Genomic DNA, 115,343 nt, shown 5'->3' on the forward strand with positions numbered 1-115,343 from the left:
ACCGAGGCTATTGCCCATGGTGGTTTAGCCAATAGAGTGAAGGTTAATATTGAATGGATTGATGCAGAGCTTTTTGAAAAAGAGGATCCGGCATCGACTTTACAAAAAGTTCATGGAATTTTGGTGCCTGGTGCTTTTGGAGCACGTGGTGCAGAAGGTAAAATTCGAGCAATTCAATTTGCACGGGAACGTAAAGTTCCATTTTTAGGTATTTGTTTTGGAATGCAATTGGCTTGTATAGAGGTTGCACGTAATATTGCTCAAATTGAAAATGCGTCATCAAGTGAATTTTGCGAAACCAACAATCCGATTGTAGGTTTGATGAGAGAATGGCTCAAAGGGGATATTCTTGAGAAACGGACACAATGTAGTAATCTTGGTGGGTCGATGCGTCTTGGAGCTTTTCCCGCTGAATTAAAAGAAAATAGCCATATTGCCAAGATTTATGGGACAACAAGGATTAGTGAGCGACATCGTCATCGTTATGAGGTCAATATCGATTATAAAGACAAGCTAGAACAGTGTGGTTTAATTTTTTCTGGTATGTCACCCGATGGTATTTTACCAGAATCAATAGAATACGCAGATCATCCATGGTTTATTGGTGTTCAATATCATCCAGAGTTGAAATCACGTCCCTTTGAGCCACATCCACTTTTTTCTTCTTTTATTGAAGCCACTATAGAACAAAGTCGATTGGTTTAGCTCATAAATCAGTTTTTTGCTTTTTGAGGGATAAAATGTCTGAACCAAACACCATTGTACAAGTTGGGAATGTTGTATTTTCAAATGACGCTCCTTTTTCATTAATTGCCGGACCATGTCAGATAGAAAGTCGAGAGCATGCTTTTGAAATGGCAGGCCGAATTAAGACGATTACAGATCAAGTTGGCATTGGGTTTGTTTATAAATCAAGTTACGATAAAGCCAACAGGACATCCTTAGGGGCAGCACGTGGTATTGGTCTTGAAAAAGCAATGACGATTTTTTCTGATTTGAAAAAGGAGTTTGGTTGTCCGGTATTGACTGATGTACATACAGAAGAGCAATGCACGGTTGTTGCTTCCACGGTAGATATTTTGCAAATTCCTGCTTTTTTATGCCGTCAAACAGATCTTTTGATAGCGGCTGCCAAAACGGGACGTGTTATCAATATTAAGAAAGGTCAGTTTTTAGCTCCGTGGGATATGGAAAATGTTTTAAAAAAAGTCATAAAAAGCAGGAATTCAAATGTTATGCTTTGTGAACGAGGCACTTCATTTGGTTATAACCGGCTTATTTCTGATATGCGTTCATTGCCTATTTTACGTTCATTTGGTGCTCCTGTTATTTTTGATGCAACGCATTCTGTTCAGGAACCCGGTGGTCAAGGCAATTCATCTGGTGGACAGCGTCAATTTGTTGAAGTTTTGGCTCGTGCAGCTGTTTCTGTTGGGGTGGCAGGTATTTTTTTAGAAACGCATCAAGATCCAGATAATGCACCTTCTGATGGACCTAATATGATTAAAATTGATCATTTACAAAGACTTCTTGAGACTTTAGTGGAATTTGATTATCTGTCGAAGAAAATGAATTGAACAGAGACGATATTTGATCATTATGACGTTTAAAATGAATCAAGACTTTTGTTGGATAAGGAAACGCACATGACTATAATTGTTGATATCATTGGACGTGAAGTGCTCGATAGCCGCGGTAATCCAACGGTAGAGGTTGATGTTCATTTGGAGAATGGAGCTTTTGGCCGCGCTCTTGTGCCCTCAGGGGCCTCGACCGGAGCCCATGAAGCGATCGAGCTTCGTGATGGTGGAGTGCGCTATCAAGGGAAAGGTGTTGAGAAAGCGGTTGCAGCAGTCAATGGCGAAATTCTTGAGGAACTTGGTGGGCGAGATGCAAGAAACCAAATCGCTATTGATCAAGCAATGATCGCTTTAGATGGAACACCAAACAAAGCACGTCTTGGTGCGAATGCCATTCTCGGCGTTTCATTAGCTGTTGCAAAAGCAGTTACAGAATCATTAAATTTGCCTTTATATCGTTATATTGGTGGTACACAGGCACATATTCTTCCGCTACCAATGATGAATATTATCAATGGTGGTGCTCATGCTGATAATCCAATTGATTTTCAAGAATTTATGATTATTCCTGTTGGTGCACCCACACTCAAAGAAGCGGTTCGCTATGGTGCTGAAGTTTTTCATACATTAAAAAAACGTTTAAAAGATGCCGGACATAATACCAATGTTGGTGATGAAGGTGGTTTTGCGCCCCAATTTAAAAATGCGGAGCAGGCAATAGAGTTTATTATAGAAGCCATAAGAGCATCTGGATATAAACCAGGAGAGCAAATTGCTCTTGGTTTAGATTGTGCATCAACAGAGTTTTATAAAGATGGTTCATATTTTTATAAAGGTGAGGGTAAATGCCGTGGTATTCAAGAACAGGTGGATTATTTAGCGCAACTTGTTGAAACTTATCCCATTATTTCAATTGAGGATGGGATGGCTGAGGATGATTGGGAAGGTTGGAAGTTACTTACGAATTCGATTGGTAAAAAATGTCAGCTTGTTGGCGATGATTTGTTTGTCACAAATTCTGCGCGTTTGCGTGATGGTATTAAAATGGGCGCTGCCAATTCTATTCTTATTAAAGTAAACCAGATAGGGACATTGAGTGAAACGCTTGATGCTATAGAGACAGCTCATAAAGCAGGTTATCGTGCGATTATCTCGCATCGTTCAGGTGAAACGGAAGATTCTTTCATTGCTGATCTTGCGGTTGCAACGAATTGCGGGCAGATTAAAACGGGTTCGCTTGCGCGCTCAGATAGATTAGCAAAGTATAATCAGCTCATTCGTATTGAAGAAATGCTAGGAGAGCAGGCATGTTATGCGGGTAATTGGAGCGTTGTATGATGAGTTTAAGATTTTAAATTGTGATCTCATTGCGATTATAATATTCATTTAACAGTCAGATATATATGCAACGATTTTATAGGTGCTAAAGATGAGAGGTATAATTATCAATCAAGAACAAGGGGTTTATCTTATCTCTGGTGATGATTGTAAGCGTTATCAGTTTGCAACTTTGGATTGGTTAGGAAAAAATCCACCTAAGTTAGGTGATGCCGTTGATTTTGTGTGTGAAGAAGGCAATGCTAAATCTGTTTTCCCATTGTTGCAACAAGATTCAGATCCTACAAGACCGATGCTTACACTCATTTGTTGGTTTACGGGTATATTTGGTGTTCATCGCTTTATGATTGGTAAAGTTTGGACTGGTGCTTTAATGCTTATTCTATCTCTATCCATTGTCGGATTGATAATTACAGGGATTTGGGCCATTGTTGATTTTATAATCATTACGGCTGGAAAATTTAGAGACAAAGATGGGAGACAAATTACACGTTGGTAGAAGCTATGTGAGTACTGATTATATGCACGCAGTAAGGTTAATCGGCATATCATCCTATCAAGTTAGACAATGATCTCTCTATGCGAAACATATGGGAAAGAGCTTTATAGGTAATCAAGGAAAAAAGGTCGATGATTGGTTGAGATCAAGAGGTCTATCTTGACTCCGAGGATGATGGTAAGGGCTATCAATTTTTGAGTAAGGATTGATTAGGGAAAAAGCGCCGAATATAGGGGATGATATTGATTTTGTGCAGTGAAGGAGACAGTATTAAATCTTTTTTCCCTCTTTCGATTCAAAAAAATCAGAACAATCAAGGTTGGCTTTGGCACTTATTTGTTTTTGTTGTGTATTTGAGATTTACCACTTTATGGCAAATAAATTGGAAAATGGCCTTATAATGTTTTTTCTAAGCGTAAACAATTATAGGAACAATTATAACTATACTTTGGGCGTTTATTGATTTTATAGTTATTTTATCTGGATATTTTAGAGACGCAAATAATAATAAAATTACAACGTGGTAGAGGTCTGTCGTATAAAGTATCAATAATATGCGTTGCCATTTACTTTTATAGAGTAAATCTGTTGATTGTGTAATATGAAAATTGTTATTTTATATATTGATAAAATTATGTATATTTGAATAAAAAATGTATTGTTCTTCATAAAAGCAATGAAATTATAATTAAGATCAGGTTATCTTATACTTTGTAGAAGTGGTAATTTTTTAACGGTTTTAATTATATTTGTCATACGGGATACGGATTGTATCGAGGGAATAGAGTTTATCAATTATCATCAAGTTAGAAAAAGAGCTTTTTTATAAATAACTATGAGCAACAATTTTATAGGTGGTGAAGATGAAAGGTGAAAATATTATTCAGAATAAAAGAAGTTAACTTATGTCTGATGATGATAAACGTTATCACTTTTAAAGTGAGGATCGGTTAGGAAACAAACGCCAAATATTGGTGATACCGTTGATTTTATGTGTGAAGGTGATACCATTAAATCTACTCTTCCTCTCTCGGTTGGCAGCTAGTCACAACTATCAGGAACAGTGCGAGCAGTGCTTTCTGTGGGAGGGATTAGGTATTTGCCGTTTTATGGTTGGCAAAACAGGGACAGGAATCGCGATGTTTATTCTAAATGTGATAATTATAGGAGCGGTTATAGAGGTTATAGAATTGCACATTAGTAAAAGCTTTGTATACAAGGTGATAGCATTTATTTTTTTTGTAGATAATGTAGTACAACAAAGTTTATCGGGTATGGATTTGGTAATGGGATATTAATTAAAATTATATAGAGTTGAGCGAAATATATAAGAGAATTGTGCTATAAAGTGCTATAAAGACAGTGCTATTTTATGTGGACAAAGCAAAAACGCAGATCGGTAAAAGTGCGCTTTGTACTCCCATTGATGACTATGGGGGTTTTGAGCTATTTCAGTTATCATATTTATCATGGTGAGTATGGGTTGTATTCACGAAGTGAAGTTAATAAACAGATTATCGAATTAGAAGAGGAACTTCATAGAGTAAAATCTAAGCGGATGTTTATTGAAAAGCGTATTTCTCTTTTACGCAACGGGCATATCGAAAGAGATATGTTGGATGAGTATATCCGGAAGAATTTAAATTTTTCCAAGCCGAATGAATTAACAATACTTATCCCCTTCAATGATACGAAAAGTTAATGAGACTCGCTTCAATTCAAGAAATATTTTAACACAATCACTTGTGATATTCTCTAAGCTTATTGATAGTGCTTGTAACTTTTGTTCGTAAAGGTTATTCCTAGATAATTACAAAAGGGAGTTTAATATGGCAGAAAGGTCTAAAAAAGGTTCTGCGTCGGTGGTGCATAATGCATTATCAAACACCACCAAGAAAGCGCCATTAGCTATTTTTACAAAAGAAGAAGAGATTGATGCTTATCGTAAGATGCTTTTAATTCGCCGTTTTGAAGAAAAAGCAGGCCAACTTTATGGTATGGGGCTGATTGGTGGTTTTTGTCATCTCTATATTGGACAGGAAGCTATTGTTACTGGAACGCTGAAGGCAGCAAAAGAAGGTGATCAGGTTATCACCTCTTACCGTGATCATGGGCATATGTTGGCGGTTGGTATGAGCCCGCGTGGTGTTATGGCCGAACTAACGGGGCGTCAAGGCGGGTTTTCCAAAGGGAAAGGGGGGTCAATGCATATGTTTTCTAAAGAAAAGAATTTTTATGGTGGGCACGGTATTGTTGGTGCGCAAGTTCCGATTGGTTCTGGTTTAGCATTTTCGAATCAATATCTTGGTAAAGATAATGTAACATTGGTGTATTTTGGTGATGGCGCTGCTAACCAAGGGCAGGTTTACGAAAGTTTTAATATGGCTTCTCTGTGGAAGCTTCCTGTTATTTATATTATTGAAAACAATCAATATGCGATGGGAACATCTGTTGCGCGTGCTTCGGCGGAGACGGATTTTTCTCGTCGTGGTCTTTCTTTTGAAATTCCAGGTATTGTTGTTGATGGTATGGATGTTCGTGCAGTAAAAGGAGCTGCTGATGAAGCAATTTCTTGGACGCGTTCCGGTAAAGGGCCGTTCATTCTTGATATGCAGACTTACCGCTATCGTGGTCACTCGATGTCTGATCCAGCGAAATATCGCTCCAAGGAAGAGGTTCAGAAAGTAAAAGAAGAGCACGATCCAATTGATCAGGTGAAGACGCGGATCCTGGAAAAAGGTTGGGCGAGTGAAGACGATTTAAAATCTGTTGATAAAGAAGTCCGTGCGATTGTTGCAGATGCAGCAGATTTTGCGCAAAAGGATCAAGAGCCAGATGTCTCTGAGCTCTATACTGATATTCTAGTTTAATGCGAGGGAAGCGAGTATGTCTATTAATATTTTGATGCCTGCGCTTTCTCCAACGATGGAAGAAGGTAAGTTATCTAAATGGCTCAAGAAAGAAGGTGATAAAGTTAGTTCTGGTGATGTGATTGCCGAAATTGAGACTGATAAAGCAATGATGGAAATAGAAGCTGTTGATGAAGGCACGCTTGGTAAAATTTATGTTCGTGAGGGTTCTGAAGGTGTCAAGATTAATACTGTTATTGCTGTATTGTTAGAAGAAGGTGAAAGTGTTGAGGATCTTTCACAGACTGACAGTTCTTTGAATTTGCATCAAAAAAAATCCAAACAAGAATCTCCGTCTCTTCCACCGGCGGTCCCTGCGTCTTCTGCTTTTGAAACGCGTTCTGATTTAGATATTCCAGCGGGGACATCAATGGTTACCATGACAGTACGTGAAGCGCTTAATCAGGCTATGGCTGAAGAAATGCGGCGTGATGAGCTGGTTTTCTTATTAGGTGAAGAAGTTGCACAATATCAAGGCGCTTATAAAGTAAGCCAAGGTTTATTGGAAGAATTTGGAGAACGTCGCGTTATTGATACACCAATTACAGAGCATGGCTTTGCAGGGTTAGCTGTTGGTGCTGCTTTTGGAGGGTTGCGTCCTATTGTCGAGTTTATGACATTTAATTTTGCTATGCAGGCAATTGATCAGATTATCAATTCTGCGGCGAAAACCCGTTATATGTCTGGTGGACAAATGACTGCTCCGATGGTTTTTCGTGGGCCAAATGGTGCTGCTGCGCGTGTTGGTGCTCAGCATTCTCAGTGCTATGCGGCATGGTATGGTCATATACCAGGTCTTAAGGTTGTCATGCCTTATAGTGCGGTGGATGCAAAAGGTTTGCTAAAGGCTGCTATTCGTGATGACAATCCTGTTATTTTCCTTGAAAACGAGATTTTGTATGGTCATCAATTTGATGTTCCTCAAATAGATGATTTTGTTTTACCTATTGGTAAGGCGCGTATTCATAAATCTGGACAAGATGTTACAATTGTTGCATGTGGGATTGGAATGCATTATGCCGTTCAAGCATTGCCAGAAATTGAAAAGCTTGGTATCGATGTTGAATTGATTGATTTACGGACCATTCGTCCAATGGATCTTACAACGATTGTCTCTTCAGTTAAAAAAACAGGTCGTTTGGTAACAATTGAAGAGGGGTATCCTCAGTCATCTGTTGGAACTGAAATAGCAACACGTGTTATGCAACAAGCTTTTGACTATCTTGATGCGCCAGTTGCGACAATTTCTGGTAAAGATGTTCCAATGCCTTATGCCGCCAATCTTGAAAAGTTGGCTTTGCCTGACATTGCTGAAATTGTTGAAGCCGTTAAGGCTGTGACTTATAGAGCGTAACGGAGGAAAGCACGATGCCTATTAAAATTACAATGCCCGCGCTTTCGCCAACAATGGAAGAAGGGAATTTGGCAAAATGGAATGTTAAGGTAGGGGATAAAGTTTCTGCTGGTGATGTTATTGCTGAAATTGAAACGGATAAGGCAACAATGGAAGTAGAAGCTATTGATGAGGGAACGGTTGCTAAGATCGTTGTTCCTGCTGGCACGCAGGGCGTTAAAGTGAATAGTTTAATTGTTGTTTTAGCAGAAGAGGGCGAAGACTTAGCTGAAGCAGCAAAGGTTGCACAAGAAACGCCTTCCTCTTTTGCGGTTAAAGAGACGAAGGAAATAAAACAGACAGATTCGACGACAGCACAAACATCTCATATATCATCAGTTCAGCAAGGCGTACAGCGAGATAAAAAGGATATGCGTCTTTTTTCTTCTCCTTTAGCGCGGCGATTGGCAGCTCAGCATGATCTCGATTTATCTCTTATTTCTGGAAGTGGTCCCCATGGGCGTATTATCAAGCGTGATGTAGAACAAGCCATGAAAAGTGGGACTGTTGAAGATGCTGTTTCATCACAAATAAGGCCGTTGATAGCTTCTGGTGCATCTGACGGACAGATATTGAAGCTATTCAAAGAGGATGAATATACATTTACTCCCCATAATAATATGCGTAAAACGATTGCTAAGCGTTTGGTTGAATCAAAGCAGACAGTACCACATTTCTATGTAACGCTCGATTGTGAACTCGATGCTTTATTGGAACTTCGCACGCAATTGAATGCTGCCGCGCCCATGATTAAAACGCAAGAAGGGGCTAAGCCCGCTTACAAGCTTTCTGTTAACGATATGATTATTAGAGCTGTGGCACTTTCTTTGAAAGCGGTTCCCGATGCGAATGTATCTTGGCTTGAAGATGGAATACTTCATCACAAACATTGCGATGTTGGAGTGGCTGTTTCTGTTCCAGATGGGTTAATTACCCCTATTGTTCGCCACGCAGAGGAAAAATCTCTGTCAATTATCTCTCATGAGATGAAGGATTTTGTCAAGCGGGTACGGGAACGTAAGTTAAAAATGGAAGAATACCAGGGGGGAACAACAGCTGTCTCAAATATGGGAATGTATGGTGTGAAAAGCTTTTCTGCTATTCTTAACCCCCCACATGCGACGATTTTTGCGATTGGCGCAGGGGAGCAACGTGCTGTTGTTAAAAATGGTGTATTAGGGATTGCGACAGTCATGTCAGTTACACTTTCTGTGGATCATCGTGCGGTTGATGGTGCTCTAGCAGCAGAGCTTGTGCAGGCTTTTAAAAAGTTGATTGAAAATCCATTAGCAATGCTTATTTGAGTTGTTTAAAAGTGCTTCACGTAAATTTATGTATAAGTATGGTATGTTGATAGAGTGGAAGTGAATTTAAAGAGTTTGAAGAGCAATGTTGTTACATTTTTTAAGTGGGCGAAGGTATTTTATGGGAAGTTTTCAAATGAAAGATACAAGAAACCTTTGTCATATTGTTTTTTGGTTTTAAACGCAAAAAGTGCCTCTCTGTTTTTTGTATATCCATGGAAGGGATTACGGTGATGAGTCTTTATGATGTAATTGTGATTGGATCAGGTCCTGGTGGATATGTAACTGCGATTCGTGCGGCGCAATGCGGTTTTAAGACTGCGATTGTTGAGCGTGAACATCTGGGTGGAATTTGCTTAAATTGGGGCTGTATTCCAACAAAGGCGCTTTTGCGTTCAGCAGAAATGAAGCATTTTTCTGAACATGCGAAGGATTATGGTTTAAAGCTTAATGGTACAATCGAAGCAGATGTTAAAGATGTTGTTACACGTTCGCGTGGAGTTTCAGCGCGTTTAAATGCTGGTGTCGGTTTTTTAATGAAAAAAAATAAAATCGATATTATTTGGGGTGAAGCAAAGCTTACTAAGGGGGCTAAAGGGAACCAGCTGGCAGAAATTGTGGTTTCCTCTTCATCTAAACCGGTTATGCAACCACAAAATCCAATCCCTAAAGGAACATTGGGAGAAGGGACTTATCAAGCAAAGCACATCATTATTGCAACTGGAGCACGTCCTCGCTCTCTTCCTAGTATTGAGCCAGACGGAAAGCTTATTTGGACTTATTTTGAAGCGATGATTCCACAGACAATGCCGAAGTCACTTTTGGTCATGGGATCTGGGGCCATTGGCATTGAATTTGCTTCTTTTTATCATGATATGGGAGCGAAGGTTACTGTTGTTGAAATGATGCCTCATATCATGCCAGCTGAAGATGTTGAAATTTCAACCTTTGTTCGTAAACAGTTGGAGAAAAAAGGTCTTCGCATTCTCATACAGGCAAAAGTAACCAAGGTTGAAAAAGCCTCTGATTCTGTTACCGCACATATTGATGTGAAGGGTAAGACAGAAACCATTACAGCTGATCGATTGATTTCAGCTGTTGGGGTTCAAGGTAACAGTGAGAATCTTGGGTTAGAAGCATTGGGTATAAAGACCGATCGTGGGTGTATTGTAACCGATGAATGGAGTTGGACAGGTATCGAGGGTATCTATGCTATTGGTGATGTTGCTGGTCCTCCTATGTTGGCACATAAAGCAGAAGAAGAGGGCGTGATATGCATTGAACATCTTGCCGGTTTGGAGAATGTTCATCCACTTGATAAGATGAAGATTCCAGGGTGCACATATTGCACACCGCAAGTTGCCTCTGTAGGGCTTTCAGAAGCTGCTGCAAAAGAAGCGGGTTATGATATCCGTATTGGCCGTTATTCCTTTTCAGCGAATGGTAAAGCGATTGCTTTGGGTGAAGATCAAGGATTAGTAAAAACTATTTTTGATAAAAAAACGGGACAGCTTCTTGGTGCACATATGGTAGGAGCAGAGGTAACAGAACTGATTCAAGGTTTTGTCATTGCCATGAATCTTGAAACAACTGAGCAAGAATTGATGCATACTGTCTTTCCACATCCGACATTATCGGAAATGATGAAAGAAAGTGTATTGGATGCATATGGTCAGGTTTTAAATGCTTGATGACGAGAGTGTATGAAAGATTTTGTTTTAATTTTTCATCATTCTTCTATATTGATGGGGCAAAGGCTTAAATGGTTACGGTTGTTGATAGAGTTACGAATAGACGTTTGCGTCATCCTGAAAAAGCACACCGCCCGGATACAAGCATTCAAAAAAAACCGGATTGGATTCGTGTAAAAGCACCAACATCACAGGTCTATAAAGAAACGCATGGCATTGTGCGTGCTCATAAATTAGTGACAGTCTGTGAAGAAGCAGGATGTCCAAATGTTGGTGAATGTTGGAGCCAGCGGCATGCCAGTTTCATGATTTTAGGTGAAATATGTACGCGCGCTTGTGCGTTTTGCAATGTTGCAACAGGTATTCCCCTTGCCATTGATGATAATGAGCCGGAACGTGTAGCGGATGCTGTCGCACAGATGGCTCTAAAACATGTTGTTATTACATCGGTGGATCGTGATGATCTTGCTGATGGTGGTGCTGAGCATTTTGCAAAAGTGATTTATGCGATTCGTCGAAAAGCACCAAAGACAACAGTTGAAGTTCTTACACCAGACTTTCGCCATAAGGATGGCGCTTTAGAAATTGTTGTTGCTGCTAAGCCTGATGTTTTTAATCATAATTTAGAAACAGTTCCTTCTAAATATTTAAAAGTTCGTCCAGGAGCACGTTATTTTCATTCAGTTCGGCTATTACAACGTGTTAAAGAACTTGATCCAACAATTTTTACAAAATCAGGAATTATGGTTGGTCTTGGGGAAGAGCGAAATGAAATTCTTCAATTAATGGATGATTTGCGTTCTGCTGATGTTGACTTTATGACAATAGGGCAATATTTGCAGCCTACGCGAAAGCATCATCCAGTTATTCGTTTTGTGCCTCCTGAAGAATTTGAGTCTTTTGCTAAAATTGGTAAAGTGAAAGGTTTTTTACATATGGCTTCCAATCCTCTGACGCGTTCATCTCATCATGCGGGTGATGATTTTGCAATTTTACAAAAAGCACGTGATGAAAAATTTACTTTACAGAGATAATGATGCCGACTTTTGCCATACATCGGCAGATTGCCCATAGTGCTAGTGAAATGTTTGATCTTGTTTCAGATATCGAGCGTTATCCTGATTTTTTACCAATGTGTGAAGGGTTAATAATACGTTCTCGCAAAGAATATGGAGAAAAGATCCTGCTTATTGCTGATATGACAGTTGGCTATAAGGTTATCCGAGAAACTTTTACAACCCAAGTCTTTCTTCAGCCAGAAAAAAATCTTATAGAGGTTCAGTATATTGATGGTCCATTCAAATATCTTGAAAACCGTTGGGCTTTTCATAATATTGAGAAGACCAATGTATGTAGAGTAGAGTTTTTTATTGATTATGAATTTAAAAGCAAAATGCTTGGCTTAGTGATGGGCTCGATGTTTGATATTGCTTTTCATAAGTTTACCGATGCTTTTGAAATGCGTGCGCATCAAATTTATGGATATCCGGCAACATAATTTATTTAATTGATGTTTTTAGACAACATTGATCGGAAGTCACGGGTCATCATTGTGATGGCATGAAATTTTAAAATCGGATAAGAAAATGCTATCCAAGAGATTGCAAAATCATTTTCAAAGCATTTTCAACAGCGGCATAGCGGATAGCGTTACGATCAAGATTTCCAAAATGTATCTCTTTATGCAAGGGTTTATAATTTTTGTAAGCCACAGCAAAATGCACAAGTCCTACAGGTTTATTGAGACATGCTCCTCTTGGTCCAGCAATTCCTGTTACAGAAACGGCAATGCCAGCACGTGAATATTTTAATCCACCCTCAGCCATTGCAAGAGCCACTTCTTTTGAAACAGCACCGTACGTTTTTATCAGTTCAGCACATACGCCAACGAGGCGTGTTTTCGCCTCGTTTGAATAAACGACAAATCCACAGTCGAGAACATCTGATGATCCTGCAATATTGGTAAGATTTGCAGCAATGAGGCCCCCTGTACAAGATTCGACAGTCGTTAAGAGTAAACTTTTTTGCCGACAAGCTGTCAGAACGTCACGTGCTTGTTTTTCACAAGAATCTGTCATTTTGGAATTTCCCCTGGATAAAGGATGTTTGCTGTTGCTAAAGCCGCAATGCCTTCACCACGACCAATAAATCCGAGTTTTTCGTTTGTTGTTGCTTTGATGGAGATTCGATCGGATGAAATTTTAAGTATTTTCATAAGATTTTCTATCATTTGATGACGATAGGGGCCGATTTTGGGTTCTTCGGCGATCAGTGTGATATCAACATTGGCAATGCGTCCTTCTGCTTGTTTAATAATATCAAGAGCATGACGCAGAAAAATTTCTGAAGAGGCATTTTTCCATTGAGGATTAGAGGGGGGAAAATGTGTGCCGATGTCTCCTGCTCCTTGAGTAGCTAGAAGAGCATCGGTTAATGCATGAAAAGCAACATCAGCATCGGAGTGTCCATTGAATTTTTTATGAAAAGGAATTTTGAGACCGCATAACGTAAGAGAAGATCCTTCTTCAAAAGAGTGAACATCATAACCATTGCCAGTACGGATATCAGGAAATATTTGCATGTTTTTTTGGAGATATAAATGTGCAGTCTTAAAATCTTCACGCCATGTAATTTTTATGTTGTTAGGATCCCCTGGAACAGTCCGTATAGGAATCCCAAACCATTCGGCAATTGCACAGTCATCTGTAAATTCTTGTCTACAAGCTTGCCTTGCCTTTTCATGAGCGGCTAGGATGTCTTCAAAGGGAAAACATTGTGGAGTTTGGGCCATATAAAGATGGGTGCGTGTAATTGTTTCTAAAACATAACCTGTGTTCTTTACACGTTTGAGGGTATCCGATACGGGAAGAACAGGGAGAACACCTTCTTGAGGACTGAGAGTGATATGAATTTTCTCGAGGAGTTGGTTGTCGATAAAAGGGCGAGCACCATCATGAATATGAACATATTGGGGCTTAAACTTTTTAAGTGCGTGAAGTCCATGTAAGGTGGATATTTGACGTGTATTCCCTCCTTCAACAAGAATGAGATGGTCTTTAAAATCAGCGATGGCTTGCTTACAGATTTGGTGGTCTTCTGGATGAATAACAAGAATAATCGTTGTAATTGCTGGATTTTGTAAAAAACAACGCACGGTATGACAAATAACCGGCTCTTGTCCTAGAAGGCGATATTGTTTGGGAATTTTTTGTGGAGATCCTGCTCTTTCGCCACGTCCAGCGGCTAATATTATCGCTGCAATAGAAATATTTGATCTCCTTTTATATTACTTTAATTCACTGTTTTATGAGCATCCAATTTAAATTGATTTTGGAATTTTTTTCGTTTTAGATCAGCAAGAGATATCATGGATAAGACATCAAAAAAAGCATTTAATGCTTTTTGAAGGGCAGTATTTAAACCACAAAAATCGATCAATGGGCAATTCGATTCTGCGGTATCAAAGCATTCTGCCATAGAGAAATTATCTTCTGTTACTTTCACGACATCAGCGATTGAAATCTCTGTTGCGGGTTTAGCCAATTTAACGCCTCCATTGCGTCCACGTACTGTTTGTATAAACCCTGCTTCAACAAGCGGTTGAAGTATTTTAAATAAAAAAAGTTCGGAGACGGCATATGCTTTGGCTATTTCTGGAACACGACTAAGAGTCTCTTGATTATCTGCACAATACATGAGCATTCTAAGCGCATAATTTGTCTGTTTGGTTAACCGCATTTCATCTCCTTATAAATTATCACCACAGGTGTTTCATTTTAAAGATATTTTCAAAATGTAGAAGTTCTTTCTTTATTTGCTAGATTGCTCCATTTTAAATGTGGCATTGCTATTGTCAACTTTTGTCACAAGAGGTTATATGGAGTAATGGGATAAGGGTATGTAAGCGCATGATGAAGACAACATCTGTAACGAGTCTCCAAGATATAGAGCAAAATACCTCTAGTGATGAGTTGTATCACCTAAGTAAGATGTATATCTTTTTAGGGATAACAATTATTGTATTGGCTTTGCTAACAGCGTCTGTTTCTTTTATCATTCTTATTGGATTAACGCCTGTTGTTCCTAGTAGAACTGTAACTCTTATACTTATAGGGATTAATAGTGTTTGGATTTTAGGGCTTGTGATCATTGTTTTTTATGAGATGATCCCTATCATTCGTGCGTGGCGTTCAAGGCGTGCTGGTTCTCGTCTTCATGTTCGCCTGATTTCATTGTTTGCACTTGTCGCAACAATGCCGGCTGTTGCGGTTGCTCTTGTATCGGGGCCTGCACTGAATTTAGGGCTTGATCGATGGTTTGATACAACAACGCGGCAAATTGTAGGTTCTTCTATCGATTTAGCAAATGCTTATGCGGATGAAATGCTACAAAATTTGAAAAATTTATCCTATGCTATGGCATTTGCACTTGATAATAAAAGGCTTTTAGAACGTAATCCATCTGAATATAGGATGCAACTGACACGTCACGCTATAGGACGCAATCTACGTGGTGCATTTTTATTAAGTTCTAGCGGAACTGTTTTTATATCCAGTGATCTTGGTGATGAAGATAAACTTCCGATTCCTCCTTCCAATCTTATTGAACGTGCAACCAGTGCGAGGCCATTTTCTTTTCAACCGGGGGTTCATGATTATTTTGGCATTGTTTTAAAATTTTCCAATATTCCAAACACATTTTTGTATTTGGTGCGCGATGTTGATAAAGAAGTTCTCTCTGCTTTACGTTTGACGGAAATCAATACGGATCGTTATCGCGATTTAAATGAAAATCGCCTTCTTACACAAATAGCATTTGGTATGCTTTATCTATGTCTTTTTTTTAGTTTATTCTTATCAGCTATTTGGGCTGGTATTGCTGTTGCTGATCGTTTAGTGCGCCCTATTCGTCGTCTCATTAGTGCTGCTGATGATGTCGCTTTAGGGAATATGGAAGTTTTTGTGCCAGTACGTGCGAAAGATGGGGATATTGGACAATTATCGAAAACTTTTAATTATATGGTCAGTGAACTGAAAAATCGACGCAATGAGTTGATTGCAGTTCGCGATCAAATTGATGAAAGACGACGCTTTTCTGAAGCTGTTTTATCTGGTGTAACAGCAGGGGTAGCTGGTATTGATGATAATGGTGATATTACAATTATCAATCGGTCTCTGGAAACGATGTTTGGTATTCGCTCTAAACATGTTATTGGTTATAGTCTTTTATCGTTAAGCGGTGAAATTTGGCAGGTTTTTCAATCTGCGCGTTCACTAGATCGTAAGAATCATCGAGAGCAGGTTACTTTAAACGTAGCCGGACAAGAGCGCGTTTATAATATACAAATTACAATGGAAGAAGATGACGGGCAGGGGCAATCTTGGGTTTTAACGATTGATGATATTACAGACCTTGTAGCAGCACAACGGACATCAGCGTGGGCAGATATTGCGCGGCGTATTGCACACGAAATCAAGAATCCGCTTACACCTATTCAATTATCAGCTGAACGTATTCGCAAACGTTACAACAAAGTGATTACGCAAGATCGAGAGGTCTTTGAGCGATGTATTGATACGATTATTCGACAGGTTGGAGATATTGGGCGTATGGTTGATGAGTTTTCTTCTTTTGCGCGTATGCCTAAACCGCAAATCAATCTTTTAGATATACGTGGATTGCTACGAGAGGCATGTTTCTTGATAGAAGTTACGCGACATGATATTCACTTTGAGCAGGATTTGGGAAGTGTACCGCTTGTGGGTGCTTTTGATAATCGTCTGATTGTACAAGCTTTTTGCAATGTTATCAAAAACGCGAGCGAATCTATAGATTCGGTTATGCGAGAAGAGAATATTCATGGTCATATTCTTATACGTTCTTATTTTAAAGACGAATGTGTGATTGTAGATGTTATTGATAATGGTAAAGGGCTTCCTAAAGAGCAGAGACAAAAAATATTAGAGCCCTATATCACAACGCGGGAAAAGGGAACCGGTCTTGGGTTAGCCATTGTGCGCAAAGTTATAGAAGATCATGGTGGTTCCATGGAGTTGCATGATGCACCGGAGAGCTTTTATGAAGGTCGAGGTGCAATGATCCGTTTGATATTTCCGGCAGATGGAGGTAAGCAGGAAAATGTTATACAAGCTACAAGTCATAAGATAGGGGAATAGAATGGTGTCAGATATCTTAATTGTTGATGATGAAGCAGATATTCGTGAGCTTGTTGCTGGTATTTTGGATGATGAAGGCTATGAGACACGTGTTGCTTGTAACTCTGACGAAGCCTTAGCACAAATTGGTGAACGTATTCCAAAGCTTATTTTTTTAGATATTTGGTTACAAGGAAGTCGTCTTGATGGCTTGGCTCTTCTTGATGAAATTAAAACGCGTTATCCTTCTCTTCCAGTTGTTATGATTTCTGGTCATGGTAATATTGAGACGGCTGTTTCTGCTATAAAACGAGGGGCGTATGATTTCATTGAAAAGCCTTTTAAAGCTGATCGACTTGTCTTGGTTGCAGAACGGACTCTTGAAAATTCAAATTTAAAACGTGAGCTTTTAGAATTACGAAAACGCTCACATGAAACATTAGAACTGTTGGGAAAATCGACAGCTATAAAACATTTGCAGCAAATTATAGAAAAAGTTGCACCAACTAATAGTCGCATCATGATTACGGGTCCGTCAGGAGCGGGAAAAGAGATGGTTGCACGTGCGATTCACGCGCTTTCGACGCGTTCGAATGGGCCATTTGTGACAATCAATGCTGCAACGATCACTCCGGAAAGAATGGAAATAGAATTGTTTGGCAGCGAAATAGAGGGGGAAGAGCGTAAAATTGGTGCATTAGAAGAAGCACATGGCGGAATATTATATCTTGATGAAATTGCTGATATGCCACGTGAGACTCAAGGTAAAATTCTTCGTGTATTGACGGGACAAACATTTGAGAGGGTTGGTGGTACAAAACGCGTCAAGGTAGATGTTCGTATTATTTCCTCAACAGCACAAAATCTTGAAAATCTCATTTCTGACGGTCGTTTTAGGGAGGATCTTTTTCATCGTCTTTCGGTTGTTCCCATTGCTGTTCCACCACTGTCAGCGCGTCGTGAAGACATTCCAGAACTTGTGCGGCATTTTGTTAAAACAATATCACAGCAGGTTGGTATTAAACCTCGTGAAATTAGTGATGATGTTATCGCTATTTTACAAACACATGCTTGGCCGGGGAATGTACGGCAATTACGCAACAACATTGAGCGTCTTCTCATTCTTGTTCGTGATGGTGATGGTCCAATAACAGCAGAGTTTCTTCCTAGTGAAGTGAGTGATTCTTTACCGCGCATTCAAATGGATGCAGATGAGAGCATAATGGATTTACCATTACGTGAAGCACGGGAATTATTTGAAAAGAGATATTTAGAGGCGCAAATTGGACGTTTGGGTGGAAATATATCACGGACAGCCGAATTTATAGGTATGGAGCGTTCAGCTTTGCATCGTAAGCTTAAAGCGCTTGGAGTTTCTTAAAGTTATGCGTGTTATTATTTGTGGAGCAGGACAGGTTGGTTATGGAATAGCAGAGCGTCTTTCTGCTGATAATCACGATGTCACTGTTATTGATATCGAAACGAGATTGATTGAAAAAATTCGCGATACATTAGATGTGAGAGGTTTTGTTGGTCACGGTTCACGGCCTGAAGTCCTTTTGGAAGCCGATGCAGACAAAGCGGATATGTTGATTGCAGTCACTTTATTTGATGAGGTCAATATGGTTGCTTGCCAAGTAGCACACTCATTATTTAATGTTCCAACAAAAATAGCACGTATTCGCTCACAATCTTATTTAGAACCGCGTTATAAGAAACTTTTTTCTAGAGAGAATATTCCCATTGATGTGGTCATTTCGCCAGAAGTTGAAGTTGGGGAAATGGTTTTACGTCGTATTGCTTTACCTGGAGCAATAGATGTCCTTTATTTTTGTAATGATGATATTGTTGCGTTAGCTTTGGAATGTATGGAAGATTGTCCAGTTATTAATACACCTTTGCGTCAATTAACGGAGCTTTTTCCAGATCTTCGCACGACAGTCACCGCTATTAAACGTGGGTCAGAATTATTGGTTGCACACTCACAGACACAATTACGTGTTGGCGATGTGACCTATCTTGTCGTTGCGCGTGATCAGATGCGTCGAGCAGTTGGGCTTTTTGGTCATAAAGAACAAGATGCTCATCGTATGATTATTGCAGGAGGCGGTCACATAGGTCTTTATGTTGCGCAGGCTATTGAAAAGCGTCTTCATAAATTAAAATTGAAGATTATAGAGTCGCATAGAGAGAGAGCGTTAACAATTGCTGATCAGCTTGAAAAAACCACCGTTTTATATGGCAATGTGTTAGATCCAGTGATTCTTCAAGATGCTGGAATTAATCAAGCCGATTTAATGATCACCTTGACCAATCAAGACCAAGTCAATCTCTTAAGTGCTATTATTGCTAAAAGACTAGGGTGCAAAGCCAATATGGTTTTGATCAATAATGTTGCTTACCAAGAATTTAGCCGCGCAGTTGGTGTGGATGCATATCTTAATCCACATAGTGTGACGATATCAAGAATTTTGCAACAAATGCGCCGAGGTCGTATTCGTGCTGTTCATTCGGTTTTTAATGGGAGGGCAGAAATTATTGAGGCTGAAGTGATGCAAACATCTTCATTGGTTGGTAAGTCATTATCAGAGCTAGGTTTATCAAATGGTTTGAGAATTGGTGCAATTTATCGCAATAAAACAATTATTCAGCTTTCAGCAGATACGCGTATTTTGTCTGGTGATCGGATAGTCATTTTTGCTCTTTCTGAGCATGTTCGTGATGTTGAGCAGCTGTTTCGGGTCAGTTTAGAATATTTTTGATATATTTTCTTATAGATATTTGTACTTTTTGGTATAGGGGACAATTAAGGTTGGTTGATAGACTATGTTTGTCTTCAATGGTTAAAATTGGTCAACATGTTAAGCTTTTTAGTTATGATAAAAAAATAAATAATCTCCCTGCTGGTGTTGAATTGTGTGAAGCCGAATTAATTCTACCACATTCGGCTATTTATCGTCTTGATCCTCATGTTTATGATAATAAACCGGGGTGTACAATTGTTCAGTTTTCGGATTTTTTCGTGTTATGTTGATGAAGTATCAGCAAGGTGTTTGGTTAGATACAGACGTTTATCTGGTTAAACAATTTCATCCAGATGCGGATAAGTTTGGCTTGCTAGAGAAAATGCTGTAAGAGTAGGCGTTTCTGCACTTTATTTTCCACCCAATACCCCTATTATAAAAGTGTTTGAAGAGTATTGGACAGGTACACAAATGGTTCCTCATTGGCTCGGATTTAAACGCCGTGTTTGGAGACCGTTTTGGTTAAAGAGAAAAAATGCCGATTTTACCAGGGAATCTTGGTATTACGATATTTGGTAATGATGGTATTTCGCGATTAGCTAAACGTCATGGTTTTTTTCATGAGGCACAGGCAAAGGAAACTTTTTATTATTGGACGGGAAGAAAAGCTGAATACATCTTTGATCCGGCGTTTGGTATTGAACCACTTACAGATCCTTGTTTGGTAGGGTTTCATATTCACAGAAAGGCAAAGACCACTCAACGATCACAGGAAAGAAGCTTTTACCATTGGGCTGTGTCTCGCATTCCTGATGCAGATTTTTTGTTTGGGTAGAATTATTATTGCTATTTTAACCACTGGGATTTTAAACTTACTTAAAGAGCGTTATTGTAGCTTGCGTAAGGGATTAATGTTAGCCTATGAAAAGCTATTGAATGCGTAAAGGGCGATTGTTATATGAAGAAGAAAGTAAAAACATGAGTGATCCAATGAAAACAGCATTAAGCCTTGTGCCTATGGTTATTGAACAAACGAATCGTGGTGAGCGAGCTTATGATATTTTTTCTCGTCTTTTAAAAGAGCGGATTATTTTTATTAATGGTCCGGTTGAAGATGGTATGGCGATGCTTGTTTGTGCACAATTGCTTTTCTTGGAAGCGGAAAACCCTAAGAAGGAAATTAGTCTTTATATTAATTCTCCTGGTGGTGTTGTGACATCGGGTATGGCAATTTATGATACTATGCAGTTTATTCGCCCTCCTGTTTCCACGCTTTGCATGGGGCAGGCTGCTTCCATGGGGTCGTTACTTTTAACAGCTGGAGCGAAAGGGCACCGTTTTACATTACCTAATGCGCGTATTATGGTGCATCAACCCTCTGGAGGTTTTCAAGGACAGGCTTCAGATATTGAACGACATGCGCAAGACATTATAAAGATGAAACGTCGTTTAAATGAAATTTATGTTCAACACACAGGTCAGGATTATGAGGTCATTGAAAGGACACTTGATCGTGATCATTTTATGACAGCGGAAGAAGCCAAGCAATTTGGCCTCGTTGATGATGTTATAGAATATAGAGCAGAAACTGAGAAAGATTAAGAATTTTTATAGAAAAAGGAATTACTTTCAAGAGAGATTTTTGTAAAAATAACGCGAAGATAAGAGGGAAATGCCCAGAAATATTATGATACGCAGTTTTTTATATGTCTTTATAATCTTCATTATAAAACACTGACTTTGAAAGATGAAGTATTCATATACCGTGGTGAAAGGAAAGAAAAATGAGCAAAATTGGCAATAGCGGGAGCGAATCGAAAAATACTCTCTATTGCTCGTTCTGCGGCAAAAGTCAGCATGAGGTGCGTAAGCTCATCGCGGGTCCGACTGTGTTCATTTGTGATGAATGCGTAGAGCTTTGCATGGATATTATTCGTGAAGAAAATAAATCTTCTGGGGTTAAGGCGCGTGATGGTGTTCCTACTCCACAGGAAATTATAAAAGTTCTTGATGATTACGTCATTGGTCAACAATATGCAAAGCGTGTTCTTTCTGTTGCTGTCCATAATCATTATAAGCGGCTTGCGCACCAGTCTAAGGGCAATGATATCGAATTGGCAAAGTCAAATATTCTCCTTGTTGGTCCAACGGGATGTGGTAAGACTTATTTAGCGCAGACATTGGCGCGTATTATTGATGTCCCTTTTACGATGGCAGATGCTACCACTTTGACTGAAGCAGGTTATGTGGGTGAAGATGTAGAAAATATTATTCTAAAGCTTCTTCAAGCTGCTGATTATAATGTTGAACGTGCGCAGCGTGGCATTGTTTATATTGATGAGGTTGATAAAATTTCTCGCAAAGCTGAAAATCCTTCTATTACAAGGGATGTTTCAGGGGAAGGTGTTCAGCAAGCGTTGTTAAAAATTATGGAAGGAACGATTGCTTCTGTTCCTCCTCAAGGTGGTCGTAAGCATCCACAACAAGAGTTTCTACAAGTTGATACAACAAATATTTTATTCATTTGTGGAGGCGCTTTTGCTGGTTTGGAACGGATAATTTCAGGGCGTGGTGAAAAAACTTCTATTGGTTTTTCTGCTACTGTTAAAGCACCTGACGAGCGTTGTGTTGGTGAAATTTTTCGCGATTTAGAGCCTGAAGATCTTATAAAATTTGGTTTGATACCAGAGTTTATTGGCCGTCTTCCTATTGTAGCCACTTTAGAAGATTTAGACATTAACGCTCTTGTGCAAATTTTATCACAACCAAAAAATGCGTTGGTGAAGCAATATCAACGTCTTTTTGAGATGGAAAATGTTGAGCTAGCATTTCATGAAGATGCTTTACGGGTTATTGCTAAAAAGGCGATTGAGCGTAAAACCGGTGCGCGTGGTTTGCGTTCTATCATGGAGAAAATTCTTCTTGAAACGATGTTTGAGCTACCATCTCTTGAAGGTGTTCAAAAAGTTGTCATTTCGAGTGATGTCGTTGATGGGAAAGCGCGTCCCCTTTACATTTACTCAGAACGTGCAGAAGATAAAGAAAATGTATCGGCATGATGTTGTGCGATATGAGAAGTAGTAATAATATCATTTGAAGGTGGAACTTTTTGAATATTATAAGCGCAATGCTTGATTTATATATTCACAGTTACCATTTCATGCATTTTAGGATGGGAGGTTTTCTAGGGGTGGGCATGTGTAGTGGATAGATTATAAGCTCCAGAAAGGAGAGTTATGCGAGATATTGATGAACAGACAGGTGAAGTAAGAGAGGGGTTTTACGCTGTTTTGCCTCTTCGTGATATTGTTGTCTTTCCCCATATGATTGTCCCGCTTTTTGTGGGGCGAGAGAAGTCAATCCGTGCCCTTGAAGAAACAATGGCTGTTGATAAACAGATATTGTTGGTTACGCAAAAAAATGCTTCCGATGATGATCCAAAATCAGAAGATATCTATGATATTGGTACGTTTGCTAACATTCTTCAACTTTTAAAGCTTCCTGATGGAACTGTAAAGGTTTTGGTTGAAGGCACAGCACGTGCAAAAATTAGCCAATTTGCTTTGAGCGAAGATTATCATCAAGCTTATGCTTCTGTTACAGAAGAGCTTAGAGAGGATGATGTTGAGATTGAAGCTCTTTCAAGATCAGTCATTTCTTATTTTGAAAATTATGTGAAACTGAATAAAAAAATTTCTCCTGAGGTTGTCAATGCTATTGGACAGCTTGATAATCCTTCTAAGCTTGCCGATACTATTGCTTCCCATTTGATGATTAAGCTTTCAGAAAAGCAGGAAATATTAGAGCTCTTACCTATACGCGATCGTCTTAGACGTGTTCTTTCTTTCATGGAAGGAGAAATTTCTGTTTTGCAGGTTGAAAAGCGTATTCGTTCGCATGTGAAACGGCAAATGGAAAAGAATCAGCGGGAATATTATCTCAATGAGCAGATGAAAGCTATTCAGAAAGAGTTGGGAGCAGGTGATGATAGCCGCGATGAGCTTTCTGAACTAGAAGAGCGCATTAAGAAGACAAAACTTTCGAAAGAAGCAAACGAGAAAGCGGGGGCGGAATTAAGAAAATTACGAAATATGTCCCCTATGTCTGCAGAGGCAACAGTTGTGCGTAACTATCTTGATTGGTTATTAGCAATGCCCTGGGGGAAAAAGTCAAAGATTAAAGACAATTTAGACTTTGCTGAAAAGGTCATGAATAATGAGCATTTTGGTCTTGAAAAAGTCAAAGAGCGAATTATTGAATATTTAGCAGTACAAAGTCGCGCTTCAAAAATAAAAGGTCCCATTATTTGTTTATTAGGTCCTCCTGGTGTCGGAAAAACATCACTAGCACGCTCTATAGCAAAAGCGACGGGGCGGGAATATGTTCGTATTTCATTAGGGGGCGTGCGGGATGAAGCAGAAATTCGTGGACATCGCAGAACTTATATTGGCTCCATGCCTGGAAAAATTATTCAGTCTATGAAAAAATCTAAAAAATCTAATCCGCTTTTTTTACTCGATGAAATTGATAAAATGGGGCAGGATTTTCGTGGAGACCCTTCCTCGGCTTTGTTAGAGGTACTCGACCCTGAACAAAATGGTACCTTTATTGATCATTATTTGGAAGTTGAATATGATCTTTCTGATGTCATGTTTATTACAACGGCCAATACGCTTAATATTCCAGGGCCGTTAATGGATCGAATGGAAGTTATTCGTATTGCTGGTTACACTGAATGTGAGAAAATGGAGATTGTTAAGCAGCATCTTTTACCAAAAGCCTTGAAAGATCATTGTTTATCTAAAAAAGAGTTCAGTGTTTCTGATGGTGCGGTAAGATCGATCATTCAATATTATACGCGTGAAGCAGGAGTTCGTAACCTTGAACGTGAATTAATGAAGATAGCACGCAAATCAGTTACAAAAATTCTTAAAACACATCAAAAATCCGTAAAGATTACAGAAAATAATATTGATGATTTCTTAGGTGTTAAACGTTACCATTATAACCAAATTGAGGGAGAAAATCAGATTGGTGTTGTGACGGGTCTTGCTTGGACAGAGGTTGGTGGAGAGCTCTTGACTATTGAAGGTGTTATGATGTCAGGTAAAGGCAAGATGACTGTAACAGGAAATTTGCGCGATATCATGAAAGAATCAATTTCAGCGGCAGCATCTTATGTGCGTTTTCGTGCTGTTGATTTTGGTATTGAACCTCCACTTTTTGACAGACGTGATATCCATGTTCATGTTCCAGAGGGTGCTACACCTAAAGATGGTCCATCAGCAGGGATTGCTATGGTAACAGCAATTGTTTCAGTCCTCACAGGGATAGCGGTCCATAAAGATATAGCAATGACTGGTGAAATTACTTTGCGTGGTCGTGTTTTACCGATTGGTGGATTGAAAGAGAAACTGTTGGCAGCTCTTCGAGGGGGAATAAAAAAAGTGCTTATTCCTGAAGAAAACGCAAAAGACTTGATTGATATTCCTGACGATGTCAAAAACAATATGGAAATTATTCCAGTAAATCATGTGAGTGAAGTTCTTAAACATGCTTTGGTTCATTCTCCTGAACCTATTGAATGGACAGAGCCTCCCACACTTCCTATACCTATCAGAACAGAGAGCGATAGTGAAGGAATACAGATTGCGCACTGATTCATGAGTCTTATTTGTACCAGCATTTTCTGAAGTAACAGTCAGTGTTTTCATGTTTATTTTTTATTTATTTTGCAAAAAAGTAAAAAATTCCGTGAATAACTTTGATTATTGCTAAAAAAACAATGTTTTGAATAAAAATAAGGCTTCTGTTTGCTGTACTTTTCAATAAACTGTCGATAACACGGCTAAGTTGTGTTATCCGCTAATATAGGGAAAGGAAATATTCCATGAATAAAAGTGAATTGGTTAGCTCCGTTGCTGAAAAAGCAGGTGTTTCGAAGGCGCAGGCTGGTTCTGTTGTTGATGCTTTTATCGCTTCTGTAACAGAAGCTTTGGCTTCGGGCGGAGATGTTCGTCTTCCAGGTTTTGGTTCTTTTGAAGTTTCTCATCGTGCCGCTACAAAGGGGCGCAATCCTTCAACGGGTGCTGAAATTAATATTCCAGCACGTTCTGTGCCAAAATTTTCCGCAGGAAAAAGTCTTAAAGAAGCTGTTAATAACAAGTAATTTGAGAAACACTAAAAAAACCCGTTTATAGATAAAATCGGGTTTTTTTTAAATGTTCTATTTGCGCTTTTTGCGTAAAGGTTTCTTATCTGTGTTTATTTTGGCATTTTCAATAAAAGGTTTTCTTGTAGACATTCTTGATGAATTATAAAGATTGCCTTTTATTTTATTACGTTGATGCAGGCGGTATTTTCGTATCGCGAAAAGTTATGGTAGTAATCTGGAAGCCATTATTGTGAGGGATATGGTGCGTGTTTGGTTTTCTCTCGTTACTATAACGTATTTTATGGTATTATTCAGTTTTAATAATTGAAATATCTTTGAAATTTTTGCGTTGATAAGTTTAGGGGGCACTTATAATAGAAAAGCCTTCTAAGTTTTTCATGCTGTTTAATAAATAAGAAGAATAGAGTGTGGTCTTCATGAGTTACAGCAATGAGTCTCATCAAAAAAATTGAGGACAATTTTACACAAAAATCATTGCGGTTTGTTGATTAAAGAATATTTTTTATAAAAAGGAGCTCTTTTGTTTTTTGCCAGTTAACCATTGAAGACAGTCATTGAGAGCTCGAGCCGTTAGTGCTTGTTTTTTTACTAATTTCTTTTCTTTGCTTGGTAAACGTTTTTCTGAGAGATCACGAGGATTGATGGGAGGAAAAAGTCCAAAGTTAATATTCATTGGTTGGAAGGATTGTCTTTTTTCTTCCATGTCTACGATATGTCCTCCCGTAATATGGTTCAAAAGAGCTCCAAATGCTGTGGTTAATGGTGGTAAGCAAGGGCAGTTATTGTGATATTCCGCAGCGGCAAAACGCCCAGCAAGAAGTCCTATTGCTGATGATTCGACATAACCTTCACATCCCGTAATTTGCCCAGCAAAACGCAGTTGAGGTTTTTGTTTTAAACGAAGAGTTTGATCAAGAATGGTTGGTGAATTGAGATAGGTATTACGATGGAGTCCACCAAGGCGTGCAAATTCAGCGTTTTCAAGACCAGGAATCATTCTGAAAATACGAGCCTGTTCTCCATATTTCAGTTTTGTTTGAAAACCAACCATATTATACAGGGTTCCAAGCTTATTATCTTGGCGTAATTGGACGACGGCATAGGGTTTAATTGTAGGCTTATGAGTATTGGTTAATCCCATAGGTTTCATTGGACCATGCCTAAGAGTTTCAAGCCCCCGTTCAGCCATAACTTCAATTGGTAGGCATCCATCAAAATAGGGCGTTTTTTCAAAGTCGCGAAATTCTATTTTTTCTGCACTTTTTAATGCTTGAACAAATGCATTATATTGTTCTTTATCAAGGGGACAATTAAGATAATCCTTCCCTGTTCCGTCAGGACCAATTTTATCATAGCGAGATTGATGCCAACAAATATCCATATCAATACTATCAGTATAAATGATAGGAGCAATAGCATCAAAAAAGGAAAGTGCTTCTGTTCCGGTTATTGCTCGTATTGCTTGCGCAAGAGCCGGCGAGGTAAGGGGTCCTGTCGCAATGATAATATGATGCCAATCCTCAGGAAGCTTTTGAATCTCCTCGCGTTCTATTTTTATAAGAGGATGATTTTCAAGTGATTCTGTAACAATTTTGGAAAATCCATCGCGATCCACGGCAAGAGCACTTCCAGCTGGTACTTTATTGGCATCAGCAACTTTCATGATCAGGGATTTTGCTAATCGCATTTCAGCGTGTAAAAGTCCTACAGCATTTGTTGATGAATCGTCGGAACGAAAGGAGTTTGAACAAACCAGTTCGGCAAGTTTATCAGTTTTATGGGCATCAGATTTCTTATGAGGTCGCATTTCATGCAAAATAACGGGAATTCCTGATTGAGCAATTTGCCAGCACGCTTCACTACCTGCTAGACCGCCACCGATGATATGGATTGGAGTATCGAATATATTTAACATAATGTACTTTTAGCGAAAGCAGTTCTGTATGAAAAGCATAGATTTTTTATATAATTTGTAAGAATGAAATACATTTGTTTTTTTTTATATATTTGTTTGCTTTTTTTCTTGAATTAATGCTATAGAAACGCCTCCTGTATAAGGTTATTGGCTTGTAAGTTTGAGCGGATGTGGCGAAATTGGTAGACGCACCAGATTTAGGTTCTGGCGGGAGACCGTGGGGGTTCGAGTCCCTCCATCCGCACCAAAGGAATTTTTGAGCACTCAAGATTTCGGTGTGTTGGGAATTCCATTTTATGGTGATTTAACACTCAAGTGTTAGAATGTGGTATTATTATCAGAGTGGGTTGGTCCCCTCTCCTCGAGAAAGATAGAGGTTGTTTGATGCAGGTTACCGAGACGCTTAATGAAGGATTGAAGCGCGAGATTAAGATCGTGGTTCCGGCGCGAGATTTAGAAGAAAAGTTAAATGAACGGTTGGATGGCACCAAAGGTAAGATCAAGCTTAATGGTTTTCGTCCTGGTAAGGTGCCGGCTGGATACTTAAAGAAGATGTACGGTAAGTCTTTTATGGCGGAAATTCTCAATGAGATAGTCAGTGATGCACCACATTCTATTTTAGCTGAACGCAGCGAACGTTCGGCGTTACAACCGCAAATTGATATAGATGAAAATGAACAAATTCTGGATGGCAAAGCTGATTTTGTTTTTAGCTTAAAATACGAAGTCTTACCAAAATTTGAAATTAAAGATTTTGAAAATATTGAGATTACCCGTGAAATTGCTACCATTCCTGAACAAGAGATTGATGATCAAGTAAAAAAAGTCCTTTCTTCTACGCGAAGTTATTCACCAAAAGATGGTCTTTCTGAAGAAGGCGATCGTGTTACGATAGATTATCTTGGGAAGCTTGAGGGGGTCCCATTTGACGGTGGGGCGGATAGTGATGCACAATTGGTTCTTGGATCAAAACAATTTATTCCGGGTTTTGAAGAACAATTGGTTGGTGTAAAAGTAGGTGATACGAAAACGATTTCTGTTAAATTTCCTGATAATTACAATGCGGTGCATTTGGCTGGTAAAAATGCAGAATTTGACATCACTGTTAAAGCTGTCTCTAGGCCGGATGCGTTAAAGATTGATGATGAGGCAGCACAAAAAGTTGGGTTAGAATCTCTAAGTCGCTTGCGTGAAGTCGTTCGTGGACAGATTGAAAGTCAGTATGGCTCAATGACACGTCAAAAAATTAAACGTCAAATTCTTGATGCTTTAGATGCTGATTATAATTTTGAAATTCCTGAAGGGCTTTTGGAAATTGAATTTAACAATATATGGGCTCAAGTTAATGATGATTTAAAAAAAGCGGGGCGCAGTTTTGAAGATGAAGGTGTTACAGAAGAACAGGCGCGGGAGGAATATCGTGTACTTGCACAGCGTCGTGTTCGCCTTGGTTTGGTGCTTTCTGAAATTGGATTGAAGGTTGGTGTTAAAGTCAGTGAGGATGAGTTAAAAGCAGCGGTTTTCGATCAGGTTCGTCAGTATCCTGGACAAGAGAAGGAGATTATGGATTTTTTCCGTAAGGCTCCGGAAGCTGTTGCAAATTTACGTGCTCCAATTTTTGAAGAGAAAGTCATTGATCATTTGTTGGCAAGGATAAAAGTCACAGATAAAGAAGTGTCGGTTGAAGAGCTGATGAAAGAGTATGACGAAACAGATTTAATAGAAAAAAAACCAGAAAAGAAAAAATCTGCAGTAAAGGAAAAAACCGCAGAAAAAGCTCCAGCTAAGAAAAAGACAGCTAAAAAGGGTTAACATTGAGGTCAACAGAACAAGCCCGATGAAGTCGGGCTTTTTTATGAGATTTGTATTCTAGGCTTGCGGTTAGAGTCATTTTAGATTAATCATCAAAGTATATTAAGAAAAATTGATAGTGGATTAACAATGGGCATCGTTGATACGCGCACTCCTGATTCCAAGCGTTTCATTTCTGGAGCTACAGGTGATTGGGAAGTCATCATTGGCATGGAGGTTCATGCGCAAATCATATCAAATTCAAAACTTTTTTCAGGAGCGTCGACAAAGTTTGGTGCAGAGCCAAATAATCACGTATCATTTATTGATGCGGCTATGCCTGGTATGTTGCCTGTCCTTAATCAGGAATGTGTACGTCAAGCGGTCCGAACGGGTTTGGGATTAAAAGCGAAGATTAATCTAAAATCTGTTTTTGATCGTAAGAATTATTTCTATCCAGATTTGCCACAGGGATATCAAATTTCTCAGTTTCGCTTTCCGATTGTAGGAGAGGGAAAAATTATTATATCTGTTGGTCCGGATTCGAATGGTCAGTTTGAAGACATTGAAATTGGCATTGAAAGATTACATCTTGAGCAGGATGCAGGAAAATCGATGCATGACCAACATCCAACGATGTCTTTTGTTGATCTTAATCGTTCTGGTATTGCTCTTATGGAAATCGTTTCCAGACCGGATATGCGTTCATCAGATGAAGCCAAAGCGTATATGACGAAATTACGTACGATTGTCCGTTATTTGGGAACCTGCGATGGCAATATGGATGAAGGTTCCATGCGTGCCGATGTGAACGTATCCGTTCGTCGCCCCGGTGAAGGTTTTGGAACACGCTGCGAAATTAAAAATGTTAATTCTATTCGCTTTATTGGGCAAGCGATAGAGTATGAAGCACGTCGTCAGATCGCAATTTTAGAAGATGGGGGTATCATAGATCAGGAAACGCGGCTTTTTGATGCGGTTAAAGGTGAAACGCGCTCTATGCGTTCGAAGGAAGAAGCGCATGATTATCGTTATTTTCCTGATCCAGACCTTTTACCATTAGAATTTGATCAAGCGTTTGTTGATGCTCTGGCAGAGGAGTTGCCGGAATTACCGGACGATATAAAAGCACGTTTTATTAAGGAGATGGGGTTAACGGCGTATGATGCTTCCATTCTTGTGACAGAAAAAGCTATTGCTGATTATTTTGAAGAAGTAGCACATGGGCGTGATGGAAAAACCGTTGCCAATTGGGTGATTAATGATCTTTTGGGTGCTTTAAATAAAGATAATCGAGGGATTGAAGAGACACCAGTAACGCCCGAGCAATTAGGAGGCATTGTTGATCTTATCAAGGAAGGGATGATTTCTGGAAAAATTGCCAAAGATCTCTTTGAGATTATTTGGAATGAGGGAGGCGATCCGCGTCAGATTGTAGAAGAGCGCAATATGAAGCAGGTAACAGACACAAAGGCTATTGAGAAAGCTGTTGATGAGATTATTGCCAAGAATTCTGATAAAGTTACACAAGTAAAACAAAAGCCTGCTTTAGTTGGTTGGTTTGTTGGACAAGTCATGAAGGCAACAGGGGGAAAGGCAAACCCTCAAGCTGTCAATAAACAGGTTAAGGAAAAACTTGGATTAGAAGATTAAGTTTTATGGAAGTGAAAAAAGTCCATAAATACAATATCTTATAGTTGATGGTTATAAATTAGCATTTCAAATGAAGCTGTGGTAGGTTTTCTGTAAGTAAAATTTTGTTTTCAACCATTTAAAAGTTACTATACGTTTTATTCTAACGATTAATTTCGTAACGATATGAGAAGAAATGAAAGAGAAGATGGCTAGTTTTTTGAAGCAAGTCTTCACGTGGTGGAGTGGAAATACTATAAACACACGCTTTTTTACGTGGCGCAAAGGTAAGCGCGTCGGGGAAGATCAGTTTGGCAACGTTTATTATGAGGGAGGCACGCATAAAGATGGTTATTCGCGGCGTTGGGTAATCTATAAAGGTTATTCTGAAGCTTCTACTATTCCACCAGGTTGGCATGGCTGGATTCATCATCGCTGTGATAATCCTCCAACACAGGAGGATTATCAACCCCATGAATGGGAAAAGCCTCACATCGCTAATATGACAGGGACAAGTGATGCTTATCGTCCAAAGGGGGCTATTCCTTACGGTGGTGAGCGCCCTTTGGTATCTGAAGATTATGATGCATGGTCGCCTAAGAGGTAAAATATTTTGTTATATCTTATTAGTAAGAATTGTTTTTTATTTGCGGTTTATTTGATATGAAGAGAGCTTTTTAGTGTTAGTGTTGAGACGTTTTTTTTGTTTTTTTTTTCATGCAAATTGTAGTGGTTATGTCCTCTGTTGGTGGGGTGCAGGCTGAGCGTATTAGCAATGGCATTGCTGTTTTTGCAGGTCTTGATAAAATTACCGGTCGGACTACGCGTTTTGAAGTTTTTCTCGGTAAAGTTTATCAATACGGTGCTTTACAGGTTATTCCACGCGCATGTTATACGAGTTCTAAGGATGAACCAACCCGCACGACAGGTTTTGTTGAAGTCAATGAAGTAACACTCGATAAAAAAGTGCGGCGTATTTTTACAGGGTGGATGTTTGCAGATAGTCCTGGCCTCAATGCTGTAGAGCATCCTATTTATGATGTGTGGTTGAAGGATTGTAAACAGGATTCTTAAAAGCTGCTATTCAAATAATTTTTTGTATGAAATGATGCATTAAAAATTAACGTATTATTTTTTATCAATATTCGCTAAAGGTAGCTTTTAAAACTGTAAGGATAAGATATTGCAGTAAGGATTTTTTATGTTTTCACTTCTTTGACGAATAAGTTGTTTATTTTACGTTTATATGAATTTTCGTGAGGACGCGAGCTATCGAATTGATAAACTATAAAATACTATTATTATACAAAAAAAACCAATGCATAGGGAGAATTTTGTTTCCTGTTGGGAAGCATTAAACGAATGAGCAGTCATGATATGGTTATTAATATCTAAAGATTTTAGCTGACTTGAATAGTTTTCATTGAAATTTAGTAGAGTGTTTTGTGGATGGTTTTCTTTATATCCGCTTTTAAGGACCTTGTATAAGATACAAGTGTTTTCACGGTGAAATATTTGGCGTTTAAGAGAGGAAATGAAAAAGATATTAAGTTTAAAAGTTCTTTACTCGTTAAACCAATATTTTTGAGCAAAGCACTGTGTCCCCTAGAAAGTATGGTTTGTACAGCATATTGATGTATAAAGATAAATATTTTTACTTGTATCATAACCAAAAAAATATTGTAAAATTTTCTCACCTCATCTCAAGTAAAATCACTTGCTTACATATCACAAAGGGAGCTAGTGTGTGGGTAACAAACTCTAAAGAAAGGGGTAAAAATACCTCTTATGAATCGTTTAAATACAAGGGTTGTTGTAATATTAGCGATTGGCAAATAATATGATGGTGTCGGCGTGCTTCTTCTTCATAAGCGTAAAGGTGGTGGTGCTTAGTGAATTTACCAGTATACTATTTACGGGTGCCGTCATGAGATGGCTGAGGTGCCTTAAGAGATGTTTTTTTAACAAGTTCGTAAATGTGTAACACAATAATATTTTGTTTTACATGAAGGGCATGCCCCCATTAAAGAACATGACAAATAAAAGCATGAGGTTATGCCTAATCTCCATGATACGATGGACTTTTATAATGAAAGATATTGATCACCAATATAAGAATGTTTTGTTTTTACCAAACCAACCTAGAGAGCCATTGTTGAATGTTCCATTGATAATAGTTGCTTTGATAGCACTGTGTTTTGGTATTTATTTTGTTCAAGAGTATTTTTTTTCTGAGAAGCTCTATATTAAAAGTCTTGAATTTTTTTCATTTACACCAAGCCTCTTCAAGGCTGATCCTTTAACATTTTGTTATACTATTATTAGTTATTCCTTCATGCATGGTAGTTTGAAACATATTACTATCAATATGGTTTGGCTTTTGGTTTTTGGATCTCCTTTAGTAAAGCTTTTTGGTAATTTACGTTTTTTGATTTTTTTGGGATTAACAGCAACTTTCTCTGTGTTGACTTATTTTGTTGCTCATCCAGACAGTGTAATATCGCTTGTTGGTGCATCGGGCGCAATTTCTGGAATGATGGGCGCATTTGCCCGTTATGGTTTTCCTCAGGGCTATTGGGGAGGAAGTTTGCAGAGTGAAAGATTTTTAGGTCCTTTGTTGTCTATCAAACAAGCACTCTGTTCAAGGGATGTGCTTGTTTACATAACTATATGGCTGAGCGTTGATTTTATCATCGGCATTTCTTCTTTTCTGTTTGAAGAAGAGGGTATTTCAATAGCATGGGAGGCGCATGTTGGTGGTTTTGTTTCAGGTTTTTTGTTGATTGGTTTTTTTGGTCTTTCACGGAAAAAATAAAACACTATGGTCTAAGATATTTATGAGTCGCATAAAGTGCTATTGTTGCTGCGTTTGAAACATTTAATGATTTAATATTTCCAGGCATATCAAGACGGGCTAATGTATGGACGGTTTCGCGCGTTTTTTTACGTAAACCTTTCCCTTCTGCTCCTAAAACAAGAGCAATTTTATTTCCTGTTAATATTGTTTCTAGAGGATATTTGCCTTCTGAATCGAGTCCAAAACTGCTAAAACCTCCTTTATGAAGTTCTTGTAGTGCTTCGGCGAGATTTCCTACCGTGATATAATTAATCAGCTCTAAAGCTCCGGATGCGGCTTTAGCAAGAACTCCACTTTCTTGGGGGGAGTGACGACAAGTTGTGATAAGGGCTTGTGCTTTAAAGGCAACAGCAGAGCGCATAATAGCACCAACATTATGGGGGTCAGTAATTTGATCCATTACGATGACAAGATCGGTATTTGTGAGTTCAGACAATTGGCATGGTTTGAGTGGGGCAGTTTCCACAACAATACCTTGATGTACTGCATCACTTCCAACAAGTGTATCAAGTTGTTTGGGGCAACAGAATGTAATAGGACAAGGTAAATCTGATTCGGGTATATTTAATCGTTTTAGAGCATTTGGTGTAACATAGAGACAACCAAAAATTCTTTTTGGGTTTTTTAAAGCAGCATGAACCGAATGGAGACCATAAAGGCGAATTTTCCCATCTTGTAAGGGAGCTACTGCTTTTTTTGGGGGGAGGGTAGATCGAGAAGGAGAGCCTTTTGTATCGCGATATCGGCGACGTAGACGAGCATAATGAGAATTTTTTGATATTTTTTCTTTCATAATTTTTATAGCCTTTTAACAGCAGAAAGAGATAGAAAAAAGCTGTGATTTAAAATTATTAGCAGAAAATTTGTAAAGAATCATATTTATTCTGTTGACAGATACGATGGTAATCGTCATAACCGCCTCGCAACCATTTTGAATTGAATAGGTGATCAATTTTGGTTGTAGTGATGCCTCATCGCGCGACTTTGCCGGTGTAATGGAGGGGTGCCCGAGTGGTTAAAGGGGGCGGACTGTAAATCCGTTGCGTATGCTACGTTGGTTCGAATCCAACCCCCTCCACCATTCATCGAAGGAGTGTTAGTAGATACGTGGTATGCGGGTATAGCTCAATGGTAGAGCAGCAGCCTTCCAAGCTGAATATGCGGGTTCGATTCCCGCTACCCGCTCCAAACAGTTGCTGATGCCAAATAGTTGTGGATGATTGGGTTCATGGTTATGATGGGAGCTCTTTCCATCATAGATTTGGCGGTTTTTTCCGTCTAAGGGTTGTAGTGGTCAGATTTATGTGGCAATCTGGTTTAATTCAGTTTCGTATGACTGTTTCTAGGTGCTAACAGAACAAGAGAACAAAACAAGAGATTGATAGCGATGGCAAAGAGCAAATTTGAACGTACGAAGCCGCATGTTAATATTGGTACGATTGGTCACGTTGACCATGGGAAGACCTCGTTGACAGCAGCAATTACGAAATATTTTGGTGAATTTAAAGCATATGACCAAATTGATGCGGCACCAGAGGAACGTGCCCGTGGAATTACCATTTCTACAGCGCATGTTGAGTATGAAACAGAGAAGAGGCACTATGCACACGTTGATTGCCCTGGTCACGCAGATTATGTGAAAAACATGATCACAGGAGCAGCACAGATGGATGGAGCGATTTTGGTTGTTTCTGCTGCTGATGGTCCAATGCCTCAAACACGTGAGCATATTCTTCTCGCACGCCAAGTTGGTGTTCCAGCGATTGTGGTTTTTCTAAATAAAGTTGATCAGGTTGATGATGCTGAGCTTTTGGAGCTTGTTGAGCTTGAAGTGCGTGAGCTGTTATCAAAATATGATTTTCCAGGAGATGAAATACCCATTGTGAAAGGTTCTGCATTGGCTGCTCTTGAAGATAAAGATAAAAGCATTGGTGAAGATGCGGTTCGTCTTTTGATGAGTGAAGTTGATAATTATATCCCTACACCGGAACGTCCTGTTGATCAGCCATTTTTGATGCCGATTGAGGATGTTTTTTCGATTTCGGGTCGTGGTACGGTTGTTACTGGTCGTGTTGAACGTGGTGTTATCAAGGTTGGGGAAGAAATTGAAATAATAGGGATTCGTCCTACATCTAAGACGACGGTTACAGGTGTTGAAATGTTCCGTAAGCTTTTAGATCAAGGGCAAGCAGGTGATAATATTGGTGCACTGCTTCGTGGTGTTGATCGAGAAGGAATTGAGCGTGGTCAGGTTTTGGCGAAACCTGGTTCAGTTACACCACATACGCGTTTTAAGGCAGAGGCTTATATTTTAACGAAAGATGAAGGAGGCCGTCATACTCCGTTTTTTACGAATTATCGTCCGCAATTTTACTTCCGTACGACGGATGTGACAGGAATAGTGACGCTTCCAGAAGGAACAGAGATGGTTATGCCTGGCGATAATGTAGCGATGGATGTTTCTTTGATTGTTCCCATTGCGATGGAAGAGAAGCTTCGTTTTGCTATTCGTGAAGGCGGTCGTACTGTTGGCGCCGGTATCGTTTCTAAGATCATTGAATAAGAGTGGTTGTTAAAAAAACGCCTTGTTCTTAAAAAGGCGTTTTAATCTTGAGGGTTAGGGGTATAGCTCAGTTGGTAGAGCGGCGGTCTCCAAAACCGCAGGTCGCGGGTTCAAACCCTGCTGCCCCTGCCAAATGGGAACAGCATTTTAGCTGTGAGGAGGTAGATTACTAAACTGCCTGCTTTGCTTTTTTTTCTATGGGGCTTGTTTTTTTGTTTATGAATCGGTATTGAATAGAAAATGAAGAAGTTGCATGAGGCTGGAGGTTAGCTTTTCGCATTTTTATCGTATTTATTTTGTTATATAAACACAAATAAGGCTAGAAAGAATATAGTGTGACTGATGGCATCTAGAACCAATCCAATAACCTTTTTAAAACAAGTCTATGCAGAAACAGTTAAGGTAAAATGGCCTACGCGTCGTGAGACTGTGATCTCTACTGTTATGGTTTTGCTGGTTACAGCATTTGCTTCAGTTTTCTTTTTTATTGTCGATCAAGTGATGCATTTTAGTGTTTGGCGGGGTATTGATCTTCTAAAATATCTTTTTAGTTGAGAATGCAAGGAAGTGTGACTGTGGCTGCTCGTTGGTATATTGTTCAAGCATATTCGAATTTTGAAAAGAAGGTAGCAGAAGCTATTGATAAGGAGGCGAAACAAAAAGGGCTTGATCATCTTTTTGAGAAGATTTTTGTTCCCACTGAGCGTGTTGTAGAAGTTCGTCGTGGCCGTAAAGTTGATACTGAGCGGAAATTTTTTCCAGGTTATGTTCTTGTTTGTGCTGAGTTGACAGATGATGTTTATCATCTCATTAAAAATACTCCTAAAGTAACAGGCTTTTTAGGATCGGATTCACGTCCTGTTCCCATTTCTGAGCGAGAGGTTGAACAAATTCTAAAACAAGTTCAGGAGGGCGTTGAGTCTCCTAAATCTTCTGTATTGTTTGAGGTTGGAGAGCAGGTTCGTGTTGCTGATGGGCCTTTTGTTTCGTTTAATGGAATCGTTCAAGAGGTTGAAGAGGAGCGTTCTCGTCTTAAGGTGGAGGTGTTAATTTTTGGGCGTCCTACGCCTGTTGATTTAGAGTTTGGTCAGGTTGAAAAACTCTAATGAACTTAGAGTGGTTTTAATCACTATGAGTAACTGGTGGGAGGTGATTTATGGCTTTTGTCGGCTTAATGATCCAGACCACTTAACTGCAGAGGGTAGCAGGCAAAATACGTTGTCGGCATACCGATTAAATTGAAGGCAGATTGTTATGGCAAAGAAAAGTATAGGACAGCTTAAGTTGCAGGTTCCTGCAGGTGCGGCTACTCCGTCTCCACCGATTGGCCCTGCTCTTGGTCAGCGTGGTATTAATATTATGGAATTCTGTAAGGCTTTTAATGCGGCTACGCAGGAAATGGAAAAAGGTGCACCCATTCCAGTCGTTATCACTTATTACCAAGATAAATCTTTCACATTTTCTCTAAAGACACCTCCTGTATCGTTTTTTTTGAAGAAGGAAGCGAATTTGAAATCTGGTTCAAAAGAACCTGGTAAAGTGTCCGTAGGGAGCATCTCTCGTGATAAGATTCAGTTGATTGCGCAGGCAAAGATGAAGGATCTCAATGCAAATGACATTGAGGCAGCGATGCGCATGGTTGAAGGTTCGGCTCGCTCTATGGGCTTAGAAGTGGTGGGCTAATGTTATGGCAAAAGTAGCAAAGAGAATAAAAAATATCCGGAAAGATATTAATTTTAATGAGCTTTACGCTTTAAAAGATGCAGTTTCGATGGTTAAAGAGCGTGCTGTTGCTAAGTTTGATGAAACAATTGAAGTTTCAATGAACTTAGGTGTTGATCCTCGTCATGCAGATCAAATGGTTCGTGGTGTTGCGCATTTACCTAATGGCACAGGGCGGAATATTCGTGTTGCTGTTTTTGCACGTGGGGATAAGGCTAAGGAAGCGAAAGATGCTGGTGCTGACATCGTAGGGGCTGAAGATTTATTTGAGCGTATTAACGGTGGAATGGTTGATTTTGATCGTTGTATTGCAACGCCTGATATGATGCCTCTTGTTGGTCGTCTTGGTAAAATTCTTGGTCCACGCAGTTTAATGCCAAATCCTAAAGTTGGCACTGTCACACTTGATGTTGCGAGTGCGGTTAAGGCTTCTAAAGGTGGTGCTGTTGAGTTTCGTGTTGAAAAAGCTGGTATTGTCCATGCTGGTATAGGTAAGGCTTCTTTTGGTGTTGAGAAGATCGTAGAAAATATTAAAGCTTTTGCGAGTGCTGTTATTAAAGCTAAGCCACAAGGGGCAAAAGGTGAATATGTTAAACGTGTTGCCGTTTCTTCGACTATGGGGATTGGAATTAAAGTTGATCCAGCAACTGTTCGTTCAGAGTAGATTTAGACGAATTGATAATTTTGTTTTGGGGCATGTGAATAACGGGGTTATGTTTTAAAGTGTCGATTTTTATCGGCATTGAGCTATCTAAGCTTTAACGAGCTTAGGGTATGTCGGAAGGAATTCCGAAATATCCTGTCCGAGATTGTGGGTGATACTATTTGAAGTATCTTAATCGAAAAAACCCGCATGAGACTGGGGTAAGAACTGAGAGTTAAAAGACTTAAAGGGTTTGAGCCAAGGTTGCCTTTGATCGCTTTGCGTGAAAAAGGGGACAGGATCCTCATCGATGGCATAAAGTATTTTATGCTATCAAAGGTAACCAACAGGTTTTCAGAAGGAAAACTGTTAAATGGAGAGAGACAGTGAATAGAGCGGAAAAACGCGAATTTGTTACATGGCTTAACGAGGCTTTTCAAAAGTCTGGTTCTGTTATTGTTGCACATTATTCCGGTCTGACAGTTTCGCAGATGAACGATCTTCGTTCTAAAATGAGTGAAGCTGGCGGTGCCGTTAAAGTCGCCAAAAACCGTCTTGCTAAAATCGCTCTTCAGGGCACGGAATCTGAATCGATAGTGGACTTGTTTGTTGGACAAACACTTATTGCTTATTCAGAAGATCCAATTACAGCACCGAAAGTTGCTGTTGATTTTGCGAAAAACAATGACAAATTTGTTATCCTTGGCGGTTCAATGGGTGCAACAAGTTTGAGTGTAGATGCTGTGAAGTCTTTAGCTTCATTGCCTTCACTAAACGAATTGCGAGCAAAACTTGTAGGTATGATTTCTACTCCTGCAACCCGTATCGCACAGATTGTTAATGCACCTGCTGGTCAGGTTGCACGTGTCATTGGAGCATATGCTCAGGAGGATAAGGCGGCTTAAGGCTGTTTTGTATTCATATTTATAGAAGAGCTTTGATGTTTTTCTGTTTTTTGAATAAGTTTAAATAATGGTTCAAATCTTTTAATTGAAGGAATGTAAAAATGGCTGATCTAGCGAAGATCGTAGAAGACCTTTCTAATCTAACACTTTTAGAAGCTGCTGAGCTTTCTAAGTTGCTTGAAGAGAAATGGGGTGTTTCAGCTGCTGCTCCTGTAGCTGTCGCTGCTGTTGCTGGTGGAGCGGCTCCAGCTGCTGAAGAAAAAACAGAATTTGATGTTATTCTTGTTGAGGGTGGTGCGCAAAAAATTAATGTTATTAAAGAGGTGCGCGCTCTTACGGGACTTGGTCTTAAAGAAGCGAAAGATCTTGTTGAGGGGGCACCTAAGCCTATTAAAGAGGGTGCGTCTAAAGACGAAGCGGAGAAAATTAAATCGCAACTTGAAGCTGCTGGTGCTAAAGTTGAGCTTAAGTAAATTTTATTTTATCGGCGGGCGTTTATGTTCGCCGATTTTCTTTCTCTTGGAAAGAAGGGAGATAATGAATAAGAACCTTTTCCCAAGTATTGAGAAATTGTAATGGGTAAGGTCTTATTTCTCGTTCCTTTATCATAGGGCCAAGTAAATGAGTAGCTTATGTTAATGGGGCAAATGAGAGATATCCATTATCGGGTATCAGGTAAACAGGTCTGCATGTGCAGATTAATGATATAAAGCTTTCAAGGTTTAGTCTACCTTGGAGAGTAAAAATCAAGGAGCAACGATGGCTCAGACCCTAGCGATGATGTCTCAATTCAATGGTCGTAAGCGCGTACGCAAATTTTTTGGTAAGATTCCTGAGGTGGCGGAGATGCCGAATCTTATTGAGGTTCAAAAAGCGTCATATGATCAGTTTCTCATGGTTGAGGAGCCAGAAGGTGGACGACCAGATGAAGGTTTGCAAGCTGTTTTTAAATCCGTATTTCCTATTTCGGACTTTTCCGGTACAGCTATGCTTGAGTTTGTTGGTTATGAATTTGATTTACCAAAATTTGATGTTGAAGAATGCCGTCAGCGTGATTTGACTTATGCTGCACCATTAAAGGTGATATTGCGTTTGATCGTTTTTGATATTGATGAGGATACCGGATCAAAAGAGATCAAAGACATTAAAGAGCAAGGCGTTTATATGGGCGATATGCCTTTAATGACAACGAATGGTACTTTTATCGTTAATGGTACTGAGCGTGTTATTGTTTCACAGATGCATCGCTCTCCTGGTGTCTTTTTTGATCATGATAAAGGAAAATCGCATTCATCGGGGAAGTTTCTTTTTGCTGCTCGTGTTATTCCTTATCGTGGTTCTTGGCTTGATATTGAGTTTGATGCTAAGGATATCATTTATGCTCGTATTGATCGGCGGCGCAAGATTCCTGTTACGAGTCTCTTGATGGCATTGGGTATGGATGCATCAGATATTTTGTCAACCTTTTATAATAAGGTTACTTACGAACGAGATGGAGAGGGGTGGCGGATTCCTTATTCTGTTGATCGCTTTAAAGGCATGAAACTTGTCTCTGATCTTGTCGATGCAGATAGTGGTGAAGTTGTTGCTGAGGCTGGTAAAAAACTAACGCTTCGCGCTGCAAAATCTTTAGCCGAGAAGGGTCTTAAAGCGGTTAAAGTGAGTGAGGATGATTTATTAGGATGTTATCTTGCAGAAGATATAGTAAATTATCAAACAGGTGAGATTTATCTTGAAGCTGGTGATGAAATTGACGAAAAAATATTGAAGGTTTTGTTTGATGTAAATGCGGATCAAATTAATATCCTTGATATTGATCATATGAATATTGGTGCATATATCCGTAATACTTTAAAAGTAGATAAAAACGAAAGTCGGCAGGATGCATTATTTGATATTTATAGGGTTATGCGTCCTGGTGAGCCGCCAACAATGGATACAGCGGAAGCGATGTTCCATTCATTATTTTTTGATCCAGAGCGTTATGATCTCTCCGCTGTAGGGCGCGTTAAGATGAATTTGCGTATGGATCTTGATTGTCCAGATACGGTTCGCATTTTACGTCAAGAGGATATTCTTGCTGTTGTCAAAATGCTGGTTGAATTGCGTGATGGCCGTGGTGAGATTGATGATATTGATAATCTTGGTAATCGTCGTGTTCGTTCCGTTGGAGAGTTGATGGAAAATCAATATCGCATTGGTTTACTTCGTATGGAACGTGCGATAAAAGAGCGTATGTCGTCAGTTGAGATTGACACAGTTATGCCACAGGATTTGATAAATGCAAAGCCTGCGGCAGCAGCTGTTCGTGAGTTTTTTGGATCTTCACAATTATCGCAGTTTATGGATCAAACCAACCCCTTGTCAGAAATCACGCATAAGCGTCGTCTTTCTGCGCTTGGTCCGGGAGGTTTGACTCGTGAACGTGCTGGTTTTGAAGTTCGTGACGTTCATCCTACGCATTATGGTCGCATTTGTCCGATTGAGACACCAGAAGGTCCCAATATTGGTTTGATTAACTCCTTAGCGACATTTGCGCGCGTTAATAAATATGGTTTTATTGAGAGCCCATATCGCAAAATTATCGATGGTAAAGTAACAACAGAAGTTATTTATCTGTCTGCTATGGAAGAATCCAAGCATTATGTCGCTCAAGCCAATTCTTCATTAGATGCTGAAGAGCGCTTTACAGAAGAATTTGTTGTTTGTCGTCATGCTGGTGAAGTTTTGATGGCACCGCGCGATCACGTGGATTTGATGGATGTTTCACCAAAACAGTTGGTTTCCGTAGCGGCGGCTCTTATTCCATTTTTGGAAAATGATGATGCGAATCGTGCGTTGATGGGTTCAAACATGCAGCGTCAAGCAGTGCCACTTGTACGTGCTGAAGCGCCATTTGTTGGGACAGGGATGGAATCCGTTGTTGCACGTGATTCAGGGGCAGCGGTTAGTGCAAAGCGTGGTGGTATTGTTGATCAGGTTGATGCAACGCGTATTGTGATCCGTGCAACAGAAGATTTAGACCCTTCAAAGTCTGGTGTTGATATTTATCGTTTGCAGAAATTTCAACGTTCCAATCAGTCTACCTGTATTAATCAGCGTCCGCTTGTGCATGTAGGGGATCGGATAGAAAAGGGCGATATTATTGCCGATGGTCCCTCTACCGATCTTGGTGATTTAGCTCTTGGGCGAAATGTTCTTGTGGCCTTTATGCCTTGGAATGGATACAATTATGAAGATTCCATTTTGTTATCTGAGCGTATTGTTGCCGATGATGTTTTTACTTCAATTCACATTGAGGAGTTTGAAGTTGCTGCACGTGATACAAAACTTGGGCCTGAAGAAATAACGCGTGATATTCCTAATGTTGCAGAAGAAGCGTTAAGAAATCTTGATGAAGCTGGTATTATCTATATTGGTGCTGAAGTTCAGCCTGGTGATATTTTGGTTGGTAAGATTACACCAAAGGGTGAAAGTCCCATGACGCCAGAAGAGAAGCTTTTGCGTGCCATTTTTGGTGAAAAAGCATCCGATGTTCGTGATACTTCTATGCGGATGCCTCCTGGAACTTTCGGGACTGTTGTTGAAGTTCGTGTTTTTAACCGCCATGGTGTGGAAAAAGATGAACGTGCAATGGCAATTGAACGGGAGGAAATTGAGCGTTTAGCTAAAGACCGTGATGATGAACAGTCGATTCTTGATCGCAATGTTTATGCACGTCTTTCTGATATGTTGACAGGTAAAGTTGCCGTGGAGGGTCCCAAAGGCTTTTCGGGGAGCGAGAAGCTTGACAATACGGTGATGGCTCACTATCCGCGCTCACAATGGTGGCACTTTGCTGTTGAGGACGAAAAGCTTCAGAATGAAATTGAGGCTTTGCGTAAACAATATGATGAATCAAAAGAAGCATTACAACGTCGCTTTATGGATAAAGTTGAGAAAGTCCAAAGAGGCGATGAAATGCCTCCTGGTGTCATGAAAATGGTAAAGGTTTTTGTTGCTGTAAAACGCAAAATTCAACCAGGGGATAAAATGGCAGGGCGTCATGGTAATAAGGGGGTTGTGTCACGTATTCTTCCTGTAGAAGATATGCCATTTCTTGAAGATGGAACACATGCTGATATCGTTTTAAATCCACTTGGTGTGCCTAGCCGTATGAATGTTGGACAAATTCTTGAGACCCATCTTGGTTGGGCGTGTGCTGGTATGGGCAAAAAGATTGGCGATTTGGTTGAATTGTATCAAGAGACTGGGGATATCCTTCCTTTGCGTCAGCGTATCGAAAATCTGATGCCTGATAATGATCATAATGAACCAGTACGTCATTATGATAATGAGAGCCTTTACAAATTAGCACTACAGATGAAAAAAGGCGTTTCAATCGCAACACCTGTTTTTGATGGGGCACATGAAGCTGATATCAATATGATGCTGGAAGAAGCAGGTTTAGACAGCTCAGGACAGGTTACACTTTATGATGGTCGGACTGGAGAGCCTTTTGATCGTCCGGTGACAGTTGGATATATTTATATGTTGAAATTGCATCACCTTGTTGACGATAAGATTCATGCACGTTCAATTGGTCCGTATTCGCTTGTGACACAGCAGCCGTTAGGTGGTAAGGCACAATTTGGTGGTCAGCGTTTTGGTGAAATGGAGGTTTGGGCACTTGAGGCATATGGTGCTGCATATACTTTGCAGGAGATGTTGACTGTAAAATCCGATGATGTGGCTGGTCGGACGAAAGTTTATGAAGCAATCGTGCGTGGTGATGATACATTTGAGGCGGGTATACCGGAAAGCTTTAATGTGTTGGTAAAAGAAATGCGTTCACTTGCTCTTAATGTAGAACTTGATGACGCGCGCGAGCTTATTGCACAGCGAGCCTTATCTGATACAGCGGAATAATAATTTAAGGAGCGCGCGAATGCGCTTTGATTATCTTGAGAGGCTAAATAAGAAGTTTTTGTTAAGAGAACACAGACAGTTTAAAAAAGTAGAAATGGTTTTAAATGTGCTCTGTGATAAAAATTAATGAGATGTAATAACAGGTTCTAAGAATCTTTGAAGGAGAACGGCATGAACCACGAGGTCATGAATCTTTTCAATCCTCAGGCGCCAGCGCAGACATTTGACTCTATTCGTATTTCTATCGCGAGCCCTGAGAAGATTTTGTCTTGGTCGTATGGTGAGATCAAGAAGCCTGAGACTATTAATTATAGGACTTTTAAACCAGAGCGTGATGGTCTTTTTTGTGCACGTATCTTTGGCCCTATTAAGGACTATGAATGTCTATGCGGTAAATATAAACGCATGAAATATAAGGGCATTATCTGTGAAAAATGTGGTGTAGAGGTGACGCTTTCGCGCGTACGTCGTGAGCGCATGGGGCATATTGAGCTTGCGGCACCTGTTGCGCATATTTGGTTCCTTAAATCATTACCAGGTCGTATTTCTACACTTTTAGATTTAACTTTGAAAGATATTGAGCGCGTTCTCTATTTTGAGAATTATATTATAACGGAACCAGGATTGACATCCCTTAAGCTCCATCAGCTTCTTTCTGAAGAAGAGTATATGCTTGCTATTGATGAGTTTGGGGAAGATCAGTTTACTGCTATGATTGGTGCTGAAGCTATTTATGAGCTTCTAGCCAGCATGGAATTAGAAAAACTTGCCAATGATTTGCGTGTTGAATTGTCTGAGACAACGTCAGAGTTAAAGCAAAAAAAGCTGATTAAACGGCTTAAGATCGTTGAAAATTTCCTTGAATCTGGCAATAAACCAGAATGGATGATTATGAAGACGATTCCAGTCATTCCACCTGATTTACGTCCGTTGGTTCCACTCGATGGTGGGCGTTTTGCGACATCGGATCTCAATGATCTTTATCGGCGTGTCATAAACCGTAATAATCGTTTGAAACGATTGATTGAATTGCGTGCCCCTGGAATTATTGTCCGCAATGAAAAACGTATGGTGCAAGAAGCTGTTGATGCATTGTTTGATAATGGTCGGCGTGGGCGTGTGATTACAGGAGCAAATAAGCGTCCACTCAAGTCTCTTTCCGATATGCTAAAGGGAAAGCAAGGGCGTTTCCGTCAAAACTTGCTTGGAAAGCGTGTTGATTATTCAGGACGTTCTGTTATCGTAACGGGCCCTGAATTAAAATTGCATCAATGTGGTCTCCCCAAAAAGATGGCTCTTGAGTTGTTTAAGCCATTTATTTACGCACGACTTGATGCGAAGGGGTATTCATCAACTGTAAAACAGGCAAAAAAACTTGTAGAAAAAGAGCATCCGGAAGTATGGGATATCTTAGATGAGGTTATCCGTGAACATCCTGTTTTGTTGAATCGTGCGCCGACGTTGCACCGTTTGGGAATTCAGGCTTTCGAACCCATCTTGATTGAAGGAAAAGCGATACAGCTTCATCCATTGGTGTGTACTGCTTTTAATGCTGATTTTGATGGCGATCAGATGGCGGTTCACGTTCCACTTTCTCTTGAAGCACAGCTCGAAGCACGTGTTTTGATGATGTCGACCAATAATATTCTTCATCCAGCCAATGGTGCACCAATTATTGTTCCCTCACAGGATATGGTTCTTGGCCTCTATTATCTTTCGATTGTTTCTGAAAAAGAACCAGGTGAAGGAATGGCTTTTTCGGATATAGGCGAGCTTCATCACGCCTTGGAAAATAAGGTTATAACTCTTCACACGAAGATTAAAGGCCGCGTTAAAAATATGGGAAAGGATGGAAAAGAAATTTCCAAACTTTACGATACAACGCCTGGACGTTTGATTATTGGGGAACTTTTGCCGAAAAATCCAAATATCTCATTTGATATTGTCAATCAAGAAATGACTAAAAAGAATATCTCTAAATTGATTGATCAGGTTTATCGGCACTGTGGACAAAAAGAGACAGTTATTTTCTGCGATCGTATTATGCAGCTTGGCTTTTCATATGCTTGTCGTGCAGGAATTTCGTTCGGTAAGGATGATATGGTTATCCCTGATAGCAAATTGCGTTTGGTTACAGAAACCGAAGCTTTAGCTAAAGAATACGAACAGCAATATAATGACGGTCTCATTACGCAAGGTGAGAAATATAACAAAGTCGTAGATGCGTGGGGTAAATGTACGGATCGCGTTGCCGATGAGATGATGAAACGTATTCAGGCGGTTGAATTCGATCCTAAAACAGGTCGTCAGCGGCCAATGAATTCAATCTATATGATGTCCCATTCTGGTGCGCGTGGCTCTGCTAACCAGATGAAGCAGTTAGCTGGTATGCGCGGGTTGATGGCAAAGCCATCGGGTGAAATTATTGAAACACCAATTATTTCAAACTTTAAGGAAGGTCTAACCGTTAACGAATACTTCAATTCGACGCACGGAGCACGGAAAGGGCTTGCCGATACTGCGTTAAAAACAGCCAATTCTGGTTATTTAACACGGCGCCTCGTTGATGTTGCACAAGATGCTATTATTTCAGCAGTTGATTGTGGTACGGCAAAGGGGCTTACGATGCAGCCTATTGTTGATGCAGGACAAATTGTTGCATCTCTTGGGCAAAGGATTCTTGGTCGCACAGCGCTTGTCGATATTTTACATCCAGTTTCTGGAGAAGTTCTCCTTGAAGGTGGTGCGATGATTGAAGAAGCTGATATTGCTAAGATTGAAGAAGCTGGAATTCAGTCTGTGCAAATTCGCTCTGCTTTGACATGTGAAACACGCCTTGGTGTTTGTGCTAAATGCTATGGTCGTGATTTGGCACGTGGAACACCAGTGAATCAAGGTGAGGCGGTTGGTGTTATTGCTGCTCAGTCCATTGGTGAACCGGGAACACAGCTTACTATGCGGACTTTCCACTTAGGAGGAACGGCGCAGGTTGTAGATTCGTCTCATTTAGAAGCCTCCTATGAAGGTATAGTAGAAATTCGCAATCGCAATGTCGTGCGCAATTCTGAAGGTCACTTGGTGGTTATGGGGCGTAATATGGCTATCCTTATTAAGGATGAGTCTGGAAAAGAGCGTGTCGTGCATCGTATTAGCTATGGTGCGCATATCTTTGTTGATGATGGTGACGTAGTTAAGCGTGGGCAACGTATAGCAGAATGGGACCCTTATACACGTCCAATTTTAACTGAAGTTGAAGGTTATGTCGGTTTTGAAGATATGATTGATGGTTTATCAGTTACTGAAACAGCTGATGAATCTACCGGTATTACGAAGCGTCTGGTTATTGATTGGCGTGCTAATCCCCGTGGTGCTGATCTGAAACCAGCTATTATCATCCACACAGATAAAAAAGGTGAAACCATTGCAAAACTATATAAGGGGGGTGAAGTCCGTTATATGATGTCAGTAGAAACTATTCTTTCTGTTGAGCCTGGTTCCCATGTTAAGGCTGGTGATGTTATTGCTCGCTTGCCAATGGAAAGTGCTAAGACGAAAGATATTACGGGTGGTCTACCACGTGTGGCTGAGCTTTTTGAAGCACGGCGTCCGAAAGACCATGCTATTATTGCTGAAGTGAGTGGTACAATTCGTTTTGGTCGTGGTTATAAGAATAAACGTCGTATTATCATTGAACCAAATGATGCAGCTCTTGAACCTGTAGAATATTTGATTCCGAAAGGTAAATTGTTTCACTTCCAAGAGGGTGATCAAATTGAAAAAGGGGACTATATCCTCGATGGTAATCCAGCCCCTCATGATATTTTGGCGATTAAGGGCGTTGAGGCTTTGGCATCTTATCTTGTTAATGAAATTCAAGAAGTTTATCGTTTGCAAGGTGTTTTAATTAATGACAAGCATATTGAAGTGATTGTCCGACAGATGTTGCAAAAAGTTGAGATTACTGAATCTGGAGATTCAGGCTATATTGCGGGAGATAATGTTGATCGTATTGAACTTGATGAAATCAATGATAATTTGATTGCAGAAGGGAAAAGGCCTGCATCGGGTACTCCCATTCTTCTTGGTATTACGAAAGCATCTCTTCAAACACCGTCGTTTATTTCGGCAGCATCGTTTCAGGAAACAACAAGAGTCCTTACTGAAGCAGCAGTTTCTGGTAAAATTGATACTTTGCAAGGTCTTAAGGAGAATGTTATTGTTGGTCGCCTTATTCCTGCGGGTACAGGTGGTACGATTGCTCAAATTCGCCGTATTGCAACAGTTCGTGATGATTTGATTATAGATGAGCGGCGTAAATCTAGCAATAACGAGATGGCTAAGGCTATGTTGACAAATATGACAACTGAAGCAGTTGCTGAATAATTGTCAGACATGTTAAAAAATTGACAGGAGAGCGCCCGAATATGAAGTTTGGGCGTTTTTATAAATCTTAGAATATAAAATCCTCGCGTTTTCTTAAATATGGTTTAAAAGTTATAGGCGATTATTGTTTTCAGCGTTCTTTCTGGTTTATTGCATTGTCTTATAATGATATTCATATTTCTCTTACTTTATTTATAAAATTCTTATTTTTCAGATAGATAGGAAGTGTGTTTCTAATATTGAAAATATGCTTAAAGTGATAGATTTTAAAAGAGAAGGGTAATCTCTTTGAAAATGAGAGAGCCAATGTTTTAAATAGTTTGAGATTTTACGATTGATATCTTTTATAAAAATAAAGGCATGCGAAACTCTGTTGTATTATCACACCTTTCTTTCATATTCTCAGCAAGGATAGTCCAGATATCATCTTTAATCTGATCTTTATGGATATAACGCAAAGGGTTTGTACGAACACTTGTAAGAGTAACAAATGCAAAGCCAATTGTGTTAGAGATGTTGTTTGGCAAAGTATTTTAAAAAAGCCGGTATATCTTTCCAATTCATTGCCGATTTATTAATGGTTTTATGACGTTGTTTACCTAACAATGCACGTGCTTTTTTTTGTTGCCTGTAAATCGATATCCAATTCCAAGCAGCAATATGTTTGAGACAAATATTGAGACGGGTAAAGAGTTCTATTCGCTGTTGCAGCTTTTTTGTATGCCCAATAGGGGCAAGAGTGTTGCGTATATCTGTTTGTTTAATCTCTTGAACGGGAAGAACGCCTCACTTTGGAAGAATATGAAGTTTTAAAGGGAGAAAACAGTTTCTATCTTTACCATTGTTTTTTAGTTCAGTTTTGCAACTTTCAAAAGTATCTAAAGCAATATCTTTAAGATAATGAAGATTACGCATTGCCCTATATTTTTATTTTTCACGTCTTTTAATGGGGTCACACTTCTCATGCAAAACGGAACGCCCTTAAAAAAGAGCACTATTGTAATTCACAGGTTTTTTTTTAAAAACATTTCTTAAGATTCTCAAGTCCCTTTGACGATGCCATCCGTGGATAGTATACTGGTAAATCCATTGTGCACCACCATCTTTACGCTTACAAAGGAGAAAGCCGGCACCATCATTTTCTTTACCAGCTTTTAATGTTGTAACAGCCCTTGCATGAAGACAATTCATTAAAGGCATTTTTACTCTTTATTTTTAGAGTTTTTTACCCCCATACAAGCCTCGCTTCTGATATGCAAGCACATGATTTTATTTGATTCAAAATGAGAGGATTGAAGATGAGAGAATCTTACAATATTCGAGATTATGATAGAAGGTGAAAAATAAATTATCATTATAAATCAATATTTTATCTAAATTTGGAAAAGCTACCACAATGAAGGAGTAAAAGTCTTTCTTGCATAATCCGAACAGTAATTGCTTTTCTTCTTTAAAATTCTTGTATGACAAGAAAATTCTTTATTTTATTATATCGAATAACTGAGGAAAGTAGAGGACAAAATGCTAATTAAAAATTTTATAAAAAGCAGATATCTGACTCTATAAAAATAGAATGATAAAATGTGCGAAAATGATAAAATGTGCGAATGTGATTCAATTTATAAATTGACACACGAATTTTTAACAACTGCTCAGACTTTGTATTATTACTAAAAAAGCAAGGCTTCTTGTGTTTTTTCTTCGTGAAAGTGCAAGGCTTTATACGCAAACAGACCGTCATAAATTAAAATAAATACTGTGTGCTAAAAGAGTTAAATTCTCTTTTTCTGAAATATTCGATATGTTAGCTATAATGAAAAAATGACTTGATGCTAAGAAAAAGCTTAAATGATTAGTTACATGGATTAATCAAAATGGGGCTATTGACAGCAGGGGCAGCATGATATTGATAATCTCCTCCATGATTTAGAATGCATAGAGAACATTTTTTAAAAGAGTTTAGCTGAATGAGGAGTTGGTTGCTGATTATAAAATTTACTTTACATGGTATTTTTGATGATTGTTTTCTATTGATAGAGAGAGGCTATATTTTTATGATAGGTGTTGATAGAACGTCAGATATAGCCAGTTTTTCAAAAAAGCAGAGCAAATAAAAAGAGTTGCAAAGGTTTTTGCAACACATTTAGCTATGAATGAGAAAATAGCGATATTTAAATTTATTTTCAAAAGAGAAAGTAAAAACAATGACAGTCGATTCTTCTATTGATATTTTTCAATCTATTTTGTCACGTAAGTCGATACGAGCCTTTACGCATCAGCAAGTTTCACAGGAAACAATCAAAGAAATTTTGAAACTTGCGGCTCGTGCACCATCTGGAACAAATACCCAACCATGGCAAGTCATTGTTCTTACAGGGAATGTATTGCAAAAAGTAGGACAAGAACTTTCACACCTCGCACTTACAGGTATAAAAGGAGAACGTGAAGTCCATTATTATCCGCGTCAATGGCGTGAGCCTTATCTTTCAAGGCGTCGAAAAATTGGTTGGGATCTTTATAAGAGCCTTGGAATTCAAAAAGATGAGCGAGAAAAAATAAATCAACAGAAAGCACGGAATTTTTCATTTTTTGGTGCGCCTGTAGGACTTTTATTTACTATGGATTACGACATGGAAATGGGGAGCTGGCTTGATTTGGGGATGTTTATGCAGACAATCATGTTAGCTGCCCGTGGATTTGGGCTAGACACATGTCCTCAAGCAGCATTTGCTGATTATCATAAACAAATTCGTACACTTTTATCAATTCCTTCTGATCGGCGCATTGTTTGTGGTATGGCACTTGGCTATCGCGATGAGAGTGCTCCAGAAAACAATTTTGCGACGGAACGTGAAGCAATTGAGAACTTTGTACGCTTTATTTAATGATATTTATGGGAATATTTTTATGTAAGTGAGCATCATTTTTGAAGAGTTTGAGGTATTATAATAATATTTCGGTGAGAACCTTTTATTCTTGTTTAATTTTAATATTGCATGTTAACATTTATTTTACTACGTTTGAAAAATTAAAAGAGTAGTTACTCTAGGTTCATCATCTATTTTGAAGGTTGGCTATGGAAAGCGCTATAGAAGGAAAGTGTTGGTTGGTGGCAAGACGGGCAACAGTTATATTTATTGCGATTATTTTTTTAGCTTATCTTGCAATTTGATTTTAAATGGGACAAATGTGATAAAAAGATGTATGCTCAAGCTGTATAGAGTTTTGGGGTGACGCGTGTTTTTATCGGTTTTTGAACTTTTTAAAATTGGTATTGGTCCTTCTAGTTCCCATACCATGGGGCCAATGACGGCGGCTAATATGTTTTTGCAAGAGATTCTTGCACAAAATCCTTCTCAACCATTTGATTGTGAAGTTTTTCACATACGTGTTTATCTTTATGGATCTTTGGCTTTTACGGGAATTGGTCATGCTACAGATAGAGCTATTGTTTTAGGGCTTTTGGGTGAAAAAGCTTCTACTGTTAATCCTGATTGCATGGATTTCCTTTTAGACAAAGTTACACGTGAGAAAAAAGTGCAACCAAAAGGCCATCCTGCGTATCAATTTGATTTGCAAAATGATCTTATTTTTGAACGAAAAAAAGTCCTACCGGGACATGCTAATGGACTTGTGTTTGAAGGACTTGATAGGAATGGGAATATTCTTTTGCGGCAAATTTATTATTCTATCGGTGGTGGTTTTGTTGTGACTGAGGATGAATTAAACCGTATGAATGGTAATGCACAAAAAGAAACGTTTGATGTGCCGTATCCTTTTGATTGTGCATATGAAATGTTATCAATGGCCGAAAGTTCAGGGCTTTCTATTGCTGAAATGAAGCGTCTTAATGAAGAAACAAAGATGGAGCGTTCTGCTCTCGATACAGGGCTCGATGAGATTTTTTCCGCTATGACCAACTGTATTGATAGAGGTCTTGCACAAGAAGGTGAGTTGCCAGGGGGATTGCATGTTCCAAGACGTGCTAAAAAGCTGTATGAAAAGCTTTTAGAAAATCGAAAAAAAAATCACAATTACCCGCTTTGGGCAAATGATTGGCTTTCAGTCTATGCTATAGCAGTAAATGAGGAAAATGCCGCAGGTGGTCGTGTTGTTACAGCACCAACAAATGGGGCAGCTGGTGTTGTACCTGCGGTTTTGCGTTACTATCTTCAGTTTCATGATGATTTAAATCGACAGGGAATCCATAATTTTTTGTTAACGGCAGCAGCTATTGGTGGTGTCATCAAACATAATGCCTCTATTTCTGGTGCAGAAGTTGGTTGTCAAGGGGAAGTTGGGACGGCATCTTCAATGGCCGCAGCAGGGTTGACAGCGGCATTGGGTGGAACACCAGCTCAAATTGAAAATGCCGCAGAGATTGCGCTTGAGCATCATCTGGGGATGACGTGTGATCCTGTTGCAGGTCTTGTGCAAGTTCCTTGCATTGAACGTAATGCTATGGGAGCTGTTAAGGCGGTAACAGCGTCTTCTCTTGCCTTACATGGTAATGGAGAGCATTTTGTTTCTCTTGATGCTTGTATAAAAACAATGCGCCAGACCGGACATGATATGAGTGAACGCTATAAAGAAACCAGTAAAGCTGGTCTCGCAGTCAATGCAATATCCTGTTAAAGTAACAGATATTTAATCTGATAAATTCTTGACAGTGTATTGTTTATGAAGATACAAGAGCGTATCATTATTCTATTTTTTAACCTCCCTAATATTTCTAACTGCTTTTGTTATTGAAGCAGTTTATAAAAGGGGTATATTGAGTGCTTTCTTAAACGTTTTTTATTTATACACTAACATCTCCTTGTGATATACATGCAAGTGATTTTTATTGTTTTACTTTGTATGGATTTGCAATGAGAGCATATTTCTATGGTAGAGCTTTTCATTCAAAATGCAAAAGGATGTGTTATCTCAAAGTATATTGTTCAATAAAAAGTCGCTTTTTAAAATTTCTTTACATTTCAAAAAGAACATTATGAGTTTAGGTAGTTTCGTATACCATTTATATTTCTTAGGTGGATTTATAAATTATTGAGAAGCTTTTTCTTAATTAAATTAATGATAACAGTATCTAAACAATGAGAAAAGCTGGTATTCAATGGGAGCATTTTTTCTTACGAAAAAATATCAAGGATAATTTTTGATATTAAATGCAAAGATAAACCAACATTTGATATTTTTATACCTTTTATGGCTTAACTGCGGCTGTTGCTTTGTTTACACCAAATATTGCTATGAATGGTACAGCGGATATTTGGGATGAGGGGGATTTGCTTGTACCCAAACCGCAATCGGGTGGTGTTGGCGGCACGTTGCCGAAACAAAATTTCCTTTATGAAACTCGGGAAAAATTCCTTGATGTTGGCAAGTTTTATGGCTCAGCCTATTATTTACACAAAATTGGTTACAATCCTGATCGGGAGATTTTTTTCTTAAGGGATGCTTATTTTGAAGAGCAATTGATTGAAAAACAAATGGATAATCTTGTTGGTTAATGTTTGGGCAAGAGTTCCTTTATTATATTTACTGGCCTCCAATGTTGCAACAGCCTTTAGCATTTAGACGTTTCATAAGAGGCATTTTTACGCTTTTCTTTAGAATTTTTATCCACACAATAATCCCACTTGTGATGTATAAGGGGATGGTTTTAATTGATTCTACATAAGCAAGTTTGGAATGAGAAAATCTTAGGATATTCGAGGCTCTCATTCAACAGGCAAAACGATAAATTATCTTTATAAATCAATATATTGAATGGATAGTTTTATTGAAAAATTAATCAAATGCTTGGAGTGCAATTTATAATCTCACATAAATTTAAAGGAAGATGCGTGTACATTAAAGAATTTTTAAAAACGCTTTAAGTGACATGAGAATATTCTGATGCAAAAAATCTTGCAAAAGTTATCTATAGAATGAACCATTTGTTGCACCGAGATGGATTTTAATAGGTACATTACCAGTTTGGCTTGCAACGCGTAAATGAATGCGTACATGGGGCATTAAGAGACGACGATTTCGCGTTGTTTGACAAATAAGAAGCTTGACAAGAGACTTCGTGTTCAATGTTGCTGGAGTATATTTTAAATTCGCCAGTTTTGTTGCAGCATCGTGAAGAGAACGCAATGAAAGAAAAGATGGTTGCTTCAATAAATTTTCTTTTTCAGAGGATGAAGCAAGAGCATTATGTATCATGATACTATCCTTAATGCAGAATTCAATAACTTTTAGTAAGCTACAGCATAGCAGTTAAAATTTGCTTTCTTTAACGTAGAACAAGCGTTAAATGCAGCTTTTTTTGATTGAAAACCTGTAAACCGAGCACGATAATAGCGGCGCCCACTTTTTTCAAAAAGTTGCATATGTGACGATGTGCTTTTTAAAGCAGAATAAGCTGTATTTTTTGCTTTTAAAAGCAGAGTTTTTGCCTGTTCTTTGCTCGGGAGAGAACCAATTTGGATGGCCCATCCGGCGTTTGTAGACAAAGAAGCTGTAACAATTTTATGTGTCTCAACGGGTGTTGCTTTTTGAGGATTAGGAATTGGTATAATTGCTTGATTGACAGCAGCTATAGCCGTATTGGAATTTCTAGGTTGCTCAGCAAACGCTGTTAACAGAGTAGAGATTTCGTCATCGAAATTGGCTGACTCGGCTTTTACGGTAGGTATAGGAGTATTGGCACCTGTCGGTAAGTTATAGTGCGCAGAAGCCATTAAGTGTTCATTCCTTTTCATGAGGCTTGCTTTTGGCAAATATTGGCTCAATAAATTGGCCATATGTTGATCTCGTGCGGTAGAGGATTTACCTCCCATAACGACAGCGACAATAGAACGCCCCTCAAGACGCATTGACGTTGCTAAATTAGAACCTGACATTTGTGTGTAGCCAGTTTTAATTCCATCAACGCCTTTCATTATTTTCACCAGTTTATTATGGGTGTTAATTGTGTGTCCACGGAAAGTAAAACTTTTTATTTTGAACAATTTATACTGTTGTGGAAAATTTTTTCGTAATGCTAATGACAAAGTAGCCATATCACGTGCTGTGGAATAATTATGGGTATCTGGAAGTCCTGAAGCATTGGCAAAATGTGTATGTTTCATACCAAGTTTGCGGGCTTTAGCTGTCATCATTCGCGCGAATTTTTTTTCATTACCGCCAAGGTACTCTGCAATTGCAGCCGCTACGTCATTTGCCGATCTCGTAATGAGTGCTTTGGCAGCAGCTTCGGCAGAAATTGTTTGTCCTGCTTTAAATCCGATTTTTGTTGGTGGACGTGTTGCTGCATAATGTGAAACGGGAATAGGTGTATTTGGTGTGACGCGACGCATCTTCATAGCTTCAAAGAGGAGGTATAGCGTCATCATTTTTGTTAAAGAAGCAGGATAACGTTTCAGGGTTGCATTGGCTTGAAATAAAGTTTTCCCTGTATTTGCATCTATAACGATAGCAGCATATTTATCAGGATAAGTGCCTTGAGGAGTAGCGGATGCAAAAGAGTAAGAAAGAATTAAAACAACAAAAGCAATTGCTATCTTTTGATAACAACGCACAATTTTTTGACAGTTAATATTCACACGCAATATCCTATTTCTTTGTTTACTCCGAAAGCTCTCTAAAGCCCCTTTATATCTGCAGATTTTTGGTACAATCTAGATGAATGATATTACCAATTCATTTACAAAAATTATTTTGTAAGTTTTCATATTTGCCTTAAAACTAATCATAAAAGAATTTTATTTTCAATGAATCGATTGTTGCAATAGTGATAAAAGAACTTAAAATTAATAAAAAATGCGATGCACAGGAAAAAAGAATGGTACAAAAGCACATCATAAACCCTATAGCCCTTGTTATGCACAATAAAAAGGGCAAAAATTTGGATGAAAGCAGGCATGACACCATTACCCAAATGAGATCAAGACTTCAAAATCCTAAGTTGTATCGTGTTCTTTTGCTTAATGATGATTACACGCCTATGGATTTTGTTGTTTTTGTTTTGAAAAACTTTTTTAAAAAAAGTTTCGAAGAAGCAACCTCTATTATGTTACATGTTCACAAAAATGGGATAGGCGAATGTGGAGCTTATAGTTATGAAATAGCTGAAATGAAAGTAGTACAAGTTAGGGAGTGTGCACGTCAAAATGAATATCCATTACAATGTATAATGAAATGGAAGTGAGGGGTTATGCCATCTTTTACACCTAGTCTTGAAGAAGTTTTGCATCGCGCATTAACAATTGCTACGCAAGCGCAGCATGAATATGCGACATTGGAACATCTTTTACTTGCTTTACTAGATGATGCTGATGCAAATTCAGTCATTCAGGCGTGTCAGGTAGATATAGAAGAATTGCGAGAGCGCTTAACACACTATATCCAGTCAGAATTAGATGAACAAATGAGGGCTGATGAAGATACAAAACCGACAATGTTTTTCCAGCGTGTTATTCAACGTGCTGTCATTCATGCTCAATCAGCTGGAAAGGATGAAGTATCGGGAGCCAATGTTCTCGTTGCAATTTTTTCTGAACGAGAAAGTCATGCAGCATATTTTCTTCAAGAGATGGGAATGACACGCTATGATGCTGTGCGTTTCATTTCACATGGTATTACGCGGGATGAGGGATTATCCATGTTACTTGAGGGGATTGAAGAACAATTAGATCAACAGATTTCAGACGATAGTGAAAAGGTAACGAGTGCACTAACTGCTTATTGTGTTGATCTCAATTGTAAAGCCAGCAATGGAAAAATTGATTTATTAATTGGTCGTGAAGTAGAAATTTCACGCATGATTCAGGTTTTATGTAGAAGGCTAAAAAACAATCCGCTTTTGGTTGGAGATCCTGGGGTTGGTAAAACCGCTATAATTGAAGGATTAGCAAAACGTATTGTTGATGGGCAAGTGCCTGAAGTTTTATCAAATGTAACGATATTTTCTCTTGATATGGGAGGGCTTGTTGCTGGCACGCGTTATCGCGGTGATTTTGAAGAACGATTAAAGCACGTCATTAAAGAATTTGAGCAATATCCAGATGCTGTTTTATTTATTGATGAAATTCACACTTTAATTGGAGCAGGGGCTACATTAGGGGGGAATATGGATGCAGCAAATCTTTTAAAACCCGCATTATCTTCTGGAACTATTCGATGTATTGGTTCAACGACTTACAAAGAATATCGCAAAATCTTTGAACAAGATCGTGCTTTAGAACGCCGTTTTCAGAAAATTGATGTTAACGAGCCTTCTGTTGACGATGCTATTAAGATTTTGCATGGGTTAAAGCCTTATTTTGAAGATTTTCATCAAATTAAATACACGGATCAGGCGATGAAAGCATCTGTAGAATTGTCATCACGTTATATGCTTGATCGTCGCTTACCTGATAAAGCAATTGATATTATTGATGAAAGTGGTGCAGCGCAAAAGCTTTTACCAGAAAAACAAAGAAAAAAAAGTATAGGCGTTAAAGAAATTGAAGCAACCGTTGCGACTATGGCAAGGATCCCACCAAAAACAGTTTCTGGCGATGATCAAAAAACGCTTGGCAAGCTTGAAAGAGAACTCAAGCATGTTGTTTATGGACAAGACCAGGCAATTTCTGCATTAGTTTCGTCAATTAAATTGGCGCGAGCAGGATTGCGCGAAGCAGATAAACCAATAGGAAGTTATTTATTTTCAGGACCAACAGGTGTTGGAAAAACTGAAGTTGCAAAACAGCTTGCATCTTCTTTAGGTATTGAACTGTTACGTTTTGATATGTCAGAATATATGGAGCGGCATACAGTAGCACGTTTAATTGGGGCGCCTCCAGGTTATATAGGGTTTGATCAAGGGGGGCTCCTTACAGATGCAGTTGATCAAAAACCTCATGCAGTTCTATTGCTCGATGAGATTGAAAAAGCGCATCCAGAGTTGTTTAATATTTTATTACAGGTGATGGATTATGGTAAGTTAACAGATCATAGTGGTAAAAAAATTGATTTCTGCAATATCATTTTAATTATGACGACAAATGCTGGTGCTTCAGAGTTGGCAAAGTCAGCTATTGGATTTGGCAAAGTTCGTCGTGATGGTGATGATATTGAGGCAATTAATCGACTCTTCACACCGGAATTTCGCAATCGACTAGATGCAATCATTCCGTTTGCACCTTTATCTCAGTTAACCATAAATCAGATTGTGCAAAAATTTATTTTTCAGCTTGAAGCACAATTGGTTGATCGAGGAATTTGTTTTGAATTAAGTTCTTCTGCTATGGTTTGGCTTGCCAAAAAAGGATACCATTCTCAGATGGGGGCACGTCCATTGAGCCGTGTTATACAGGAATATATTAAGAAACCATTAGCTGACGAAATTTTATTTGGAAAGTTACGTAATGGTGGTACAGTGCGGGTGATGACGCAAAAATTAAACGGGGAAAGAGAGAAGTTGCAGTTAAAAATTTTATCTTCTGATATGTCTGTTGGTGCAAAGAACAGCAAAGTGACACATTTTACAAAAAAACGTATGAAGAAAAAAAGCTCAACAACTTAAAGCAGCCCTTTAAAGGACTGCACGGATTTTTTTTGCGTTTTCTTCAAGTACCTCTGTAGGTATTATAACGCCATTATGAGGAGAAAGCTCTACCCCCTCCATACGTGGTATAATATGGAAATGGAGATGATAAACGGTTTGTTGACTTGCTGCTTCATTAAACTGCATGACTGTTATACCATCTGCTTGAAAAGCTTTTTTAACAGCTTTGGCGATTTTTTGAACAGCTTTAATAACGGGAGACAATATTTCAGGGTCAGCATCAAGGAGGTTTCTAGAACCCTTTCTAGGAATAACCAGTGTGTGTCCTGGTGCTTGTGGCATAATATCCATAAATGCAATGACATCATTATCTTCATAGACACGAACAGAAGGAATTTCATTGCGAATCAATTGAGCAAAAATATTGTTGCTATCATAAGCCTGTTTCATACAAATATTTCCTTTTATACGTTTTAATTAAGCATTTTAATTTCAAGATTAAAGGATGGGAAGATTACTAAAGGAAGATTTCGCATTCAGTTATCATTTTATGGAGATATGGTATCGTTTGTAGAGGTCTAGACTTCTATGATGGCTTCAACTTCTACTGGAACATCCATAGGAAGAGAAGCAACACCAACAGCAGAACGGGCATGTTTTCCAGATTCACCAAGAATATTGACAAACAGGTCAGAAGCGCCATTGGCAACAAGGGGAATATCGGTAAAATGAGGATCTACAGCGACAAAAACAGTGATTTTCACGATGCGTTTTATTCTATTGAGATCACCAAGAGCTGCTTTGATTTGTGCGAAAATGTTAAGCGCACAGACTTCGGCTGCTTTTTTTGCTTGTTCGGCACTAACGGTTGCACCAACCTTGCCGGTTGCTACGGGCTTTCCATCGGAAAAAGGCAATTGTCCGGAAATAAAAAGTTGGTTTCCATTTTGTAAAGCTGTTACATAATTAGCGACAGGTTGTATTGCTTCAGGAAGAGCAACTCCCAATTTTTTAAAGTGATTTTCAATAAAATTGGTCATAATTTAAACTCCATAGTTTTTCTACAATGCATTCATTGCATAAACTATTTTTTGATTTAAGGAAATGTGTGGTTAATGAAGAAACAATCCTTTTTTGCCTTATTGTATGATGTTATGGAACGGCAATAGAATGGGACGTTGGGAATGATTAGATCATTATTGATAATAATTTTATATATTGCCTTTTTATGTACTGCCAAAGCTGAAGAAAGCATTTTTATTGCACCTCATCGAGCTGTTTATGATTTTCAACTTGATAATGTTTCTCATGAAATGACAATTTCAGGAATGACTGGGCGAATGGTTTACGAGCTAACGGGTTCCGTATGTCAGGGTTATACCACACGTTTTCGTTTTATTAGCCGTATCCATAGTGAAGATATGCCAGTGCGTTTGACTGATCAACAGACAACGAGTTATGAAACAGGGGATAGTCACACATTTCATTTTAATGTTACAGATCAAGTTGGAGAAGAGGTTACCCATCGGGCTGAAGGAGTAGCAGAACGTATTCAAGATGAAATTATCGTTAAATTAAAAAAGCCCAAGGAGAAAGAATACAAGCTCGAAACAGCTGAGTTTCCAATTATGCAGCTAAAGAATATCATCCGTCATGCAAAAGCGGGTAATCATTTCTACCATGTCAACGTATTTGATGGAACAGATAAAGCAGACAAAGTCATAAAAGAAAGTATCGTCATTGGGGAAAAGAAGACGCGGCGCTTTGATGGTGAAACAAAAACAATGGGAAAATTAGTTGAAGAGGAATATTGGCCCGTTACGATTTCTTATTTTGATGATATAGAAAAAAAAGATGGCTTGCCAGTCTATCGTACCAGTTTTTTCTTATATGAAAATGGTGTTATGCGTGATCTTCATGTAGACTATGGAACCTTTTCAGTGCGTGCAAAATTGAACAGTCTTGAATTTTTTGAGTCTGAAAAAGAGATGAATAAATGTAAATATTAAATGATTATAGAAAATAACTTGAAAAAGAATCAAATATTAGTATGGTAGCGCTATTCCGCACGCGGAATTTGGGTGTTTGCAAAAAATGAGCGAATGTCCCCCGGTAGCAGGTTCACCTGCTTTTTCCGCGGAGGTTGAACCGGAAAGGATAGACTATGGCATTACCAGATTTTACTATGCACCAGCTTTTAGAAGCAGGTGTACATTTTGGTCACCAGACTCATCGCTGGAATCCAAAAATGACTCCCTATATTTACGGTGAGCGTAATAATATCCATATTATTGATCTTGCTCAGACCGTTCCTCTTTTACACCAAGCGCTTAAACTTGTTTCAGATACGGTTGCGCGCGGTGGACGTATTCTGTTTGTTGGTACGAAACGGCAGGCATCTGATATTATTTCTGAGGCAGCGAATCGTTCAGCACAATATTATGTTAACGCACGTTGGCTTGGTGGCATGCTTACAAATTGGAAAACGATTTCCCATTCGATCCATCGTTTGCGTAAGCTAGACAAAATTCTTGCTGCTGAAGCGCAAGGTTTTACTAAAAAAGAACGTTTGAATCTTGAACGTGATCGTGAAAAGCTTAATCGTGCACTTGGTGGTATTAAGGACATGGGATCTGTTCCAGATCTTATCTTCGTTATTGATACAAACAAAGAAAATATCGCTATTCAAGAGGCAAAACGTTTGGGGATTCCAGTTATTGCTATTATTGATACCAATTGTGATCCTGATAATGTGACGCACCCAATTCCAGGTAATGATGATGCATCCCGTGCAATTTCTCTTTATTGTGATCTTTTTGCTCGTGCGGCTCTTGATGGTATTGCTCGTCAACAAGGTGCAATGGGTATCGATTTAGGAGCTCAAGTTGATGCACCTGTAGAACCTATTTTGGAAGAGGCGCCTGTAAAGCCTGTTTTGGAAGATGCAATTCCAGTTTCTGAATGATATTAAAAACGCCCATTAGGGTACTTATTTTCTAGAGAAAAGGTTACAACAGGCATGTAGGGGATTTTCTTCTTGCATGCTTGTGTTATTACAGAATAAAGAGGCAAATATGAACATTACTGCTGCACAAGTAAAAGAACTTCGGGAATTGTCAGGTGCTGGTATGATGGATTGTAAAACAGCGCTGGCGGAGACCCACGGTGACATGGAAGCCGCTGTTGATTGGCTTCGTAAAAAAGGGATTGCCAAGGCAGATAAAAAGGCTGGTCGTACCACAGCTGAGGGACTCATCGGAGTCGCATCAAACGGTTTAAGTGCGGTTTTAGTTGAAATTAATTCTGAAACAGATTTTGTGGCGCGCAACGATCTGTTCCAAGACATTGTGCGCAATGTAGCGACAGCTGCTTTAGGAACGCAGGGGAGTGTTGATGCTGTTTCGGCATCTCTTTACCCTGGATCTGAGAAGACTGTGGAGTCAACAATTAAAGATGCAATTGGTACTATTGGAGAGAATATGGCGTTTAGGCGTTCTGCTAAACTTTCTGTTGAGAATGGTGTCGTTGCTACTTATGTCCACAATAGTGTGGCTGATGGGCTTGGTAAACTTGGTGTTTTGGTTGCTATTGAAACAACAGGCAATAAGGAGACAGCTGCTGCTTTTGGTCGACAAGTTGCGATGCATATTGCTGCAACGAATCCGTTAGCGTTAACGGCGGAAGATGTTGATTCCGGTGCTATTGAGCGTGAGAAAGCAATTTTTTCAGATCAAGCACGTCAGTCTGGAAAGCCTGAAAATATCATTGAAAAAATGGTAGAAGGGCGAATGCGTAAATTTTTCGAAGAGGTTGTTTTGCTTTCTCAAGCTTTTGTTATGAATCCTGATATGAGTGTTGAGGCTGCTTTAAAGGATGCTGAAAAATCTATTGGCGCTCCAGCAAAGATTACAGGTTTTATTCGTTTTGCACTAGGAGAAGGTGTAGAGAAAGAGGTGTCTGATTTTGCGGCAGAGGTTGCTGCAGTGGCAAAGGGATAGTGATTTGTAAATTTTTTTCAGAGATTTGAAATTTCATATCTTTAATTATAAAATCACTGAGAGAGAAAATATGATTATTGAGAGGGCGTCACATGAGAAAGTGGTGCCCTTAGTAGTGTCGAAAGCAAAAATTAACGGTGCTTTTGGGGAGATTATCGATGACATTAGCGCTACAGTATAAACGTATTCTTTTAAAGGTTTCTGGTGAAGCTCTTATGGGAGGGCAAAGCTTTGGAATCGATGTTTCCGTTGTAGATCGTATTGCAGCTGATATTGCTGAGGTGCGAGCGATGGGAGTAGAAGTTGCTATTGTTATTGGTGGGGGAAATATTTTTCGTGGAGTTGCTGTTGCTTCGCATGGTGTGGACCGTGTGACAGGAGATCACATGGGCATGCTTGCAACAGCAATTAATTCTTTAGCATTGCGAACATCATTATCAAAATTAGGAGTTGAAGCGGTTGTATTGTCTGCGATTGCTATGCCACAAATTTGTGAGAGTTTCTCGCAGCGTAAAGCAATAGGTTATATGAATCAAGGAAAAGTCGTTATTTTTGCAGGAGGTACAGGGAATCCATTTTTTACCACTGATTCTGCTGCGACTTTACGTGCAGCAGAAATTGGTGCAAATGTTCTTTTAAAAGGAACACAAGTGGATGGTATTTATTCTGCAGATCCAAAGGTAGATCCTACAGCTAAACGTTTTGACCAATTAACACATGTTGAGATTTTGCAGTGGGGATTGTCTGTGATGGATACAACAGCGGTTACTTTAGCAAGAGAGAACAATGTGCCAATTATTGTGTATTCCATTCATGAAAAAGGTGGTTTGGCTAAAGTTTTAAATGGAACGGGACGATTTACGATAGTAACGGAATGAAATATAATCTTCAAAATATATTGAAGGAGAGAAAAATATGAATGTTACATCAATTATGGATGATCTGAAACGTCGTATGGATGGCGCTATTTCGGCTTTTAAACATGAGTTAGGTGGTTTACGGACTGGACGCGCTTCGGCTAGTTTATTAGAGCCATTAACAGTTGAGGCTTATGGTTCTGTTGTACATATCAATCAAGTTGCCAATATTTCTGTTCCAGAACCGAGAATGATTTTGGTGTCTGTGTGGGACAAAGCTATGGTAGGAGCTGTAGAGCGTGCTATTCGTGATTCGAGTCTTGGTTTAAATCCTATCACTGATGGCATGAACTTACGCATTCCTTTACCTGAATTAAATGAAGAGCGCCGAAAAGAGTTGGTAAAAGTTGCACATCAATACGCAGAGCAAGCGCGCGTTGCTACTCGGCATGTTCGTCGTGATGGTATGGATAATTTGAAAAAATTAGAAAAAGAAGGTGAAATGAGTCAAGATGAAGCACATGGTTTTTCTGAGAAAGTTCAGAAACTTACAGATGAGACGATTGCTGATATTGATAAAATTTTGGCTGTGAAAGAATCCGAAATTATGCACGTTTAAGATGATTTTTAGCCATAAGATATTGGATCTCTTCAGTATAGAATCTTTTGAGGAATAAAAATACGAAATGGTGTGTGCTGTTGAGAGAAAATCATAGGATGAAAACGAACGCATTTTATCATCATCACAATTTTTATATTATAAAAAGATTGATTTGAAGTGGCAGATATCTTTTAAAGGCTTATATTTATGTTTCGAATAAGGTTGTTTCCTGAAAAAGTTATCTAACGGAAAATGAGAGATTTTCATTTAACGTGTTTTTGTTGAGTTGCATGATAGAAATGTTTTTCATCATTGAAGAGTGTTGAAATCTTTTATGGCGGATGGTGGAGGAGGAATGTAACACAAAGAGTAACGCTTTAACCTTGCTATTTTTTTATAATAAGAAATGCAGTAGGATAGGCCAAATAATTTCTATTTTGCACAATTTTTCAGATGATTTGTCGTTTGCTCAAAAAATGTTGTTACATAAGGGGAATATTAGAGTGAGGTTTCGTAATGCACGAAAGGAATGAAGAGCAGTTCCATTGTTTCATGTTGAAAGAGTGTTGAAAAATATATTTTAGGATTAATTTTAATACAGAAACTTTTAACGTTTTTACAAGGGTTATTGGTCTTATAAACGCTATTTTAGTCTATCAGCTCATAGAGTATAGATTGTAAGGAAGGTTTACAAAAGTACATGCACAAAAAGAATGTAGCAAAGTTTTTTTCTTGTATCAATTTTTGAGTTTGTCTTTATTATTTTTATTGTTTGGAAGTTATTTTGTCTAATCTTACTTATCGTATTCTAACGGCTTTTGTTTTTGGCATTATTGCTTTGTCTTTTACATGGATGGGGGGAGCACTCTTTTTTTTCTTTGTATGGGTTATTGGTGGTTTTATCCTTTATGAATGGATTATTATCACTCAAGAGAAATGGCGTGTTTCACAAAAAATATTAGCAAGTATTTTTTATTTGATTTTTGGTTCTTTTTTGCTATCGGATGTATCTGCTTCATTAATTTTTTGTGTTTTGATAGTTTTAGCGGTATTTTTGGCTATTGGGTCTATAAAAAACAGTGCTTGGGTTTTTTTAGGTTTTTTATATGCGTCTTTTCCGGTTGTCGCTTTATGCTTTTTACGAGGCTATGAAACGTTGGGATTTCAAGTTGTTATTTTCTTATTTACGATAGTATGGGGAACAGATATTGCTGGTTATTTTAGTGGACGAGCATTCGGTGGTCCTAAATTAGCACCGCAATTTTCTCCTAATAAAACATGGGCAGGGGCGATTGGTGGTACACTTGTTGGAGTTTCTGGCGGTATATTGATTGCTTATCGTTTTTTTGACATAAATTTAACCAGTTTTTTTGTACCACTGCTTGCTCTTATTTTGTCAATTGTTTCGCAGTTGAGTGATTTGGGGCAATCATGGCTAAAAAGGCAGTTTTCTGTTAAAGATTCTAGTTCTTTATTGCCTGGACACGGAGGTTTTATGGACCGGATGGATGGGTTGGTAGGAGCAGCCTTTTTCCTATATATAACCGGTTCGTTGATGTCTGATATGGATAGACCTTTTACCCTCTTTTTTATGGTTTAATGAGGAGGAAATATTTTGGATTTTTTAAATCATATCATTACTGGGAGCAGTTTACTTTTAAGAGGTTTAAGTATTTTTTTCGTCGTTATGATTATTATTTTTGTGCACGAAATTGGGCATTATCTTATTGGGCGATGGTGTGGTATTAGGGCATCCGTTTTTTCACTTGGGTTTGGACCACAAATAATAGGATATACAGATAAGAATGATACACAGTGGCGTTTAGCGCTTATTCCCTTAGGTGGATATGTAAAGTTTGTTGGGGATGGAGAAGATGTGACATCTTTTCGATCCTCTTCAGTTGTTGAGGGTTCATTTGCTAATGCGCATGCTTGGAAAAAAGCGTTAACTGTTTTTGCAGGTCCCTTATTCAATGGTCTTTTTACTGTTGTTATTTTAACATTTTTTTTCTTTTTTTATGGCCGTGTAGCCATTGAGCCGGTTGTTGGTTCTTTGGTAAAAGATTATCCTGCTATTCAGTCTGGCTTAGAAGTAGGTGATCGTTTTATTGAAATGGATGGTCGACAGGTTGAAAGTTTTGAAAATTTGATGAATTATGTGTCTTTACATGGTGAAGATCCTATTGAATTTAAAATAGAACGCATGGGGCGGATATTTACGACAGTGATTACACCAAAAGTAATCGAACGAGATGATGGATTTGGCAATTTGGTTCGAAGTGGTATGATAGGTGTGGGCATTCCTATTAATCCAGATAATCCTGCGCATTTAGATCCCTTTTATGTAAAGCATATTCGTTACGGTTTTATAAGGTCTGTAAGAGAAGCGATAGAACACGCTACATTGATTGTTAACCAAACAATTTTTTTTATTGGTCGTTTAATAAAGGGCAAAGGAGATTATTGCCAGATAAGTGGACCTTCTAAAACCGTTAAAATTGCTTGGAAAGTAAGTGAAAGAGGTTTTGTTTCTTTGCTAAATTTTACAGCTTTTCTTTCGATAAGTGTTGGGCTTATTAATCTTTTTCCACTTCCGCCTCTTGATGGTGGGCATTTATTATTTCACGTTATTGAGGCTCTTACAGGAAGGCAGGTCTCTTCTCCAATTCGTCAAATTGTTTTCCGTTTAGGTTTTTTCGTTGTTCTTCTCTTTATGTTTTTTGCACTTTTTAATGATTATTTTTGTTGGTTTAGCGAATAAATGATAGAAAACATTTTACAAATTGGATAATAATGGAAAGAAGAGATGAAGTGCCGTTTACCATGTCCACAAAATATTGTGGTAGAGTATGTTATAATAAATTAAGGGGTGGAAAATTTTACTGTATAAGCTGTATAAAGCTATGTAAAAAGGATTGTTATGGCAGTTAGTTTTTGAGACGTTGTGTCCAGAGAATGTAAGAGTAAGGTAAAGAGAGCCAATGACTACAAATTCAAAGTTTTTAAATGCAGTGTCTGTGTTTGTATTAGGCATGGGAGTAATTGCTCCAACAACAGCCTTGGTGTCGGTTGCGATGGTTGGAGAAGCACAGGCATCTGTGGTCCGTTCTATTGAAGTTCGTGGGAATAAATTTGTAAGTGCGCAGGTAGTTCGAGATAATATGGACATTCGGGTTGGACAGAGTTTTTCCAGTGGTGATGTCGATGCTGCGGTAAAACGTCTCTTTGCATTAGGCTTGTTTTATGAGGTTAAAATAAATCAGGTTGGTGACAAGCTTGTTGTGTTCGTCAAAGAATATGAAGTGGTCAATCAAGTGTTGTTTCAGGGCAATAAAACTCTTAAAGATCCTGATCTTAAGCGGTTTATTTCCTTAAAACCGAATGAACCATTTAATTCTGCTAAGCTTTCAGCTGATGTTAATACGATTCGTGAAGCTTATAAGACGGTTGGTCGTAATAATGTTGCTGTAAAAGTGCAGACCATTAACTTGGGAAAAGGGCGTGTAAATGTAGTGTTTAATATTACTGAAGGACGAAAGACAAAGATTCGTGATATCATTTTTAAGGGAAATCATGCATTTGGAAGCCGCCGTTTGCGAGATGTCATTTCAACAAAGCCTTCAGGGATGTTTTCCTTGTTGTTGGGAGGTGATGTTTATAGTGAAGAGCGTTTAGCTGCTGATGAAGAAGCTTTACGCCGCTTTTATTATAATCGTGGTTATGCGGATTTTCGTGTTATTTCTTCTAAAGCAACTTTTGATGAAGCAAGTAATACATATAAAATTTATTTTGTTCTTGATGAGGGTGTACGCTATAGAATTAGTGATATTCAGGTTGAAAGCGATGTCGATGGAATTGACATTCAATCTGTAAAAAGCATTCTGAAAACACAGCCGGGAAACATTTATAGCGCGGAGGACATCGAACAGTCTGTTGTGCTTATCAATAATAAGGTTGCTGATTCGGGATATGCTTTTGCTAAAGTTGAACCACGTGGAAATCGTAATTTGGCAAATCATACAATTTCAATTTTATATGATATTGAAAGAGGAACGCGGGCTTATGTTCAACGTATTGAGATACGCGGCAATGAAAAGACACGTGATTATGTCATTCGTCGTGAGATTGATTTAAATGAAGGGGATGCTTACAATCAGACTTTAGTGCAGCGCGCGAAACGTCGTCTAGAAAGTTTAGGTTTTTTCAAAGCCGTTAATATTTCAATGGTCCCGACAGATCAATCTGATCAGGTTACTTTGGTTATAGATGTCATTGAGGCTCCAACAGGAGACCTTTCTTTGTCTGGAGGGTACACAACGGGTGGTACAAGTCCTGGTATGTCACTTGAGGTCTCTGTTACCGAACGTAATCTTGGAGGACGAGGTCAATATGTTCGTTTAGGATTAGGTGCAGGGCAAGAAAAATCTCGTAATTATAATCTGTCGTTTGTTGATCCTTATTTCTTAGGTTATCGTTTGTCTGCTGGTGTTGATATTTTTCGCAGTACCTATCGTGCTGATAAAGCGTATGATGTACGACAAACAGGTGGATCTCTTCGGTTTGCGCTACCTATTAACGATCAATTATCTGCTAATGTAGCTTATTCCTATGTGCAAGAAGAATATGATTTTGGTAAAGAGTATGATTTAAGCAAAGAGTCTGATATAAGAGAGTTATATGGAAAATATTCTGGTGCGATTGTTCAAGCGGCGCAGCATAGCCCTTGGAAGCGTTCATCAATTAGTTATGGTTTGACCTATAATACTATCGACGATATGAAAAATCCACATGATGGGTGGTATGTACGTATTCTTCAGGAATATGCGGGGCTTGGTGGAAAAGCAAAGTTCTTGAAGACAACAGGTAAAGCGATGATGTATAAGACGCTTTCTGAACAAATGGATCTTGTTGGTTTACTTTCCTTTGGCGGTGGATACATTCATGGAATAGGGAGAGATGGTGTTCGTATCTTCGATATGTTTAAAATAAATACGGATATGATTCGAGGATTCAAATATAATGGAATAGGTCCGCGTCAGGTTTCTAATAAAGGTGAAGTTTATTTCTTAGGTGGAACGACATATATGAATGCAACTGCTGAAGTGCAATTTCCTATCCCTGTTGTGCCTGAAGGGTTAGGGTTGCGCGGTGCTGTATTTGCAGATGTTGCAACGCTTTATGGAAATAAGTATCAACCTGTTTTTCAGGGTGAGACGCCCGTTACACATACGAAAAGCGCTTGGCGTTCGTCTGCTGGTTTAAGCTTGATATGGGATTCACCGTTTGGTCCGTTGCGTTTTGATTATGCTTGGCCAATAACAAAGCAGGAAGGTGATCGTCTACAGAAATTAAATTTTGGTATTTCTACAAAATTCTGATTTGCGTTTTCTTTAGAGACAAAAATGGGGTAGGCTGAAAGAGAAAGTGTTTTGATGGCGGATACATTTTTTTTTACGCCGTCCCGGCGATTGACAGTTGCAAATATTGCGGAGTTGACCGGTGCTAAACTTCTTAATCCAGAATTTTCTAACAAAGTTATAAACACTCTTTCTTCACTTGAGAGGGCGGGAGAAGGATCTCTTATATTTGTGGAGCATCGGAAGTTTTCTGATGCTCTCGTTGGTAGTTCTGCTGCTGCTGTTTTTTGTACAAATGAAATCGTTTCCAAGGTTCCTGAAACTATGGCAATTCTGGTAACGTCTACACCAAAGCGTGATTTTTCTCAGATTGGTCGCATTTTATTTCCTGATTCTATTAAACCAGTGTCTTGGTTTGGAGAGAGAGGAATTTCGCCTCATGCACATATTCACCCAACGGCTAAATTGGCGCATGATGTATGTGTTGAAGCAGGAGCTGTTATTGGTCGAAATGTTGAGATTGGTGAAGGTACTCTTATTTCGTCGACTGTTGTAATTGGTGAAAATTGTCGTATTGGGCGTGACTGTTATATTGCTCCTAAGGTAACAATTCAGTGTAGTTTAATAGGCAATAGGGTTCAAATTTATCCTGGTGTTTGCATTGGGCAGGATGGTTTTGGTTATGTTGGAAGTATTTCTGGAATTGAAAAAATTCCACAGCTTGGCCGTGTTATCATCGAGAATGATGTAGAAATTGGCGCGAATACAACGATTGATCGCGGTACATTGGAAGATACCATTATTGGTGAAGGAAGCAAGATCGACAATCTTGTACAGATTGCCCACAATGTAAAGATTGGTCGCTATTGCCTTATTGCCGGGCAATGCGGAGTTGCAGGAAGTACATCAATAGGCGATATGTCTCAACTTGGCGGGAGTGTGGGGGTAGCAGACCATATCGTAATAGGTAAATGTGTTCAGATTGCTGCGAGGAGTGGTGTGATGAATGACATTCCGGATGGAGAAAAATGGTGCGGGAGTCCGGCACGACCATTTAAACAGTGGTTCCGTGAAGTAGCGGCGTTACGTAGTATTAGCAAAGTTAAAAAGGAGAAACGCTAATATGATCATCCCTGAGGAAATGAAAAATTTAGAAGCTGTAGATATTGAAAAATTACTGTCAATATTACCACATCGTTATCCATTTTTATTAATCGATCGCATCATTGAAATTAATGGTGAGCAAGAAGCTATTGGTATTAAAAATATAACAATTAATGAGCCACATTTTACGGGACATTTTCCAGCAAAACCAGTTATGCCTGGAGTGTTGATTTTAGAGGCTATGGCTCAAACAGCTGGGGCGATTTCACTTTTACAATTAGGAAATAAGCAAACAAATTTAGTTTATCTTATGACTGTTGATAATGCGAAATTTCGCAAGCCGGTTGTTCCTGGTGATCAGCTAAGGATTCATGTTCATCTTTTGAGAAAAAGGTCTGGTATGCGGCGTTTTTCGTGTATTGCAAAAGTAGAAGATGTCCGCGTTGCTGAAGCAGAAATTGCTGCGATGATTATCGAAGAAGAATAAATTAAGATTGATGGGGAAATAAAAATGTCCGGTACGAAAATCCATCCAACTGCTCTTGTAGAAAAAGGAGCACAGCTTGGTGAGAATGTACAAATTGGACCATTTTGTCATATTAGCTCAGAGGCTGTTATTGGTGATGGATGCAGTTTGATGAGTCATGTTGTGATAATGGGGAAAACAAGCTTGGGAGCCAATAGCAAAGTATTTTCAAATGCAGTTTTGGGGGCAGATCCACAAAGTAATAAACATAAGGGGGGTGATACAACTCTTTCGATTGGTAAGAATTGTACAATTCGCGAAGGCGTAACTATGCATAGAGGGTCTGATTCCAGTGTAGGAAGGACGATCGTTGGTGATGATTGTCAATTTTTTTGTTATGCTCATATTGCTCACGATTGCCGTGTAGGAAAGAATGTAACATTTGCAAATAATAGTATGATAGCTGGTCATGTTACGGTTGGTGATTATGTTATTATTGGTGGTGGTGCTGCTGTTCATCAATTTGTTCGTGTTGGGCATCACGCATTCATCGGTGGTGTATCTGCACTGGTTGGCGATCTCATTCCCTATGGGACAGCGGTTGGTGTGCAGGCAAAACTTGTGGGTTTAAATATTATTGGTATGAAACGTGCAGGGCTGGAACGTAAAGAAATTCATGCACTGCGTCATGCGTTTGTCATGCTTTTTGATCGCAGTAAGCCTTTTAAAGAGCGTGTTAGGGATGTTGCTTCTGTTTATTCTACCTCTCAGTCTGTTGTTGATGTCGTTAATTTTATTAAGGAAGAAGGAAAGCGTTTTTATTGTACGCCAAAATTTGAAGATGATAGACTAAAAGAAAATAAGAATTAAAGATGCCTGATTCTCATGCAAAAAGTTTTCTTTCCGGTCGGACAGCGATTATCGCAGGGAATGGTGTCCTGCCAGTTATTGTTGCTCAGGCTCTTGAGAAGGATAAAAAGAATCCTTTTCTCGTACTCTTGTGTGATGAAGCAGATACTGTACTTTATCGTTATGAGCATTGCGAGTTATCAATTGTAGAGTTAGCTAGGCTGATTAAAATCTTAAAAGCAGCAAAAATTCGTAATATTGTTTTAGCGGGTGGTGTTAAGAAACGGCCGCTTCTTAGGCAGTTTCAACTTGATTGGACTACCTTTTTAGCTTTACCTAAGATATTAAGGGCTTTGAAGAGGGGTGATGATGCTTTGTTGAAGGCTTTTATACGGATTGTTGAAGGGCATGGTTTTTGTGTTCTTGGGGTCCACGAGATAGTACCAGATCTCTTAGCTCCAATGAAATTTGATTTAACAGTGCGGCGTGCTGGACTAAAAGAGAAAAAAGATATTTTGTTAGCTGCTGAAGCAGCAAAGCTTTTAGGTCGTTTGGATATTGGGCAGGCAGCTGTAGCTATCAATGGAAGAGTGGTTGCTGTAGAGGGAGCAGAGGGGACTGATAATATGCTATGGCGGATTTGTGAAATGAGAGAAAGACAGCAAATTCCGCCTAAAGGTGGTGTTCTTGTTAAATGTGCAAAGCCACAACAAGATCATCGTGTTGATTTGCCATCAATTGGACCTTCGACGGTGGTAAATGCTGCAAAGAGTGGGTTGTCTGGTATTGCTGTGGAAGCGAATAGAAGCCTAATATTAGCAGCAAAAGCAACAATAGAAAAAGCGAATAAACATTCACTTTTTATCGAAACCTTTGAAAGATCTGGTCATGAGTGATGGTTTCTTAAAAATTGCTATTGTTGCTGGTGAGGAATCTGGTGACTTTCTTGGTGCCGATTTAATTTCGTGTTTATCACAACAGACAGGATGCACCATTCATTTGATTGGTGTTGGTGGAAGGCATTTAAAGGAATTAGGTTTAGAAAGCTTTTTTAATTCTCATGATATCGCTTTAATAGGTTTAGGTGCAGTATTAAAAAAATTACCTTTCTTATTAAGGCATATTCGTAATTTATCTCAATTTATTGCACAAGAGCAACCAGATTGTCTCATTATTATTGATAGTCCTGATTTTACCCATCGTGTTGCAAAAAAGGTGCGTATTTTAGCGCCTTCTATTCCTATCATTAAATATGTTGCGCCAACTGTTTGGGCATGGCGTCCACAGCGCGCTAAAGCTATGTGTACATTCGTTGACCATGTTTTAGCAATTTTTCCTTTTGAGGAAAAAATTATGCAGGACTTGGGAGGTCCTGCTACTACTTATGTTGGACATCGTCTTTTAATGTATCCTCCGCTCTTGACTGTTCAATCAGAAAGAAAGCGCCAATCAGAAAAAGAACACTTGTGTGATGAACAAATTGCATCACCTACATTAGTTATTTTACCAGGATCGCGCAATTTAGAAATTCGCTCTTTAATGCCGATTTTTCGAGAAGCCGTAGAAATTCTTGTACAACGTAACCCTCATTTACAGATCATTTTACCAACCTTACCGCATTTAGTGGATGAGATTCGTGATTTTGTAAAGGATTGGAAAAGTGAAATAGAAATTGTTGTTGGTGAAGATGCAAAATGGCGTGCTTTTGCGAAAGCAGATGTTGCACTTGCAGCACTTGGTACGGTTTCATTGGAATTAGCATTTGTCAAAATTCCCATGGTTCTGTGCTATAAACTTGATTATTTTTCTAAATTCTTTATTTTTCCCAAAATAGCGCTATGGAGTGCTGCTCTTCCCAATATTATTTCCGATCAGCCTATTGTTCCGGAATATTTTAATGAATTTTTACGTCCTGGCATGCTAGCAAGGCAGATAGAGCGGCTTTTATATAATCCTTTAGTGCGACAGGCGCAAATCGACGCCTTTGAGATGATGGAACAAAAAATGAAAACGGAGTTACCATCAGGAGTTGTTGGTGCACAGACGATTATGGCTATTTTAAAAGAGAGAGCTAAGATTGTATCAACAAAATAATATTAATGATTAGTGTTTAATTTTAGAAAGAAAATCGTAAGCCCGTTGGCTTTTAGGATTGGTAAAAAATTTGTCAGATGCTGTATCTTCAATAATTTTTCCATTTTCTAGAAAGAGTATTCTTTCTGAGACTTTACGTGCGAAACCCATTTCGTGGGTAACACAGAGCATTGTTATACCTGTATCTGCCAATTGAACCATCACTTCTAAAACCTCTCCAACACTTTCTGGATCAAGAGCCGATGTTGGCTCATCAAAAAGCATTACTTCAGGTTCCATACAAAGTGCACGGGCAATTGCAACGCGCTGTTGTTGCCCACCAGAAAGTTGTAAAGGGTATTTTTCACAATGCTGTTCAATGCCCACATCAGTAAGATAACGAATTGCCCGTTCTTTTGCTTGTTGTTTAGAAAGTCCTTGAACAGCCATAGGTGCTAAAATACAATTTTGTATAACGCTCATATGGGGAAACAAGTTAAAATTTTGAAAGACCATCCCTATTTTACGTAGGACATTTTTTTGTTGGCATAAAGGAGCAGTGTGAATGTCAATATTATGGATGCAAATTGAACCTTTTTGTGCTTTTTCCAATTGATTAATACAACGAATCAACGTTGATTTTCCTGATCCGGAAGGTCCACAGATAACGATGCGTTCACCAGTTTTAACCTCGAAATTAATATCGTAAAGGACTTGAAAATCTCCGTACCATTTATTTAAATTCTGAATAGAAATTACAGATTTTTTACTAGTATAGTCAGATTTATTATTTTCAAAATTCATCTTGTTGTATTCTTTCGTTGATAAATAAATTAATTTAACATTTTGATTTTGTAGAGTTTTTTATGCGTTTTATTTACCGTAAATATCGGGTTAAACGATATTCAATAAAAACAATAAAACGATGAATAAGTTCAACGATCAGAAGATAGATAAGAGCAACCCAAACGTAAACTTGAAAATCAAATGTTCGTGAATAAGTGAGTTTGGCAATTCCCATTAAATCATAAACAGTAATGAGTGAGGCAATAGCACTGGATTTAATCATTAAAATAACTTCATTTCCTAAAGGGCGTAATGCTACGATCATGGCTTGCGGAAGAATAACTTTAAAAAATGTGACTGAACTGCTTAATCCTAAAGCTTTTGACGCTTCACGTTGTCCAGTTTTCACAGATAAAAAACTTCCTTTAAAGATTTCAGATTGATAAGCAGCAGAATTGAGTGAAAAAACAAAAAGACAACAATACCATGCATTTTGAAAGAACCACCATAAACCAACCTGTTGCCAGAAGTGATTCATAGAACCAAGGCCGTAATAAAAAAGGAACAGTTGGGCTAATAAAGGAGAGCCACGAAAAAAATAAACATAAATCTCTGCAAGATACCGTAAAAACTTATTATCTGATAAACGAGCAAATGCGATAAGCATACCGAGAAAAAAACCAATGGAGCAAGCAATAAAAACAAGCTCAAAAGTAACAATGAAGCCATCAATAAATTTTGGACCATAACGATGCAAAAGAGCAGGATTACAAAGGAAATGAAGCCATTCAGGAATCATCCGCTTAAACCTTTCGATATCCTGCTTGAGTATATATTTCCAAAGAGCGCAGGATTGTAGAAAAAAATGCTGAAAATAATAAATAGAGTAAGCATGCGACAAGATAAAACAACATAGGTTTATCGGTAGCAGCAACTGCTAAATTTGTTTGTCGCATGAGATCAACAAGTGAAATCGTTGACACGAGCGATGTATCTTTGAGTAAAGTAAGCCAATTATTAGAAAGTCCTGGCAAAGCATTTCGGATGAGCTGAGGAAAGACAATATGAAAAAACGTGGTTGAGTTTGAAAATCCTAAAGCTTTAGCCGCTTCATATTGCCCTTTATCAAAGATGTTAAATGCTCCAAGCCAAACTTCACAAGAAAAGGCAGCCAAAACCATGCTAAGTGCGAGAACACCGGCGATAAAAGCATTGATACTGAATATTATTTCAAGATTAAAATAATCAAGAACAATTTGAATAATATTTTGCAATCCATAATACACTAAAAATAAGGTTAAAAGTTCTGGTAAGGCGCGAAATACGGATGAAAAGAGGGTTGCTACAACTCTAGCAATTTTAATATTAGAACGAATCATCACTGCACTTAGGAGACCAAGAGGAAGCCCTAAGAGCCCACAGCATAAAGCCAATGATAATGTCATACCCGCACTAGAAAGTATAACGATACCCCATCCACCATTGCTAAATGATAGCAATGCTAAATTTTCAATCATGCTTGCTCTCCTCACAAAGAGTTAGACAGTATTTTTAAGAAATAAAGAGTTTGTTTAATTTTAGTCTCATGGATATTTAATCAATATCATCTGTAAAATATTTTTGCATAATTTTTTTATAAGTTCCGTCCAAATGGATTTCTTTTATTGCCTTATTAAATTTGTTTTTAAGGTCATTGTTATTTTGACGCAATGCAATTGCGATAGGAAAATTTGTTTCTTCCAGAGTTCCTAGAAGATGGCAGCAATTTTTTCCTTCATTTTTGAGCCAGTTTAATGCTTGTAGTTTATCAACAATGACGACATCAAGCCGACGATTTAAAAGATCACGATTAACTTCTATTGTTGAAGGATAGAGCTTAATATTTATTCCTTCAGAGGCATAATGATCTTCTGCATAGGCGGCTTGTGTTGTATTCGATTGCACACCAAGGTTTTTCCCTTTAAAGGCTTCAGCTGAGATCTCTTTAATTTCTGTATCTTTGCTCACAATGACAGCTAATGCTGTGTGATAATAGGGATCTGTAAAATCAATTTTTTGTAAGCGTTCTTGTGTGAGAGCAAGGGAAGCAACGATGGCATCATATTTTTTTGAGAGAAGTCCAGGAATCATTCCTTCAAAGTCTTGGGTATTAATCATGCATTCAATATTCATTTTTTCACAAAGTGCGTGAGATATATCAACATCAAAACCTTGAAGTTTGTTATTTGAATCAATGTAGCTAAATGGAGGGTAGGAACCTTCAGTTGCAATTTTCAGCGTCTGAGCATTGGCACATTGATTGAAAAGTGTTGCGCTTATTATAAGAACTATTTTAAATAATTTCATTCTGTTCTCCTATTGGATAAGCGGGCGAATATGAGATTGTTATAAGTTTTTTTATAGTCTGTAATTTCTTTTGCTCGCAATGAAAAAATGTACGAACGCTTATTGGATATCATGACGATGAACATCTTTTTATGAATATAGCCTTGATAAACGTTGCAACAGCATAGCTCTTTGATTGTTCATATTACAGTTTCCTTTTCATGAAATGATGTATTTTTACTCTTTTCTTTACAAGAACCAAAAATATAGCTTTAAATAAAGGCTCTTCAATTGAAGATCGAAGAATATTTTAGAGATCAGAAAGATAAAAATAAACTATTGCCATCATCATTGGTATTATAAAAAGCTTCAATATCGATAAGCATACGAGAATGAACTTTTTATAAATGTGAATGTGTTAGAAATAAACGATTCATTTCAATTGGATATTTAATAAATATCAACTGTAAAATATTTTTTCATAATGTTATCATAAGTCCCATCCAAGCGAATTTCTTTTATCGCCTTATTAAATTTATTTTTAAGATCATGATTGTTTTGACGCAGTGCGATTGCAATGGGAAATTTTGCCTCTTCCAGAGTTCCTAGCAGTTGGCAGCAATCTTTTCCTTCATTTTCAAGCCAATTTAGAGCTTGTATCTTATCGACAATAATAACATCAAGCCGACGGCTTAAAAGATCACGATTCACCTCTATTATTGTAGGATAGAGTTTAATATTTGCTCCTTCAGGGGCATAATGATCTTCTGCATATGCAGCTTGTGTTGTATTTGATTGCACACCAAGATTTTTCCCTTTAAAGGTTTCAGCTGAAACCTCTTTAATTTCTGAATCTTTACTCACAATGACAGCTAATGCTGTATGATAATAGGGATCTGTAAAATCAATTTTTTGTAAGCGCTCTTTTGTAGGAGCAAGAGAAGAGATAATAGCATCGTATTTTTTGGCAAGAAGACCGGGGATCATTCCTTCAAAGTTTTGCGTGATGAGAGTACATTCAACGTTCATTTTTTTACAAAGTGCATAAGAGATATCAATATCAAAACCTTGAAGTTTGTTATTGGAATCAATATAACTAAATGGAGGATAGGAAGCATCACTCGCAATTTTCAGCGTTTGAGCATTGGCAGATTGATTGAAGAATGTTGCGCTTATTATAAGAGCTATAGTTAATAATTTCATTCTGTTCTCCTATTGATAAGCGAGCGAATATCAGATTGTCATCAATTTTTATAATCTGTAAGCTCTTCTGGAGCAATTCAAAAATTTATGCGTGTTCTATTTTGCTATTATTTTCATGGCTGTTTTTATCAATAAAAAATTTATTGATTTCTAAAATACGGATTTAGCTTTCAAGAAAAATTACTCAATTTAAAGATAAAGAAGATTTTGGATATGAGAAAAACATAAGGAAAATATTATGTCATCATTGGTATTATAAAATTCTTAGATGTCCAGCGAGAAATAGAAAAATTGATTTTTTGAACGGAGTGAACGTTTTTCTTTAAGAAAAACACATTACCTAACAGATAATTCTAAGAGTCATTCTTGAGACACGATGGTTAGTTATACAATGATTCTTCTTGTAGCACTTTATTAGGTTAATATATTGATTTATAATAGTTTATCGTTTTTCATGTTGAATGAGAGACACGAATATCCTCAGATTTTCTCATTCCAAATCTGTTTATATTGAAGCAATCAAAACCATCTCCTTGCACATCACAAGAGGGATTATCGCGTGGGTAAAGAAGAAAGGAGTAAAAATGCCTTTAATGAATCGTCAGAATGGGAGGAGTGTCACAACTATTGGTGAAGCGTTTTTTTGTATATAGCAGGCATGTTTTTGGTTTTATGGCGTTGTTTACCTAAATAAAGCTCGTGCTTTTTCTGTCACTTGTAAATCAATATCCAAAACCAATGCAGCAGTATGTTTAAGACAAGGATTAAGGCGGCTTAGTGCTTTATGGGTAGCCCCAACTTTTGTATGCCAGATGGGAGCAAGTGCATTGCGTATATCGGTTTGGGTAATTTCTGAAATTGGTAAACAGCTTAATTTTGGCAAAATATGAAGTTTTAAAGGTAAAAACCAATACCCAGCCTCACCATCTCCTTTTAATTTTTCTTTACGGCTTTCAAAAGTATCCAAAGCAATATCTTTTAAATAATGCAGATTACGCATTGCTTCACGCTTTTGTTTCTCATGTTCGTTTAATGGGGTTACGACCCTCACGTAAAACAGAACACCATTAGTTACACATTCACGCGCTTGCTTTAAAGAGACATCTCTTAAGGCCCCCAAGCCCATTTCACAACGGCGCCCGTAGATGGTATACCGGTAAATCCATTGCGCGCCACCATCTTTACGTTTGTGCAGTAACAAGTCGGCGCCATCATACTATTTACCAGCCTCCAATGTTGCGACAGCCCTTGGTATTTAGACGATTCATAAGAGATATTTTTACTCCTTTATTTAGAGTTTTTTATCCACACAATAATCCCACTTGTAATGTGCAAGGGGATGGTTTTGATTGATTCAACATAAGAGGATTTGAAATGAGGGAATCTTACAATATTCGGGGGTCTAATTCAACATGTAAAACGATGAATTATATTTATAAATCAATGAGTTGTCTTGCATAGGAAAGCTTTTAGAGTGTGTTTTATTTTTTACCAATTTTCTGCAAAGAGATAGAAAATGTTTGGCGTATGGTTATCAACAGCGTTTTACTAGTTTTTTGAGAAATTATTTTGAGAGAAAGACAGCAAAATTCTTAATATTTTTGAGTTTAATACACAATAATTCTGATATATCTGTGTAGGGAAGAGTAGGGGACGCATCCAATTGAGAACAAGAAGCATAAGTTAAAGTTTTTTGCACAATTTTTATAAGAGTATTCTCTTTGCAAAAAGAACTTTAAAATCAAAATTTATAAAAACACTTTTAGATTGTTGCATTTAATTACCTACAACAAAGCTCCAATAAAGCGGAGCTTTGTTGGTTTGGTTATTTTGTTTAATTCATACGTTTATCTATAGGAACATATTCACGCATGGCGTATCCTGTATAGAGTTGACGAGGACGACCAATCTTTTGTGCTGGATCTTCAATCATTTCTTTCCATTGTGCAACCCAACCGACACTACGTGCTAATGCAAAAAGAACAGTAAACATTTGGGTTGGAAAACCTAAGGCTTTTAATGTAATTCCAGAATAGAAATCAACATTTGGATAAAGCTTTTTTTCAACAAAATATTCGTCATTTAAGGCGATTTTTTCAAGTTCTATAGCGATATCAAGCAGTGGATCATCTTGAATATTCAATTCTTTTAAAACTTCATGGCAGGTTTTTTGCATGATTTTTGCGCGTGGATCATAATTTTTATAGACACGATGACCAAATCCCATGAGGCGGAAAGGATCATTTTTATCTTTGGCCCGGGCAATAAATTCAGGAATTCTTTTAACGGAACCTATTTCTTGTAGCATCTTTAGGCATGCTTCATTGGCGCCACCATGCGCTGGTCCCCAAAGACAGGCAACACCTGCAGCAATACATGCAAACGGATTAGCACCCGAAGAGCCTGCAAGACGTACAGTGGATGTGGAAGCATTTTGCTCATGATCTGCATGGAGGATAAAGATTCGATCCATTGCTCGAATGAGTACAGGATTGGTTTTGTATTCTTCACAAGGAACAGAAAAACACATACGGAGGAAATTTGCGGCATAACTAAGATCATTACGCGGATAAACAAAAGCTTGCCCGATACTGTATTTATAGGCCATTGCGGCAAGAGTTGGAACCTTTGAAATGAGACGAACAGAAGCAATCATTCTCTGTTGAGGATCTGTAATATCAATAGAGTCGTGATAGAATGCAGACATAGCGCCAAGGCATGCAACCATGACAGCCATAGGATGGGAGTCGCGACGAAATCCATGAAAAAACCGCGCAAACTGTTCGTGCACCATCGTGTGTTGCATAATACAACGGTCAAAGTCATTTTTCTCTTGTTTTGTTGGAAGTTCACCATAAAGCAAAAGATAACAGCTTTCGAGAAAGTCTCCTTTTTCAGCCAGTTGGTCGATAGGATAACCACGATAGAGCAATACCCCTTCATTCCCATCAATATAAGTGATTTTTGATTCACAAGAAGCAGTTGAGGTAAAACCAGGATCGTATGTAAAGGTTTCAGCTTTTTTATAGAGAGAAGCAATCTCAATCACATCAGGACCAATGGTACCTTTACGCATTGGAAGTTCTATTTTTTTATCATTTATTATAATGTGTGCTGTATTCTCAGACATTAGACATTCCTTTCAGATCCCTCGCTTCTAAAATCAAGATTTCGCTTCACCCGATAGGAAGCTATATAATTGAAATTCCTCCTATCTTATTGAAAAATAGATTTACTCTAAAAGTTTGCTCGTGCAATCTAAAAAGTATTTTTATTTGCAATTTTAGCAAATACATCTTTCAATGATTTGAGAGAGAAGACAACTCTCGGTTTTTGTGGAAGCGTTTGTATGTGCATACTCATTTAGTTAATAAATTATGTATATGTTGTTTTGTCAAGTTGGTCATTGATGCGGTTAAGAGATTCATCGCGTCCCAATAGAATAAGGACATCGAAAACTCCAGGCGATGTTGTGCGTCCTGTGAGAGCTGCTCGAACGGGTAGGGCAAGAGATCCGAATTTGAGATCTTGTGTTTTTGCATAAGATCGGAGAGCTTTATCTAGTGTTTCGGTATCCCAAGAGGGGCATGCTTTCAGGACAAGATAAAGATCATTTAAGATAGCTTGACCATTTTTGTCTAGGAGTGTTTGCGCTTTTTCGTCAACCTGTAATGGCCGTTTTGTAAAAATGAATGAGGCATTATCAATAAGTTCGCACAGTGTTTTTGAACGTTCTTTTAAACTTGGTATAGCTTTTAAAAATTGAGCACGGCATTGTTCATCAAGTCTTTCCATTACTTGTAAGCCCCCTTCAATTTCTGGTAAAAGATTAAGAGCAGCTTTAAAAAGTTCTTGATCATTGCTTGTGCGTATGTAATGTCCATTGATAGCGTCGAGCTTTTTGAGATCAAAACGTGCAGCACCTTTATTGATATCATTGATATCAAACCAAGAGATCATTTCTTCGATTGACATGAGTTCATCATTGCCATGACTCCAGCCTAGACGGACGAGATAATTGCGCAAAGCAGCAGGAAGGTATCCCATTGTGCGATAGGCGTCGACACTTAATGCACCATGCCGTTTTGACAATTTTGCACCATTTTCACCATGGATAAGTGGAATATGTGCCATCACAGGAATATCCCACTCCATTGCATTGAAGATGATTATTTGGCGGGCTGCATTTGTGAGATGATCATCACCACGTATGATATGTGTTACTCCCATATCATGATCGTCAACAACGACGGCATGCATATAGGTAGGAGAACCATCGGAACGCAAAATAATAAAGTCATCCAAATCCTTATTAGGAAAGTGGACATTACCTTGAACACGGTCATGCACAATTGTTTCCCCATCTTGGGGTGCTTTGATACGAATAACAGGTTTGACACCTTTAGGAGCTTGAGAAATATCACGATCTCGCCAACGTCCATCGTAACGTGGTGGGCGACCTTCTGCGCGGGCATTTTCACGCATTTCAGCTAATTCTTCGGGAGAAGCATAGCAATAATAAGCTTTGCCATCTTTTACCAATTGTTTAGCGACTTGGCGATGACGTTCTGCGCGTTCAAATTGTGAAATAGGAATACCGTCATAACTCAGTTCCATCCAGTGCAAGCTCTCTATGATAGCTTTTACAGCTGCTTCTGTTGAACGTTCTCGATCGGTATCTTCAATTCGTAGAAGCATTTTGCCACCAGTATGTTTTGCATAAAGCCAATTAAACAGAGCGGTACGGGCACCTCCAATATGAAGGAAGCCTGTTGGTGAGGGGGCAAAGCGGGTAATAACGGACACGGATATCTCCCTTTAAAATTAAGATGTTATTTATAGAACTTTATGGAAAGATTATGTTAGCATAGGTGGTAGGGTGTGCAATAGCAGCATTGCAAGTTAAAGTGGGGGATTTGCAGATGTTTAATCATAATAAAGTTAAGAATGCTTTATTCATAAGCGATGTGTCAAAAAGAAAAGAATTAACTCTCCTCTGGAAAAATGCTTTTTCTTTCGTTTATCCTTGTCGTGTAAACAGAAACCGTTGTAACCAACAAAAGATTTTTTTATTGTCACCTGTAAAAGAAGCAATAACTTTTTTCTGGAAGTGGTTGGTAGATTGTATAAACAAAGAAATCTCTTTTGGAATTCTTTTTTCATTAATTTTAGTCTTTTTTTCTACAGGTATTCTTTTTTATTTTAATTTAGAGCAAGAGCCAAGTTGGGGACAATTTGGTGTGCTGATGAGTCTCTTTCTTGGAATGCTCTATATTTTTCGTTTTTATCGGAGAATATGGATTATTACCGGATTTCTGTTTTGTATTGTATTGGGCGCTTTGATTGCAAAGATAGAAACATGGCGTATCTCTACACCAATGTTGAGTAGAGATATCGTCACTACGTTAACAGGAAGAGTTGTTTCTATTGAGTTAAGACCAAAAGGGAAAACGCGTTTAGTTTTAGATGTTTTGAAAACAGAAAAACCAGTATTACACCATGCTCCTTATCGTGTTCATTTGTCAGTAAGGCATTTACCCTATAGCCTTGCAATTGGTGATGGACTCTATGGAAAAGTAAAATTCCGTGCATTATCTGGTCCGGTGCGTCCAGGAAGCTATGATTTTAGTTTCCATAATTATTTTAAAGGAATTGGTGCTCAGGGAATTTACTTGGGAAAACCAATGAAAATATCAGTTTCACAGCCCAATAAAATATTAAGTATACTCCTACAAAAAATTGAAAATTTACGGACCAACATGACACAAAGAATCCGTAGTGCAATTGAGCAAGAGAAGGGTAGCGTCGCAGCTGCTCTGATAACAGGACAGCGAGGTGGAATTTCAAATGAGACAAACGAAGCATTGCGTACGGCTGGATTAGCACATATTTTATCAATATCAGGTTTGCATATGGCTTTGTTAAGTGGCATAGTCCTTATAAGTATCCGTAGCTTTTTGGCACTTTTCCCAGTGTTTTCATCCTATTATTCCGCCAAAAAATTTGCAGCTATTGCTGCATTAATGATGACAGCTTTTTATTTGTTACTCTCTGGCATGGCTATATCAGCACAGAGAAGTTTTGTAATGATTGCTGTTATGTTGGTTGCTGTATTGTGTAATCGTTCCGCTGTAACAATGCGTAATTTTTCTATTGCTGGTTTGATAACTTTGGCTATTAAGCCGCATGAAATATTAGGTCCCAGCTTTCAAATGTCTTTTTCTGCAACAGCAGCTTTGATTGCGTTTTTTGATTGGTGGAGTGAGAGAGCCTTTTTTCGTAAAAGAAAAACAACACCTTCTTATGTTGGAGGTGGAGTGATTCATTTTGCATTTTTATCGATATTTTCAATATGTGCATCTTCTTTTATAGCAGGAACGGCCAGTGGAATTTATGCTGCCTATCATTTTTCCAATATCGCATTTTACAGCATTATCAGTAACGTTTTAGCTTTGCCGATAGTATCAATCCTCATCATACCTTTTGGATTAATAGCAGTCCTTGCCATGTTTTGGGGTCTTGAATGGCTGCCGCTTCAAATTATGGGGTTTGGTGTTGGTCTTGTGATAAAAATTGCTCATGCTATAAAAGATATTTCTCCTGATTTAAATCCTGGATTTATGCCGTTGTCTGCATTTGTTTTATTGAGCATAGGTTTGGTTGGACTGATTTTTTGTAAAACATCTATCAAGTTCTTTTTTAGTTTTTTTATTTTAGCTGGTATTTATGTTTGCTTGATGCATTCACCGGTACAACTAATCGTAGCAGACAATATGAAGCTTGTGGGTGTTATCAATGAAAAGAAATTATCTATTGATCGTTACCATATTTCTAAGTTCACAACGTCTATATGGGAAAAATCATTTCGTATAAATGAGACTATCAAACCAACAAAATATGGTCCTTCCTTTAAGGGACAATTCATTTGTAATCATTCTATGTGTGCATCTTTATTAGAAAATGGTTCGAGAGTGATTGTGTTGCGTGAAAAGGTAGATCAATGCGTAGATGCAGACATTATAATTACGGCATTTGCAATGAATAATCAGTTATGCAACAAAAAAGCGAAAATAAAATTTACTCTCCGAAATTTTTTATTACGAGGAAGCATGATGATGAGCAAAAATGGAGTTATCACTTGGTCTTCAAAGGGATTTTATAGACCGTGGAATAAGCATAGGCAATATTCACAAAAATTATATAATCATCATACCCTTCTTCTTATCCCAGATAAGAACAGAATAGAAAATGATAGGTCATTTTTCTGATGATGCTTTGTCCTTTTTATTATGGAGTCATCTATTCTATTAATGATTTACGGTTTTTCAAAAAGCAGACAACCTTTTTAATATCGAGATAATGTATAATTTTGCAGCAGTGTTCAACACGCGCAGAGGGAAAAAATGAGCGGAATGTTCAGATGAGTGGTGCCGAAGAGACGTTGAAGAAAAATGGTATGAGATTGATGACGAACAAGGTAACATTTTTGTGACAGGTACAGCGGTTGATTTTATTTTTGCTACCGGAAAGGAATATATGCTCTAGCTGATGGCGTAGTAAAAAGAGTGGAAGAAACAGTTGGCACTCGAATTGAGTGTGATAAAACGGTTATTAAAGGCATTGAAACAACGTTATCTTGGGTCACGAGTGGACATGTGATTGATGATGTTTTGGTAGGTACGGACTCATTTTTTGGAAATGTTGGTCAATTCTGTGCCGGTATCAAGAATTTCTTGTCGGGTAGACGCCGAAAGATGATCAGCCGATTAAAACAGACAGAGAAAACTTCTCGTCCGCACCCCACACTTTTTAACAAGAGTTTTTGGCAAAAAATATGGTAGCGGAACAATTCCTAAAAACTTATACCTTAGGATCGTAAAAACTCCTAAAAGCGCAGTTGTTCTGTCCAAAGAAGAGACAAAAGCAAAGCAGTTCATCTATGCTTTGATTAAGTAATTTTTTTCAGAAAAGAGTAACTTCGCTTATAGTTTAATCGCATCCAATGGCAACATTGCATGCGAGGTGATGGTCTTTAAATTCGCTACCAAGAAAACTTCACCCAAATTGTTGCTAAGGAAAAAAGTTTTGGTTAAAAAAATACTCAATTTACCGATAGCAAAGGGGGACAACAAACAAAGTTCATCAGAGAGATGGTTTGTTTGATCTTTACAGAATTTCTTTCTGGATGGTAAAAAAGTGTAGGGCATAAAGATTGAGAGAATGAAAACAGGGAGAGCACCCATTGGTTTCGATAATGAACCCATTAATTTGCATCACATATTGTAAAGACAAGCGCGTTCTATAGCAATATTGAGTGCATTTTATCAACAAGGATAAATTTTAAATTATTGTCTATGAAAAAAAAGATAAAATTGTTAATTATTCTATTTTATTGTTATCATATTTTATAATAATTAACAATTTTTCAGCAAAAAGGTGGCGAATAAATTTACGGCAGATTGGTGCAATAAGCTGCTTTTTTATCAATCTGTCATAAACAATCATTAGATTGGTACAAAGGTAAAGTGATTGATGGATGTTCAGCAGTTAAAAAAAATGGCAGCCGCTAAAGCGCTCGAGTTTGTTAAAGATGGTATGCGGCTTGGTATAGGCTCTGGTTCGACAGTAAATGAATTTATTAGCCTTCTTGGTGAGCGTGTTGCGGGTGGTTTGCAGGTGACGGGTGTTGCTACCTCATTGTATTCCGAGCAGCTTTGCCGTCAGTTTGGGGTTCCTGTTACTACGTTAGAACACATACCTGAACTTGATCTCGATATTGATGGAGCAGATGAGATTGGACCACAGATGTCTCTCATTAAAGGGGGTGGGGGGGCATTGTTGCGTGAAAAAATTGTAGCGTCTGCATCTCGTACAATGCTTGTTATTGCTGACGAAACAAAGATAGTAAAAACGCTTGGTGCTTTTGCTTTGCCTATTGAAGTCGATCCATTTGGTATGCATGTGACACGCAAAGCTATTGGAAAAGCAGCTGATGATCTAGGGCTTTCTGGAGAAATTGTTTTACGAATGAATGGAGAAAATCCTTTTGAAACAGATGGTGGGCACTTCATTTTTGATGCATTTTGGGGGCATATTGTGCAGCCAAAATTATTATCGAATGCACTCCTTGCAATTCCTGGTGTTATCGAACATGGTCTTTTCTTAGGATTAGCTTCGTGTGCAATTGTAGCGATGGCTGATGGTCAAATAAAAGTTTTAGAATCCTTTAATTTTTAGAGAAAACAGTTTACACATGGTGATCTGTTTGCACAATTAAAGGTTAGGGATTTTGAATAAAATAACGAATTTGAATTATAATTAATTATCGGGATAATCATTAAATGAAAAAAATATTTTCTTATCAGCGTTTTACTGTATCTTTTGGTGCAATTACCATTTTATTTATGAATATTGCCATGGGGTATGCACAAGGTGTAAGTGATCAACATTTAGATTCAGCGAGAAAGGCTATTAGTGCTATTCACGCAACGGATCAGTTTGATAATTTTTTACCGAATGCAGCACATGATCTCAAAAATGAACTTATCAGCGATGATCCTAATTTAGCAACGGCTATTTCTGATATTGTTGACAAACAAGCGCTTGCTTTGGTTAAACGGCGCTCTGATTTAGAAAAAGAGATTGCTCACGTATATGCAAAATATTTTACTCAAAAAGAACTTGATGCCATTACAGCTTTTTATAGTTCTGATACCGGTAAAAAGTTTTTAACAGAAGTTCCAAATATTGCACGTGATGCTTATTCTACATTTGATACATGGCGCTCTTCTCTTATGCAGGATCTTATAAAAAATGTAAAAAAAGAGATGTCTGAGACACTTAATTTGAACAATTCTATTACACCCACAAAACTAGACGCTTCAAAAAATAAAAAATAGTTTGATTTCATTCCAATGAATGTGGATTTTTGTTGCAAAAAAAAACGGCGGTTTTCCGCCGTTTTTAATAAAAGAGGCTCTTTACAGGAGGCTGTTTGATAGAAAAGAATGCTTGAAAATAAAAAAGACTTTCATTTGATAATAAATGATCATAGCCTATTATTGTAGATGGATGGGAAGGAAGAGTTCGTGGGATCTTTTGATTTTGATTTATTTGTTATTGGCAGTGGTTCTGGAGGAGTGCGTGCTGCACGTCTTGCGGGAGGACTTGGTAAGCGTGTTGCTATAGCAGAAGAATATCGTATAGGAGGAACTTGTGTTATTCGCGGCTGTGTTCCCAAAAAATTGTATGTTTATGCTTCACAATATGCAAAAGAGTTCCGTAAAAGTGTTGGTTTTGGATGGGAATATGCTGCTCCAGTTTTTAGCTGGAAAAAATTAGTTGCAGCTAAAAATGAAGAAATAACAAGATTAGAAGGGCTTTATCGCAAGGGATTACAAAATAATAATGTTCATATTTATGAAAGCCATGCGGTCTTTGTGGATGATCATACATTAGAGCTCTCAGCAACAGGTGAGCGGGTTAGTGCAGAAAAAATTTTAATCGCAACGGGGGCAAAAGTTGCACCAAACACAGCAATTGGAGGCAGTGATTTTTGTCTTACTTCTAATGAAATTTTTGATCTTGAAGAGCTTCCAAAATCAATAGTCATTGTTGGTGGTGGGTATATTGGTGTTGAATTTGCTAACATTTTTCATGAATTAGGTGTCAAAACAACACTCCTCCATCGTGGTGATTTAATCCTTCGTAACTTTGATGATGATTTGCGAAAGTTGCTTAATGATACAATGATTGAAAAAGGGATTTCTATTATTTATGGGGTGACAGTTTCCAAAGTACAAGCGAGAGAGAATTGTTATGATGCTGTTTTATCAAATGGGCAAATGGTCAGTGCTGATCAGATTATGTTGGCTACTGGGCGTGTGCCCAATACAACAGGCTTAGGGCTTGAGCGGGCTGGTGTTCAATTGAATGAATTTGGTGCAGTTATTGTTGATGAAAGGATGACAACCAATATACCTCACATTTGGGCTGTTGGTGATGTCACAGGTCATATTCAATTGACACCTGTTGCAATCCATGATGCAATGTGTTTTGTGAAGACTGCGTTTGAGAATATCCCCACCGCACCTGATTATGATCTGATTACGACAGCTGTTTTTTCACAGCCAGAGATTGGAACGGTTGGTCTTTCAGAAGAAGAAGCACGCCATCGTTATAAGCATCTTGAGATTTATCGTACAGCTTTCCGTCCTATGCGTAATGTTCTTTCTGGAAGCTTAGAAAAAATGTTTATGAAGCTTATTGTCGATGGTGAAAGCCGGATTGTTATAGGTGCTCATATTTTAGGGGAGAACGCTGGTGAGATGGCACAGCTCATAGGAATATCTCTCAAAGGTAAGTTGACGAAAGATGTTTTTGATGAAACGATGGCAGTCCATCCAACGATGGCAGAAGAACTGGTAACGATGTATAAACCAAGTTATGTCTATAAAAATGGAAAAAAAATAGAGAATTAAACAGACATAGTGAGATAATTGACAAAGTTTTAAGGTAATAAGACGTAATTTCAAGCTCTGGAGAGCGTGTAATGATAAAAGAATGGGCGCCTGACTCTTGGCGAGCAAGGCCAATTAAACAAGTACCGAATTATCCGGATAAATCTGTGTTAGCAGATGTTGAACGAAAGATACGCAGCTATCCTCCTTTGGTTTTTGCTGGTGAAGCGCGTGATTTAAAAAACGAATTGGCAGCTGTCGCACAAGGCCAAGCTTTTTTATTACAGGGGGGGGATTGTGCAGAAAGTTTTGCGGAGCATGAAGCTGACAATATTCGTGATTTTTTTCGTGTATTCTTGCAAATGGCGATTGTTTTGACTTTTGGTAATTCTAAACCTGTTGTTAAAATAGGTCGTATTGCAGGTCAATTTGCCAAGCCACGCTCTTGTGATACGGAAAGTAAAAGAGGAGTTGAACTTCCTTCTTATCGGGGGGATATTATTAATGGCATTGAATTTGAAGCGGCTTCTCGTATTCCTGATCCACAACGAATGTCTATGGCTTATCGCCAATCTGCGGCAACATTGAATCTTTTGCGTGCTTTTTCACAAGGGGGATATGCCAATTTAGAAAATGTTCATGCATGGATGTTAAGTTTTGTGTCTAATAGTCCACAAGGTGCGCGTTATGAGTTATTGGCAGAGCGTATTTCGGAAGCAATTGATTTCATGCGTTCTATAGGGATTACGTCAAAAACAAATTTTTCATTACGTGAGACATCTTTTTATACCAGTCATGAAGCCCTTTTGCTTGGCTATGAAGAGGCTTTGACGCGGATTGATTCAACTTCTGGAAATTGGTACGCAACGTCTGGGCATATGTTATGGATTGGTGATCGGACACGCCAGATTGATCATGCTCATGTTGAATATTGCCGTGGTATTGAAAATCCACTTGGATTGAAGTGTGGCCCTTCTCTTGAAGCTGATGAACTTTTGAGGTTAATCGATATTTTAAACCCTGAAAACGAACTGGGGCGATTAACGCTTATTACGCGTTTTGGTCATGATAAGGTTGAAAAATACCTTCCTCAATTGATTCATGCTGTTGAGCGTGAAAAGCGTAAGGTGATATGGTCGTGTGATCCCATGCATGGTAATACGGTTACTGTAAATGGTTATAAAACACGCCCCTTTGATTATGTTTTAAAGGAAGTAGAAAAGTTTTTTTCAGTGCATTATGGCGAGGGGACTTATCCGGGAGGCATTCATATTGAAATGACAGGTCGTGATGTTACAGAATGTACAGGTGGAGCACATGCCATTTCTGTAGAAAATTTATCTGATCGCTATCATACACAGTGTGATCCCCGGTTAAATGCAGATCAAGCATTAGAATTAGCCTTTCTTGTTGCTGAACTTCTTAAAAAAAATCGTCATGCTGATTCATTAGCTCTTGCAGCAAATAGTTAGATAGCTCTTGCAGCAAATAGTTAGACAAAAAATCGCAGATATTTTTTGTTTCAGCTCTTTATGAAAAAGCATTTCTAAAAAAAGCAATATTTTCGATGATGAGAGCAGAGTTATGCTTACCAAACTGATGAAATGATACAAAGGCTTATGAAAAATGATTTTCGGGTAGCAATTGCCCAATTAAATCCTGTAGTTGGTGATATTGAAGGAAATTTTTCTCTTGCTGTAATGGCGCATCAAAAAGCGAAGGAAGAGGGAGCTGATCTTGTTTTATTCACGGAGCTTTTTATTAGTGCTTATCCGCCGGAAGATCTTGTTCTCAAAGCTGCTTTTACAAAAACATGTGAAGATGCTGTTAAAAAGTTAGCAAAAGCAACAATAGGGGGGCCAGGAATTATAATTGGTCTTCCTCTCATGCATGATAATACCATTTACAATGGTGTTATGCTTCTTGATGAAGGACAGATCATTGCTGAAAGCTACAAGTTTGATTTACCTAATTATGCTGAATTTGATGAAAAGCGCCTCTTTTCTCCCGGTCCACGCCCTGAGCCAATTCTCTATCGCGGGATAAAACTAGGAATAGTCATTTGTGAGGATATTTGGAATGATCCCTCTCTATGTGCTGAGCTTGGTAATAAAGGAGCTGAGATCATCCTTGTTCTTAACGGTTCCCCCTATTCTCGTAATAAAACATTAAAACGGATAGAGGTTGTTTATGCGCAAGCGCTTCAATCTGGTAGACCTATTATTTATGCTAATCAAGTTGGAGGCCAAGATGAACTCGTTTTTGATGGAGGCTCTTTTGCGTTAAATGGGCAAGGCAAAATGGTTTTTCAAATGAAACATTTTGAAAGCCATATTGCTCTCACGCATTGGCAACGGAAAACGACAGAATGGCAATGTATTTCTGGTCCAAATGAAAATCTTCTCAGTGGGTTAGCTGCTGATTATCAAGCCTGTGTTTTGGGTTTGAGAGATTATGTTAATAAAAACCGCTTTAAAGATGTTATTCTTGGCCTTTCGGGAGGAATTGATTCAGCTCTTTGTACAACTATAGCGGTGGATGCTCTTGGTGCTGAGAGAGTTCGCACTGTAATGATGCCCTATCATTATACTTCACAAGAATCATTAAAAGATGCTAAGGAGTGTGCGCGTCTTTTAGGATGTCATTATGAAGTAGTCCCGATTGTGCAACCTGTTGAAGCTTTTTTGAAGACAATGGCGCCTGTTTTTGTAGGATTATCTCCTGATATTACAGAAGAAAATCTTCAAAGTCGTGTACGCGGCACCATCTTGATGGCGCTTTCCAATAAATTTGGCTCCATGGTGGTAACAACAGGCAATAAGTCAGAAATGGCTGTAGGATATGCAACACTTTATGGTGATATGAATGGGGGATTTAATCCCCTTAAAGATATTTATAAAATGCAGGTTTATGCATTAGCAGAGTGGCGCAATAAAAACCACTTGCAAAATTTTAAAGGACCAGAAGGAATTGTCATTCCCCTCAATGTTATAGAAAAGGCACCTTCCGCAGAACTTCGGGAAAATCAAAAAGATGAAGATTCTCTTCCTCCTTATCCTGTTTTGGATGATATCTTGCAATCTCTTGTAGAAAATGACATGAGTGTTTGTGATATTGTAAAACGGGGGTATTTACGGGAAACAGTTGAGAAAATTGAACAGCTTCTTTATGGTGCAGAATATAAAAGACGACAATCGGCTCCTGGTGTAAAAATCAGTCACAAGAACTTCGGTCGTGATCGTCGTTATCCTATTGTCAATCGTTTTCGCGATAAAAATTGAGTATTATTTTTTATGATAAAAGTTCGTTTTGCCCCCTCTCCAACAGGTTATATTCACATTGGTAATATTCGTATTGCCTTGTTCAACTGGCTTTATGCGCAAGCGCATAAAGGAGCCTTTATTTTACGCTATGATGATACAGATGTTGAACGCTCTAAACAGGAATATATTGATGCTATTGCCGTTGATCTTGAATGGCTTGGTATTCAACCAGATGAAATTTATCATCAATCCAAGCGGTTTAGCCGATATGATGAAGTTGCAAAAATACTCAAACAACGCGGCCTTCTTTATCCCTGTTATGAGACTGCTGAAGAATTAGATCGGCGTCGTAAAATCCAACTTTCACGCAAATTGCCTCCTATTTACAATCGTGCTGCATTGAAATTGACATCAGAAGATAAAGAAGCTTTTGAATCGCAAGGACGTAAGCCGCATTGGCGTTTTCTTCTCCCTAATTTTGAAGATAATCCTTTACAAACAAAGCGAACAGAAATTTGCTGGGATGATGCAGTAAAAGGAAAGCAGACAATTGATTTATCCTCTCTTTCAGATCCTGTTTTAATTCGTGAAGATGGAAGCTACCTTTATACATTACCCTCTGTCGTTGATGATATCGATATGGCTGTGACACATATTATTCGTGGAGATGATCATATTACAAATACAGGTGCTCAGATCGCTCTTTTTAAAGCTCTCAATGCAGAATTACCAGTTTTTGGTCATATTAATTTATTGGCTACAATTTTAGGAAAAGGGTTTTCAAAACGGAATAATGATCTTTCTATTCGTTCTCTACGAGAAGAAGGATTTGAATCTATAGTTGTTCAATGCCTTGCTGTTTTGATTGGGACATCGCAAAATGTGCATCCCTATCGTCATCAAGAAGCGCTTTTAGAGCATTTTAATCTTCAAGAGACATCACGATCGGTTGCTAAATTTGATATTGCTGATCTTTTAACCTTGAATAGTCATCTTGTTCATGAGCTAACCTATGAGGAGGTTAAAACGCGGCTTCAAAGTCTTTCTATTGATGGAGAAAAGGCGGAGTGTTTTTGGAAGGTGATAAGGGGCAATATTAACAAAGTAAATGATGCTGTTTTGTGGTGGAAAGTCATTCATGATGAACCAAGCTTTGATATGGTGGCTCTTGAGGATCGCACATTTGTTCATCAGTCAGGCGATTTTTTGCCTAAAGGTGCATTGAATGATGAAAGTTGGAAAGTTTGGACAAGCGTATTAAAAGAAAAAACAGGACGTAGCGGGAAAGCTCTGTTTATGCCATTGCGTCAAGCCCTTACCGGGATGGACCATGGACCTGAAATGGGGAAGTTTTTACCACTCTTGGGACGTGAGAAGATAATAGAAAGATTGATGCGTCAAGGGGAGTAAAACAGCATTTTCAGAGCATTTTGTTTGTTTCTTGTTCTATCAGGATAGCGAATTTCTAGCCTAATTACGGATTTTTATGAGCATAAACGCTGGGATATCATCACCAAATCCAAGCAAAGAGGAGGCTTTGTTTTTCCGAGGGCGATGTTGTGCAGACGGTTGTGTTTTATTATTTACAGTTTGGATGTAATCCAGCTTATCGCCTTGCAAGGACTTTTTTGTTTGAACAGTACGCTCTTTAGGAGCCATTTTTTTTGCTAATTTTGGCGATTTTTTCTTTAAGATGATTTCGTCTTCTAGATCATCGGTCGTTAAAGTAGAGAGATCTCCATTAAGCCATTCAATTTTTTCATTGCTCATTTCTTCAATAGCACTGATATATTTTTGGTCATCCTTTGTGACAATTGTGAAAGCTTTTCCGCTACGATTTGCACGTCCTGTACGACCAATTCGATGAATGTAATCTTCGGCATGTGTAGGAACGTCATAGTTGAAAACATGACTTACCGCTGGGATATCGAGTCCACGGGCAGCAACATCAGAAGCAACCAGAAGTTTAATTTTATTATTTTTAAAATCATTGAGTGTATTTGTACGTGAATATTGATCCATATCCCCATGTAGTGCGCCTACACTAAAATGATGTCTGATGAGAGATCTAAACAGTTCAGAAATATCTCTTTTTCGATTACAAAAAATAATAGCATTTTTGAGCGCATCACCTTCATTGTGAATAAGTTCTCGTAAAACGGCTCTTTTATCCCATGATTTATTCCCAGATTTGACGAGCCGCTGTGTAATCGTGGAAGCGGTTGAGGATGCTTTCGTCACTTCAACAGAGACAGGAGAATGGAGAAATTGCTTTGTTAGTTTGGTAATTTCTGGTGACATTGTTGCGGAAAAGAACAAAGTTTGACGCGTAAAAGGGGTGAGTTTACAGATCCGTTCAATATCTGGAATAAACCCCATATCCAACATGCGATCAGCTTCATCAATAACAAGAATTTCAACACCCATCATAAGCAGTTTGCCGCGCTCAAAATGATCAAGCAGGCGCCCTGGTGTTGCTATAAGAACATCAGCTCCTCGTTCAAGTTTACGGTCTTGGTGTTCAAAAGAAACGCCACCAATCAAAAGGGCCACATTTAAACGATGGTTTATTCCGTATTTATCGAAGTTTTCTTCAACTTGGGCTGCTAGTTCTCGTGTTGGTTCTAATACAAGAGTCCGAGGCATTCGCGCTCTTGCACGACCTTTTTCAAGGAGTGTGAGCATAGGTAAAACGAAAGAAGCTGTTTTTCCCGTACCTGTTTGAGCGATTCCTAAAACATCTTTTCTTTGAAGGACATGGGGGATTGTTCCACTCTGAATAGGTGTTGGAACTGTATATCCTGCAGATTTTACTGCTTTAATAACTTTTGCGGACAGACCTAAATCATCAAAACTGTTTAAAGGTGGTATCATTTTTCTATCAATTGCTCTGCGATTTTAGTTTCGCTATCCAAACTATTCGTAAGATTAAGTAACTTTACACTCTTTTAGAGAGCTAAGGGACCTTCAAAAAAAAGTCAACTATAACAGTCATATTCCTATAGAAGTCATAATACAATAATTAATAGCGAAATTGTTCTGATAAAATCCGTTCATCCCATGAATGGTTAGAGTCAAAAAGGATTGAGGCTGTTACTTCTGTTGCTGTTGAAATAGTAACTGAATGGACAGATTTAACTTCAACATTATCGGCAGCAGCATTTACTGGGCGTTTTTCGGGTTCGAGCATATCAAAGCGTATTATTACTGTATTTGGTAGCAGTGCTCCGTGCCAGCGCCGAGGACGAAAGGGACTAACGGGAGTAAGTGCCATAAGTGGTGCCATGAGAGGTAAAATAGGCCCTTGTGCTGATAAATTATAGGCTGTAGATCCTGCTGGTGTCGCAACGAGGACACCATCGCAACTTAATTGCTCCATGCGTACATTGTTATCAATACTAATACGAATTTTCGCTGCTTGATAAGATTGACGAAAAAGGGAAACTTCATTGATTGCGAGCGCTTCAATAGTTGCTTGACATTCATCTTTTGCAATCATGCGTAGGGGATGAATTTCCTTTTTATATGCGGCAGCAATACGATTTGGCAATTTTTGTTCATGGAATTCATTCATAAGAAATCCTACAGAACCTTGATTCATGCCGTAAATAGGCTTTCTAGTATTCATCACATCCCGTACTGTTTGCAACATTGTTCCATCACCGCCGATTGCAACAATAACGTCAGCTTCTTCTAAAGAAAAATGACCATAAATAGAAATTAATTTATGAGTAGCTTTGATGGCTTCCTCAGTTTCAGAAGAAATAAAATGGAAGCGCTTTGGTAATGTCATCATTGAAAAGTATCCTGATATTCACAATTTATTTTTTAGCCTATTTGAGGGAAGTTTTGAAGCTGTATATAAAAACTGTTTTCATAAGAAAAAGGATTATATACTGAAAAGTCATTTGTTTAAGGTAAATATAGAGCAGATATGACGAAAAGATTTTAGAGTGATATAAATAAATCATAAACAGGTGTTTTTTTAAGAACGTAATTCATTGTTGAAGCTGAGAGTATGATCGGCTAAAAGATCACTTATTTAGTTTTAAGCACCCGTAGCTCAGCTGGATAGAGCGCTGCCCTCCGAAGGCAGAGGTCACAGATTCGAATTCTGTCGGGTGCACCAAACTTTTCAATTGCATCTTGCATTATTTTTATAACAATGTTGTCTAACAAAGATGAAGCTATTTTTATTAAATGGTGATTGGAGATTCTTATGAGTTATGGAGAGAATAACCAAATAATTTTAGGACAATAAAGTTGTTTTCTATTTGTTCATCCTTTGTTGAGTACTTTTAATATTAAGAGAGAGGGAGACGCAATGGAAAAACTTATCACGTAGAGTCTTTTTATCTTGTTTCTAAAGAAGAGATTAAAATTTAAAAACTATATTTAATGTCTTCACTTCTTCCTATAAATCAAGGAGAGGCGTTTTTATTATCCTTTTAAGAGAGTCTTTCATAGAAATTATTTATAAAACGATATTGAGTTATATGCTTCATATTATTATTTTTCATGAGTTCATTGAAATAATGACAAGAGTAATGATATTATAAAAAGTTATGTTAAAAAGAATCTATATATGCTTTTCATTTACATATTTTTTGTAAAATCTGTCGTGCGTATTTAATCTATCTATAATACACTTCAATAACATTGATACAATAAGAATGATATCAATACTTAAATATGTACCATATGTGGTATTTTCATTATCATAAATGCTTATTGAGATAATATATGAGTATGAATATCTATTGTTTATTAAGAAAAATATCTTTAAATATTGATATATAATATATCAATATTTATATTTTATGAATAATTTATTTTAAATTAAATATTTAATTATAATTTAAATAATATTTGTATTATGTATAAATACAGTATAATTTTTTCTTGATCTTATCAAAGAAAATTTACTATTTTTATTATCTTGAGAGGGAATGTATGACACAAAAAATCCATAACAAAATTCTCTAACAGCGAATAAAACGGACTCTCCTTTAATCCTAGGAAAGGATGTGTAAAGGGTTTTCTAATAAAATAGCGCTTAAAAAGGCAATGATTAATCTTACTGTTCATATGTTCAAGAATGAGCAGGATTTGTTTATCTGGCAGATTTTTAATCTTTCTAAAGAGAAACTATCCCTTTTTTGTTTGATAGAAAATTTAACAATGCTAAGTGCTATGATATAAGCAAGTATTATGATGTAAGTAAATTAAGAAAGTAAATTATGACTATTTTACTAAATCCTGGTAAAGTAACGCTTAGCGATCTTGAGGCTATTTATTTTAATGGTGAAGTAAGTAAGCTTCATAGTGATACGCACTTGCCTATCAGGAAGGGAGCAGAGCGCATTGCTGAAATTGCTGCTGGAAATAAACCAGTTTATGGGATCAATACTGGTTTTGGCAAATTGGCTTCGATTAGAATTGATGCAAACGATGTAACGCTTTTACAAAGAAATCTTATTTTATCACATTGTTGTGGTGTAGGAGAACCTTTAGCTGAAAATATTGTGCGTTTGATAATGACTTTAAAGCTTCTTTCTTTAGGACGCGGTGCTTCTGGTGTTCGTTTAGAGTTGGTACATTTATTAGAAAATATGCTTGCCAAAGGTGTTATTCCTGTCATTCCTGAAAAGGGATCTGTTGGTGCATCAGGTGATCTTGCGCCACTTGCGCACATGGCTGCTGTTATGATGGGAGAGGGAGAAGCATTCTTTCAAAATATTCGTATGAGTGGAGCATCTGCTTTAAAAAAAGCAGGGTTGTCTCCTATTGTTTTAGAAGCAAAAGAAGGACTCGCTCTTATCAATGGTACGCAAACATCAACAGCACTTGCTCTTGCAGGTCTTTTTCATAGTCACAGAGCATTGTGTGGTGGCCTTCTTTCTGGGGCATTGACAACAGATGCTATTATGGGGTCAACAGCACCCTTTCACCCTGATATCCATATTTTACGAGGACATTATGGGCAGATTGCTGTATCACAAACATTAGAAAATCTTTTAGAGGATTCAGAAATTCGGGTTGCACATTTGCATGATGATAATCGTGTACAGGATCCTTACTGTGTACGTTGTCAACCACAGGTTATGGGGGCATGTTTTGATCTTCTTATCGCAGCAGCAAAAACACTCATTATTGAAGCGAATGCAGTGACAGATAATCCATTAATTTTAAGCAATGGTGAGGTTGTATCGGGTGGAAATTTTCATGCTGAACCTGTAGCATTTGCTGCTGATCAGATCGCTCTTGCATTATGTGAAATAGGTTCCATTTCTCAAAGACGTATTGCTCTTATGGTTGATCCAGCAGTTTCCCATGGACTTCCAGCTTTTTTAGCACAAAATGCAGGTCTTAATTCAGGTTTTATGATTGCTGAAGTAACAGCAGCTGCTTTAATGTCTGAAAATAAACAAATGGCACATCCTGCTTCGGTGGATTCAACACCAACTTCAGCAAATCAGGAGGATCACGTTTCAATGGCTTGCCATGGTGCTCGTCGATTATTAGCAATGAGTGAGAATCTTTTTACTATTGTTGGTATTGAAACACTTATTGCAGCACAAGGAATTGAATATCGTTCCCCTTTGAAAACAAGCTCTTTCTTGCAATCTGTTATAGACTATCTACGTAAAAATATTGCCCCTCTTAAGGGAGATCGTTATATGGCTCCAGATCTTCATAAGGGACACATACTTGTGCGTGAAGGGCAATTGTTGTCCATTTTATCCCAAATAATTTTTCCATCACTACAACCCAAATAATATTTATTCTGATATCAATAAAAAAGAAGTGACGTTTGATTCTTAGATTGTTCTAGAGAAAATTTAGAGAATATATAATATATTCAAAATCTTAAATAAATATAGGCTCATTTATTTCCTAGTATGTTTTGGGTACTTTTATCCAATTGTCTTCTTCATGGTAATTTTATTTATCCGTACAAGTTTATGAAAGATAACATTTTAGAAGATGATTTTTGTATTTTTATTACATAACAGATAAATTAAAATATTATATATTGTTATTTTAATATATTTTTTGTCATTATACAAATTATATCATATTAATTTTCATTAAATAAATTCTATATTTTATAACATTTATTTTTTTCACAAATAATGGAAATTAATGCGAGTCTCTGGAAACACAGATCTAAAGAGAGTCTTTTCATTGCTATGGTTGTCCAAGAGAAAGATGCGCTTCAGGAAAAAAATATAAATGTTTTTAATATTTCAAGTCAAAATGCTAGAGAACAGAATAGATGTATTTTCAAGACAAAAAAGGTTATTTTTACTGCAATAGTTCTTTTTTTAAGAAAGTACGTGCTTAAAAACTGTTAGAGTTTTGAATAAATGAGCTGGAGCTACATTTTATCAAACCTTTGAAAATTGGCGAGATTCACTTTATCATTGGTGAGATGGTGTAAGGTATTAAAGATTATTTTGTGCATTATTGTATATGATTCTTGTGTATTACGAGTAAAATAATGATAGAGAATTTGCTTAAGATCATAATAATTAGCTTATTCACTCTCAAAATAGTGCAGTAAAAATTTTTAAAATTTTATTTGAATAAAATGAATAGAAAGTATAGAAATTGATATTACACGTATTACAATATTTTTTTGCAACAAAATAAAAAATATAAAATAAATGAGAAAAATCATGATTGTAAAAACGTTTTGATTTGTCAAGATAATTTATTATTTTGTATCTTCATGATAGCTACGGTTACCGTATGATTCTTTCACTTTAAATCTGTTCATATTGAGATAATCAAAACCATCCCTTTACTATTATATGGGATTGGCATGCGGATAAAGAGATAAAGATGCTTTATTGTCTCGATGTAAAAGCTATCGCACAATTGGGAGTTAATAGATATAATGATAGTGTTGGCTTATTACGTAGAATGATAAAAATTTTAAGTTATAAAAAAGCTAAATAATTCAAAATAAAATTATTTTTTTATTTTCTATGATAGAGTGTGCGGTTAGCTATTGTTCAATGTTTTTAAAAAATATATTCGTGAGAAAAACATGAAGTTTTATTTATACGAAATGGATATTTGTGGTATGGATTTTAGTCAAAATTTCAGTGAAGAAGGAAAAAAATGGTAACGAATGAACTGAAACGAGGGATGAATAAGCGCCAAGTTATTTTTTTAGCTCTTGGTTCGGCTATTGGAACAGGCCTTTTTTATGGGTCTGCACAAGCGATTAAGCTTGCTGGTCCAAGTGTTTTGATTGCTTATTGCATTTCTGGTTTAGCAATTTTTATGGTTATGCGAGCCCTCGGTGAAATGATCATTCATAATCCATTGCCAGGTTCTTTTGCTCGTTATGCTGCAAATTACATATCACCATTGGCTGGTTTTTTAACGGGGTGGACATACGTATTCGAGATGATTCTTGTTGGTTTAGCTGATATCACAGCTTTTGCGACTTATATGGGGTTTTGGTATCCTCATGTTGCACCTTGGATATGGGCGCTTAGCATTACACTCCTCATTACAGCGATTAATTTGGCAGCGGTAGAAGTTTATGGTGAACTAGAGTTTTGGTTGTCTTCTATTAAAATTATTGCGATCATTGCGATGATTGTTTGGGGGATAGCAATTATTGTGTGTGGTTGGAATACAAGTGTAAATTCCCCTGCTGTTGGTCTTCATAATTTGTGGAAAAATGGTGGTATTTTTTCCAATGGCTGGTTTGGTTTTTTAGCTTGTTTTAGTGTTGTCGTCTTTGCTTTTGGTGGCATAGAAATCATTGGGATGTCCGTGATGGAAGTACAAAATCCTTATCAAACGATTTCAAAAGCAATTAATTCTACTCCAGTGCGCATTTTACTATTTTATATTATGACTTTGACTATTTTAATGTCCCTTTATCCTTGGAATAAAATTGGTTTTATGAACAGTCCGTTTGTTTCAATTTTTGAAAGTCTTGGGATTTCATATGCAGCGAACATTTTGAATATTGTTGTTGTTACAGCGGCTATTTCAGCGATGAATAGTGGGATGTATGGTGCTTGTCGTATGATACATGGGCTATCGCAAGAAGGGTATGCTTTGAAAAAATTTCAATATTTATCAAAAAACGGTATACCAATTTTTGTTATCTTACTAATCTTCATTATTTTCCTCCTTGGTGTTGTCCTTAATTATTTTTATCATGAGGGGCTATTTTTTCTTATTGCAGCGATGGCAACATTTGCAACAGTTTTTGTTTGGATGATGATTTTACTTTCGCAAATTTTTATGCGTCTCAAAATGTCTAAAGAAGCGCAAAGTAGTTTAAAATTTCCAATTCCATTTTGGCCCATAGGACCGATTTTTTCTATTTTATTTATGATTTTTATTTTTATATTATTGTGTTTTTTTGACGATACGCGGCCAGTTTTGATTGTCGGTGTGAGCTGGATTATTTGGCTTATTGTTTGTTTCTATGCACTTAAACTTTATAATTTGAAGAAAAAGCAAGTTGCACTAAAATACGAGTAAGAATTAAGTTAGGAAAAATAGCCAATACTTTTATGGGGAAAAGACGTTTAATAATTATCCTTATAGACTAGGAAATTTTTTTGTTGTCCTTTTGTTTTGGGAGCTCTTTATAAAAGAGGATAAATTTTCTGGTAATGATACCAGCGTTATGGAGAAATCAGGGAGTGAAGGGGCTGGGGTGGAAGATTTTGAGATCATTATAAAAGAGAAAACGGCGTTGACTGGAGGCATTATTGTCAATACGGCGTCTGTTGAAAAAAAACAACCTAACAACAGAAAGTATCACAGCGGCGGACATCATCGACAGGGCAAGTGCTCAAGCTAGCAATAATGGCACTCTCATCATTATTGATGAGACAGAGCTAAAGGCATTGACAGGGCAAGGGGTTGAACAAACCATCGCCTCCCTCAACCGCGACACTGCGACAGCCCATCAAGCTGTATAACCGCTTGATGTTGGTAGGCTAGAACAGATCGTGCATGAAAACCGTGAAATGGCAACCCAATTGCTAGAAGAAGGGTTTAAATACAGCGATGAAGCTTATAAAACCCTGTTTATCAAAAAGCACCCCATCTCTGTGGTGGCCCGTGATAAAGTGGCCCGTGATAAAAATTGCAAAATCATCTATAAAAAAGATGCAAATGGGGAGCCTCTAGAAGACGCTCGTGGTCAAAAAATTCCCGAAACGCGTCCTTTAACAGATGCGGATAAGCAGCATTTATAGAAAGGCGCTGATGGTCGGGTTCATATCTCTCTCAATGGGATTTTTACACCGTCTGAAGAGGCTGCTGTTTATGCGGTTCAACATGCTAAAAATAAAAATGATCCGATTTATGTTGTTGAGTTTCCGCAAGCAGATTCGGCCATGTCAGAATTACTGGTCGCAGGCTATCAAAAGTTTCTGGAAAATAACTTTTGGGGTTTGAGCAATTCAACACAAGAAGCAAAAGATCTGATGCGTATCTACGGTAATAGCGGGTTGCAACCCTATGGCCATAGTCGTGGCGCTATGACATTGGGGAATATGTTGAATTCTTTCAAACAAGAAGGCGTGCATGGTATAGCCGACAATACGAAGATCAATTTTTATGGACCAGCGGCTAATGCCGCAGCTACAGCCGGTCTGTTAGGTTATGTGAGTGATGGCAAACAAACCACGGTTGGCTTTGATGGGCATAAAGATGACTTTGTAAGCCGGTGGATCGGAGGCAATGGCTATACCTATGGGACAATGCCTTCTGGTAGTAGCACTTGGAACGAAATGGAGAAAATGTTCACAGATCCCAACAATGTCCATACGTGTCTTAGAAACGCGAGTGCTATGTGTAGATATAATTATGGCACATCCCATTTAGAACAAGTTCCTTCAAATAAATCGTGGAGTAAGAAATGAAACAAATTTTAAAACTATTAAGTACTATAATTCTGTTGATTATAGTGGGATGTCAGTTTAACAAACCTCCCACATCATCTCTAGCGGTATGGAAGAAGCCAGGAGCAGATTTTACGGAGGTGGGAAAAGCCTTGTTAGAATGTGGTATGCCAACCCCTTATGATGTTTTTCCAGAAAATTAGAAGCTAAGTAACAATGCACTAGCAACAATTCATGCTTGCATGGTTCAATCAGGATTCCGCTATGAAGAAAGGGGGGGGATGGTGTGTAAATCATAAAGCCGAAAACCTACCCATTTGTCGTCCCGGTGCTGTCATACCAAAACGAAGTGTTGAAAAGCGCTTAAACAGCCCGTTTTGTAAAAAAAGTCCAGTACAACCTGAATGCAAGTCTTAATTTTTTCTGGTGATAATGAATAATCCTGCTCTTATGGCGGGATTGTTTCTCCAAACCATTGCTGGTCTATTTTTAACTTTATGGCGTTGTTTATCTAAGAGGGTGCGTGCTTTTTTTGTTGCTTGTAAATCAACATCTAATCCCAATGCAGCAGCATGTTTGAGACAAAGATTAAGACGAATGAGAGCTTTTTCTGCTGTTGTAGCTTTAGTATGCCAGATGGGAGCAAGTGTATTGCGTATATCAGTTTGGGTAATTTCTGAAACCGGTAGACAAACTAATTTAGGAAGAATATAAGGACGTAAAGGTGCAAACCAATGTCCATTTTTACTATCATTTTTGAGTTCAGCTTTACGATTTTCAAAAGCATCCAGAGCAATATCTTTTAAATAATGCAGATTACGCATTGCTTCACGTTTTTGTTTGTCACGTTCTTTAATGGGGTTACGTCCCTCACGAAGAACAAGACGCCATTGTGTTGCACTATTCACGGGCTTTTTTAAAAGAGACATCTCTTAAAGCACCTAAGCCCATTTCACGACGTTGCCCGTAGATGGTATAACGTCAAAGCCATTGATCACCACCATCTTTACTCCTATGAAGGTGCAAGTCGGCCCCATCATACTATTTACCAGCTTCCAATGTAGCGGCAGTCCTTGCACTAAGATGGTTCATAAGAGGCGTTTTATTCCTTTCTTTAGAGTTTTTACCCACACAATAATCCCACTTGTGACGTGCAAAGGGATGGTTTGATTCATCATAAACAGGATTGAAATGAGAGAATCTTAGGGTATTCACAGTTCTAATTCAATATGCAAAACGATGAATTGTCTTTAAAATCAATGTATTGTCCGTTTAATATGTGGCAAAGAGGTTTGAGAGTTGTGGTGATTGGGTACCCATTTATTTGGATCAGCAAGATGTTGGTGTGATCAGTGCTAATCTAGCAAGAGATATTTTAAAGCATAATAAGCATGGGGCCTATTTATGTGGTTGGAAAGATGAGTAGAAAGCACAAGAGCGAAGCAAGCACTCACAGAGAGAGAACGATAGTTTCTTCATGAGATGATCAATACCTATCAGAGGGTGAAAATGATGACTCGTTTTATGAAGTGGATCGTATTTTTTGTTTTTATGTTTGTTATCGATTGTGCATCGTCTGATGGATGCGCTCGAAAATATTCTCACACATTTAAAACAATGAATTTCAAAGAATTAACAATTTTCTCTATAAAAACAAATTGTTAATATATGTGGGCTTAATTGGCATATTTAGTAATATTATTGGCTAAAAAATCAGAGAAATAATGGGAATTGTTGTGATTAAAAAACAAGAAAATAATAAAGGTGAACATTTTTCTATGAGAGAAAATCTTATTGGAAGAGTTTGTCGTTTTCCTAAACCGTCCACTGAAGTGGAAGCTTTACAGCCTGTTTTTGAAGCAGTAAGCAACGCTATCCACGCGCATGAAGATTCTATGCGAGAAGATTCCAGAAGCGCAGGGAGTATAGATATAACAATCAAAGATATCAATAATAATGAATCATTCCAAATTATAATTAAAGACAATGGTGTAGGGTTGGATGATGAGCACTTTAAAGCTTTTCGTACTGTAGATACCAACTTTAAATTAAAAAAAGGAGGGAAAGGGGGTGGGCGGTTGCTATGGTTGGATGCATTTAAGAAAATATAAGTTAAAAGTATTTTCCTTGAAGCAAATCAGCTTTACCAGAGAAGTTTTAAGTTTTGTTTAGAAGAAAAAAACAGATTCTTGATCATTCAAAAATACCTCTGATTAATCAAGAAATAACAGGAACAGAGATTATTTTTACAGGTTTAAGAGATGCTGCCTATCAAAAATATTTTCCACGCGAAACTGACGCAATTATTGCTCATCTTGGTGCACATTTTTTTCAGATTTAATTTTAGGAGAAATTCCTCAAATAAATTTTTATTATAATCATATACCTGTTGATTTAGCAAAAAAAGTTAAAAGTTATTTAGTAGAAAATCGGGGAGAGATTACACTTAAAACACCAAAATTTGGTTTATTAAAAATTCATAATTTTATTTGTAAGAAGGATGTTAACCACAATGTTAAGGGAAATCACAAACTACATCTTTTTGCGCATAACCGCACTGTTATTACTAAAAGCATAGATAATCTGGTTGGTTTTGGAAGATTTGGAGAGAAAAGGTCGGTGTATCATGGTTGCATAAGTGGTCAATATTTAGATGATAGAGTCAATCAAGAAAGAACGAATTTTTCTTTTAACAATAGTATATTGGATGATATTTTACGTGAAGTTGCCGATCACATCACAGAGAGCGTTCTGGCTCCAGAAAATGACGAGTATGAAAGAGAACGTTTAGATAAATTAAAAAAATTTTGTAAAACGCACCCTTCCTATTGCTTTGATAGTTATGAAAACTTATTAAAAAAACTTCCTAAAGCTGCAAAAAATAAAGAAGCATTTGTTAACACACTGGCTATTCATAAGCTGAGGAGAGAAAAAAAGCAAGATTTGAGAATTGAAGAAATATATCGTGAAATGCCAATACGGAAAGCTTTTCCACAAAGATTTCTGAACTTGCAAAAGAAGTTAAAGATGAAGAAACAAGACAGTTAGCAGAGTATGTTATACGGCGTAAAGTTATACTTGAAATTTTAGAGAGGCTAATAATAGAAGTTAAGAAAAATGATAATGGTCAAGAAGTGCCGCATTTAGAAAAAACATTGCATAAACTTATTTGTCCAATGTCTGTTCGGGGAGATGATCCCGAATCTAGGAAAAGCTTAACGCACGATTTATGGATTATTGATGAGCGATTAACATTTACAAGATACTTTGCTTCGGATGTTTCTCTCAACAAAATCGTGGACAATAGTACAGAAAACGGACGTCCTGATTTGGTATGTTATGATCAATTATATGCTCTAGGACTAGAAGGTCGTATTGATGCAGATTTAGATAAGTTAATATTGGTGGAGTTTAAAAGACCAGGTCAGAAAAACTATAAAGAAGGTTATTTCCCTATGCATCAAATAAATAAATACCTTAATGAGCTTAGAGGAAAGCGTATAAAGACATTTGATAATAAGAAAATAAAGATTTCAGAGCAGTGTATTTTTGATTGTTATATTATTGCTGATATAGAAGGTGAACTTAAAACGCAAACGTCCACATGGCAAAAAACAGCGAATGGGCGAGGGAGAATTAATCCTTTACAGGGAGAGTTTCGAGGATCAGTTAAAATAATAGAGTGGTGGGATTTATTGGAAGATGCAAAATTAAGGAATGAAGCATTTATTTCTACATTAAATGTTTAATTTTTAGATGTGCTTGACAATATCTTCGCATATTTTAAAAGGTAGATAATCAAAAATTAAAACGATTAAATCATTAAAAAAATCTCTCGAAAAGAGCTGCTGATTCGAAATAATTGTAGAAAAAAATCTAAAATTTTTTTCTAGAGTCAGGGTAAAAGTTTCTTCATTTCATAGGATTTTTTAGATGATTACACCTTTTGTAAAAGCTTACGCAAAATGCGCATTGATCACACTCTGAACATCTTTTAGATATGGCAGAGAGATTAGATGTTTCTGGGCCATTTTTATCATCTGTAGAAATGGGCGAAAACCTGTACCCGCGTTGATATGGAAGAAAAGATCATAGAGCTTTACGCTTTAAATAGAGCTTTACGCTTTAAATTAAGAGGCAGCAACCTGCTTAAGGAAAAAAGTGGATGCCTGTCACAATAATTTTGTCATCAAATCTTCTGATCCATTGTATTGTGAAACTGTTAGCATATTTATTAGACTTTTAAATATTTTTTCACAACAGGATTTAGAGGTATTCAGAGAAATGTTAGAAGCAATTATAGAAGAAAAAAGCAAAAAATGCTCATATTCTGAAAAAACATTAGAAAATTCTATTCCTTAACTTTGATTCACGCATTCAGCACATTAAAAAAGAAGGTCATTATACTACAGCAGTATATTTATAAAAATATAAAGGGGAGGGTATTCTTTCGTAATTTTGAGAGATAATATCTGTTTGTGATTAAAATGGAGAAATGAAAATTTGTTTTTATATTCTTGATACTTATGAGAAAAATAAATGGTAAACGTTACGATACTATCCATAAATTAAAGTGGAAGTCTATCATTTTACATCAGAGTTTTCGTGAATAAGGGAAGAGTATAAATTGGTTGCGTTTTTTGATTTTCGGACTGGTATCAACATGATATGCTATTACGAGTTTTGTCAGCATTTTTTCTTACTCTTCTAGCAAGTGTTCTTTTTTTCGCTCCATAACTGTGGAACGAAAAAAGAAGCGAGAGCTGATATCATTGATAGTGATAGGTGTCGTATGTATTCGGTTGATTTTGATAAGACTTGTATGCATCATAAAAACAGACATACTTTTAACGCGCTTAGTGTTTTATTTGTTCTTGTTATGACTTGGAGTATTTATGGTCTTACAGGTAATCCAGAAGTTAAAAGTTATTTTTTTAACGAGTTAATGGATAAGGATCCAAAGAAGCTTAGTAAGCATGAACAGCTTGTTCGTCTACAAGTGCTTTTTTTTCGTGCACCTCGTGATGGTAAGTTAGCAGATGCGTTAGCCATAGGATACCTAGAAGAAGGTCAATTTCAGGATGCTGTAAACACTTATTTAGATGCGCTTCGCTTGAATAGAGAATCTGCTCCAAGGCTTGTTGGATATGGGTTGGCATTGGTGGGTTATGAGGGGGGAATGATTACGCAAGAAGCACAAAATGCGTTTCAAAAAGCAGTGGATTTAGCGCCAAAAGATTTTTATCCTCGTTTATTACTCGCTGAAGCACTTCATCAGGCAGGAAAGTCTATGCAGGCGGTGCAGTTTTTACAAAATTTTCTTGATACAATGCCTGAAAACTTTATAGGACGATCGCGTGTTGAAGCGATGATCATTCAGTTACGTGATATGTCCGATTAAAATATCGAGAAAGTGATGTTGGTGAGTTTAGATGATTAAAACAGAGGCAATATGAAAAAATACTCAGACAAGGGATTTGATGGTGATACGAGAAGGGTTTTATGCACGTGATGAGGAGATTGAAGTATTGAAGTTAAATAATGAAGGAGTATGATACAGGTTAGTTAAGGTATATACTAAGGGGCAGTAGGGAGCAAAAGTGACTCTTTTATAAAAAAAGAGATAAGAAAATGCTGAAGAAGTCTTTGGGGTGGAGAAAGGTGTTGGACTAAAAAGTTGCACCTCTCTATAAGATATGCGAAGCTCTTATAACGTGTTTATAAAGAGAATTGTAGAGTGCCTATAAACAGTCAATCATTTCATAACTCTCCTTCATTGAGAGTCATCTTAAAGCAGCGAAAAAAAAAGCGATTGCTGATGATTTTTTTGTGCTTCTTTATTGTAGGAAGTACAATAAGTCTTATCATCTACGTCATGCATAATACAATGAGTTTTTTTCGAATGCCGTCTGAAATTACAAGGGAAGATATTCTAACGCGGCGTCCTTTACGTTTAGGTGGTTTTGTTGAAAAGGGAACTGTTGAATATGTTGGAGAGAGGGGCGTTCTTTTTTTTATAACGGATCATACAAAACACGAAAAAATATTTTTTAATGGTACCTTACCAGATCTTTTTCGTGAAGGGCAAGGCGTTATTGTGGAAGGGTATTTTGATAAACGGGGGCTTTTTATTGGTAAGCGTGTTTTAGCAAAACATGATGAGACTTATATGTCTAAAGAAACAGCTGATCGCTTGAACAAACGTCACAGTGTGGAGAAAACATTCAATCGTGCTCGTTGAATTGGGTCATATTTTTTTAGCCGCAGCGTTTGCAGTAAGTTTATTAGGGGCGTTTTTACCTACTTTGGGTGTTTGGTGGAAAGAGCGTTTGTTGATGCAAACAGGAGTTCCTCTAACATATATTACTTTTACATTATTGTTTTTATCTTTTTTGATTATCGTTCACGCCTATATTGTATCGGATTTTTCTGTTTTGAATGTTGTTGAGAATTCCCATTCGGAAAAACCGATACTTTATAAAATCACAGGTGTTTGGGGAAACCATGAAGGATCTATGTTCTTATGGGTTTTAAGTCTGGTTTTTTTTAGCACATTGATGGCATCATCTCGCCAACATTTACCAGAACAGTTTAAGGCGCTTATTTTAATATGCCAAAATTGGATTACAAGTGCTTTTCTTTTATTTATTCTTTTTATGTCCAATCCTTTTTTACGTGTTAATCCACCGGCATTACAGGGAAAAGATCTCAATCCTCTTTTACAAGATATCGCATTAGCCATTCATCCACCACTTCTTTATTTAGGCTATGTTGGTTTTTCACTTTGTTTTTCTTTTGCAATAGCAGCATTGATTATGGGGCATATTGATAGTTTTTGGGCGCGTTTGGTTCGTCCTTGGCTTCTCCTTGCTTGGTGCTTTTTGACCTTGGGTATTATAGTTGGTTCCTATTGGGCTTATTATGAGCTAGGATGGGGGGGATATTGGTTTTGGGATCCCGTTGAAAACGTTTCATTTATGCCTTGGCTTTCAGGAACGGCATTTTTGCATTCTGCTCTTGTTCTTGAAAAGCGGGAAACATTAAAAAGTTGGACTTTATTTTTAGCCCTTCTGACTTTTTCCCTTTCTCTTATGGGAACTTTTCTTGTTCGATCTGGTCTTTTAACGTCTGTTCATAGTTTTGCGGTTGATCCAGCACGGGGACGAGCAATACTTGCACTTTTATTCTTCTTCACAGGAGGTGCTTTTGTTCTTTTTGCATTCCGTGTACCTGTTTTGAAAACAGGGAAATTCTTTCAGCCAATTTCCCGTGAAGGTTTGATTGTTTTAAATAATTTATTGCTCACAACAATAACCGCAACAGTATTCATTGGTACACTCTATCCTTACTTGATTGAAGCATTAACAGGTCAAAAAATTTCTGTAGGTGCTGCCTTTTTTAACCTTACCTGTGGTCCTTTAATAGTGTTATTGTTATTGCTAGTACCATTCGGATCGATGATGGCATGGAAACGTGGTGATTTTCTTGCAGTTATTGAGCGATTGTGGCTTGTTTTTATATTCGTTTTTATAATCTGTTTTATAACATTTTATAAAGCATCTTTGCGTGATATTTTTGCTACTTTAGGAATTGGCCTTGCAGCTTTTGTTTTTTTGAGCAGTTTAGTTGATCTTTGGGAAAAGAGCGGACACCGAAAGATAGCATTGTCAGTACGAATTAAGAGATTTATTGGATTACCATGGTCCGTTTTTGGTGCGGCAATAGCACATATGGGATTAGGTGTTACATTATTCGGTATTGTCTATGCTGCGACTTTTTCACAAGAGCGTATTCTCACCATGCATAGAGGAGATATCGTGACAATAGCAGATAAAACACTTCACTTTGATGGAGTTCACAATGGTGCTGGTCCAAATTATTCTACAATGGAATTTCATTTTACAATATATGAAAATAAAAATGGTGTGCGCAGTGTAACAGCATCAAAACGTTTTTATTCAAGTCAAAACACATCAACAACAGAAGTTGGTATTCAAAATCATGGCTTATCTCAGTTATATATTGTGCCGAGGCGTATAGATGATCAAGGGCTTGCTGTCCATATATGGTGGAAACCTTATATAATTTGTGTTTGGTTAGGGGGATTGATGATGGCTATGGGGGGATGTCTTTCTCTTTTGGGCTATTGGTTCCGTATTGGGTTATATAAACCTTTAGCTTTCCACTTTAAATTTTTTAAAAAGGTGTTGAGATGAAAAAGGGCTTGTTTTGGATTTTGCTTTTTTTTACAGCTCTTTTTTCTCTGTCGATAGCAATGGCAGTGGAGCCAGATGAAATTTTAAAGGATACAGCTCTTGAGTTACGTGCCCGTGAGATTTCCTCATATTTGCGTTGTCCGATTTGCCAAAGTCAATCGATTGATGATTCAGATTCCTCTCTCGCACGTGATTTACGGTTGTTAATTCGGAAACGATTAAAAATGGGCCATACCAATCAAGAAGTGATTGATTTTCTTGTTGAACGATATGGTGAGTTTATTCTCTTAAAGCCGCCATTTAATAAAACAACTTGGTTTTTATGGTTGTCGCCTTTGATAATTCTTTTTATTGGTGCAAGTGCTATATTGTTTCGGATAAGATGCTGTAAACAATGAAGATAATGATTTTGAGTGTTATTAAAGAAAAAAAGTCAAAAATACTGTTGTATTAGAAGAGGTCTTGTAGGGAAAAAGTTAAATTTATTTAAATTGCGTATGACCTTCTTGATAATGATGCGTGGTTGTGACCTTAAATCTTACAAAACTTTAACAATTTAGACAGAAAACGGTAAGGTCTGCTGCTTTATAAATGGTCTCGATAAAAATATAATAAATTGAATAGGAGCGTATACCAAATGGTTAAAAAAACTTTCTTTAAAACATTAGTCGCAGTAAGCTTTTCTACTGCGTTGGAAAGTGCATTGTTTTTTAGTGGATGTGGGGCAAGTTTTTGGACGACAACGGCTCACGCCAATTCTATATTTTCTTCATCAGTGCAACAGCCGGGATTTGCAGATATTGTTTCTCAAGTGAAACCTGCGGTTGTTTCAGTACAAGTGAAGAGCGATAAAAAGAAAGAAGAATGGTTTTTTAGCAATTTTTTTAGTGGACCAGGGCTTGACCAACTACCAGATCAGCATCCTTTAAAAAGATTTTTTAAAGAATTCCATGAGTTGGATAAGCCTAAAAACAAGTTTCCATCACGTTCACATAGACCTCGTCCTATAGCTTTTGGTTCTGGATTTTTTATCTCCTCTGATGGTTATATTGTGACCAATAATCATGTGATTTCTGACGGCACCAGTTATTCTGTTGTTCTTGATGATGGTACAGAATTAAATGCCAAGCTCATTGGATCAGATCCACGAACAGATCTTGCAGTCTTGAAGGTAAACGACAAAAGAAAATTCTCCTATGTTGATTTTGGTGATGATTTAAAACTTCGTGTTGGTGATTGGGTTGTTGCTATTGGCAATCCATTTGGCCTTGGTGGAACTGTGACAGCGGGTATTGTTTCAGCACGTGGACGTGATATTGGTACGGATGTCTATGATGATTTTATTCAAATTGATGCCGCCGTTAATCGAGGAAATTCTGGTGGTCCAACATTTGATCTCAATGGAAAGGTTGTTGGAGTAAATACAGCAATTTTTTCTCCTTCTGGAGGGAATGTTGGAATTGCTTTTGCTATTCCGGCAGGGACAGCAAAACAGGTTGTGCAACAACTTATCGAAAAGGGTTCCGTTCAACGCGGTTGGTTGGGGGTTCAGATTCAACCTGTAACGAAGGATATTTCAGATTCGATAGGTTTGAAAGAGGATAAAGGTGCTTTAATCACTGATCCATTAAAAGGACCAGCAGCAAAAGCTGGTATCAAGGCAGGGGATGTCATTATTTCGGTGAATGGTGAAAAAGTTAATGATGCCCGTGATTTAGCAAAGCGTATAGCAAATATTAGACCAGGCGAAACAGTAACGTTGGGGATTTGGAGATCTGGTAAGGAAGAAAATATAAAAGTGAAACTTGCTTCGATGCCTGAAGATGAAGGGAAAAAAGGAGGATCAAAATCTTCAAATGAGCGGAGTGATTCAGATGGAACATTGGATAATTATGGTTTGATTGTAGCGCCTTCAGATGATGGTGTAGGATTGGTTGTAACGGATGTGGATTCGGATTCAGATGCTGCAGATAAAGGCATACGCCCAGGTGATGTGATTGTGACAGTGAATAATAAAGCTGTGAAAAAAGTTTCTGATATTGTCGATACAATCAAGAATGCTGAGAAGTTAGGACGAAAAGCGGTACTCCTACAAGTGCGAACAAATGGTCAAAATCGTTTTGTTGCTCTTCCAATTTTAAAAAAATAACACTTTGTTGATGTAGGACAGAGATTTTTGAGATTTCTGTCCTATTACGCAAATTGTTCAAACAACGGAGATGCGTTTTATGAAGGTACTCGTTATCG

At 37.9% G+C, this 115,343-nt stretch carries 90 protein-coding genes, 5 tRNA genes and 9 pseudogenes (2 of these 104 cut by a window edge); 83 read left to right on the forward strand and 21 right to left on the reverse strand.

Annotated features, from left to right (window positions below; all coding sequences use genetic code 11):
* The 12 genes from pyrG to NMK50_RS01910 all read left to right on the forward strand — a co-directional run.
* Window positions 1-705, forward strand: the 3' end of a protein-coding gene (pyrG, locus tag NMK50_RS01855; RefSeq protein WP_254770649.1) for a CTP synthase. 924 nt of this gene lie to the left of the window's left edge; 705 of the gene's 1,629 nt are visible here — the last part of the coding sequence; its start codon lies off the left edge, out of view; the stop codon is at window positions 703-705.
* 35 nt (window positions 706-740) lie between these two features.
* A complete protein-coding gene (gene kdsA, locus NMK50_RS01860) occupies window positions 741-1,577 on the forward strand; it encodes a 3-deoxy-8-phosphooctulonate synthase (RefSeq protein ID WP_254770650.1) in 837 nt (278 codons plus the stop codon).
* 69 nt (window positions 1,578-1,646) lie between these two features.
* Window positions 1,647-2,918, forward strand: a complete 1,272-nt coding sequence (eno, locus tag NMK50_RS01865) for a phosphopyruvate hydratase (protein WP_254770651.1) — start codon at window positions 1,647-1,649, stop codon at window positions 2,916-2,918.
* A gap of 91 nt (window positions 2,919-3,009) precedes the next feature.
* Window positions 3,010-3,417: a TM2 domain-containing protein gene (locus tag NMK50_RS01870; RefSeq protein ID WP_254770652.1), complete on the forward strand. Its 408-nt coding sequence runs from the start codon at window positions 3,010-3,012 to the stop codon at window positions 3,415-3,417.
* Window positions 3,418-4,526: 1,109 nt separating this feature from the next.
* Entirely contained in the window at window positions 4,527-4,715 is a 189-nt protein-coding gene (locus tag NMK50_RS01875; protein ID WP_254770653.1) for a hypothetical protein, read from the forward strand.
* Between the two features lie 74 nt (window positions 4,716-4,789).
* Window positions 4,790-5,119, forward strand: a complete 330-nt coding sequence (locus NMK50_RS01880) for an FtsB family cell division protein (protein ID WP_254770654.1) — start codon at window positions 4,790-4,792, stop codon at window positions 5,117-5,119.
* Between the two features lie 127 nt (window positions 5,120-5,246).
* Window positions 5,247-6,287, forward strand: coding sequence for a pyruvate dehydrogenase (acetyl-transferring) E1 component subunit alpha (gene pdhA / locus NMK50_RS01885; protein ID WP_254770655.1), 1,041 nt, complete (start codon window positions 5,247-5,249; stop codon window positions 6,285-6,287).
* A gap of 16 nt (window positions 6,288-6,303) precedes the next feature.
* Window positions 6,304-7,680 carry a pyruvate dehydrogenase complex E1 component subunit beta gene (locus NMK50_RS01890; RefSeq protein WP_254770656.1) on the forward strand — a complete coding sequence of 459 codons (1,377 nt, stop codon included), beginning with the start codon at window positions 6,304-6,306 and terminating at the stop codon, window positions 7,678-7,680.
* Window positions 7,681-7,694: 14 nt separating this feature from the next.
* Complete coding sequence (locus NMK50_RS01895) at window positions 7,695-9,023, forward strand: pyruvate dehydrogenase complex dihydrolipoamide acetyltransferase (RefSeq protein ID WP_254770657.1); 1,329 nt, start codon at window positions 7,695-7,697, stop codon at window positions 9,021-9,023.
* Window positions 9,024-9,253: 230 nt separating this feature from the next.
* A complete protein-coding gene (gene lpdA / locus NMK50_RS01900) occupies window positions 9,254-10,714 on the forward strand; it encodes a dihydrolipoyl dehydrogenase (protein WP_254770658.1) in 1,461 nt (486 codons plus the stop codon).
* Between the two features lie 71 nt (window positions 10,715-10,785).
* Complete coding sequence (gene lipA, locus NMK50_RS01905; protein ID WP_254770659.1) at window positions 10,786-11,748, forward strand: lipoyl synthase; 963 nt, start codon at window positions 10,786-10,788, stop codon at window positions 11,746-11,748.
* Window positions 11,749-11,750: 2 nt separating this feature from the next.
* The gene (locus tag NMK50_RS01910; protein WP_254771152.1) at window positions 11,751-12,212 is read left to right on the forward strand and encodes a type II toxin-antitoxin system RatA family toxin; all 462 of its coding nucleotides are present in this window, start codon (window positions 11,751-11,753) and stop codon (window positions 12,210-12,212) included.
* A gap of 91 nt (window positions 12,213-12,303) precedes the next feature.
* Here the strand turns inward: NMK50_RS01910 and NMK50_RS01915 are convergent, their stop codons facing one another.
* Genes NMK50_RS01915 through rirA form a run of 3 tightly spaced genes read right to left on the reverse strand, consistent with a single transcriptional unit; the run spans window position 12,304 to window position 14,452 of the window.
* On the reverse strand, window positions 12,304-12,792 hold the full coding sequence (locus NMK50_RS01915; protein WP_254770660.1) for a CinA family protein: 489 nt from the start codon (window positions 12,790-12,792) through the stop codon (window positions 12,304-12,306).
* The gene (locus tag NMK50_RS01920; protein WP_254771153.1) at window positions 12,789-13,982 is read right to left on the reverse strand and encodes a bifunctional 2-C-methyl-D-erythritol 4-phosphate cytidylyltransferase/2-C-methyl-D-erythritol 2,4-cyclodiphosphate synthase; all 1,194 of its coding nucleotides are present in this window, start codon (window positions 13,980-13,982) and stop codon (window positions 12,789-12,791) included. The genes NMK50_RS01915 and NMK50_RS01920 overlap by 4 nt, the downstream gene beginning before the upstream one ends.
* Window positions 13,983-14,005: 23 nt before the next feature.
* Complete coding sequence (gene rirA, locus NMK50_RS01925; RefSeq protein ID WP_254770661.1) at window positions 14,006-14,452, reverse strand: iron-responsive transcriptional regulator RirA; 447 nt, start codon at window positions 14,450-14,452, stop codon at window positions 14,006-14,008.
* A 173-nt stretch (window positions 14,453-14,625) separates the two neighbouring features.
* Here rirA and NMK50_RS01930 point away from each other — a divergent pair, with 173 nt between their 5' ends.
* From NMK50_RS01930 to NMK50_RS01965, 8 genes and pseudogenes are all read left to right on the forward strand, one after another.
* Window positions 14,626-16,890, forward strand: coding sequence for a sensor histidine kinase NtrY-like (locus NMK50_RS01930; RefSeq protein WP_254771154.1), 2,265 nt, complete (start codon window positions 14,626-14,628; stop codon window positions 16,888-16,890).
* Window position 16,891: 1 nt separating this feature from the next.
* Window positions 16,892-18,250 (forward strand): nitrogen assimilation response regulator NtrX, encoded by a 1,359-nt coding sequence (ntrX, locus tag NMK50_RS01935; RefSeq protein ID WP_254770662.1) that lies wholly within the window; start codon window positions 16,892-16,894, stop codon window positions 18,248-18,250.
* Window positions 18,251-18,254: 4 nt separating this feature from the next.
* Window positions 18,255-19,631, forward strand: coding sequence for a Trk system potassium transporter TrkA (trkA, locus tag NMK50_RS01940; RefSeq protein WP_254770663.1), 1,377 nt, complete (start codon window positions 18,255-18,257; stop codon window positions 19,629-19,631).
* A gap of 11 nt (window positions 19,632-19,642) precedes the next feature.
* Window positions 19,643-20,448, forward strand: a pseudogene (locus NMK50_RS01945) (hypothetical protein).
* 143 nt (window positions 20,449-20,591) lie between these two features.
* The gene (gene clpP / locus NMK50_RS01950; protein ID WP_254771155.1) at window positions 20,592-21,215 is read left to right on the forward strand and encodes an ATP-dependent Clp endopeptidase proteolytic subunit ClpP; all 624 of its coding nucleotides are present in this window, start codon (window positions 20,592-20,594) and stop codon (window positions 21,213-21,215) included.
* A gap of 182 nt (window positions 21,216-21,397) precedes the next feature.
* Window positions 21,398-22,672, forward strand: a complete 1,275-nt coding sequence (gene clpX / locus NMK50_RS01955) for an ATP-dependent Clp protease ATP-binding subunit ClpX (RefSeq protein WP_254770664.1) — start codon at window positions 21,398-21,400, stop codon at window positions 22,670-22,672.
* A 177-nt stretch (window positions 22,673-22,849) separates the two neighbouring features.
* Window positions 22,850-25,273: an endopeptidase La gene (gene lon, locus NMK50_RS01960; RefSeq protein WP_254770665.1), complete on the forward strand. Its 2,424-nt coding sequence runs from the start codon at window positions 22,850-22,852 to the stop codon at window positions 25,271-25,273.
* 230 nt (window positions 25,274-25,503) lie between these two features.
* Window positions 25,504-25,782 carry an HU family DNA-binding protein gene (locus tag NMK50_RS01965; RefSeq protein ID WP_254770666.1) on the forward strand — a complete coding sequence of 93 codons (279 nt, stop codon included), beginning with the start codon at window positions 25,504-25,506 and terminating at the stop codon, window positions 25,780-25,782.
* A 508-nt stretch (window positions 25,783-26,290) separates the two neighbouring features.
* On the opposite strand, the gene trmFO is transcribed toward NMK50_RS01965, so the two are convergent.
* Complete coding sequence (trmFO, locus tag NMK50_RS01970; RefSeq protein ID WP_254770667.1) at window positions 26,291-27,703, reverse strand: methylenetetrahydrofolate--tRNA-(uracil(54)-C(5))-methyltransferase (FADH(2)-oxidizing) TrmFO; 1,413 nt, start codon at window positions 27,701-27,703, stop codon at window positions 26,291-26,293.
* 164 nt (window positions 27,704-27,867) lie between these two features.
* Between trmFO and NMK50_RS01975 the strand changes: the two genes are divergently transcribed.
* From NMK50_RS01975 to NMK50_RS02000, 6 genes and pseudogenes are all read left to right on the forward strand, one after another.
* Window positions 27,868-27,950: transfer RNA gene (locus NMK50_RS01975), tRNA-Leu, on the forward strand.
* Window positions 27,951-28,087: 137 nt separating this feature from the next.
* Complete coding sequence (tig, locus tag NMK50_RS01980) at window positions 28,088-29,515, forward strand: trigger factor (RefSeq protein ID WP_254770668.1); 1,428 nt, start codon at window positions 28,088-28,090, stop codon at window positions 29,513-29,515.
* 129 nt (window positions 29,516-29,644) lie between these two features.
* Entirely contained in the window at window positions 29,645-31,147 is a 1,503-nt protein-coding gene (gatB, locus tag NMK50_RS01985) for an Asp-tRNA(Asn)/Glu-tRNA(Gln) amidotransferase subunit GatB (protein WP_254770669.1), read from the forward strand.
* Between the two features lie 187 nt (window positions 31,148-31,334).
* Window positions 31,335-31,733 carry an NADH:ubiquinone oxidoreductase subunit NDUFA12 gene (locus NMK50_RS01990; RefSeq protein WP_254770670.1) on the forward strand — a complete coding sequence of 133 codons (399 nt, stop codon included), beginning with the start codon at window positions 31,335-31,337 and terminating at the stop codon, window positions 31,731-31,733.
* Between the two features lie 73 nt (window positions 31,734-31,806).
* Window positions 31,807-32,200, forward strand: a pseudogene (locus NMK50_RS01995) (DUF2155 domain-containing protein).
* Between the two features lie 1,015 nt (window positions 32,201-33,215).
* Window positions 33,216-33,941 carry a rhomboid family intramembrane serine protease gene (locus NMK50_RS02000; protein WP_254770671.1) on the forward strand — a complete coding sequence of 242 codons (726 nt, stop codon included), beginning with the start codon at window positions 33,216-33,218 and terminating at the stop codon, window positions 33,939-33,941.
* Between the two features lie 4 nt (window positions 33,942-33,945).
* On the opposite strand, the gene NMK50_RS02005 is transcribed toward NMK50_RS02000, so the two are convergent.
* Entirely contained in the window at window positions 33,946-34,776 is an 831-nt protein-coding gene (locus tag NMK50_RS02005) for a TrmH family RNA methyltransferase (RefSeq protein ID WP_254770672.1), read from the reverse strand.
* A 204-nt stretch (window positions 34,777-34,980) separates the two neighbouring features.
* Here NMK50_RS02005 and NMK50_RS02010 point away from each other — a divergent pair.
* From NMK50_RS02010 to rpoC, 12 genes are all read left to right on the forward strand, one after another.
* Window positions 34,981-35,064, forward strand: a tRNA-Tyr gene (locus tag NMK50_RS02010).
* A gap of 33 nt (window positions 35,065-35,097) precedes the next feature.
* Window positions 35,098-35,171 (forward strand) — tRNA-Gly (locus NMK50_RS02015).
* Between the two features lie 199 nt (window positions 35,172-35,370).
* Window positions 35,371-36,546 (forward strand): elongation factor Tu, encoded by a 1,176-nt coding sequence (gene tuf / locus NMK50_RS02020; RefSeq protein ID WP_144756285.1) that lies wholly within the window; start codon window positions 35,371-35,373, stop codon window positions 36,544-36,546.
* Window positions 36,547-36,602: 56 nt separating this feature from the next.
* A tRNA-Trp gene (locus NMK50_RS02025) sits at window positions 36,603-36,678 on the forward strand.
* 210 nt (window positions 36,679-36,888) lie between these two features.
* Window positions 36,889-37,101 (forward strand): preprotein translocase subunit SecE, encoded by a 213-nt coding sequence (gene secE / locus NMK50_RS02030; RefSeq protein WP_254770673.1) that lies wholly within the window; start codon window positions 36,889-36,891, stop codon window positions 37,099-37,101.
* A gap of 20 nt (window positions 37,102-37,121) precedes the next feature.
* Entirely contained in the window at window positions 37,122-37,652 is a 531-nt protein-coding gene (gene nusG, locus NMK50_RS02035; RefSeq protein ID WP_254771156.1) for a transcription termination/antitermination protein NusG, read from the forward strand.
* A 148-nt stretch (window positions 37,653-37,800) separates the two neighbouring features.
* Window positions 37,801-38,229, forward strand: a complete 429-nt coding sequence (rplK, locus tag NMK50_RS02040; RefSeq protein ID WP_254770674.1) for a 50S ribosomal protein L11 — start codon at window positions 37,801-37,803, stop codon at window positions 38,227-38,229.
* A 4-nt stretch (window positions 38,230-38,233) separates the two neighbouring features.
* Window positions 38,234-38,932, forward strand: a complete 699-nt coding sequence (rplA, locus tag NMK50_RS02045; protein WP_254770675.1) for a 50S ribosomal protein L1 — start codon at window positions 38,234-38,236, stop codon at window positions 38,930-38,932.
* 365 nt (window positions 38,933-39,297) lie between these two features.
* Window positions 39,298-39,816 (forward strand): 50S ribosomal protein L10, encoded by a 519-nt coding sequence (rplJ, locus tag NMK50_RS02050; RefSeq protein ID WP_254770676.1) that lies wholly within the window; start codon window positions 39,298-39,300, stop codon window positions 39,814-39,816.
* A gap of 101 nt (window positions 39,817-39,917) precedes the next feature.
* Window positions 39,918-40,289, forward strand: coding sequence for a 50S ribosomal protein L7/L12 (gene rplL / locus NMK50_RS02055; protein ID WP_241438267.1), 372 nt, complete (start codon window positions 39,918-39,920; stop codon window positions 40,287-40,289).
* A gap of 286 nt (window positions 40,290-40,575) precedes the next feature.
* Complete coding sequence (gene rpoB, locus NMK50_RS02060; protein ID WP_254770677.1) at window positions 40,576-44,724, forward strand: DNA-directed RNA polymerase subunit beta; 4,149 nt, start codon at window positions 40,576-40,578, stop codon at window positions 44,722-44,724.
* 171 nt (window positions 44,725-44,895) lie between these two features.
* Window positions 44,896-49,107: a DNA-directed RNA polymerase subunit beta' gene (gene rpoC, locus NMK50_RS02065; RefSeq protein ID WP_254770678.1), complete on the forward strand. Its 4,212-nt coding sequence runs from the start codon at window positions 44,896-44,898 to the stop codon at window positions 49,105-49,107.
* 353 nt (window positions 49,108-49,460) lie between these two features.
* Here rpoC and NMK50_RS02070 read toward each other — a convergent pair.
* Window positions 49,461-50,307, reverse strand: a pseudogene (locus NMK50_RS02070) (integrase); the annotation flags it as partial.
* Window positions 50,308-51,311: 1,004 nt separating this feature from the next.
* Between NMK50_RS02070 and NMK50_RS02075 the strand changes: the two are divergent.
* The 3 genes and pseudogenes from NMK50_RS02075 to NMK50_RS02085 form a co-directional block, all read left to right on the forward strand.
* Window positions 51,312-51,992, forward strand: a complete 681-nt coding sequence (locus tag NMK50_RS02075) for a nitroreductase (protein WP_254770679.1) — start codon at window positions 51,312-51,314, stop codon at window positions 51,990-51,992.
* Window positions 51,993-52,344: 352 nt separating this feature from the next.
* Window positions 52,345-53,742 carry an L-serine ammonia-lyase gene (locus tag NMK50_RS02080; protein WP_254770680.1) on the forward strand — a complete coding sequence of 466 codons (1,398 nt, stop codon included), beginning with the start codon at window positions 52,345-52,347 and terminating at the stop codon, window positions 53,740-53,742.
* Window positions 53,743-54,317: 575 nt separating this feature from the next.
* A pseudogene (locus tag NMK50_RS02085) lies at window positions 54,318-54,617 on the forward strand (hypothetical protein); the annotation flags it as partial.
* Window positions 54,618-55,029: 412 nt separating this feature from the next.
* Here the strand turns inward: NMK50_RS02085 and NMK50_RS02090 are convergent.
* The gene (locus NMK50_RS02090) at window positions 55,030-55,320 is read right to left on the reverse strand and encodes a hypothetical protein (RefSeq protein ID WP_254770682.1); all 291 of its coding nucleotides are present in this window, start codon (window positions 55,318-55,320) and stop codon (window positions 55,030-55,032) included.
* Window positions 55,321-55,352: 32 nt separating this feature from the next.
* The gene (locus tag NMK50_RS02095) at window positions 55,353-56,702 is read right to left on the reverse strand and encodes a D-alanyl-D-alanine carboxypeptidase (RefSeq protein ID WP_254770683.1); all 1,350 of its coding nucleotides are present in this window, start codon (window positions 56,700-56,702) and stop codon (window positions 55,353-55,355) included.
* 239 nt (window positions 56,703-56,941) lie between these two features.
* On the opposite strand from NMK50_RS02095, the gene clpS reads away from it, so the two are divergent.
* Both clpS and clpA read left to right on the forward strand, forming a co-directional pair.
* The gene (gene clpS, locus NMK50_RS02100; RefSeq protein WP_254771157.1) at window positions 56,942-57,307 is read left to right on the forward strand and encodes an ATP-dependent Clp protease adapter ClpS; all 366 of its coding nucleotides are present in this window, start codon (window positions 56,942-56,944) and stop codon (window positions 57,305-57,307) included.
* A 6-nt stretch (window positions 57,308-57,313) separates the two neighbouring features.
* On the forward strand, window positions 57,314-59,665 hold the full coding sequence (clpA, locus tag NMK50_RS02105) for an ATP-dependent Clp protease ATP-binding subunit ClpA (RefSeq protein WP_254770684.1): 2,352 nt from the start codon (window positions 57,314-57,316) through the stop codon (window positions 59,663-59,665).
* A 9-nt stretch (window positions 59,666-59,674) separates the two neighbouring features.
* On the opposite strand, the gene NMK50_RS02110 is transcribed toward clpA, so the two are convergent.
* Entirely contained in the window at window positions 59,675-60,097 is a 423-nt protein-coding gene (locus NMK50_RS02110) for an HIT family protein (protein WP_254770685.1), read from the reverse strand.
* Window positions 60,098-60,225: 128 nt separating this feature from the next.
* Window positions 60,226-60,687, reverse strand: a complete 462-nt coding sequence (locus NMK50_RS02115; protein WP_254770686.1) for a RidA family protein — start codon at window positions 60,685-60,687, stop codon at window positions 60,226-60,228.
* Window positions 60,688-60,831: 144 nt separating this feature from the next.
* Between NMK50_RS02115 and NMK50_RS02120 the strand changes: the two genes are divergently transcribed.
* The 13 genes from NMK50_RS02120 to lpxB all read left to right on the forward strand — a co-directional run bounded on the left by NMK50_RS02120 (window position 60,832) and on the right by lpxB (window position 74,973).
* Window positions 60,832-61,656, forward strand: a complete 825-nt coding sequence (locus NMK50_RS02120) for a cell envelope integrity EipB family protein (RefSeq protein WP_254770687.1) — start codon at window positions 60,832-60,834, stop codon at window positions 61,654-61,656.
* Between the two features lie 155 nt (window positions 61,657-61,811).
* Window positions 61,812-62,612, forward strand: a complete 801-nt coding sequence (gene rpsB / locus NMK50_RS02125) for a 30S ribosomal protein S2 (RefSeq protein WP_254770688.1) — start codon at window positions 61,812-61,814, stop codon at window positions 62,610-62,612.
* A gap of 109 nt (window positions 62,613-62,721) precedes the next feature.
* Window positions 62,722-63,645 carry a translation elongation factor Ts gene (gene tsf / locus NMK50_RS02130; protein WP_254770689.1) on the forward strand — a complete coding sequence of 308 codons (924 nt, stop codon included), beginning with the start codon at window positions 62,722-62,724 and terminating at the stop codon, window positions 63,643-63,645.
* A 158-nt stretch (window positions 63,646-63,803) separates the two neighbouring features.
* Complete coding sequence (gene pyrH / locus NMK50_RS02135; RefSeq protein WP_254770690.1) at window positions 63,804-64,523, forward strand: UMP kinase; 720 nt, start codon at window positions 63,804-63,806, stop codon at window positions 64,521-64,523.
* Window positions 64,524-64,560: 37 nt separating this feature from the next.
* Window positions 64,561-65,121 (forward strand): ribosome recycling factor, encoded by a 561-nt coding sequence (gene frr, locus NMK50_RS02140; RefSeq protein WP_254770691.1) that lies wholly within the window; start codon window positions 64,561-64,563, stop codon window positions 65,119-65,121.
* 766 nt (window positions 65,122-65,887) lie between these two features.
* A complete protein-coding gene (locus tag NMK50_RS02145; protein WP_254770692.1) occupies window positions 65,888-66,703 on the forward strand; it encodes a phosphatidate cytidylyltransferase in 816 nt (271 codons plus the stop codon).
* Window positions 66,704-66,718: 15 nt separating this feature from the next.
* Window positions 66,719-67,864 carry an RIP metalloprotease RseP gene (gene rseP / locus NMK50_RS02150; RefSeq protein WP_254770693.1) on the forward strand — a complete coding sequence of 382 codons (1,146 nt, stop codon included), beginning with the start codon at window positions 66,719-66,721 and terminating at the stop codon, window positions 67,862-67,864.
* A 220-nt stretch (window positions 67,865-68,084) separates the two neighbouring features.
* Entirely contained in the window at window positions 68,085-70,481 is a 2,397-nt protein-coding gene (gene bamA / locus NMK50_RS02155) for an outer membrane protein assembly factor BamA (RefSeq protein ID WP_254770694.1), read from the forward strand.
* 54 nt (window positions 70,482-70,535) lie between these two features.
* Window positions 70,536-71,582 (forward strand): UDP-3-O-(3-hydroxymyristoyl)glucosamine N-acyltransferase, encoded by a 1,047-nt coding sequence (lpxD, locus tag NMK50_RS02160; RefSeq protein ID WP_254770695.1) that lies wholly within the window; start codon window positions 70,536-70,538, stop codon window positions 71,580-71,582.
* 1 nt (window position 71,583) lies between these two features.
* Window positions 71,584-72,051 carry a 3-hydroxyacyl-ACP dehydratase FabZ gene (gene fabZ / locus NMK50_RS02165; protein ID WP_254770696.1) on the forward strand — a complete coding sequence of 156 codons (468 nt, stop codon included), beginning with the start codon at window positions 71,584-71,586 and terminating at the stop codon, window positions 72,049-72,051.
* 24 nt (window positions 72,052-72,075) lie between these two features.
* The gene (gene lpxA, locus NMK50_RS02170) at window positions 72,076-72,900 is read left to right on the forward strand and encodes an acyl-ACP--UDP-N-acetylglucosamine O-acyltransferase (protein ID WP_254770697.1); all 825 of its coding nucleotides are present in this window, start codon (window positions 72,076-72,078) and stop codon (window positions 72,898-72,900) included.
* 2 nt (window positions 72,901-72,902) lie between these two features.
* On the forward strand, window positions 72,903-73,775 hold the full coding sequence (locus NMK50_RS02175; protein ID WP_254770698.1) for an LpxI family protein: 873 nt from the start codon (window positions 72,903-72,905) through the stop codon (window positions 73,773-73,775).
* A complete protein-coding gene (gene lpxB, locus NMK50_RS02180; protein ID WP_254770699.1) occupies window positions 73,768-74,973 on the forward strand; it encodes a lipid-A-disaccharide synthase in 1,206 nt (401 codons plus the stop codon). Before NMK50_RS02175 ends, lpxB begins: the two co-directional genes overlap by 8 nt.
* A 9-nt stretch (window positions 74,974-74,982) precedes the next feature.
* Here the strand turns inward: lpxB and NMK50_RS02185 are convergent, their stop codons facing one another.
* From NMK50_RS02185 to gltX (NMK50_RS02220), 8 genes and pseudogenes are all read right to left on the reverse strand, one after another.
* Window positions 74,983-75,756, reverse strand: a complete 774-nt coding sequence (locus NMK50_RS02185) for an amino acid ABC transporter ATP-binding protein (RefSeq protein WP_254770700.1) — start codon at window positions 75,754-75,756, stop codon at window positions 74,983-74,985.
* A gap of 73 nt (window positions 75,757-75,829) precedes the next feature.
* Window positions 75,830-76,537 (reverse strand): ABC transporter permease, encoded by a 708-nt coding sequence (locus tag NMK50_RS02190; protein WP_254770701.1) that lies wholly within the window; start codon window positions 76,535-76,537, stop codon window positions 75,830-75,832.
* Between the two features lie 4 nt (window positions 76,538-76,541).
* Entirely contained in the window at window positions 76,542-77,255 is a 714-nt protein-coding gene (locus tag NMK50_RS02195; protein WP_254770702.1) for an ABC transporter permease, read from the reverse strand.
* A 76-nt stretch (window positions 77,256-77,331) separates the two neighbouring features.
* Complete coding sequence (locus tag NMK50_RS02200; RefSeq protein WP_254770703.1) at window positions 77,332-78,084, reverse strand: transporter substrate-binding domain-containing protein; 753 nt, start codon at window positions 78,082-78,084, stop codon at window positions 77,332-77,334.
* Between the two features lie 429 nt (window positions 78,085-78,513).
* Window positions 78,514-79,266, reverse strand: a complete 753-nt coding sequence (locus NMK50_RS02205) for a transporter substrate-binding domain-containing protein (protein WP_254770704.1) — start codon at window positions 79,264-79,266, stop codon at window positions 78,514-78,516.
* A 648-nt stretch (window positions 79,267-79,914) separates the two neighbouring features.
* Window positions 79,915-80,543, reverse strand: a pseudogene (locus NMK50_RS02210) (integrase arm-type DNA-binding domain-containing protein); the annotation flags it as partial.
* A gap of 557 nt (window positions 80,544-81,100) precedes the next feature.
* Window positions 81,101-82,396, reverse strand: coding sequence for a citrate synthase (gltA, locus tag NMK50_RS02215; protein WP_254770705.1), 1,296 nt, complete (start codon window positions 82,394-82,396; stop codon window positions 81,101-81,103).
* A 245-nt stretch (window positions 82,397-82,641) separates the two neighbouring features.
* Window positions 82,642-84,072 carry a glutamate--tRNA ligase gene (gltX, locus tag NMK50_RS02220; protein WP_254770706.1) on the reverse strand — a complete coding sequence of 477 codons (1,431 nt, stop codon included), beginning with the start codon at window positions 84,070-84,072 and terminating at the stop codon, window positions 82,642-82,644.
* Window positions 84,073-84,188: 116 nt separating this feature from the next.
* Between gltX (NMK50_RS02220) and NMK50_RS02225 the strand changes: the two genes are divergently transcribed.
* The 9 genes from NMK50_RS02225 to gltX (NMK50_RS02260) all read left to right on the forward strand — a co-directional run bounded on the left by NMK50_RS02225 (window position 84,189) and on the right by gltX (NMK50_RS02260) (window position 95,398).
* Window positions 84,189-86,534 carry a ComEC/Rec2 family competence protein gene (locus NMK50_RS02225; protein ID WP_254770707.1) on the forward strand — a complete coding sequence of 782 codons (2,346 nt, stop codon included), beginning with the start codon at window positions 84,189-84,191 and terminating at the stop codon, window positions 86,532-86,534.
* A 297-nt stretch (window positions 86,535-86,831) separates the two neighbouring features.
* Window positions 86,832-87,107: a hypothetical protein gene (locus NMK50_RS02230; RefSeq protein WP_254770708.1), complete on the forward strand. Its 276-nt coding sequence runs from the start codon at window positions 86,832-86,834 to the stop codon at window positions 87,105-87,107.
* A gap of 379 nt (window positions 87,108-87,486) precedes the next feature.
* Window positions 87,487-87,552 (forward strand): HNH/ENDO VII family nuclease, encoded by a 66-nt coding sequence (locus NMK50_RS10575; protein ID WP_374112205.1) that lies wholly within the window; start codon window positions 87,487-87,489, stop codon window positions 87,550-87,552.
* A 246-nt stretch (window positions 87,553-87,798) separates the two neighbouring features.
* On the forward strand, window positions 87,799-88,503 hold the full coding sequence (rpiA, locus tag NMK50_RS02235) for a ribose-5-phosphate isomerase RpiA (protein WP_254770709.1): 705 nt from the start codon (window positions 87,799-87,801) through the stop codon (window positions 88,501-88,503).
* A 104-nt stretch (window positions 88,504-88,607) separates the two neighbouring features.
* Complete coding sequence (locus tag NMK50_RS02240; protein ID WP_254770710.1) at window positions 88,608-89,165, forward strand: DUF2059 domain-containing protein; 558 nt, start codon at window positions 88,608-88,610, stop codon at window positions 89,163-89,165.
* Window positions 89,166-89,354: 189 nt separating this feature from the next.
* Window positions 89,355-90,746 (forward strand): glutathione-disulfide reductase, encoded by a 1,392-nt coding sequence (gene gor, locus NMK50_RS02245; RefSeq protein ID WP_254770711.1) that lies wholly within the window; start codon window positions 89,355-89,357, stop codon window positions 90,744-90,746.
* A 71-nt stretch (window positions 90,747-90,817) separates the two neighbouring features.
* Window positions 90,818-92,197, forward strand: a complete 1,380-nt coding sequence (locus NMK50_RS02250) for a class II 3-deoxy-7-phosphoheptulonate synthase (protein ID WP_254770712.1) — start codon at window positions 90,818-90,820, stop codon at window positions 92,195-92,197.
* A gap of 147 nt (window positions 92,198-92,344) precedes the next feature.
* On the forward strand, window positions 92,345-94,006 hold the full coding sequence (locus NMK50_RS02255; protein WP_254770713.1) for an NAD+ synthase: 1,662 nt from the start codon (window positions 92,345-92,347) through the stop codon (window positions 94,004-94,006).
* 12 nt (window positions 94,007-94,018) lie between these two features.
* The gene (gltX, locus tag NMK50_RS02260) at window positions 94,019-95,398 is read left to right on the forward strand and encodes a glutamate--tRNA ligase (RefSeq protein WP_254770714.1); all 1,380 of its coding nucleotides are present in this window, start codon (window positions 94,019-94,021) and stop codon (window positions 95,396-95,398) included.
* Between the two features lie 60 nt (window positions 95,399-95,458).
* On the opposite strand, the gene NMK50_RS02265 is transcribed toward gltX (NMK50_RS02260), so the two are convergent.
* Both NMK50_RS02265 and NMK50_RS02270 read right to left on the reverse strand, forming a co-directional pair.
* The gene (locus tag NMK50_RS02265; RefSeq protein ID WP_254770715.1) at window positions 95,459-96,862 is read right to left on the reverse strand and encodes a DEAD/DEAH box helicase; all 1,404 of its coding nucleotides are present in this window, start codon (window positions 96,860-96,862) and stop codon (window positions 95,459-95,461) included.
* A 148-nt stretch (window positions 96,863-97,010) separates the two neighbouring features.
* Window positions 97,011-97,784 (reverse strand): NAD kinase, encoded by a 774-nt coding sequence (locus NMK50_RS02270; RefSeq protein WP_254770716.1) that lies wholly within the window; start codon window positions 97,782-97,784, stop codon window positions 97,011-97,013.
* A 256-nt stretch (window positions 97,785-98,040) separates the two neighbouring features.
* On the opposite strand from NMK50_RS02270, the gene NMK50_RS02275 reads away from it, so the two are divergent.
* From NMK50_RS02275 to NMK50_RS02305, 7 genes and pseudogenes are all read left to right on the forward strand, one after another.
* Window positions 98,041-98,117: transfer RNA gene (locus NMK50_RS02275), tRNA-Arg, on the forward strand.
* A gap of 1,111 nt (window positions 98,118-99,228) precedes the next feature.
* The gene (gene hutH / locus NMK50_RS02280) at window positions 99,229-100,767 is read left to right on the forward strand and encodes a histidine ammonia-lyase (RefSeq protein WP_254770717.1); all 1,539 of its coding nucleotides are present in this window, start codon (window positions 99,229-99,231) and stop codon (window positions 100,765-100,767) included.
* A 1,351-nt stretch (window positions 100,768-102,118) separates the two neighbouring features.
* Window positions 102,119-103,507, forward strand: coding sequence for an amino acid permease (locus NMK50_RS02285; RefSeq protein ID WP_254770718.1), 1,389 nt, complete (start codon window positions 102,119-102,121; stop codon window positions 103,505-103,507).
* 233 nt (window positions 103,508-103,740) lie between these two features.
* Entirely contained in the window at window positions 103,741-103,953 is a 213-nt protein-coding gene (locus tag NMK50_RS02290; RefSeq protein WP_254770719.1) for a hypothetical protein, read from the forward strand.
* Window positions 103,954-103,983: 30 nt separating this feature from the next.
* Window positions 103,984-104,232: a hypothetical protein gene (locus NMK50_RS02295; protein ID WP_254770720.1), complete on the forward strand. Its 249-nt coding sequence runs from the start codon at window positions 103,984-103,986 to the stop codon at window positions 104,230-104,232.
* A gap of 141 nt (window positions 104,233-104,373) precedes the next feature.
* Window positions 104,374-104,901, forward strand: a complete 528-nt coding sequence (locus NMK50_RS02300; RefSeq protein ID WP_254770721.1) for a filamentous hemagglutinin — start codon at window positions 104,374-104,376, stop codon at window positions 104,899-104,901.
* Window positions 104,898-105,297 (forward strand): annotated as a pseudogene (locus NMK50_RS02305) (hypothetical protein). Before NMK50_RS02300 ends, NMK50_RS02305 begins: the two are co-directional and overlap by 4 nt.
* 35 nt (window positions 105,298-105,332) lie before the next feature.
* On the opposite strand, the pseudogene NMK50_RS02310 reads toward NMK50_RS02305, so the two are convergent.
* Window positions 105,333-105,906 (reverse strand): annotated as a pseudogene (locus NMK50_RS02310) (integrase arm-type DNA-binding domain-containing protein); the annotation flags it as partial.
* Window positions 105,907-106,298: 392 nt separating this feature from the next.
* Here NMK50_RS02310 and NMK50_RS10500 point away from each other — a divergent pair.
* The 11 genes and pseudogenes from NMK50_RS10500 to NMK50_RS02365 form a co-directional block, all read left to right on the forward strand.
* Window positions 106,299-106,501: pseudogene (locus NMK50_RS10500) on the forward strand (hypothetical protein).
* Between the two features lie 115 nt (window positions 106,502-106,616).
* A complete protein-coding gene (locus NMK50_RS02315) occupies window positions 106,617-106,991 on the forward strand; it encodes an ATP-binding protein (RefSeq protein ID WP_254770722.1) in 375 nt (124 codons plus the stop codon).
* 53 nt (window positions 106,992-107,044) lie between these two features.
* On the forward strand, window positions 107,045-107,221 hold the full coding sequence (locus tag NMK50_RS02320; RefSeq protein WP_254770723.1) for a hypothetical protein: 177 nt from the start codon (window positions 107,045-107,047) through the stop codon (window positions 107,219-107,221).
* A gap of 278 nt (window positions 107,222-107,499) precedes the next feature.
* Window positions 107,500-107,928: a hypothetical protein gene (locus tag NMK50_RS02325; RefSeq protein WP_254770724.1), complete on the forward strand. Its 429-nt coding sequence runs from the start codon at window positions 107,500-107,502 to the stop codon at window positions 107,926-107,928.
* An 86-nt stretch (window positions 107,929-108,014) separates the two neighbouring features.
* On the forward strand, window positions 108,015-108,629 hold the full coding sequence (locus NMK50_RS02330) for a hypothetical protein (protein WP_254770725.1): 615 nt from the start codon (window positions 108,015-108,017) through the stop codon (window positions 108,627-108,629).
* 1,073 nt (window positions 108,630-109,702) lie between these two features.
* Window positions 109,703-110,281: a tetratricopeptide repeat protein gene (locus NMK50_RS02340; RefSeq protein WP_374112206.1), complete on the forward strand. Its 579-nt coding sequence runs from the start codon at window positions 109,703-109,705 to the stop codon at window positions 110,279-110,281.
* Window positions 110,282-110,623: 342 nt separating this feature from the next.
* Complete coding sequence (gene ccmE, locus NMK50_RS02345) at window positions 110,624-111,121, forward strand: cytochrome c maturation protein CcmE (protein ID WP_254771158.1); 498 nt, start codon at window positions 110,624-110,626, stop codon at window positions 111,119-111,121.
* On the forward strand, window positions 111,111-113,096 hold the full coding sequence (locus NMK50_RS02350; RefSeq protein WP_254770726.1) for a heme lyase CcmF/NrfE family subunit: 1,986 nt from the start codon (window positions 111,111-111,113) through the stop codon (window positions 113,094-113,096). Before ccmE ends, NMK50_RS02350 begins: the two co-directional genes overlap by 11 nt.
* Window positions 113,093-113,550, forward strand: a pseudogene (locus tag NMK50_RS02355) (cytochrome c-type biogenesis protein). Before NMK50_RS02350 ends, NMK50_RS02355 begins: the two are co-directional and overlap by 4 nt.
* Before the next feature lie 183 nt (window positions 113,551-113,733).
* Window positions 113,734-115,245, forward strand: a complete 1,512-nt coding sequence (locus NMK50_RS02360) for a Do family serine endopeptidase (protein ID WP_254770727.1) — start codon at window positions 113,734-113,736, stop codon at window positions 115,243-115,245.
* 79 nt (window positions 115,246-115,324) lie between these two features.
* Window positions 115,325-115,343 carry the 5' end (the start) of a response regulator transcription factor gene (locus tag NMK50_RS02365; protein ID WP_254770728.1) on the forward strand. The gene runs 668 nt beyond the window's last position, so the window shows 19 of its 687 coding nt (coding positions 1-19); its start codon is at window positions 115,325-115,327; its stop codon lies off the right edge, out of view.

Origin of the sequence: Bartonella harrusi (assembly GCF_024297065.1) — a bacterium.
Classification (GTDB): domain Bacteria; phylum Pseudomonadota; class Alphaproteobacteria; order Rhizobiales; family Rhizobiaceae; genus Bartonella; species Bartonella harrusi.

What these genes read in the sequence shown, in the direction of transcription:
- NMK50_RS02195 (WP_254770702.1), bottom strand. Translation starts at nt 77,255, where the DNA reads ATGATTGAAAATTTAGCATTGCTATCATTTAGCAATGGTGGATGGGGT.
- bamA (WP_254770694.1), top strand. Translation starts at nt 68,085, where the DNA reads ATGACTACAAATTCAAAGTTTTTAAATGCAGTGTCTGTGTTTGTATTA.
- NMK50_RS01880 (WP_254770654.1), top strand. Translation starts at nt 4,790, where the DNA reads ATGTGGACAAAGCAAAAACGCAGATCGGTAAAAGTGCGCTTTGTACTC.
- NMK50_RS02090 (WP_254770682.1), bottom strand. Translation starts at nt 55,320, where the DNA reads ATGATACATAATGCTCTTGCTTCATCCTCTGAAAAAGAAAATTTATTG.
- clpP (WP_254771155.1), top strand. Translation starts at nt 20,592, where the DNA reads ATGAGTGATCCAATGAAAACAGCATTAAGCCTTGTGCCTATGGTTATT.
- NMK50_RS02120 (WP_254770687.1), top strand. Translation starts at nt 60,832, where the DNA reads ATGATTAGATCATTATTGATAATAATTTTATATATTGCCTTTTTATGT.
- NMK50_RS02185 (WP_254770700.1), bottom strand. Translation starts at nt 75,756, where the DNA reads ATGAATTTTGAAAATAATAAATCTGACTATACTAGTAAAAAATCTGTA.
- NMK50_RS02110 (WP_254770685.1), bottom strand. Translation starts at nt 60,097, where the DNA reads ATGAAACAGGCTTATGATAGCAACAATATTTTTGCTCAATTGATTCGC.
- NMK50_RS02240 (WP_254770710.1), top strand. Translation starts at nt 88,608, where the DNA reads ATGAAAAAAATATTTTCTTATCAGCGTTTTACTGTATCTTTTGGTGCA.
- NMK50_RS02115 (WP_254770686.1), bottom strand. Translation starts at nt 60,687, where the DNA reads ATGACCAATTTTATTGAAAATCACTTTAAAAAATTGGGAGTTGCTCTT.
- lpxD (WP_254770695.1), top strand. Translation starts at nt 70,536, where the DNA reads ATGGCGGATACATTTTTTTTTACGCCGTCCCGGCGATTGACAGTTGCA.
- lon (WP_254770665.1), top strand. Translation starts at nt 22,850, where the DNA reads ATGCGAGATATTGATGAACAGACAGGTGAAGTAAGAGAGGGGTTTTAC.
- NMK50_RS02285 (WP_254770718.1), top strand. Translation starts at nt 102,119, where the DNA reads ATGGTAACGAATGAACTGAAACGAGGGATGAATAAGCGCCAAGTTATT.
- rpoB (WP_254770677.1), top strand. Translation starts at nt 40,576, where the DNA reads ATGGCTCAGACCCTAGCGATGATGTCTCAATTCAATGGTCGTAAGCGC.
- NMK50_RS02265 (WP_254770715.1), bottom strand. Translation starts at nt 96,862, where the DNA reads ATGATACCACCTTTAAACAGTTTTGATGATTTAGGTCTGTCCGCAAAA.
- gltX (WP_254770714.1), top strand. Translation starts at nt 94,019, where the DNA reads ATGATAAAAGTTCGTTTTGCCCCCTCTCCAACAGGTTATATTCACATT.
- NMK50_RS01915 (WP_254770660.1), bottom strand. Translation starts at nt 12,792, where the DNA reads ATGACAGATTCTTGTGAAAAACAAGCACGTGACGTTCTGACAGCTTGT.
- pdhA (WP_254770655.1), top strand. Translation starts at nt 5,247, where the DNA reads ATGGCAGAAAGGTCTAAAAAAGGTTCTGCGTCGGTGGTGCATAATGCA.
- NMK50_RS02005 (WP_254770672.1), bottom strand. Translation starts at nt 34,776, where the DNA reads ATGAAAGAAAAAATATCAAAAAATTCTCATTATGCTCGTCTACGTCGC.
- NMK50_RS02205 (WP_254770704.1), bottom strand. Translation starts at nt 79,266, where the DNA reads ATGAAATTATTAACTATAGCTCTTATAATAAGCGCAACATTCTTCAAT.
- rplL (WP_241438267.1), top strand. Translation starts at nt 39,918, where the DNA reads ATGGCTGATCTAGCGAAGATCGTAGAAGACCTTTCTAATCTAACACTT.
- fabZ (WP_254770696.1), top strand. Translation starts at nt 71,584, where the DNA reads ATGATCATCCCTGAGGAAATGAAAAATTTAGAAGCTGTAGATATTGAA.
- tig (WP_254770668.1), top strand. Translation starts at nt 28,088, where the DNA reads ATGCAGGTTACCGAGACGCTTAATGAAGGATTGAAGCGCGAGATTAAG.
- NMK50_RS02255 (WP_254770713.1), top strand. Translation starts at nt 92,345, where the DNA reads ATGAAAAATGATTTTCGGGTAGCAATTGCCCAATTAAATCCTGTAGTT.
- NMK50_RS01910 (WP_254771152.1), top strand. Translation starts at nt 11,751, where the DNA reads ATGCCGACTTTTGCCATACATCGGCAGATTGCCCATAGTGCTAGTGAA.
- lpxB (WP_254770699.1), top strand. Translation starts at nt 73,768, where the DNA reads ATGAGTGATGGTTTCTTAAAAATTGCTATTGTTGCTGGTGAGGAATCT.
- lpxA (WP_254770697.1), top strand. Translation starts at nt 72,076, where the DNA reads ATGTCCGGTACGAAAATCCATCCAACTGCTCTTGTAGAAAAAGGAGCA.
- gatB (WP_254770669.1), top strand. Translation starts at nt 29,645, where the DNA reads ATGGGCATCGTTGATACGCGCACTCCTGATTCCAAGCGTTTCATTTCT.
- NMK50_RS02175 (WP_254770698.1), top strand. Translation starts at nt 72,903, where the DNA reads ATGCCTGATTCTCATGCAAAAAGTTTTCTTTCCGGTCGGACAGCGATT.
- clpX (WP_254770664.1), top strand. Translation starts at nt 21,398, where the DNA reads ATGAGCAAAATTGGCAATAGCGGGAGCGAATCGAAAAATACTCTCTAT.
- NMK50_RS02270 (WP_254770716.1), bottom strand. Translation starts at nt 97,784, where the DNA reads ATGATGACATTACCAAAGCGCTTCCATTTTATTTCTTCTGAAACTGAG.
- trkA (WP_254770663.1), top strand. Translation starts at nt 18,255, where the DNA reads ATGCGTGTTATTATTTGTGGAGCAGGACAGGTTGGTTATGGAATAGCA.
- NMK50_RS02250 (WP_254770712.1), top strand. Translation starts at nt 90,818, where the DNA reads ATGATAAAAGAATGGGCGCCTGACTCTTGGCGAGCAAGGCCAATTAAA.
- rpoC (WP_254770678.1), top strand. Translation starts at nt 44,896, where the DNA reads ATGAACCACGAGGTCATGAATCTTTTCAATCCTCAGGCGCCAGCGCAG.
- clpA (WP_254770684.1), top strand. Translation starts at nt 57,314, where the DNA reads ATGCCATCTTTTACACCTAGTCTTGAAGAAGTTTTGCATCGCGCATTA.
- NMK50_RS01870 (WP_254770652.1), top strand. Translation starts at nt 3,010, where the DNA reads ATGAGAGGTATAATTATCAATCAAGAACAAGGGGTTTATCTTATCTCT.
- eno (WP_254770651.1), top strand. Translation starts at nt 1,647, where the DNA reads ATGACTATAATTGTTGATATCATTGGACGTGAAGTGCTCGATAGCCGC.
- kdsA (WP_254770650.1), top strand. Translation starts at nt 741, where the DNA reads ATGTCTGAACCAAACACCATTGTACAAGTTGGGAATGTTGTATTTTCA.
- ntrX (WP_254770662.1), top strand. Translation starts at nt 16,892, where the DNA reads ATGGTGTCAGATATCTTAATTGTTGATGATGAAGCAGATATTCGTGAG.
- NMK50_RS02340 (WP_374112206.1), top strand. Translation starts at nt 109,703, where the DNA reads ATGCATCATAAAAACAGACATACTTTTAACGCGCTTAGTGTTTTATTT.
- rpsB (WP_254770688.1), top strand. Translation starts at nt 61,812, where the DNA reads ATGGCATTACCAGATTTTACTATGCACCAGCTTTTAGAAGCAGGTGTA.
- NMK50_RS01890 (WP_254770656.1), top strand. Translation starts at nt 6,304, where the DNA reads ATGTCTATTAATATTTTGATGCCTGCGCTTTCTCCAACGATGGAAGAA.
- NMK50_RS01965 (WP_254770666.1), top strand. Translation starts at nt 25,504, where the DNA reads ATGAATAAAAGTGAATTGGTTAGCTCCGTTGCTGAAAAAGCAGGTGTT.
- NMK50_RS02300 (WP_254770721.1), top strand. Translation starts at nt 104,374, where the DNA reads ATGTCAGAATTACTGGTCGCAGGCTATCAAAAGTTTCTGGAAAATAAC.
- NMK50_RS02225 (WP_254770707.1), top strand. Translation starts at nt 84,189, where the DNA reads ATGTTTAATCATAATAAAGTTAAGAATGCTTTATTCATAAGCGATGTG.
- NMK50_RS02360 (WP_254770727.1), top strand. Translation starts at nt 113,734, where the DNA reads ATGGTTAAAAAAACTTTCTTTAAAACATTAGTCGCAGTAAGCTTTTCT.
- rplK (WP_254770674.1), top strand. Translation starts at nt 37,801, where the DNA reads ATGGCAAAGAAAAGTATAGGACAGCTTAAGTTGCAGGTTCCTGCAGGT.
- lipA (WP_254770659.1), top strand. Translation starts at nt 10,786, where the DNA reads ATGGTTACGGTTGTTGATAGAGTTACGAATAGACGTTTGCGTCATCCT.
- NMK50_RS01930 (WP_254771154.1), top strand. Translation starts at nt 14,626, where the DNA reads ATGAAGACAACATCTGTAACGAGTCTCCAAGATATAGAGCAAAATACC.
- NMK50_RS02200 (WP_254770703.1), bottom strand. Translation starts at nt 78,084, where the DNA reads ATGAAATTATTTAAAATAGTTCTTATAATAAGCGCAACACTTTTCAAT.
- NMK50_RS02000 (WP_254770671.1), top strand. Translation starts at nt 33,216, where the DNA reads ATGAAAGATATTGATCACCAATATAAGAATGTTTTGTTTTTACCAAAC.
- rplA (WP_254770675.1), top strand. Translation starts at nt 38,234, where the DNA reads ATGGCAAAAGTAGCAAAGAGAATAAAAAATATCCGGAAAGATATTAAT.
- clpS (WP_254771157.1), top strand. Translation starts at nt 56,942, where the DNA reads ATGGTACAAAAGCACATCATAAACCCTATAGCCCTTGTTATGCACAAT.
- tsf (WP_254770689.1), top strand. Translation starts at nt 62,722, where the DNA reads ATGAACATTACTGCTGCACAAGTAAAAGAACTTCGGGAATTGTCAGGT.
- NMK50_RS02190 (WP_254770701.1), bottom strand. Translation starts at nt 76,537, where the DNA reads ATGATTCCTGAATGGCTTCATTTCCTTTGTAATCCTGCTCTTTTGCAT.
- pyrH (WP_254770690.1), top strand. Translation starts at nt 63,804, where the DNA reads ATGACATTAGCGCTACAGTATAAACGTATTCTTTTAAAGGTTTCTGGT.
- NMK50_RS01875 (WP_254770653.1), top strand. Translation starts at nt 4,527, where the DNA reads ATGGTTGGCAAAACAGGGACAGGAATCGCGATGTTTATTCTAAATGTG.
- trmFO (WP_254770667.1), bottom strand. Translation starts at nt 27,703, where the DNA reads ATGTTAAATATATTCGATACTCCAATCCATATCATCGGTGGCGGTCTA.
- rpiA (WP_254770709.1), top strand. Translation starts at nt 87,799, where the DNA reads ATGGATGTTCAGCAGTTAAAAAAAATGGCAGCCGCTAAAGCGCTCGAG.
- tuf (WP_144756285.1), top strand. Translation starts at nt 35,371, where the DNA reads ATGGCAAAGAGCAAATTTGAACGTACGAAGCCGCATGTTAATATTGGT.
- hutH (WP_254770717.1), top strand. Translation starts at nt 99,229, where the DNA reads ATGACTATTTTACTAAATCCTGGTAAAGTAACGCTTAGCGATCTTGAG.
- gltA (WP_254770705.1), bottom strand. Translation starts at nt 82,396, where the DNA reads ATGTCTGAGAATACAGCACACATTATAATAAATGATAAAAAAATAGAA.
- NMK50_RS02075 (WP_254770679.1), top strand. Translation starts at nt 51,312, where the DNA reads ATGACAGTCGATTCTTCTATTGATATTTTTCAATCTATTTTGTCACGT.
- NMK50_RS01895 (WP_254770657.1), top strand. Translation starts at nt 7,695, where the DNA reads ATGCCTATTAAAATTACAATGCCCGCGCTTTCGCCAACAATGGAAGAA.
- rirA (WP_254770661.1), bottom strand. Translation starts at nt 14,452, where the DNA reads ATGCGGTTAACCAAACAGACAAATTATGCGCTTAGAATGCTCATGTAT.
- secE (WP_254770673.1), top strand. Translation starts at nt 36,889, where the DNA reads ATGGCATCTAGAACCAATCCAATAACCTTTTTAAAACAAGTCTATGCA.
- NMK50_RS01990 (WP_254770670.1), top strand. Translation starts at nt 31,335, where the DNA reads ATGGCTAGTTTTTTGAAGCAAGTCTTCACGTGGTGGAGTGGAAATACT.
- frr (WP_254770691.1), top strand. Translation starts at nt 64,561, where the DNA reads ATGAATGTTACATCAATTATGGATGATCTGAAACGTCGTATGGATGGC.